At 67.6% G+C, this 110,813-nt stretch carries 121 protein-coding genes, 3 tRNA genes and 1 pseudogene (1 of these 125 running past the window's edge); 68 read left to right on the top strand and 57 right to left on the bottom strand.

All coding sequences use genetic code 11. The features are described from left to right. The 8 genes from ABE438_RS15050 to ABE438_RS15015 all read right to left on the bottom strand — a co-directional run. Positions 1-5: the 5' portion of an SGNH/GDSL hydrolase family protein gene (locus ABE438_RS15050; protein WP_346503455.1), read on the bottom strand. It extends 676 nt beyond the left edge of the window; 5 of the gene's 681 nt are visible here — the first part of the coding sequence; its start codon is at positions 3-5; the stop codon falls past the left edge of the window. After that, on the bottom strand, positions 2-733 hold the full coding sequence (locus ABE438_RS15045) for a class I SAM-dependent methyltransferase (RefSeq protein WP_346503454.1): 732 nt from the start codon (positions 731-733) through the stop codon (positions 2-4). Before ABE438_RS15045 ends, ABE438_RS15050 begins: the two co-directional genes overlap by 4 nt. Further along, a complete protein-coding gene (locus ABE438_RS15040; RefSeq protein WP_346503453.1) occupies positions 726-1,658 on the bottom strand; it encodes a sulfotransferase family protein in 933 nt (310 codons plus the stop codon). Before ABE438_RS15040 ends, ABE438_RS15045 begins: the two co-directional genes overlap by 8 nt. Before the next feature lie 20 nt (positions 1,659-1,678). Then, positions 1,679-3,073 carry an ABC transporter ATP-binding protein gene (locus ABE438_RS15035; protein WP_346503452.1) on the bottom strand — a complete coding sequence of 465 codons (1,395 nt, stop codon included), beginning with the start codon at positions 3,071-3,073 and terminating at the stop codon, positions 1,679-1,681. 53 nt (positions 3,074-3,126) lie between these two features. Then, complete coding sequence (locus ABE438_RS15030; RefSeq protein WP_346503451.1) at positions 3,127-4,080, bottom strand: class I SAM-dependent methyltransferase; 954 nt, start codon at positions 4,078-4,080, stop codon at positions 3,127-3,129. 30 nt (positions 4,081-4,110) lie between these two features. After that, the gene (locus ABE438_RS15025) at positions 4,111-4,908 is read right to left on the bottom strand and encodes an ABC transporter permease (protein ID WP_346503450.1); all 798 of its coding nucleotides are present in this window, start codon (positions 4,906-4,908) and stop codon (positions 4,111-4,113) included. Positions 4,909-4,966: 58 nt separating this feature from the next. Next, positions 4,967-7,054 (bottom strand): glycosyltransferase family protein, encoded by a 2,088-nt coding sequence (locus ABE438_RS15020; protein ID WP_346503449.1) that lies wholly within the window; start codon positions 7,052-7,054, stop codon positions 4,967-4,969. Positions 7,055-7,157: 103 nt separating this feature from the next. Beyond that, the gene (locus ABE438_RS15015; protein WP_346503448.1) at positions 7,158-7,802 is read right to left on the bottom strand and encodes a winged helix-turn-helix transcriptional regulator; all 645 of its coding nucleotides are present in this window, start codon (positions 7,800-7,802) and stop codon (positions 7,158-7,160) included. A gap of 284 nt (positions 7,803-8,086) precedes the next feature. Between ABE438_RS15015 and wecB the strand changes: the two genes are divergently transcribed. The 5 genes and pseudogenes from wecB (at position 8,087) to ABE438_RS14990 (ending at position 13,786) form a co-directional block, all read left to right on the top strand. Further along, positions 8,087-9,133, top strand: coding sequence for a non-hydrolyzing UDP-N-acetylglucosamine 2-epimerase (gene wecB / locus ABE438_RS15010; RefSeq protein ID WP_346503447.1), 1,047 nt, complete (start codon positions 8,087-8,089; stop codon positions 9,131-9,133). 269 nt (positions 9,134-9,402) lie between these two features. Continuing rightward, positions 9,403-10,305: pseudogene (cysD, locus tag ABE438_RS15005) on the top strand (sulfate adenylyltransferase subunit CysD); the annotation flags it as partial. Beyond that, the gene (gene cysN / locus ABE438_RS15000) at positions 10,305-12,167 is read left to right on the top strand and encodes a sulfate adenylyltransferase subunit CysN (RefSeq protein ID WP_346503446.1); all 1,863 of its coding nucleotides are present in this window, start codon (positions 10,305-10,307) and stop codon (positions 12,165-12,167) included. The pseudogene cysD and the gene cysN, both read left to right, overlap by 1 nt. A 200-nt stretch (positions 12,168-12,367) precedes the next feature. Beyond that, on the top strand, positions 12,368-12,976 hold the full coding sequence (hisH, locus tag ABE438_RS14995; RefSeq protein WP_346503445.1) for an imidazole glycerol phosphate synthase subunit HisH: 609 nt from the start codon (positions 12,368-12,370) through the stop codon (positions 12,974-12,976). Positions 12,977-13,027: 51 nt separating this feature from the next. Continuing rightward, positions 13,028-13,786 carry an AglZ/HisF2 family acetamidino modification protein gene (locus ABE438_RS14990; RefSeq protein ID WP_346503444.1) on the top strand — a complete coding sequence of 253 codons (759 nt, stop codon included), beginning with the start codon at positions 13,028-13,030 and terminating at the stop codon, positions 13,784-13,786. A gap of 28 nt (positions 13,787-13,814) precedes the next feature. Here the strand turns inward: ABE438_RS14990 and ABE438_RS14985 are convergent, their stop codons facing one another. The 12 genes from ABE438_RS14985 to ABE438_RS14930 all read right to left on the bottom strand — a co-directional run bounded on the left by ABE438_RS14985 (position 13,815) and on the right by ABE438_RS14930 (position 26,119). Next, positions 13,815-15,122 (bottom strand): glycosyltransferase, encoded by a 1,308-nt coding sequence (locus ABE438_RS14985; protein ID WP_346503443.1) that lies wholly within the window; start codon positions 15,120-15,122, stop codon positions 13,815-13,817. Then, positions 15,115-16,176, bottom strand: coding sequence for an NAD-dependent epimerase/dehydratase family protein (locus ABE438_RS14980; RefSeq protein ID WP_346503442.1), 1,062 nt, complete (start codon positions 16,174-16,176; stop codon positions 15,115-15,117). Before ABE438_RS14980 ends, ABE438_RS14985 begins: the two co-directional genes overlap by 8 nt. Before the next feature lie 52 nt (positions 16,177-16,228). Next, positions 16,229-17,170 (bottom strand): NAD-dependent epimerase/dehydratase family protein, encoded by a 942-nt coding sequence (locus tag ABE438_RS14975; protein ID WP_346503441.1) that lies wholly within the window; start codon positions 17,168-17,170, stop codon positions 16,229-16,231. 4 nt (positions 17,171-17,174) lie between these two features. After that, on the bottom strand, positions 17,175-18,134 hold the full coding sequence (locus tag ABE438_RS14970) for an NAD-dependent epimerase/dehydratase family protein (RefSeq protein ID WP_346503440.1): 960 nt from the start codon (positions 18,132-18,134) through the stop codon (positions 17,175-17,177). Between the two features lie 277 nt (positions 18,135-18,411). Continuing rightward, positions 18,412-20,307 carry an asparagine synthase (glutamine-hydrolyzing) gene (asnB, locus tag ABE438_RS14965; protein WP_346503439.1) on the bottom strand — a complete coding sequence of 632 codons (1,896 nt, stop codon included), beginning with the start codon at positions 20,305-20,307 and terminating at the stop codon, positions 18,412-18,414. Positions 20,308-20,384: 77 nt separating this feature from the next. Further along, on the bottom strand, positions 20,385-21,425 hold the full coding sequence (locus tag ABE438_RS14960; RefSeq protein ID WP_346503438.1) for a hypothetical protein: 1,041 nt from the start codon (positions 21,423-21,425) through the stop codon (positions 20,385-20,387). Between the two features lie 3 nt (positions 21,426-21,428). Beyond that, positions 21,429-21,794 carry a DUF2793 domain-containing protein gene (locus ABE438_RS14955; RefSeq protein WP_346503437.1) on the bottom strand — a complete coding sequence of 122 codons (366 nt, stop codon included), beginning with the start codon at positions 21,792-21,794 and terminating at the stop codon, positions 21,429-21,431. A 125-nt stretch (positions 21,795-21,919) separates the two neighbouring features. Further along, positions 21,920-23,752 (bottom strand): carbamoyltransferase family protein, encoded by a 1,833-nt coding sequence (locus tag ABE438_RS14950; protein ID WP_346503436.1) that lies wholly within the window; start codon positions 23,750-23,752, stop codon positions 21,920-21,922. A 16-nt stretch (positions 23,753-23,768) separates the two neighbouring features. After that, positions 23,769-23,918, bottom strand: a complete 150-nt coding sequence (locus ABE438_RS14945; protein WP_346503435.1) for a DUF5989 family protein — start codon at positions 23,916-23,918, stop codon at positions 23,769-23,771. Between the two features lie 14 nt (positions 23,919-23,932). Continuing rightward, positions 23,933-24,370: a hypothetical protein gene (locus ABE438_RS14940; protein WP_346503434.1), complete on the bottom strand. Its 438-nt coding sequence runs from the start codon at positions 24,368-24,370 to the stop codon at positions 23,933-23,935. A 137-nt stretch (positions 24,371-24,507) separates the two neighbouring features. Beyond that, the gene (locus tag ABE438_RS14935; RefSeq protein ID WP_346503433.1) at positions 24,508-25,284 is read right to left on the bottom strand and encodes an SDR family oxidoreductase; all 777 of its coding nucleotides are present in this window, start codon (positions 25,282-25,284) and stop codon (positions 24,508-24,510) included. 79 nt (positions 25,285-25,363) lie between these two features. Then, on the bottom strand, positions 25,364-26,119 hold the full coding sequence (locus ABE438_RS14930) for a GntR family transcriptional regulator (RefSeq protein ID WP_346503432.1): 756 nt from the start codon (positions 26,117-26,119) through the stop codon (positions 25,364-25,366). A 112-nt stretch (positions 26,120-26,231) separates the two neighbouring features. Between ABE438_RS14930 and ABE438_RS14925 the strand changes: the two genes are divergently transcribed. The 17 genes from ABE438_RS14925 (at position 26,232) to ABE438_RS14845 (ending at position 48,943) form a co-directional block, all read left to right on the top strand. Then, a complete protein-coding gene (locus ABE438_RS14925) occupies positions 26,232-27,488 on the top strand; it encodes an ABC transporter substrate-binding protein (RefSeq protein ID WP_465248623.1) in 1,257 nt (418 codons plus the stop codon). A gap of 196 nt (positions 27,489-27,684) precedes the next feature. Continuing rightward, positions 27,685-28,560: a branched-chain amino acid ABC transporter permease gene (locus tag ABE438_RS14920; protein ID WP_346503431.1), complete on the top strand. Its 876-nt coding sequence runs from the start codon at positions 27,685-27,687 to the stop codon at positions 28,558-28,560. A gap of 7 nt (positions 28,561-28,567) precedes the next feature. After that, complete coding sequence (locus ABE438_RS14915) at positions 28,568-31,093, top strand: branched-chain amino acid ABC transporter ATP-binding protein/permease (protein ID WP_346503430.1); 2,526 nt, start codon at positions 28,568-28,570, stop codon at positions 31,091-31,093. A gap of 196 nt (positions 31,094-31,289) precedes the next feature. Beyond that, positions 31,290-32,228 carry a 3-hydroxyacyl-CoA dehydrogenase gene (locus tag ABE438_RS14910; RefSeq protein WP_346503429.1) on the top strand — a complete coding sequence of 313 codons (939 nt, stop codon included), beginning with the start codon at positions 31,290-31,292 and terminating at the stop codon, positions 32,226-32,228. A gap of 41 nt (positions 32,229-32,269) precedes the next feature. Then, positions 32,270-33,202 (top strand): 3,5-dioxohexanoate:acetyl-CoA acetone transferase, encoded by a 933-nt coding sequence (gene kce / locus ABE438_RS14905; protein WP_346503428.1) that lies wholly within the window; start codon positions 32,270-32,272, stop codon positions 33,200-33,202. 211 nt (positions 33,203-33,413) lie between these two features. Then, positions 33,414-34,739 carry an ABC transporter substrate-binding protein gene (locus ABE438_RS14900; protein WP_465248624.1) on the top strand — a complete coding sequence of 442 codons (1,326 nt, stop codon included), beginning with the start codon at positions 33,414-33,416 and terminating at the stop codon, positions 34,737-34,739. Positions 34,740-34,883: 144 nt separating this feature from the next. Beyond that, complete coding sequence (locus ABE438_RS14895) at positions 34,884-36,593, top strand: ABC transporter permease (protein WP_346503426.1); 1,710 nt, start codon at positions 34,884-34,886, stop codon at positions 36,591-36,593. Next, a complete protein-coding gene (locus ABE438_RS14890; protein ID WP_346503425.1) occupies positions 36,590-37,708 on the top strand; it encodes an ABC transporter ATP-binding protein in 1,119 nt (372 codons plus the stop codon). The genes ABE438_RS14895 and ABE438_RS14890 overlap by 4 nt, the downstream gene beginning before the upstream one ends. A 144-nt stretch (positions 37,709-37,852) precedes the next feature. Beyond that, positions 37,853-38,857: a phosphate/phosphite/phosphonate ABC transporter substrate-binding protein gene (gene phnD, locus ABE438_RS14885; protein WP_346503477.1), complete on the top strand. Its 1,005-nt coding sequence runs from the start codon at positions 37,853-37,855 to the stop codon at positions 38,855-38,857. A 29-nt stretch (positions 38,858-38,886) separates the two neighbouring features. Continuing rightward, positions 38,887-39,675: a phosphonate ABC transporter ATP-binding protein gene (phnC, locus tag ABE438_RS14880; protein WP_346503424.1), complete on the top strand. Its 789-nt coding sequence runs from the start codon at positions 38,887-38,889 to the stop codon at positions 39,673-39,675. After that, complete coding sequence (gene phnE / locus ABE438_RS14875; RefSeq protein WP_346503423.1) at positions 39,672-41,303, top strand: phosphonate ABC transporter, permease protein PhnE; 1,632 nt, start codon at positions 39,672-39,674, stop codon at positions 41,301-41,303. The genes phnC and phnE overlap by 4 nt, the downstream gene beginning before the upstream one ends. A gap of 220 nt (positions 41,304-41,523) precedes the next feature. Then, positions 41,524-43,080 carry an ABC transporter substrate-binding protein gene (locus ABE438_RS14870; protein ID WP_465248622.1) on the top strand — a complete coding sequence of 519 codons (1,557 nt, stop codon included), beginning with the start codon at positions 41,524-41,526 and terminating at the stop codon, positions 43,078-43,080. Between the two features lie 148 nt (positions 43,081-43,228). Further along, positions 43,229-44,206 (top strand): ABC transporter permease, encoded by a 978-nt coding sequence (locus tag ABE438_RS14865; RefSeq protein WP_346503422.1) that lies wholly within the window; start codon positions 43,229-43,231, stop codon positions 44,204-44,206. Then, the gene (locus tag ABE438_RS14860) at positions 44,203-45,039 is read left to right on the top strand and encodes an ABC transporter permease (protein ID WP_346503421.1); all 837 of its coding nucleotides are present in this window, start codon (positions 44,203-44,205) and stop codon (positions 45,037-45,039) included. The genes ABE438_RS14865 and ABE438_RS14860 overlap by 4 nt, the downstream gene beginning before the upstream one ends. After that, the gene (locus tag ABE438_RS14855) at positions 45,039-46,646 is read left to right on the top strand and encodes an ABC transporter ATP-binding protein (RefSeq protein ID WP_346503420.1); all 1,608 of its coding nucleotides are present in this window, start codon (positions 45,039-45,041) and stop codon (positions 46,644-46,646) included. Before ABE438_RS14860 ends, ABE438_RS14855 begins: the two co-directional genes overlap by 1 nt. A 105-nt stretch (positions 46,647-46,751) precedes the next feature. Beyond that, positions 46,752-48,041, top strand: coding sequence for an ArgE/DapE family deacylase (locus ABE438_RS14850; RefSeq protein ID WP_346503419.1), 1,290 nt, complete (start codon positions 46,752-46,754; stop codon positions 48,039-48,041). Beyond that, on the top strand, positions 48,038-48,943 hold the full coding sequence (locus tag ABE438_RS14845) for a DMT family transporter (RefSeq protein ID WP_346503418.1): 906 nt from the start codon (positions 48,038-48,040) through the stop codon (positions 48,941-48,943). The genes ABE438_RS14850 and ABE438_RS14845 overlap by 4 nt, the downstream gene beginning before the upstream one ends. A gap of 6 nt (positions 48,944-48,949) precedes the next feature. On the opposite strand, the gene hemN is transcribed toward ABE438_RS14845, so the two are convergent. From hemN to ABE438_RS14830, 3 genes are all read right to left on the bottom strand, one after another. Next, a complete protein-coding gene (gene hemN / locus ABE438_RS14840) occupies positions 48,950-50,299 on the bottom strand; it encodes an oxygen-independent coproporphyrinogen III oxidase (RefSeq protein WP_346503417.1) in 1,350 nt (449 codons plus the stop codon). Positions 50,300-50,381: 82 nt separating this feature from the next. After that, positions 50,382-51,257 carry a patatin-like phospholipase family protein gene (locus ABE438_RS14835; protein ID WP_346503416.1) on the bottom strand — a complete coding sequence of 292 codons (876 nt, stop codon included), beginning with the start codon at positions 51,255-51,257 and terminating at the stop codon, positions 50,382-50,384. Beyond that, positions 51,247-51,648: a MarR family winged helix-turn-helix transcriptional regulator gene (locus ABE438_RS14830; protein ID WP_346503475.1), complete on the bottom strand. Its 402-nt coding sequence runs from the start codon at positions 51,646-51,648 to the stop codon at positions 51,247-51,249. The genes ABE438_RS14835 and ABE438_RS14830 overlap by 11 nt, the downstream gene beginning before the upstream one ends. Before the next feature lie 240 nt (positions 51,649-51,888). On the opposite strand from ABE438_RS14830, the gene ABE438_RS14825 reads away from it, so the two are divergent. Beyond that, positions 51,889-53,547, top strand: a complete 1,659-nt coding sequence (locus tag ABE438_RS14825) for a long-chain-fatty-acid--CoA ligase (protein WP_346503415.1) — start codon at positions 51,889-51,891, stop codon at positions 53,545-53,547. Between the two features lie 14 nt (positions 53,548-53,561). On the opposite strand, the gene ABE438_RS14820 is transcribed toward ABE438_RS14825, so the two are convergent. Next, a complete protein-coding gene (locus ABE438_RS14820) occupies positions 53,562-54,608 on the bottom strand; it encodes a PAS domain-containing protein (protein WP_346503414.1) in 1,047 nt (348 codons plus the stop codon). Between the two features lie 125 nt (positions 54,609-54,733). Then, positions 54,734-55,627 carry a LysR substrate-binding domain-containing protein gene (locus ABE438_RS14815; protein ID WP_346503413.1) on the bottom strand — a complete coding sequence of 298 codons (894 nt, stop codon included), beginning with the start codon at positions 55,625-55,627 and terminating at the stop codon, positions 54,734-54,736. Between the two features lie 156 nt (positions 55,628-55,783). Here ABE438_RS14815 and ilvD point away from each other — a divergent pair, with 156 nt between their 5' ends. Both ilvD and ABE438_RS14805 read left to right on the top strand, forming a co-directional pair. Further along, positions 55,784-57,625 (top strand): dihydroxy-acid dehydratase, encoded by a 1,842-nt coding sequence (ilvD, locus tag ABE438_RS14810; protein WP_346503412.1) that lies wholly within the window; start codon positions 55,784-55,786, stop codon positions 57,623-57,625. A gap of 160 nt (positions 57,626-57,785) precedes the next feature. Beyond that, entirely contained in the window at positions 57,786-58,562 is a 777-nt protein-coding gene (locus ABE438_RS14805) for a DUF1499 domain-containing protein (protein ID WP_346503411.1), read from the top strand. Between the two features lie 5 nt (positions 58,563-58,567). Here ABE438_RS14805 and ABE438_RS14800 read toward each other — a convergent pair whose 3' ends face one another. The 3 genes from ABE438_RS14800 to ABE438_RS14790 all read right to left on the bottom strand — a co-directional run bounded on the left by ABE438_RS14800 (position 58,568) and on the right by ABE438_RS14790 (position 60,090). Continuing rightward, positions 58,568-59,518, bottom strand: a complete 951-nt coding sequence (locus ABE438_RS14800) for an MBL fold metallo-hydrolase (RefSeq protein ID WP_346503410.1) — start codon at positions 59,516-59,518, stop codon at positions 58,568-58,570. Positions 59,519-59,629: 111 nt separating this feature from the next. After that, on the bottom strand, positions 59,630-59,773 hold the full coding sequence (locus ABE438_RS14795) for a hypothetical protein (RefSeq protein ID WP_346503409.1): 144 nt from the start codon (positions 59,771-59,773) through the stop codon (positions 59,630-59,632). 240 nt (positions 59,774-60,013) lie between these two features. After that, positions 60,014-60,090 (bottom strand) — tRNA-Pro (locus ABE438_RS14790). A 179-nt stretch (positions 60,091-60,269) separates the two neighbouring features. Here ABE438_RS14790 and ABE438_RS14785 point away from each other — a divergent pair. Then, a tRNA-Gln gene (locus ABE438_RS14785) sits at positions 60,270-60,341 on the top strand. 111 nt (positions 60,342-60,452) lie between these two features. Here ABE438_RS14785 and ABE438_RS14780 read toward each other — a convergent pair. The 3 genes from ABE438_RS14780 to ABE438_RS14770 all read right to left on the bottom strand — a co-directional run bounded on the left by ABE438_RS14780 (position 60,453) and on the right by ABE438_RS14770 (position 61,309). Further along, on the bottom strand, positions 60,453-60,683 hold the full coding sequence (locus ABE438_RS14780; protein ID WP_346503408.1) for a hypothetical protein: 231 nt from the start codon (positions 60,681-60,683) through the stop codon (positions 60,453-60,455). Next, entirely contained in the window at positions 60,683-60,928 is a 246-nt protein-coding gene (locus ABE438_RS14775; protein ID WP_346503407.1) for a hypothetical protein, read from the bottom strand. The genes ABE438_RS14780 and ABE438_RS14775 overlap by 1 nt, the downstream gene beginning before the upstream one ends. Before the next feature lie 138 nt (positions 60,929-61,066). After that, on the bottom strand, positions 61,067-61,309 hold the full coding sequence (locus tag ABE438_RS14770; protein WP_346503406.1) for a DUF2312 domain-containing protein: 243 nt from the start codon (positions 61,307-61,309) through the stop codon (positions 61,067-61,069). A gap of 39 nt (positions 61,310-61,348) precedes the next feature. Between ABE438_RS14770 and ABE438_RS14765 the strand changes: the two genes are divergently transcribed. Then, complete coding sequence (locus ABE438_RS14765; protein ID WP_346503405.1) at positions 61,349-61,741, top strand: hypothetical protein; 393 nt, start codon at positions 61,349-61,351, stop codon at positions 61,739-61,741. A gap of 124 nt (positions 61,742-61,865) precedes the next feature. On the opposite strand, the gene ABE438_RS14760 is transcribed toward ABE438_RS14765, so the two are convergent. From ABE438_RS14760 to ABE438_RS14710, 11 genes are read right to left on the bottom strand one after another with little or no spacing between them, the layout of a single operon-like run. Further along, the gene (locus ABE438_RS14760; protein WP_346503404.1) at positions 61,866-62,459 is read right to left on the bottom strand and encodes a DUF4376 domain-containing protein; all 594 of its coding nucleotides are present in this window, start codon (positions 62,457-62,459) and stop codon (positions 61,866-61,868) included. Positions 62,460-62,469: 10 nt separating this feature from the next. Then, positions 62,470-64,116, bottom strand: a complete 1,647-nt coding sequence (locus ABE438_RS14755) for a phage tail-collar fiber domain-containing protein (protein ID WP_346503403.1) — start codon at positions 64,114-64,116, stop codon at positions 62,470-62,472. Then, positions 64,116-64,778, bottom strand: a complete 663-nt coding sequence (locus ABE438_RS14750; protein ID WP_346503402.1) for a phage tail protein — start codon at positions 64,776-64,778, stop codon at positions 64,116-64,118. Before ABE438_RS14750 ends, ABE438_RS14755 begins: the two co-directional genes overlap by 1 nt. After that, the gene (locus ABE438_RS14745) at positions 64,778-65,944 is read right to left on the bottom strand and encodes a baseplate J/gp47 family protein (RefSeq protein WP_346503401.1); all 1,167 of its coding nucleotides are present in this window, start codon (positions 65,942-65,944) and stop codon (positions 64,778-64,780) included. The genes ABE438_RS14750 and ABE438_RS14745 overlap by 1 nt, the downstream gene beginning before the upstream one ends. Then, positions 65,937-66,332: a hypothetical protein gene (locus tag ABE438_RS14740; protein WP_346503400.1), complete on the bottom strand. Its 396-nt coding sequence runs from the start codon at positions 66,330-66,332 to the stop codon at positions 65,937-65,939. The genes ABE438_RS14745 and ABE438_RS14740 overlap by 8 nt, the downstream gene beginning before the upstream one ends. A 58-nt stretch (positions 66,333-66,390) precedes the next feature. After that, the gene (locus ABE438_RS14735; protein ID WP_346503399.1) at positions 66,391-66,660 is read right to left on the bottom strand and encodes a PAAR domain-containing protein; all 270 of its coding nucleotides are present in this window, start codon (positions 66,658-66,660) and stop codon (positions 66,391-66,393) included. 4 nt (positions 66,661-66,664) lie between these two features. After that, a complete protein-coding gene (locus ABE438_RS14730; RefSeq protein ID WP_346503398.1) occupies positions 66,665-67,114 on the bottom strand; it encodes a hypothetical protein in 450 nt (149 codons plus the stop codon). Continuing rightward, positions 67,111-68,136, bottom strand: a complete 1,026-nt coding sequence (locus tag ABE438_RS14725; protein WP_346503397.1) for a phage late control D family protein — start codon at positions 68,134-68,136, stop codon at positions 67,111-67,113. Before ABE438_RS14725 ends, ABE438_RS14730 begins: the two co-directional genes overlap by 4 nt. Further along, positions 68,136-68,375, bottom strand: coding sequence for a tail protein X (locus ABE438_RS14720; protein WP_346503396.1), 240 nt, complete (start codon positions 68,373-68,375; stop codon positions 68,136-68,138). Before ABE438_RS14720 ends, ABE438_RS14725 begins: the two co-directional genes overlap by 1 nt. Next, on the bottom strand, positions 68,375-68,869 hold the full coding sequence (locus tag ABE438_RS14715) for a phage tail protein (protein ID WP_346503395.1): 495 nt from the start codon (positions 68,867-68,869) through the stop codon (positions 68,375-68,377). The genes ABE438_RS14720 and ABE438_RS14715 overlap by 1 nt, the downstream gene beginning before the upstream one ends. Before the next feature lie 4 nt (positions 68,870-68,873). Beyond that, a complete protein-coding gene (locus ABE438_RS14710) occupies positions 68,874-71,645 on the bottom strand; it encodes a hypothetical protein (protein ID WP_346503394.1) in 2,772 nt (923 codons plus the stop codon). Between the two features lie 64 nt (positions 71,646-71,709). On the opposite strand from ABE438_RS14710, the gene ABE438_RS14705 reads away from it, so the two are divergent. Beyond that, positions 71,710-72,261 (top strand): LIM domain-containing protein, encoded by a 552-nt coding sequence (locus tag ABE438_RS14705; protein WP_346503393.1) that lies wholly within the window; start codon positions 71,710-71,712, stop codon positions 72,259-72,261. Between the two features lie 165 nt (positions 72,262-72,426). Here ABE438_RS14705 and ABE438_RS14700 read toward each other — a convergent pair whose 3' ends face one another. The 13 genes from ABE438_RS14700 to ABE438_RS14640 all read right to left on the bottom strand — a co-directional run bounded on the left by ABE438_RS14700 (position 72,427) and on the right by ABE438_RS14640 (position 80,273). Then, a complete protein-coding gene (locus ABE438_RS14700) occupies positions 72,427-72,798 on the bottom strand; it encodes a hypothetical protein (protein WP_346503392.1) in 372 nt (123 codons plus the stop codon). Between the two features lie 41 nt (positions 72,799-72,839). Continuing rightward, positions 72,840-73,358 (bottom strand): phage major tail tube protein, encoded by a 519-nt coding sequence (locus tag ABE438_RS14695; protein ID WP_346503391.1) that lies wholly within the window; start codon positions 73,356-73,358, stop codon positions 72,840-72,842. 26 nt (positions 73,359-73,384) lie between these two features. Then, complete coding sequence (locus ABE438_RS14690) at positions 73,385-74,671, bottom strand: phage tail sheath subtilisin-like domain-containing protein (protein ID WP_346503390.1); 1,287 nt, start codon at positions 74,669-74,671, stop codon at positions 73,385-73,387. Between the two features lie 33 nt (positions 74,672-74,704). After that, on the bottom strand, positions 74,705-74,941 hold the full coding sequence (locus tag ABE438_RS14685) for a hypothetical protein (RefSeq protein ID WP_346503389.1): 237 nt from the start codon (positions 74,939-74,941) through the stop codon (positions 74,705-74,707). After that, positions 74,941-75,414, bottom strand: a complete 474-nt coding sequence (locus tag ABE438_RS14680; protein ID WP_346503388.1) for a Gp37 family protein — start codon at positions 75,412-75,414, stop codon at positions 74,941-74,943. Before ABE438_RS14680 ends, ABE438_RS14685 begins: the two co-directional genes overlap by 1 nt. Then, positions 75,411-75,845 (bottom strand): DUF1320 domain-containing protein, encoded by a 435-nt coding sequence (locus ABE438_RS14675; protein ID WP_346503387.1) that lies wholly within the window; start codon positions 75,843-75,845, stop codon positions 75,411-75,413. Before ABE438_RS14675 ends, ABE438_RS14680 begins: the two co-directional genes overlap by 4 nt. Positions 75,846-75,978: 133 nt before the next feature. After that, positions 75,979-76,053, bottom strand: a tRNA-Met gene (locus ABE438_RS14670). A 5-nt stretch (positions 76,054-76,058) separates the two neighbouring features. Continuing rightward, positions 76,059-76,286: a hypothetical protein gene (locus ABE438_RS14665; RefSeq protein ID WP_346503386.1), complete on the bottom strand. Its 228-nt coding sequence runs from the start codon at positions 76,284-76,286 to the stop codon at positions 76,059-76,061. A 2-nt stretch (positions 76,287-76,288) separates the two neighbouring features. After that, positions 76,289-77,233 (bottom strand): major capsid protein, encoded by a 945-nt coding sequence (locus ABE438_RS14660; protein WP_346503385.1) that lies wholly within the window; start codon positions 77,231-77,233, stop codon positions 76,289-76,291. A gap of 39 nt (positions 77,234-77,272) precedes the next feature. Then, positions 77,273-77,611: a DUF2190 family protein gene (locus tag ABE438_RS14655; RefSeq protein WP_346503384.1), complete on the bottom strand. Its 339-nt coding sequence runs from the start codon at positions 77,609-77,611 to the stop codon at positions 77,273-77,275. A 32-nt stretch (positions 77,612-77,643) separates the two neighbouring features. Continuing rightward, positions 77,644-78,768 carry a hypothetical protein gene (locus ABE438_RS14650; RefSeq protein ID WP_346503383.1) on the bottom strand — a complete coding sequence of 375 codons (1,125 nt, stop codon included), beginning with the start codon at positions 78,766-78,768 and terminating at the stop codon, positions 77,644-77,646. A gap of 309 nt (positions 78,769-79,077) precedes the next feature. Beyond that, positions 79,078-79,560 (bottom strand): hypothetical protein, encoded by a 483-nt coding sequence (locus tag ABE438_RS14645; protein WP_346503382.1) that lies wholly within the window; start codon positions 79,558-79,560, stop codon positions 79,078-79,080. Next, positions 79,557-80,273 (bottom strand): LexA family transcriptional regulator, encoded by a 717-nt coding sequence (locus ABE438_RS14640; RefSeq protein ID WP_346503381.1) that lies wholly within the window; start codon positions 80,271-80,273, stop codon positions 79,557-79,559. The genes ABE438_RS14645 and ABE438_RS14640 overlap by 4 nt, the downstream gene beginning before the upstream one ends. Positions 80,274-80,363: 90 nt before the next feature. Between ABE438_RS14640 and ABE438_RS14635 the strand changes: the two genes are divergently transcribed. From ABE438_RS14635 to ABE438_RS14480, 32 genes are all read left to right on the top strand, one after another. Continuing rightward, complete coding sequence (locus ABE438_RS14635) at positions 80,364-80,672, top strand: helix-turn-helix domain-containing protein (protein WP_346503380.1); 309 nt, start codon at positions 80,364-80,366, stop codon at positions 80,670-80,672. Continuing rightward, on the top strand, positions 80,669-81,463 hold the full coding sequence (locus ABE438_RS14630; protein WP_346503379.1) for a hypothetical protein: 795 nt from the start codon (positions 80,669-80,671) through the stop codon (positions 81,461-81,463). The genes ABE438_RS14635 and ABE438_RS14630 overlap by 4 nt, the downstream gene beginning before the upstream one ends. Then, positions 81,460-83,586: a transposase family protein gene (locus tag ABE438_RS14625; protein ID WP_346503378.1), complete on the top strand. Its 2,127-nt coding sequence runs from the start codon at positions 81,460-81,462 to the stop codon at positions 83,584-83,586. The genes ABE438_RS14630 and ABE438_RS14625 overlap by 4 nt, the downstream gene beginning before the upstream one ends. Positions 83,587-83,641: 55 nt before the next feature. Then, complete coding sequence (locus tag ABE438_RS14620) at positions 83,642-84,412, top strand: ATP-binding protein (RefSeq protein ID WP_346503377.1); 771 nt, start codon at positions 83,642-83,644, stop codon at positions 84,410-84,412. Further along, positions 84,412-84,984 (top strand): hypothetical protein, encoded by a 573-nt coding sequence (locus ABE438_RS14615; protein ID WP_346503376.1) that lies wholly within the window; start codon positions 84,412-84,414, stop codon positions 84,982-84,984. The genes ABE438_RS14620 and ABE438_RS14615 overlap by 1 nt, the downstream gene beginning before the upstream one ends. Continuing rightward, on the top strand, positions 84,975-85,331 hold the full coding sequence (locus tag ABE438_RS14610; RefSeq protein ID WP_346503375.1) for a hypothetical protein: 357 nt from the start codon (positions 84,975-84,977) through the stop codon (positions 85,329-85,331). The genes ABE438_RS14615 and ABE438_RS14610 overlap by 10 nt, the downstream gene beginning before the upstream one ends. Then, a complete protein-coding gene (locus ABE438_RS14605; protein WP_346503374.1) occupies positions 85,328-85,507 on the top strand; it encodes a hypothetical protein in 180 nt (59 codons plus the stop codon). The genes ABE438_RS14610 and ABE438_RS14605 overlap by 4 nt, the downstream gene beginning before the upstream one ends. Positions 85,508-85,510: 3 nt before the next feature. Continuing rightward, positions 85,511-85,819, top strand: a complete 309-nt coding sequence (locus ABE438_RS14600) for a hypothetical protein (RefSeq protein WP_346503373.1) — start codon at positions 85,511-85,513, stop codon at positions 85,817-85,819. Then, positions 85,816-86,346, top strand: a complete 531-nt coding sequence (locus ABE438_RS14595; protein ID WP_346503372.1) for a host-nuclease inhibitor Gam family protein — start codon at positions 85,816-85,818, stop codon at positions 86,344-86,346. Before ABE438_RS14600 ends, ABE438_RS14595 begins: the two co-directional genes overlap by 4 nt. Positions 86,347-86,357: 11 nt before the next feature. Then, positions 86,358-86,576: a hypothetical protein gene (locus tag ABE438_RS14590; RefSeq protein ID WP_346503371.1), complete on the top strand. Its 219-nt coding sequence runs from the start codon at positions 86,358-86,360 to the stop codon at positions 86,574-86,576. Position 86,577: 1 nt separating this feature from the next. Then, the gene (locus ABE438_RS14585; RefSeq protein WP_346503370.1) at positions 86,578-86,901 is read left to right on the top strand and encodes a hypothetical protein; all 324 of its coding nucleotides are present in this window, start codon (positions 86,578-86,580) and stop codon (positions 86,899-86,901) included. 9 nt (positions 86,902-86,910) lie between these two features. Continuing rightward, positions 86,911-87,183: a hypothetical protein gene (locus ABE438_RS14580; protein ID WP_346503369.1), complete on the top strand. Its 273-nt coding sequence runs from the start codon at positions 86,911-86,913 to the stop codon at positions 87,181-87,183. A gap of 259 nt (positions 87,184-87,442) precedes the next feature. Beyond that, positions 87,443-88,114, top strand: a complete 672-nt coding sequence (locus tag ABE438_RS14575) for a regulatory protein GemA (RefSeq protein ID WP_346503368.1) — start codon at positions 87,443-87,445, stop codon at positions 88,112-88,114. Then, the gene (locus ABE438_RS14570) at positions 88,111-88,422 is read left to right on the top strand and encodes a hypothetical protein (protein WP_346503367.1); all 312 of its coding nucleotides are present in this window, start codon (positions 88,111-88,113) and stop codon (positions 88,420-88,422) included. The genes ABE438_RS14575 and ABE438_RS14570 overlap by 4 nt, the downstream gene beginning before the upstream one ends. Then, entirely contained in the window at positions 88,419-88,751 is a 333-nt protein-coding gene (locus tag ABE438_RS14565) for a LexA family protein (RefSeq protein WP_346503366.1), read from the top strand. Before ABE438_RS14570 ends, ABE438_RS14565 begins: the two co-directional genes overlap by 4 nt. After that, a complete protein-coding gene (locus ABE438_RS14560) occupies positions 88,748-89,089 on the top strand; it encodes a hypothetical protein (protein ID WP_346503365.1) in 342 nt (113 codons plus the stop codon). Before ABE438_RS14565 ends, ABE438_RS14560 begins: the two co-directional genes overlap by 4 nt. Positions 89,090-89,312: 223 nt before the next feature. Further along, the gene (locus ABE438_RS14555; RefSeq protein ID WP_346503364.1) at positions 89,313-89,747 is read left to right on the top strand and encodes a Mor transcription activator family protein; all 435 of its coding nucleotides are present in this window, start codon (positions 89,313-89,315) and stop codon (positions 89,745-89,747) included. A 94-nt stretch (positions 89,748-89,841) separates the two neighbouring features. Then, positions 89,842-90,594 carry a peptidoglycan recognition protein family protein gene (locus ABE438_RS14550; RefSeq protein WP_346503363.1) on the top strand — a complete coding sequence of 251 codons (753 nt, stop codon included), beginning with the start codon at positions 89,842-89,844 and terminating at the stop codon, positions 90,592-90,594. A gap of 25 nt (positions 90,595-90,619) precedes the next feature. After that, a complete protein-coding gene (locus tag ABE438_RS14545) occupies positions 90,620-91,123 on the top strand; it encodes a hypothetical protein (protein WP_346503362.1) in 504 nt (167 codons plus the stop codon). Next, entirely contained in the window at positions 91,120-91,530 is a 411-nt protein-coding gene (locus ABE438_RS14540; RefSeq protein ID WP_346503361.1) for a hypothetical protein, read from the top strand. The genes ABE438_RS14545 and ABE438_RS14540 overlap by 4 nt, the downstream gene beginning before the upstream one ends. Next, on the top strand, positions 91,530-91,925 hold the full coding sequence (locus ABE438_RS14535; protein ID WP_346503360.1) for a hypothetical protein: 396 nt from the start codon (positions 91,530-91,532) through the stop codon (positions 91,923-91,925). Before ABE438_RS14540 ends, ABE438_RS14535 begins: the two co-directional genes overlap by 1 nt. Continuing rightward, the gene (locus ABE438_RS14530; protein WP_346503359.1) at positions 91,925-92,290 is read left to right on the top strand and encodes a DUF2730 family protein; all 366 of its coding nucleotides are present in this window, start codon (positions 91,925-91,927) and stop codon (positions 92,288-92,290) included. Before ABE438_RS14535 ends, ABE438_RS14530 begins: the two co-directional genes overlap by 1 nt. Next, on the top strand, positions 92,287-92,601 hold the full coding sequence (locus tag ABE438_RS14525) for a hypothetical protein (RefSeq protein ID WP_346503358.1): 315 nt from the start codon (positions 92,287-92,289) through the stop codon (positions 92,599-92,601). Before ABE438_RS14530 ends, ABE438_RS14525 begins: the two co-directional genes overlap by 4 nt. A 7-nt stretch (positions 92,602-92,608) precedes the next feature. Beyond that, complete coding sequence (locus ABE438_RS14520; protein ID WP_346503357.1) at positions 92,609-93,112, top strand: DUF1804 family protein; 504 nt, start codon at positions 92,609-92,611, stop codon at positions 93,110-93,112. Next, on the top strand, positions 93,109-93,393 hold the full coding sequence (locus tag ABE438_RS14515) for a hypothetical protein (RefSeq protein WP_346503356.1): 285 nt from the start codon (positions 93,109-93,111) through the stop codon (positions 93,391-93,393). The genes ABE438_RS14520 and ABE438_RS14515 overlap by 4 nt, the downstream gene beginning before the upstream one ends. Then, the gene (locus tag ABE438_RS14510) at positions 93,390-93,746 is read left to right on the top strand and encodes a hypothetical protein (RefSeq protein WP_346503355.1); all 357 of its coding nucleotides are present in this window, start codon (positions 93,390-93,392) and stop codon (positions 93,744-93,746) included. Before ABE438_RS14515 ends, ABE438_RS14510 begins: the two co-directional genes overlap by 4 nt. Continuing rightward, positions 93,743-94,006, top strand: coding sequence for a winged helix-turn-helix domain-containing protein (locus tag ABE438_RS14505; protein WP_346503354.1), 264 nt, complete (start codon positions 93,743-93,745; stop codon positions 94,004-94,006). The genes ABE438_RS14510 and ABE438_RS14505 overlap by 4 nt, the downstream gene beginning before the upstream one ends. Then, positions 94,006-95,670 carry a phage terminase large subunit gene (terL, locus tag ABE438_RS14500; RefSeq protein ID WP_346503353.1) on the top strand — a complete coding sequence of 555 codons (1,665 nt, stop codon included), beginning with the start codon at positions 94,006-94,008 and terminating at the stop codon, positions 95,668-95,670. Before ABE438_RS14505 ends, terL begins: the two co-directional genes overlap by 1 nt. After that, complete coding sequence (locus ABE438_RS14495; protein WP_346503352.1) at positions 95,667-97,043, top strand: phage portal protein family protein; 1,377 nt, start codon at positions 95,667-95,669, stop codon at positions 97,041-97,043. The genes terL and ABE438_RS14495 overlap by 4 nt, the downstream gene beginning before the upstream one ends. A 66-nt stretch (positions 97,044-97,109) precedes the next feature. After that, a complete protein-coding gene (locus ABE438_RS14490) occupies positions 97,110-98,423 on the top strand; it encodes a PBECR2 nuclease fold domain-containing protein (protein WP_346503351.1) in 1,314 nt (437 codons plus the stop codon). A gap of 112 nt (positions 98,424-98,535) precedes the next feature. Beyond that, positions 98,536-99,036 (top strand): phage virion morphogenesis protein, encoded by a 501-nt coding sequence (locus ABE438_RS14485; protein ID WP_346503350.1) that lies wholly within the window; start codon positions 98,536-98,538, stop codon positions 99,034-99,036. A gap of 392 nt (positions 99,037-99,428) precedes the next feature. Continuing rightward, positions 99,429-100,361: a dihydrodipicolinate synthase family protein gene (locus ABE438_RS14480; protein WP_346503349.1), complete on the top strand. Its 933-nt coding sequence runs from the start codon at positions 99,429-99,431 to the stop codon at positions 100,359-100,361. A gap of 9 nt (positions 100,362-100,370) precedes the next feature. Here ABE438_RS14480 and ABE438_RS14475 read toward each other — a convergent pair whose 3' ends face one another. Together ABE438_RS14475 and ABE438_RS14470 are read right to left on the bottom strand one after the other, a co-directional pair. Next, positions 100,371-101,285: an NAD(P)-dependent oxidoreductase gene (locus tag ABE438_RS14475; RefSeq protein ID WP_346503348.1), complete on the bottom strand. Its 915-nt coding sequence runs from the start codon at positions 101,283-101,285 to the stop codon at positions 100,371-100,373. After that, positions 101,282-101,698, bottom strand: a complete 417-nt coding sequence (locus ABE438_RS14470) for a carboxymuconolactone decarboxylase family protein (RefSeq protein ID WP_346503347.1) — start codon at positions 101,696-101,698, stop codon at positions 101,282-101,284. Before ABE438_RS14470 ends, ABE438_RS14475 begins: the two co-directional genes overlap by 4 nt. Positions 101,699-101,851: 153 nt before the next feature. Here ABE438_RS14470 and ABE438_RS14465 point away from each other — a divergent pair, with 153 nt between their 5' ends. The 8 genes from ABE438_RS14465 to ABE438_RS14430 all read left to right on the top strand — a co-directional run. Further along, positions 101,852-102,544, top strand: coding sequence for a GntR family transcriptional regulator (locus tag ABE438_RS14465; protein WP_346503346.1), 693 nt, complete (start codon positions 101,852-101,854; stop codon positions 102,542-102,544). Between the two features lie 70 nt (positions 102,545-102,614). After that, on the top strand, positions 102,615-102,911 hold the full coding sequence (locus ABE438_RS14460) for a cupin domain-containing protein (protein ID WP_346503345.1): 297 nt from the start codon (positions 102,615-102,617) through the stop codon (positions 102,909-102,911). Positions 102,912-103,015: 104 nt separating this feature from the next. Next, complete coding sequence (locus ABE438_RS14455) at positions 103,016-103,888, top strand: helix-turn-helix transcriptional regulator (protein ID WP_346503344.1); 873 nt, start codon at positions 103,016-103,018, stop codon at positions 103,886-103,888. A gap of 164 nt (positions 103,889-104,052) precedes the next feature. Next, a complete protein-coding gene (locus ABE438_RS14450; RefSeq protein ID WP_346503343.1) occupies positions 104,053-106,227 on the top strand; it encodes a TonB-dependent siderophore receptor in 2,175 nt (724 codons plus the stop codon). Positions 106,228-106,235: 8 nt separating this feature from the next. Continuing rightward, positions 106,236-107,093: an alpha/beta hydrolase gene (locus ABE438_RS14445; protein ID WP_346503342.1), complete on the top strand. Its 858-nt coding sequence runs from the start codon at positions 106,236-106,238 to the stop codon at positions 107,091-107,093. After that, positions 107,090-108,229, top strand: coding sequence for an ABC transporter substrate-binding protein (locus ABE438_RS14440; RefSeq protein WP_346503341.1), 1,140 nt, complete (start codon positions 107,090-107,092; stop codon positions 108,227-108,229). Before ABE438_RS14445 ends, ABE438_RS14440 begins: the two co-directional genes overlap by 4 nt. Before the next feature lie 35 nt (positions 108,230-108,264). Beyond that, positions 108,265-109,377, top strand: a complete 1,113-nt coding sequence (locus ABE438_RS14435; protein WP_346503340.1) for a siderophore-interacting protein — start codon at positions 108,265-108,267, stop codon at positions 109,375-109,377. 164 nt (positions 109,378-109,541) lie between these two features. Further along, the coding region (locus tag ABE438_RS14430; protein WP_346503339.1) for a DNA translocase FtsK at positions 109,542-110,813 on the top strand (1,272 nt) is incomplete at its 3' end.

The raw sequence follows: 110,813 nt of genomic DNA, 5'->3' as shown, positions 1-110,813 counted from the left end.
ATCACACTGCTGCTCCGACGTGAGAAGGCTGCGAGCCCTGCAATGTCAGCAGGCAGACCTGCCTTTTGTTAGGAAAGACGCTGTCGGACGTAACGGCGAACAGATCAAAATCGGCTTTTTCGATACGATCTGCATAGCGCCCGAGCGTGCGGGCAATCTGCTGGCCATCCCATGCAAGCATGCAGAGCGCCTCATCGGCGTCGATCCGCCGGGTGTGATAGAAGCGCGGCTCGTTGTAGTAGGTCAGCGACAGCCGCACCTGTCCGCAATGCGGCAGCACCCGGTCAAGGAACAGGCCGAGCCGCTGGTCGACGTTCGGAAAAAGGTCGGCGGCGATCACGACGTCGAACCTTTCGTCGCCGATGGCAGAAAACCAGTCTTCCTTGATCACCTTGAAGGGGGGCGCACTCGCGAGAAAAGCGGAAATCGAGGCTTCGCTGTCATGAGCCATAATGTCGACGAGCGTATAATCGTGCCGTTCGGCGAGCGTCCGTGTCAGCGTCGTCAATCCGCCTCCGACATCCAGGATTCGCAAGCCCTCGCTCGCCAACAGGTCCCCATAGAGAACATGCGCCGCGTAGCGCTTGGCGGGTGTCGCCAGCAGCCATCTCTGGCAGCCAAGCGCAGCGTCGCCTTCCGGCGCGCGCGAGAGAATGCTCACGATCCCGTCCCTTCCTGCAAAGGCATCGAGGAGCTCGCTGCCGAGGCGATGCATTGCCGAGACCTCACGCATCGGCGGTTTCGCGGCGGCAGGACGCCAGCCGCTCCTGCTGAGACGAAACATAGTCCAGCACTCTCGAGCGGTCTTCCGGGCTCAGCCTGCTGGCTCGCTCGCCTTCCTGGACATCGAGAACGCGCCTGATGCCTACATCCTCCTGAAGCGACAGATGCGCCGCCAGCAACCCAAGGGTCTCGGCCGGGCGGGCGCAGAGATCCTCGTACCAGAGCTCGGTGCACCGCGCTGACGGCAACGCGGCAAAGGCCTCCGAAATGGCGCGCGAAAACTCGAACTGGTTCTCGACGACCTGCTCCCAATAGGGGCGCTTCCGTAAGTCTTCGATATTGCGCGGCGTCGCCGAATTCCACTCATTGGGATCGTTCTTCGTCGCGTATCGCGCAGCGAGATCCGACAGCGCGCTTGCAGCGATGTCCCGCCGGATCCAAACGAAGGAGGCCTGCGGCAAAAGGCGCCCGAGCGCGACGACCCTAAAGCAGTTCCAAGCGTTCTTGATCACCACCGGCTTACCGAGCAGGGCCGAAGCAGCCGCGAATGTCGACTGCATGTGCGCAGCCGCACTCGGCAGCGGCTCGCTACTGACGATTTCCGACGGATGGCCGCCGCCGAACCAGCGGCGCATCACCGCCGAGCCTTCGGACGGCTGCATCGCCCCTTCGACTTTCCCATAGGCGCTGCGGGCCAGAATGCGGTCGAAACGCGTCCAAGGCGCCTGCAGCGATAAACCGACGATCGGGGTTTCGGCGAACATGCCGTTCGTCGCGTTCGAGATGTAGGGAAGCTCATATCCGGCAACCAGCATTTGGTAGAGGATAGTGCTGCCGGTTCGCGGCGCTCCCAGGATGAAGATCGGCCCCGGCGCGGCTGCGCCAGCACCTTCCCCCACCAGAGAAAACATCTCCTCCTCAAGCACGGAGAACATGTCGTCGCACCCAGCCGAGTTCACTGCTTCCGCTCCTGAACCCATCGGCTGGGCAGGTTGACGAGCCCCGACTCGGTTCTTTCGACCGGCATCACCTTAAGGTTGAAGCTGCGTGACAGCAGGTCGTAGCGGACGGCACTGGAGTTTCCGTCAGGGTCATAGTGCTTGAAGAGGCCAACGGAGAACACGAAGTCGCCATTCGCGAGCAAGAGCGCATCGTAGTTCATGTTGACCTGGCTGGTCTCACCCTGCTTGAGCGAGAAATGCATCTCGTCGCTCAGATGGCGGACGACCCCCACGCCGGAGAGGGACATTATCAGCACGACTAACCGTGCCGAGAAATCTCCATCGTGTTCAGCAATGATCTCGATCTCGATGGAGCACGGACGGCCAGCCTGCAGCAGATGGCTGACAAGGCCATGTTCATCGCGCACCTCGACCCGTTTCACCTTGAGACCGGTCTCGGCAGCCCAGCGGGAAATACGCTGCTTGGCCACTCCGCTCTCTACCGCCGGCTGTTCCATCAACAGCGTCGCCAGCTGGTCTGCCTGCCAGGCGGGCGTCGTTACATCCTGCGGCGGCGCAGCCCCCTCGCCCGCAGCGGGCTCGGCCTGTGGCAACTTCATTCCCGCCACAGCCTGCTCGTTGCGGCGGCGCTCGCGCTGCGTGTACTCTTGGATGTATTCCTCGTAGTGCTTGACCACCTCGAGGGCCGGACCGTCCTCGCGCACCTTTCCTTCATGCATGAAGACGCAACGCTGGCAGAATTGCAGAACCTGCGCTGTCGAATGGGATACGAGCAGGAGCGTGCAACCCGCCGAGGTCAGCCGCTCCATGCGATGGGCCGACTTTGCCGAAAAATAGGCATCGCCGGCCCCGAGGACCTCGTCGACGATTAGGATATCAGGCCGGATCGCGGTCGCGGCAGCGAACTGTACGCGTGCGCCCATGCCCATCGAATAGGTTTTCATCGGCTGATGAAGAAAGTCACCGAGCTCGACAAAATCGATAACGTCGTCGAGCGCCGCTTGCAGCTCCTCACCGACCAGCCCGTTGTAATTCAGCGCGGATTTGATGTTCTCGTATCCAGAGAACTCTGGATGGAAGCCTATACCGAGCTGCAGCAGCGCCTGCACCGATCCGTTGACCTCCACCCGCCCCACAGTTGGCTCGAAGTTCTGGGTGATAAGCTTGAGCAGAGTCGTCTTGCCGGCGCCGTTGCGGCCGATGATGCCGACGCGCTCGCCCGCACCAATGGTCAGATTGACGTCCTTCAGCGCGTTGAAGAGCTGGTAGTCCGTATCATTGCCGCGCCAGAACATGAAGCGCCGCAAGTTGAGCTGGTCCAGCAGCCTATCACTCGGGTTGCCGTATAGCCTATAGCTCTTCGACACGTCAGCGAGACGGATCGCCACTTCGTGCTTCTCCGAGGTGATAAGATCACGCGGAGGCAAGGCCTTAAGCGAAGTCATTGCGCTTCGCCGCTCACCGGGGTGCGGCTTTTGCGGTTCTCGTAGAACTCCTTGAGATCCGCATGGTAGTCCTGCGCATCAATGTGGCTCACCTTGCGCGCGACGACGCCCACCTCGATCGGCTTCATGAGCATGTGGCAGATGAGCTTGTTCAGGTTGGTGATGTTGCCTCGTCCATACCGGTCGCGAATGACGGTCTGCAGCCAAGCCTTCACAGCCGGCACGCGGTCCCAGAACCGGTTCATGTAATCGAACCGAAAGCCGTCATAAAAGACTCGCTCGACCTTGAAGCCGGCGTCTTCGACGGTGTGGACGATCAGGCGCTTATCGTAGGTTCGCAGATGAGTGTAGTGCATCGGCAGCCCGAAGAAGTTCGAGTAGCCAATCATGTTCTCCAGATAGGGGACGCGAACCACCAGCAGGCCGTTGTCGCGCAACGCCCAGTTCGCGCTGACGAGAAAATTCGACACGTTCAGGACATGCTCGACGATGTCGGTCGCCACCAGCACGTCAAACTCGCGCTCGAACGGGAGATTTTCGGCGTTGGCCATGAGAGAGCGGACGCCATACGTCTCGGCGACCTTAGCAAGCGCGGGCGCCGCGATATCGACGGCCGTCACCGAACGCGCCTTGGCCTCCAGCATGAGCTTTACGAAGAAGCCGCGGCCCGAGCCGACGTCGCACACATCCTTGCCTTCGACCGACCCGATCTGCTGCGCGCAACCGATCGCGAGGCTTTCGACATAGTCGTTGGCCTCGACCGGCCGGGACAGGTTCCGCTCGGCCAGCGCATCGTAGGTTTCGATGTACTCTGACGTCTCCTCGCTAGCCCGGTCTTTGCTGCTGAGGAAATTCAGGACGGTGTTTTCCATCCGCGCCTGCCATCCGCACGCCGTGCAGCGGGCCGTTTGTTCCGGCAATGGTTTACGGCAATCGACGCAGACAATCATTGCTGAGACGCTCCTGCGGGCGCGGACAGGTCAGGCATAGTCATAGAATGCTCCCTTCGCGCGGCGGATGACGAAATAGCCGAGACAGAAAGATGTCAGGCTCAACGCGATCATCGGCAACAGGATCTTCAACTCCGGCAACCTGTTCAGGATGATCAGATACTGGAAGCTGATCACGAAATAGGACAGCGGATTGACGTATATCAGAATCTTGAGCGCATCCGGCACCATCGGCGGCGTATACGCGATGGGTGTGATAACGGCCAGCATCATGGTCGCATATTGGATCATGTGCTGCACGTCGCGCAGCACCAGCGCCACGAGCGACAGCATCCAGACCAGGCCCGCCACGAACAGGAGTTGGAGCACCATAACCACGGGAACCAGCAAGGTCGTCCAAGCGAGTTGGCTAAGACCTAGATCCGCGAACAGCAAAATGAGCGAGCCCACGGGCATGCCGACGCTTGCCACCAGCACGACGCGGAACGGAATGAGTTCTGCCGGGAACACCGTATTTAGGAGCACGGTACGATTAGCGACAAGCGACAACGACCCAGCGGAGAGGCCGTTGGAGAACGGCAGAAATGAGGTCAGGCCACAGAACACATAAAGGATGTACTCGTAGACGGTCATGTCCACTGGGCGAATCCGGAAGATCACGACATATGTGGTCGCGTAGATCGCCAGCACCATCAACTGCCCGATGACAAGCCAGGCGCTCCCGAGGAACGAGCCGGCATATTGTGTTCGCACCTCGTGGATCGAGGTGAGCAGCAAAATCCGGCGGTGCCGCCAGATCGACTGAAAGGGGCTGAGCAGAAAGTTCACGAGGAATGCCCTATCGGTTGCTGTTGCCGATCAGTGATCGGGCGGCATGCGTTGCAGGTCAGGAGCGATGCCGTGAAACGGTCTGGCGGCACGCATCGACTAGGCGCATACTTTCGACGTCCCAGTTCAACTTCGCCGACGCCCTCAGCGAAGCGCGCTTATACGCCTCAATGTTCTCGCGGTTCAGTGCATTGACAGCGACGGCTATGTCCTGCGGCGCCCCCCCCTGGATAAGCTTGCCGATGTCGCCTGCCATAACGATTTTGCCGACCTCATCGAGGCTGCTGACACAGACAGCCAACCCTGCCATCACATACCCGAACAGCTCGGCCGGCAGCAGGAAGCGACGCCGGGCAGCACTCAGGCCGTAACTGAAGAACCCGACATCGGCGCTCGCCATAGCAGCGACAGGGTCTGCTGGTCGTGCCGGCTGGAAAGACACCCGATCGGCCACGTTCATCCTGGCGGCATGGCGCTTGAGATCGGCGATATGGGCCGGATCCCCTTCGCCGCGCAGGATCAGTTCGAATTCGGGCCGCCAGAGCTTCACCGATTCAATCGCGGCCGCGAGTTCGCGAGGACGCGACAGATCTCCCTGGTAGAGAACCTTGATACGCTCGCCGACGGCACGGAACTCCTGCGGCTGGTTCGGCGGCAGGTCGCGTATCACGATGGGCGCGCCCTTCAGGGGCGCATCACCCGCGAGGGCTTCGGCGAGCCCCTCGCTTGAAGCGATAACGAGGTCGGCGCGGCTGAGATAGTGCTTCTGAATGCGGGCGATAACGGGCTTCTCGTCGCGTGCCCATTCGGAATCGTGGTCGAACTGGCTCGCCGGCTCATCGACGAGGTCGATCGCGAAAGCGGCACCGATACTATGCGCGAGGTTGTGAGCGCCACGCGCACCGTCCAGATCGAAAGCGATGACGAGATCGGGCCTGAGCTCTCGATGCTTCGCGGCGAGCCGCTGCAACTCGCGATCCTGATGAGCGGAATCGAGCCGGCAGATACGCGCGAGACGCGCGCCCCAGCCCGCCAGCCGCTCACCGCCGCTTCGGGCGAAGAAGAGGCCCACCGCCTCCGCCAAGCTGGCAATCATCCGGATCCTGTTCGGAATATGCGTGGGGGGCGCAAGCCGGATGCATGTCCAACCGGACGCAGCCTGCGGCGCACTGCCGGCACTGCAAAAGACGACGTTCCATCCCTGGGCCGCCAAAGCGCGGCCATGCTTAACTGCCCGGGCAGCGGTCGTGTCGCCAGCGATCAGCCAAGCCCGGTGGTCACCGGGCGGCGACGTGACGAGAGCGACCTCAGCAGTGCCCTGATCGCCACCGGGCACTCCCGCCAGAAGACCGTCCGGCGTGCGCGCAAGTCGAACGGCCGCGGCGACGATTCCGGTGAGCGCCATCACGAGCGCGGTCAAGATCGGTAGCCATCGCGGCACGTCGGCGACGCCGAACACGAACAGAAGGACGATCCAGGCCAGATGTGCCGCCAACACCCAGGCAACGAGGTTCACCAATAGGACCCCGATATCGGCGCCTGGCATGATGCGTCCGCGCAGTGCCAAGGCGGACGCAGCGCAGGCGACGGCGAAGGTCAGCGGCTGGACGAGGGAGGAGGCAAGAAGGCCTTCCAGAGAGTTGGCCGCCAGATTGCGAGCCAAATCATCGAACCGTGCAGCCAGCGATCCCTGCAGCAGCACGATGAGCGTGAAGGGTACGAGCGCTGTGACGACATATACGGCCTGCGACGTACCGGGCAGGACGAGGCGCAAGCAGACGAGGCCCGTAGCGAGCACAGCACCGGCGAGCAGCGGGAAAACGGTGTCGAGGCCGTGCAGCGCTCCGGCAAAAAACTGCATCGCCAGCCAAATGAGGACGGCGCCGACCGCCCAGATTACACAAACCCGGGCAGAGCGGCGCAAGGCGGCATGCCTGTACGTTTCAATTGAATTCCGTGTCGCCACAACCGTCAGGAGCAGAGCGAGCGCCATGACGAAGAGTTGCCCGGTCGACGGCAGGAAGCCCCGGCTCAAGGGCAGGAACGTCGCGATCGCATCATGCGCGCTCCCGGTGAGCACGCCGGCCAGCCAGGCGCTCACCAGCGCAGTGGCGGCAAGACCGCCCCAAAAACCGAGTTTCTTCATCCGCCCGCTCATCCTCGGCCAACTTCGCTCATCTCGATTGATGTCCCGTTTGCCGATCGCGGCAATATCCGCCCCGTACGCCGCCGGGCTTTCCTTGCAACCTTCATGACCTGACCTCCGGCGAGGGGCCGGGATCGAGATAGAGCAGCCTGGGGACCATGACCCGATCGCGGCCATAGCGCGCGCAGGCCGCGTCGTACATAGCACGGGGCTGCCGCAGATCAGTCACTAGCAAAGCATCCGGCTCCTGCGCCAGATCGTCGAGCCCGGCGATCAACGGCACGCCCATATAGCGGCAGTTCTCGGCCGAAGCCGCATCCACGACCGCGAGAATGCGAATATTGAACTCCATCGCGCAGATCACCGCGATTTCAGCAAGGTCCGACTTTCCGATCAGGACGATGCTGCTCCTGCCTTCGGCATGAGCCTGCCTTAGCAGGCTTGCGCAATCTTCCTTGGCCTGCCGGAAAAATTCGAATGAATGGGAGAGATAGCGGACGACCAGTCCGGTCTTCTCCGAAAACCCGCGCGGAGTGAGATAGTAGACATAGCGTCGCGCCGGCACCTGCTGCGACTTGATCAGTCCCTTCTTGATACAGCGTCGCAGATACGCATTGACGAGACCGAGGGAAATACCGAGCTCCGCAGCAAGACGGCGCTGCGACTGAGAACCATCCCGCTCGACTGAGTTGAGCAGGTTGAGCAGGACGCGGGCGTCCGACTCTTCGCCGCGGGAGGGAGACAGCATGAGGAGAAAAGTTCCGTTGCGGCGTTGAGCCATAGTGCGTTCATCTTCTGAACGTCAAGCGCCTCGTTCAGGAGATGATTGCCGCGGGGCCGTTACGTTCGTCTTCAGCCGGGTCCTTTCGCAGATGGCTGCGCTGAGACATGAGCGGCTGCGCCGCCCCGGCAGAGCCGGACCGAGCCGAGCGCTGTCGCCCGCCAACTCGCCTCTATTGCAAAAGCCGGTTTTCTATGCCGATAAGCCCCCCGACTTGGGCCGATCGGCTGGAACGGTGACGCGGAGAACTCATGGCGAAAATCCTGACTGTCGTCGGCGCGCGGCCACAATTCATCAAGGCTGCGCCGGTCAGCCACGCCCTCGCCGCGAAAGGCATCCGTGAGATCCTGGTCCACACCGGACAGCATTTCGACGCGGACATGTCCGACATCTTCTTCGATGAACTGAACATTCCCGCGCCGACGCACAACTTGGACATCAATAGCGTCGGCCATGGCGCCATGACCGGCCGAATGCTGGAAAAGCTCGAAGCCGTCATGCTTCATGAGAAGCCGGACATGGTCCTCGTTTATGGCGACACGAATTCGACAATGGCCGGAGCACTCGCCGCGGCGAAGCTGCATATTCCCGTAGCCCATGTCGAGGCGGGCCTGCGCTCGTTCAACCGTAAGATGCCGGAGGAGATCAACCGCGTGGTCACGGACCATGTGAGCGCGCTGCTGTTCTGCCCGACACGGACGGCCATCGACAATCTCGCGCACGAAGGAGTCACCGAAGGTGTCCACGCCACCGGCGATGTCATGTACGACACGACGCTGGCGGCGATCGAGCGGGCGGCGCAACGCTCGACGATCCTCGAGACCCTGAGCGTCGCCCCGAAGACCTACGCGGTCAGCACGATCCATCGTGCCGAGAATACCGACGATCCCGATCGTCTTACGCGTGTCTTCGCCTGGCTTGGGGAAGCCGCCAGGCAGACCCCCATCCTGATGCCGCTCCATCCCCGGACCCGCAAGTTGATCGCCGACAGGCTCGCGATCCCGCGCGGCATCACGCTCCTTGGCCCGCTGGGCTATCTCGACATGACGCAACTCGTCCACCACGCTACCGGCGTTTTCACCGATTCTGGGGGACTGCAGAAGGAAGCCTATTTCCATGGCGTTCCCTGCATTACGCTGCGCGACGAGACCGAGTGGGTCGAGACCATTGAAGCTGGCTGGAACAGGCTCTGGACGACGGAGGCCTTCGCCACACCAAGAAGCAAGATCGAGGCTTACGGCGAGGGCCGCGCATCTCAGCGCATTGTAGAGCTGATCGCCGACCATATCGCCGGCTGATGTTCCGGTATCGTCATCCGGGTCGATGGCACCGGCGGCTTATCAGCGCATGATGACAAGGAAGACGACACGGCGCCGCGCCGTTGACGCGGCGCTCAAATTTCCCTAGCTCCGGGCGGCCCGGTCGATCGGTCAGGGGAACGGGATCAGCGCGGATTACCAGCCATGTCTCGCGACCAGGACACCGTATCCGACACTAGAACAAGAGCCGAGCCGCGACCAAGTCGTCTCGGCACTGCCGATCCTGACTTGCAGCTCAGCCGAAGAGTTCCAGCTTGCAGCCTCACCTGAAACATCTCGAAGCGGAAGCGATCTCTATTCTGCGCGAAGTCGCTGCAGAGTGCCGCAAGCCGGTGATGCTCTATTCGATCGGGAAGGATTCGAGCGTGATGCTTCATCTCGCTCGCAAGGCATTCTTTCCGGGCAGACTGCCTTTCCCCCTCATGCATGTCGACACGACGTGGAAGTTCAGCGAGATGATCGCGTTTCGCGACGAGACGGCGCGCCGGCTCGAACTCGACCTGATCGTCCACATCAATCCGGAGGGGGCGGCACGCGGCATCGACCCGATCCGATCAGGCTCGGCGTTGCACACCCAGGTCATGAAGACCGAAGGGTTGAAGCAGGCGCTCGACAAGCACGGGTTCGACGCAGCTTTCGGCGGCGCCCGGCGCGACGAGGAGAAGAGTCGGGCCAAGGAGCGGGTATTCTCCTTCCGTGACGAGCATCACGGCTGGGATCCGCGGCAGCAACGCCCCGAACTTTGGTCACTCTATAACACCAAGCTGCGTCCAGGCACCTCGCTGCGTGTCTTCCCGTTGTCCAACTGGACCGAATACGATGTCTGGGATTACATCCTTGACCAGAACATCCCGGTCGTACCGCTGTATTTCGCCAAGCCACGTCCGGTCGTGCGCCGCTCCGGCACCTGGATCATGGTCGATGACGACCGGCTGACGCTCGCACCGGAGGAGATGGTCGAGGTGCGTTCGGTCCGGTTCCGCACCTTGGGGTGCTACCCGTTGTCGGGAGCGATCGAGTCCCAAGCCTCGACCCTACCCGAGATCATCGCCGAAATGCGCGCCGCCCGCACGTCCGAGCGCGAGGGCCGGCTGATCGACAGCGACGATAACGCCTCGATGGAGAAGAAGAAGCGCGAGGGCTACTTCTGATGGGCGCGCCACGACCTACCGCCGACCGCGACCTGCTGCGCTTCCTGGCCTGCGGCTCCGTCGATGACGGTAAATCCACACTGATCGGCCGCCTGCTCTACGAAACCGCGTCGATCTTCGACGATCAGCTCGCCGCTTTGGCCCGCGACAGCCGCACCCATGGCACCATCGGAGACGAGATCGACCTGTCCTTGCTGATGGACGGCCTCGAGGCCGAACGGCAGCAGGGCATCACCATCGACGTCGCCTACCGCTATTTCTCGACGCCGAGGCGGAACTTCATCGTCGCCGACACGCCCGGGCACGAGCAGTACACCCGCAACATGGCGACGGGCGCCTCGACCGCGGATCTCGCGGTGATCCTCGTCGATGCCCGTAAGGGCGTACTCGTACAGACGCGTCGGCACTCCTACATCTGTTCGCTTCTCGGCATCCGCCACATCGTACTCGCGGTCAACAAGATGGACCTCGTCGACTTCGACGAGAGCCGCTTTAGCGAGATCGTCGCGGACTACCTGCGCTTCGCCGAACCGATGGGCTTCGCCGAGATCACCGCCATCCCGCTCGCGGCGCGCCATGGCGACAATGTGGTGGCGCCCTCACCCCGAACGCCCTGGTACGACGGTCCGATGCTGCTTTCCCATCTGGAGGACGCAGCGAGAGGAGCGGACGCCGCGCAGGCGCCGGTACGCTTCCCCGTGCAATGGGTCAACCGGCCGAACGCGGACTTCCGCGGCTTCTCCGGAACGCTCGTGTCCGGCCGCCTCGCAGCCGGTGATACCCTCGCTGTCGCGGCGTCAGGTACGACGGGGCGCGTGGCACGGATTGTGACGGCGGAAGGCGACCTCGGAGCGGCCGAGGCCGGCGACGCCATCACGCTGGTACTCGACCGCGAGATCGATATCGCGCGCGGCGATGTGCTTGTCGCCCCTGACGCGCCCGGACATCTCGCCGATCAGTTCGCCGCCCATGTCGTCTGGATGAGCGAGGAAGCGCTCCTGCCCGGCCGCTCCTATCTGATGCGCGCTGGAACGCAATGGCTGCCCGTCAGCGTCACGGCCATCAAGCACAAGGTCGACGTCAACACGCTCAGCCACCTTGCCGCCAGCCGGCTCGAGCTCAACGAGATCGGCATGTGCAATCTGGCAGCGGCCAAGGCCTTCGCCCTCGACGCCTATTCCGACAACCGCGCCACGGGCTCGTTCATCATCGTCGACCGCTTCAGCTTCGCGACGGTGGGAGCGGGCATGATCGACTTCCCACTGCGGCGCGCCACCAATATCCGCCGCGAGTTCCTGGCCGTCGACAAGGCAGCCCATGCTGCATCGAAAGGCCAGAAGCCGCTGATCATCTGGTTTACCGGTCTGTCCGGCTCCGGAAAATCGACGATTGCGAAGGCCCTGGAGCGACGCCTCTACGCGGCTGGGCGTCATACATACATGCTCGACGGCGACAATCTCAGGCATGGCCTCAATCGCGATCTCGGCTTCACGGAGGCAGACCGTGTCGAGAACGTCCGGCGTGCCGGCGAGGTGGCCCGGCTCTTCGTAGATGCAGGACTGATCGTCATCTGCGCGTTCATCTCACCCTTCAAGGCCGAACGGGAGCTCGTGCGGGGGCTGGTCGCCGAGGACGAGTTCATCGAGATCTTCGTCGACACGCCGATCAAGGTCTGCATGGAGCGCGATCCGAAGGGCCTCTACGCCAAGGCAAAGGCCGGCAAGCTCGTCAACTTCACCGGAATCGACAGCCCATACGAAGCTCCCGACTCGCCGGAACTGCGCCTGGACACGAGCAATATCGACGTCGATACGCTGGCCGAGCAGATCGTTCAGTTTCTCGCTGCGCGTTCGGGCGATTGACCAGCATATTGATGCCATCATGACCACGGTTCGCCAAGTCGCCCGCCTGCCTCTCGTCCCGAGAGGGCCAGGCAAGCAGGCGGCGCCACCTGCGGCCAGCGCCAGGCTCGGAACCCGACTCGATCATCTCGCGATATGCAGCGTCATGCGCTAGGAAAACCCGCGGGGTACTCGTTCCCCGCGCTGGGAGAAGACAAGCGATGATCGTGATCGCCGACTACGGAGTAGGCAACCTGAAATCGGTCGAGCGCATGCTGCGCAAGGCCGGCGCAGATGCCAGGTTGTCCTCCGATCCAGGCGAGATCCGCGAGGCGGCCAAGCTGGTTCTGCCCGGCGTCGGCAACTTCGGCCATTGCGCGGCAGAGTTGCGAGCAGCGCCGTTCTACGACACGCTGCAATGGTTCGCCCTCGAGGCCAAGCGCCCGGTGCTCGGCATCTGCGTCGGCGCGCAATTGCTCGGCCATTCCAGCGACGAAGCTGAAGGAGCCCGCGGGCTGGGCTGGATAGACATGGTGTGCCGCCGTTTCCCCGATCGCCCCGGCTTGCGCGTGCCCAATATGGGCTGGAACACCGTGACACCGCGCCGCCCGTCCCCGCTTTTTGCGTCGCTGGACGAAGAGTCCCGGTTCTATTTCGTCCATTCCTACTATTTCGACGTTGCCGACCAGGAGAGGGTCCTGGCTGTCGCCGAATACGGCTTTCCCTATGCCTGCGCCGTCAACCGCGACAACATCACCGGTGTCCAGTTCCATCCCGAGAAGTCGCTGCGCCATGGGCTGGCGATACTCAAGGCCTTTGCCGATTCTTAAGCCCCGCCTCCGCTTCATTCGGCCATCAGAACAGCCCCGTCAGGAAATCCGATGAAGACGCGCGTGATCCCCGTTCTGCTGCTACGCAACAGCGGGCTCTACAAAACCGTCAAGTTCAAGGACCCGCGCTATATCGGCGATCCGATCAATAGCGTGCGCATATTCAACGAGAAGGAGGTCGACGAGCTCGCATTCATAGACATTTCGGCCACCCCGGCCGGTCGCGGTCCTGATTTCGACATGCTAGAGCAGATCGCGGGCGAAGCCTTCATGCCGATGGCCTATGGCGGCGGCATCACCACGTTCGAGCAGGTGCAGCGCATCCTGTCGCTCGGCTTCGAGAAGGTCATCTTCAACACCGCCGCCTTCGACCATCCCGACGTTCTAGCAGAGACCTCGCGCGTTTACGGAGCGCAGGCAGTGGTCGGTTGCCTTGACGTCAAGAAGACCCTTCTCGGCCGCTATGAGCTCTACACCCATTCCGGTTCCAAGAAGCGTTCCGTGTCCCTGCCGGATCAGATCGCCCAATTTGGCCAACTCGGCGTCGGAGAGATCCTCGTTAACGCCATCGACCGCGATGGCGTGATGAAAGGTTACGACGCCGCCTTGATCAAGGCAGTCTCCTCACGCTGCTCGGTCCCCGTCATTGCCTGTGGCGGCGCGGGCTCGCTTGACGATCTCGGCATCGCCGTGAACGAGGGAGGAGCTTCCGCCGTCGCCGCCGGCAGCCTGTTCATCTACAAAGGCGTTCACCGGGCCGTACTGATCAACTATCCGGATCGCCGCGATCTCAAGCAGCGCTTGCCTTAGGGCGAGTTCCGGCAAGTTATGTTCCAGCTTACCCGGTGACTGTGGAACCTATACGGCTCCGTCTCTCGGCTAGGATGGTCTCGCCGAGGAGGAGCAGTCGCTCCTGCTCGCGCTCCCAGGTCAACTCCTGAGAGGCCCGGATCGCCGCCTGCTTAGCGGCATCAATGCGCGCGGGTGTCAGTCCATTGATGGCTTTGGCAATAGCCGACGGATCGGTACTGTCGACCAGGGTACCGAGGTCATGGCGCCGCACGAGCGCAGCCATCTCCGGCAAATCCGCCACGCATAGACAAAGTCCAGCCATCACGTATTCGAAGAACTTGTTCGGAAGCGTGAAGCGCTTCTGCGGGGAGAAGTTTCCCTGCACGAAATAGCCGATATCCGCGCGATTGGCAGCCGGAACGATTTCCCCGAAGGGCACGGGCGGTTCGAGCCTGAGCCTGTCGGCCACGCCCAGATCCCGCGCCAGCTCTCGCAGGCGGAGCGCAACCGCCGGATCACCATTTCCGCGGATGAGCAGGGAAAACTCTGGCCGCCACATCGGCAGTGAACGCACGGCCTCCTCCAGCCCGCGATCCTCTGACACGATACCATGGTAGAGTACCATTATGCGCTCGCCGCACGGTCGGAACTTCTGCGGCTGCGCGAAGGGAACCGAACGGATCACCGTGACTGGGCGACGCAGGACCTGCTCAACATTGAGCAGGTCGGCAATACCGTCACAGACGGTAGTCACCGCGTCGGCCGCCGCAAAATAATAGTCCTGCAGCGCCGTGGCAAGCCAGCGCCCGTCCGCCAGCCAGCTAGGATCGTGCGCATATTGACCGCGGCCATACTCATGGGCGTCGATCATCCAGGCAGCGTCTGCCCACTCGGCCAATGCAACTGCGGCCGCGCAGGTGGGCGGGTCATGGGCAATCACGAGATTCGGGCGCAGGTCAGGATTGGCTCGCGCGGTCTGCAAAATCTCCTGCCCGTGCCGGCGCCAGTTAGGCAGCCCCTGACAATGTAGTCGCGCGCCCCATTGAGCGAGCCCCGGAATGCCCCGTAGGTCACGATAGAGGAGACGCCCGAACGAACGCTGGGCGCGTAGCGCCGCACGCTGCACACGGCCACCGGTGGACCAGCTATTATCCAGTCGCAGATAGTTCCAGCCGGGCGGCCGCGGAGATGCGCCGTCATAGCCCGCGACGACGACACTCCAGCCGGCCTCGCGATAGCTCCAGGCCTGCCGCAGCAGACGCGGCTCGTCCGAAGCCGGAGTATAGGATATGATCCAGACGCACGGACCTCCTGCGGCCGCTCCGCGCGTGAACGCTCTACCGGTGTCAGGCATAGCGCTTAAGCTCCGGGAGGAAGTGCACGTGCCCCAGCATGCAGCGAACGATGGTGTCCTTGTTCGCCCTCGTCCATTCGACGGTTCGCCGAATGCCTTCCTCGTGGGGCACCTCGGCGACGAAGCCGAGCTTCTCGCGGGCCTTGTCGGTCGAGGCGAAACGCTGGCCCGACCTGTCCCAGTCGCGCGCGGGCGTCAGCGCGATCGGCGTCGCGCTACCCGTGGCCGCATTGATGCGCTCGGCCAGCTCGCGGATCGAGACCTCGGCCCCTGAGCCGAGATTGTAGATCTCTCCTGGCTCGCCTCTCAGACCGCAGGCCATCAGGCCCCGCGCCATGTCCTCGACGAAGATGAAGTCACGCGTCGCGATGCCGCCGTTCTCGACGGGCAGCGCCTCGCCGTGCAGCGACTTCCAGACGAAGGTCGGCGTCACATTGCGCCAGACCGTCGCCGGCGTCCCACGCCAGCGCCCTGCCCCCAGGATCTCGCCTGGGCCATAGACGTTCTGGAAGCGGGCCTTCACGAAAGGCAGACCATGCCGCGTGAAATAATAGTTGCCGTACATCTCGCCGATCAGCTTGGAGATCGAATACGGACTATCGTGGAACAGGGAAACCGGCGCATCCTCGCCGGTAGCCGTCGCACCATCGAAGGTCTTTGCCGCTACCGCGCACCCCGCGGCCGAATAAACGACCTTCTTCAGGGTCTTGATGTCCTTCAACCGCTCGAACAGCTTCAGCGTGGTCAGCGTGTTGTTCTCGTGATCCATCAGCGGATCGTGGATCGATGACTGGTTCCCATGGAAACAGGCGAGATGGTAGGCATAGTCGAGGTCATCATCGAGCTCGCGCAGGATGCGCTCGCTCGTGATCGGACCTGAGACGAGTTTCACGACCGGGTCGTCAGACACATTGACCGGATCGGCCGAGAGGAAGTTATCGACGATGGCCAGCTTGCGCGGCTTTTCGCGCAGGATCTGCTTGACCAGATTGGACCCCACAAAGCCGGCACCGCCGACCACGAGCACATTCTTGTTGGCGAAACTCTCGCTCATGGTGAAGTCGTTTCCATCGATCGAGTGCAGGGTAAGTGGCGCGAACCGGCGCTCAGCCTTTTGCGGGCGGCGCCTTCAGGTGGCTGTATATTGCGGTGACGCCGTGTCGATCGTACCAGGCGAGCATACGCCGGATTGTCTGCTCGAAATCATAGCGCGGCTTCCAGCCAAAACACGTCATCGTCTGCGAGGGATCGAGCACAACGGCCGGCACGTCGTCGGCGCCAGGTTCGACCTCGGGCACCGGCTCGGCGAGCGTGATGCCGAGATGGTCGACGACGATGTCGAAAATCTCCTTGATGGTATGTCCGGTGCCGGTCGAGACGTTGAACACGCCGCTCGGCGCATCCTCCGCCATGACAGCATCCATCACCGAGAAGAAATCATCCATATCGATGAAGTCGCGCACGGTCTTTGAGCAGAAGCAGCCCTTGCCGGCTTTCAGACGCGTATAGAAGGTCGGGATCGGGCCGATCGCCAGGCGCGGGCCGGTGACGTTGGCGAGCCGCAACGACACGAAGGGCAGGCCGGACATGGCGAGGTAGTTCTCGCCGGCCTGCTTCGAGATGCCATAGCTAGTGAACGGGCGGGCAGGGGCGTCTGCCGGGATCGGCAGCGTTTCCGGCCGGCCATAGCCGAGCGCCGTGTGGAAGTTGACGAAGCGCTTCACTCCTGCGGCCTTGGCGGCGGAGACGACGTTGATCGTGCCCGCGACGTTCGTCCGGGTATCCTCCAGCCAGTCGTCCGGATCCTTGTAGGCGGCGGCAGAGTGCACGACATGACTTGGCTTGAACGCGGCGAAGAGCCGATCCACCAGAACCTTGTCGGCGACGTCGCCCTCGACCAACTCGAGGCCGGGATGGCCATCCGGCAGCGAGCCGCGATGGCCCGTCGCGAAGTTATCGAGCACGAGGACCTCGTGCCCGGCTTCGAGATAGCGCTCGGTGAGATTCGAGCCGAGGCACCCCGCCCCGCCGGTGATCAGGACCCGCATCGTGTCAGGCCTTCGCCGCGGTCTTGATGTCGGCGCGGGCTTCCTTGAGATGCGTATAGCCGCCGACGACGCCTTCCTTCTCCCAGCGCTCGACGGAGAGCCTGGCGATCTCCTCGAGCGGGGTGAAGCTCACATCGCCGAAATCGGCGAAGGTGCGGGACGGGTCGAGCAGGATGGAGGGCGCGTCGTCCGGGCCCAGCGGCTTGACCTCGGGCTCGGGATAGTCGTTGAGCTTCATCGCCTTGACGACGGCGTCATAGAGTTCCTTGATCGCCACGTCCTTGCCGGAGGAGAAGTGGTAGGTGCCACCGCCCCTGCCGTCCGCCGCCTGGAGCACCACGCGCGCCAGGTCACCGGCGAAGCAAAAATCGCGGCGCGCGGGTGTGACGAAGCACTTCTTGCCCTCGGCGAGCCGGCCATAGAAGATCGGCAGCGGGCCGGACACGTTGCGCGGTCCGATCACATTGGCGAGCCGGAAGGTGACCCAGTCCACGCCCGAGAACTGGACGTAGTTCTCGCCAGCAGTCTTCGAGATGGCATAGCTCGAATTCACCGGATTGATCGGGTGATCGAGCTGGATCGGCTGCTGCAGCGGCTTGGTGCCATAGCACAGAGCGGTCTGGAAATAGATCAGGCGCCCGACCTTGTGGAGCTTGCAGCCCTTGGCGATGTTGGCGCCGCCCACAGCATTAACCAGCGCGTCCGTCTCCCAATCCTCGGGATCCTTGTAGGAGGCCGCGGTGTGAACGACGACGTCCGGCTTGAACTCGCTGAACAGGCGATCGACCAGCGCCCAATCGGCGATCGAGCCCTCGACCTGCGTCAGGCGCTCCTGGTCGAGCAGATTGTCACGGCGGCCGGTCGCGAAGTTGTCGAGCGACATCACGGTGTCGCCGCGCGCCAGGAACATGTCCGCAGCCGTCGAACCGACCTGCCCGGAACCACCGGTAATGAAGACCTTCATCGTGAGATTCCTGTGATCGCTTGCGTCTGACTGAGCCGCAATCCCTTCCGGCGCGCCCTCGTCGCGCAACCGCAGCAGCTCTATTCTCGCGACATAGCGCATCCCGGCGACCGCTGAATAGCATAATGGCTCGCTATCAGATCATCGGCCGATCAGACATCCCATGACGGTAAGGGCCTGGCCCGCCAAGCAGGCTGGGCGGACGGCAAGACCGTGCATGCTCTCCCCGCACGCCACCATCCTCGACTTCTCGCGCTCCCCGTCATGCGCGTACGCCTCAAAGGTTCACACCGAACCGTCGGCCCCAGATACCGAGATTGATGATTCTCCACAGCGAGAAATCCAGGGGCGTCCGCCCTTCCAGCATACGTGCCGTATTCGTGCGAACCGCATCCGCATTAAGCAGATCCGGATAGAGCGACAGCGTATTCTCGACACCTTCCCTTGCCACGTTCTTGAGCGGGCCGCGGAACCATGCCTGCTCCGGCGTCGCGAAACCGAGCTTATCCCGGCGATCGATGACGACATCAGGCATGATCCCTTTCATCGCCCGACGCAGCACCGTTTTCGTGCTTGCCCCCTCAATCTTATGATCGTTGCCTAGTGCAAGGGAGAACTCGACCAGAGGGTGATCGAGAAACGGCACGCGCGCCTCGATCGAATGCGCCATCGAATTGCGATCCTCCCAATGTAATAGCATCGGCAGGTTGGTAGCGTATGTCAGTCCCAGACATAGAGAGCGGATATCGACAATCGGATCAAGACCGGTGCGTCGTCGCCCTTCCTGACTGGCGGTCACCGGGTTTCCGTCTTTGCGTATCACGGCCGTATCCAGCCAGCCGCGCTGCTGCACTCGCTGATAAGCAGTGCGCAAGCGCGCTGTAGCGAATTCCGGCATGAGCGCAATCGCCGCCATCGATAGTTGCCCAAGCAGCGGCGTCCCAAGCTCGCGCTTGCGGGCAAGCAATGTCGCGACCGCGGTATTGACCTTGCCGTTACGCAGCAGGCCGGCGACACGAAAGGCGAAGCCGCCGTGATAACCGGCGAGCTGCTCGTCGGCCCCCTGCCCGTCCAGCATCACCTTGACGCCGGCCCGGCGGGCCTCTTCGAAGACGCACCATTGCGCGAAGATCGAGGTCGAGCCGAACGGCTCGTCCTGATGCCAGGTGATGTCGGAGGCGCGCTGGAACACATCCTCCGCCTTGGGAAAGATGAAGTGCGGCTGCGTGTGCGCATGCGCCACGACCGCGTCCATGAACGGCTTCTCGTCGACGCTCTTCTCGGCATAGCAGGCCGAGATCGTGTTGACCTTGGCGCCGCCCTCGCCCGACCCCATCATTCCGGCCATCAGGCAGACGATCGCCGAGGAATCGAGTCCGCCCGACAGGCAGGATCCGACGGGTACGTCGGAACGCAGATGAAGCCGCACCGAGTCGGTCAGCAGCGCGCGGAAGCGCTCCGCGGCCTCCTCCTCGGAGATATGCAGCTCGCCGGCGGTCGCCGGATACCAGCGCCGGATCGCGATCTGCAGCACCGGGCTGCCGGCCTTGACGGTGGCGCACTCGCCGCCCCGCAGCTGCATGACGCCGTCATACATCGTCTCGGCGGTATGGTCCGACATGCCTGAGGCGAGGAAATCGTGCACCCGGGCGATGTTCATCCGGCCGCTCAACCCCGGCAGGCCGAGCAGCTGCTTGATCTCGGAGGCGAAGGCGACGCCCCGCGGCGTCGAGAACAGATAGAGCGGCTTGATCCCGTAACGGTCGCGCGCCGCGAACAGCGTCTTCTCGCGCTCGTCCCAGATCAGGAAGGCGAACATGCCGCGCAGGCGCGGCAGTGCCTCCTCGCCCCACAACATATAGGCCCGCAGCAGCACTTCGGAGTCGGACTCGCTGACGAAGACCTCGCCCCGCGCCCGCATCTCCTCGCGCAGCTCGATATAGTTGTAGATCTCGCCGTTGAAGATCAGATGGTACCGCCCCGACGCATCGCTCATCGGCTGCAGCCCGGCATCCGAAACGTCGATGATCGCGAGCCGGCGATGCCCGAGCGCCACCGGCCCGGCGCCGCTGCCATAGACCTCCCAGCCGCGCCCGTCGGGCCCGCGATGGGCAATGATATCGATGCGCGCCGGATCAGGCTCGAAGCCCACGGACGCGTACAGGCCACACATCAACGACATCCTCGGTTGGGGAAGAGCCCCTCTTAGCCGAGCTGCGTGGCTGATTGAAGCCCGCGCGTTGGGGGCGGCTAAAGCTCCGCTTGGAAAGCGATGTCGTTGAATTGGGCATAACACCGTCCCGCCACAGCCGCACGTATCGTCGCGACGGCGAGGCTGGGAGAACTCGCAATGATCGAGCGCTCACCAGCGTAGATATTCGCTTCGTTCGTGACCGTATAGCTCGGCACCGGCAGCGCGCGCATACGGGTCGGCAGCACCAGCGGCACCATCAGATAGGCCGTCGCCGCCTGGTAGGCGTCGAGGAACAGCCCGGCATCGAGGCGGCAGTAATAGTGCTCGCAGAGCCGCCGCTCCTCCGTCCGGGGCCGCTGGCTCCACCCCGTCGCGTGCGCGCCAAGCTCCAGCTTCACCCGCGCGAAGCTCACCGGCGCCGAGCTGGCGCTCAGCCGCAGCGACAGGAGGCCAGTGTCGCCGGCGCCCGTCGTCAGCACGACCGAGCGGCGCCCCACCCCAGGCGCGATCGTCGCCGAGGCGCTGCCGAGCGAGACCTCGAGCTCGCCGCCGCTCAGACCCTCGACCGACAGACTAAAGCTGGTCGCGGCGAAGGAGGCCGCGCCCCACACCGCCGGCTCCAGCACCTGTACGATCCGCCCGCCCGTCAGCGTCATGACGAAGCCGCTGCGGCTCAGCTGCGCCCCGCCGGTATCGGCCTTCCAGCGATCGAAGCCATAGGCGCCCGCAGCCAGCGCCCCGCCGGCGAAGCCACGCTGGTTCACCTGGAAGTCGCCATTGATCACCAGGTTCGGCTGCGGCACCTCGCGGGCCCAGGGGCTCGCCGGCAGGCTGACCGCCCCGCTGCCCGGATCGACCAGCAGCGCCTCGGTCCAGGTCTCGCCGTCGGCGCTGACCTTGATGTGCAGCCGGTCGTCGCCGGCGAGACCGATCTCGGCCCGCCCGGAAAAAGCCTCCTGGAACAGTAAGCTCGCCGTGTCGGGGCCCGCAGCCTTATTGATCTTGAGGCGGTGGTCGCCGGTCTCGCCGGCATGGCTGAACAGGCTCCCTTCGCCGGCGACGGCGAGGGGGTTCAGCGCATCGGCCGTGGTGTTCACGCCCTAGAGCGCCGCGCCGAGGCTGCTCTCCGGCTGCGCGCGCCGCCATTGCGTTCCGGTCCAGACATGATGCTGGGCCTCGTCGACGACCCAGGCCTGCCAGCCGGGGCGTGGCGTCAGGAAGAGCCAGCCGCCATCCTCGAACAAAGCGAGCGCCTCGGCATGGCCAGCGAAGGCGCCTGTGCCGTCTGCGGGCACGATATAGGCGCTCGCTTCGTCCGGCGCGGCAGGCGGCACCGCCTGGGTGCGGCTGGCGACGACGAGATGCAGCAGCGCGTCGAGCCGCACCAGGGCCTCGTTATGGGTGACGTGCTTCTGCGCCTGCCCGGCCGCGATCAGGGGCAGGGCTAATCGCGGGGTCGCGCTCATGGAAGGCCTCGCTGGAACCGAAACGGCGCACCGGCGGTGCACCTCGCGAGGCGACTATGGCGGCAGCCGGCGCGGCGGGGATGCCTGGCTGCTTTATCCCCGCGCGCGGCGGGGCCGTCCGACGCTCAATCCAGCTCGAACGCGTCCTTGTAGTTCAGCGTCAGCGCCGGATCCTGATCCTCCTTGCGCAGCAGGCAGTTGCCGACCACGAGCAGCTCGATCTCCGACCCCATGAAGCAGCGGAAGGCGTCGCTCGCCGTGCAGACGATCGGCTCGCCGCGCACGTTGAACGAGGTGTTGACCACGACCGGGCAGCCGGTCAGCGCCTTGAAGCGCGAAATCAGCGCGTGATAGCGCGGATTGGTATCGGCATGGACGGTCTGGATGCGGGCCGAGTAGTCGACATGCGTCACCGCGGGGATGCTCGAGCGCGGCACGTTCAGCTTGTCGATGCCGAACAGCGCCTGCTCCTCGACCGTCATCTCGCGGCGCAGATCCTCGCGGACATCGGCGACCAGCAGCATATAGGGCGAATCGCCGTCGAGCTCGAACCAGTCGGCGACGTCCTCGCGCAGCACAGAGGGCGCGAAGGGCCGGAAGCTCTCGCGATACTTGACCTTGAGATTGAGGGTCTTCTGCATCGCCGGCGAGCGCGGATCGCCGAGGATCGAGCGGCCTCCGAGCGCGCGCGGGCCAAACTCCATCCGCCCCTGCATCCAGCCGACCGCCTTGCCGTCGGCCAGCCCCTGGGCCGTCGCCGCGATCAGCGCATCCTCGTCCAGCACGCTGAAACGCGCGCCCGCCGCCGCCAGCTCGGCCTCGATCTCGTCTTGCCCGAAGGCGGGACCGAGATAGCTGCCGCGCATCGCGTCGCGCCCGGCCGCGACCTCGCGCGGCTGGTCGTGGAAGAGGTGATAGCCGGCCAGCGCCGCGCCCAAAGCCCCGCCGGCATCGCCAGCCGCGGGCTGGATCCAGAGCCCGTCGAAGAGCCCCTCGCGCAGCAGCTTGCCGTTGGCGACGCAGTTGAGCGCGACGCCACCCGCAAGGCAGAGATTGCGCTGCCCGGTCTCGGCCCGCACCGAGCGGGCAAGGCGCAGCACGATCTCCTCGGTCACAGCCTGGACCGAGGCCGCCATGTCCATGTGGAACTGCGTCAGGAGCTGCTCGGGATCGCGCACCGGCTCGCCGAACAGCGCGGCGAAGCGGTCATTGGTCATGGTCAGGCCGACGCCATAGTTGAAATAGCTCTGGTCGAGCCGGAAGCTGCCATCCTCCTTGAGATCGACCAGCTTGTCGAGCATCAGCCCGGCGAAACGGGGCTCGCCATAGGGCGCCAGCCCCATGACCTTGTACTCGCCGGAATTGACCTTGAAGCCGATATAATAGGTCACCGCCGAGTAGAGCAGCCCGAGCGAATGCGGGAAATGCAGCTCCTTGTGGACCTTGAGATCGCGTCCCTTGCCGATGGCGAGCGTCATCGTCGCCCACTCGCCGACGCCGTCCATGGTCAGGACCGCCGCCTCCTCGAAGGGCGAGGGATAGAAGGCCGAGGCCGCATGCGAGAGATGGTGCTCGGTGAAGAGCAGCTTGCCGATGTCGAACTCCGGCGAGATCGCCTTCAGCGCCTTGGCGATCTCCTGCTTCTGGAACAGCTTGTCGCGCAGCCAGATCGGCATCGCCATGCGGAAGGAGGAGAAGCCGCGCGGCGCGAAGGAGAGATAGGTCTCGAGCAGGCGCTCGAACTTCACGAAGGGCTTGTCGTAGAAAACGAGGGAATCGATGCCCTCGAGCCCGCAGCCGGCGACCGACAGGCAGTAATCGACCGCATGGCGCGGAAAATCGGCATCGTGCTTGCGGCGGGTGAAGCGCTCCTCCTGCGCCGCCGCCTCGATCCGGCCATCGACGACCAGCGCGGCCGCGCTGTCGTGATAGAGCCCCGAAATGCCGAGAATGCGCATGCGCCGCCTTGCCGGTTCAGAACAGCGTGTAGATGAACGGCGCCACCGCGCTGCCCTTGGTCAGGAACAGCAGGCCGCCGAGCAGCAGGCACATCAGCAGGATCGGCACCAGCCAGAACTTCTTTCGGGCCGCGAGGAAGCGAACGAATTCGCGCAGGAAGGACATGGCGGGCTTTCCGGTCAGAACTGGTCTTTCATCGAGGCCGGCGTCGGCCCCGGCGGATCGCGGACGATCCAGTAGCTCTTCGCCTCCGGCTGACGCTTCAGGGCGAGGAAGTCCTTGCCGACGAGCCGGGCGACCAGCGCCATCGGCGTGAAGACGAGGAAGAACAGGATGCCGAGTACGATCGGGTTGACGATCGCCGCCAGCAGCAGGCCGAAGCGCGTCCACAGCCGGTTCAACGGCGCGAGCAGCGCCGGCCACAGCAGCGCCACCGCCAGGAAGCAGGCCGCACCGGCGAAGAGCCAGGGCCAGCCCCGGCCCCAATGCCAGAGATTATAGAGGCCAATCAGCGTGAAGACGGCCGCGAAGACGAAGCCGAAGGAGCGGTCGCTCCCCCCTTGCGTCTGCTCGTGCCCGGCTCCGGCACCGAGTTCGTGATGCACGCCCTTCGACAAGCCGCCATCTCCTGTTCAGGCGGCATGCTCTAGGGGATTCACGTCGCAAGGTCGAGGGCGCGGTCATCACGGACGCGTTCACGCGCCCTGCCCTCATCCGCCAGCCGGGGCACGCATCGCGCCCCGGCGACCATCCCTCAGCTCAGCATGCGCGTATCGCCGCAGACCGAGATTTCCTGGCCCGAGATCGTCTTGCCGTGCGGCGAGGCCAGGAAGACGATCTGGCGGGCGATGTCGCTCGGATCGACGAAGCGCTTGATCGAGACGCCGGAGAACAGGCGGCTCGTCATCTCGTCGATCGAGAGGTTGAGAGAGCGCGCCTTGTTGGCGATGACGCTCTGCTGCCGCGCGCCGTCGACCAGGCCGGGGCAGATGGCATTGGCCCGGATGCCGAACTCGCCGAGCTCCGCGGCGAGCGCCTTGGTGAAGCCGATCACGCCCCATTTGGCTGCGGCATAGGGCGAGCGCATCGGGAAGCCGTGCTTGCCCGCCTGGCTCGACAGGTTGACGATCGAGGGATTGCCGGACTGCTTGAGATGCGCCACCGCCAGGCGGGTGCAGTTGAACTGCCCGGTGAGGTCGATCGCGACGCAGCTGTCCCAGTCCTCGGGCGCGATCTCGTCGACGCGGCCGGTCGGCCCGGCGACGCCGGCATTGTTGACCAAGCAGTCGAGCCCGCCCAGCGCCGCCAGCGTCTCGTCGAACAGCCGCGCCACGGCGGCCCGGTCGGACACGTCGCAGACCGAGCGGCTGATCGCGGGATCGCTCTGCGCCAGCGCCGCGAGGCCCTTCTCGTCGACGTCGCAGACATGGACCCGCGCGCCCTCCGCCGCGAAGGCGCGCGCCGTCGCCAGGCCGATGCCGTTGGCACCGGCGGTGACCAGCACGCGCAATCCGTCGATCTTCATGTCCATGACGCGTTTCCTTCCCTCATGCCGTGGCGCGCGGGTTCAAGGCCGCGTCGCCTCTCGTCGGACCCGGCCGAAGCCGTCGTCACTGCGCCAGCCGGCCGGTCGCCGCGATGTGCTCGGCCGCCTGGTGGATATCGGATTGCAGCGCCTCGCGCGCCGCCGTGGCGTCGCGGGCACGCAGCGCCGCGACGAGCAGCGCGTGCTGGACCACAGCGCTGCCGCGGTCGAGCCGGCGCGCTTCGGCGCGCATGTCGAGATTCAGGATCGGCCCGGCCTTGAGCCAGAGCCTCTCGATGGTCTCGACCAGCATCGGCATGCCGACCGCCGCATAGAGCGCGAAATGCAGGTCGCGATTGGCCGAGACAGCGCCGCCGAGATCAGGCGGCGAAGCAGCGGCCGCGGCGCGGAAGGCCGCCTCGTAACCGGCGATGCGCTCGATCTCGGCAGGCGTCGCGATCCGGGCCGCTTCCTCGGCGGCGTAGCCCTCGATCAGCAGGCGCAGCCGCGTCAGCTCGCGGAACTGCGCCAGCGACAGCACCGGCACATGCACCGCCTTGCCGGGCAGCACTTCGAGCGCCCCGTCAGCGACGAGGCGGCTCACCGCCTGCCGCACCGGCATCATCGAGACGCCGAGCGCTTCCGCCACCTTGCGCAGGGACAGCTTGTCGCCCGGCGCAAGCCGCCCCGCGATCAGCAGTGTCCTCAGTTCGCCGTTGACCCGCTCCCCGAGCGTCTCGTGCAGCAGCGAGCCGACCGAATCCAGCGCCGCGATCGGGTCGCGGGGCGCTGCGGCCGCCGGGCGCTGCGTCTCGGGAGGGGACTGGACTCGGGCGTTCATGTCTGCCAACCTAACTGTGATCACAGATCACGACAAGCGGCAGAAAAGCCGCGTCGCGAGAAACGCCGGGCGCCGTGAGGCGCCATCGGCGCATGCTCTTGGGAGGAACGTCATGTCGAACAGCAAGACTCTCGATTTGTCCCGTCGCCAGGCCCTGGCCGGGATGGGCGCCGCCGCGACGGGGCTGATCGCCAGCCCCTCGATCATCCTCGCGCAGACCCCCGACACTATCCGCTTCGGCCATCTGACGCCGCGCACCGGCTTCCTCGGCCCGCTCGGCGAATACGGCGTGATGGCGGCCGACCTGGCGGTCGAGGAGATCAATGCCGCCGGCGGCATCAACGGCCGCAAGCTCGAAATCCTCAAGGAGGACTCGGTCAACCCGCAGACCGCCTCGACCAAGGCCGAGCGCATGTTCGAGCGCGACCAGGTCTCTTGCATCATCGGCGAGATCTCGTCGGCCTCCTGCCTGACGATCTCGCAGGTGGCGGCGCGCAACAAGAAGCTCTTCCTCAACACCGGCGGCAATTCGGACGCGCTGCGCGGCGAGAACTGCAACCGCTACATGTTCCATGTCGAGCACCAGAACTCGATGTATGTGAAGAGCTGCGGCCGCTCGCTGCTGGAGCAGGGCTTGGTCAAGGGCAAGAAGTGGTTCTCGCTGACCGCCGACTACGCCTTCGGCCACGACCTGCTCAAGGTCGCCAAGCGCTTCATGGAAGGGCATGGCGGCCAGTTCGCCGCCGACAAGCTGGTGCCGACCGACGCGACCGACTTCTCGGCGCTGCTGCTCGAGATCCGGGCGGCGAAGCCCGACATCGTGATCTCCAACCTCGCCGGCAACCAGATCACCAACTTCCTGAAGCAGTATGCCGAGTTCGGGCTGACCTTCCCGGTCGCCGGCTTCGGCTTCGACACCGCGCTGGCCTGGGCCGCCGGCAAGGACAATTTCGGCGGCACCTGGCCCTGCGTCTGGCACCACCTGATCGACACGCCGGCGAGCAAGGCCTTCGTCGCCGCCTTCACCAAGAAGTACGGCAAGCCGCCCGAGAACCAGGCCTGGGGCGACTATATGGCTGTGAAGATCATGGCGCAGTCCATGGGCGAGCTGAAGAGCACCGACACCGCCAAGCTGCTCGAGCATTTCGAGAAGGGCGCCAAGTTCGACGTGATGAAGTCGCGCGAGGGCTATTTCCGCGCCTCCGACCACCAGCTGATCAGCGAGATGTACACCATCACCGCGCTGCCGGCCGCAAAGGTCAAGAACCAGTGGGATCTCTTCACCTCCTCCGGTCCGGTCCCCGGCCCGAACGAGGACATGGAGATCATCGCCACCCAGGGCGACGAAGCCGTCTGCAAGATGAGCTGACGACCACTCTCATTCCGGGACGGGTCCTGAGGCCCGTCCCGGAACCCATGAACAGGGCCGTGGTCCGCCTCGGCAGCGACCTTTTTCTGTCCCGCGCGATCGCTCGTGTTCATGGGCTCCGGGTTCTTCGCACCGCGAAGCCCCGGGATGACGACGCCGCGCTCCCGACCGCCGCTCCAGACTTGAAGGCCATTCCTTGCTCACCCTCTTCATCCAGCAGGTGCTGAACGGGCTGCTAGACGGGGTCTACTACCTCCTGATCGCCCTCGGCCTGTCGCTGATCTTCTCGCTCGGCGGCATCGTCAACCTCGCGCACGGCGCCTTCTACGCCATCGGCGCCTATCTCACGATCGTGCTCGCGCCGCATATCGGCTTCGGCGGCGCCATCGTCGCCTCGCCGCTGCTGGTCGCGCTGATCGGCATGGTGATCGAGCGCGGGCTGTTCCGGCATTTCTACCGACGAGATCCCATTCTCTCGCTGCTTCTGACCTTCGGCCTGGCGCTGGTGGCCGAGCAGTCGCTGCGCATGATCTTCGGCGCGCCGCCGCTGTCCTTCTCGATCCCGCCCGAGCTGCGCGGCCAGATCTTCATCGGCGACTTCATCTATTCGCGCTATCGCGCCATGCTGATCGGCATCGCCGCCGCCTGCGTTCTCGGGCTCTGGTTCCTGCTGCAGCGCACCGCCTTCGGCCGTGTCGTGCGTGCAGGTGTGCAGAACCCCGACATGGTCGGCGCGCTCGGCATCTCGCTGCAGCCCTACATGATGACCGTGGCGGCCATCGGCATCGGGCTTGCGGGCCTCGCCGGCGTGCTGCTCGCCCCGATCTACTCGATCCACCCCGCCATGGGGCAGGAGATCATCACGCCAGCCTTCGTCGTGGTGGTGATTGGCGGCCTCGGCTCCTTCTGGGGCGTCGTCGTCGCGGCGCTGATGGTCGGCCTGGTCAAGGGCATCACCATCGGGCTCGGCTTCACGCAATGGTCGACCGCCGTCATCTACTTGATGATGCTGCTCGTCCTCCTCTTCCGTCCGCGCGGCCTGTTCGGCGAGCGCATCCAGCGCTTCGAGTGAGGCCGACATGACCTCGACCCGTCACGACTATCTGCCCCTCGTCATCGCGGCCGTCGGGCTCGCCGCCCTGCCCTCGCTGATGCACGCGCTCGGGCTAGGCACGACCTCGGCGACCGAGATCGTCATCTTCGCCATCGCCTGCATGGGGCTGAACATCCTGGTCGGCACCACCGGCCTGGTCTCCTTCGGCCACGGCGCATGGTTCGGCATTGCCGCCTATGCAGCGGGCCTGATGCAGCGCCACTGGTTCCCCGAGCATTTCGTCCTGCCGGTGCTGCTGGCGATCGCGCTAGTCGGCGCCATCGCCTTCGCCTTCGGCGCGCTGATCCTGCGCCGGCGCGGCGTCTACTTCTCGCTGCTGACGCTCGCGCTGGCGGCGATGGTCTACTCCGTCGCCTTCCGCTGGACCTCCTTCACCGGCGGCGAGGACGGGCTCGGTGGTATCACCCGCCCGCGCTTCCTCGGCCTCGATTTCGAGAGCAGCGGCACCTTCTACGGGCTGGTCGCGGCCATCGCCTTCGGCGTGGTCTACCTGCTCTGGCGCTTCCATCGCTCGCCGGTCGGCACCGTGCTGGTCGCCATCCGCGAGAACGAGCAGCGCGCGCGTTTCCTCGGCTACGCCACCACCCGCTACAAGCTCGTCGCCTTCACCGCCTCCGCCACGCTGACCGGGCTCGCCGGCACGCTGCTGCTGTTCAACAACCGCATGACCTCTGCCGAGCCGATCTCCGTCGCCTTCTCGGGCGAGTTGCTCGCCATGGTGGTGATCGGCGGCATGCGCTCCTTCCTCGGGCCGGCGCTGGGCGCGCTGTTCTTCGTGGTCTTCCGCGACTATCTCTCGAGCATGACGCCGAACTGGCTGTTCTGGTTCGGCCTGCTCTTCGTCGCCTTCATCGTCTTTTCGCCGGACGGTCTCGTCGGCGTCGGCCAGCGCCTGCTCAAGCCGTTCCGCAAGCGGCTGGCCGAGGACGCCGCCATGTCGGCCCGCAAGGCCGGCGCGGTGGAGTTGCCGGCCTTCATGAAGCCGGCCGACGCCGGCGACGGCACCATCCTCAGCGCCACCGGCCTCGCCAAGAGCTTCGGCGGCATCAAGGCGGTCGAGAACGTCGACATCACCATGCGCGACCGGCGCCTGCACGCGCTGATCGGGCCGAACGGCGCCGGCAAGACCACGGCCTTCAACCTGATCTCGGGCCTGTTTTCGCCCGACCGGGGCCAGGTCAGGCTGCGCGAGCGCGACATCGCGGGATTGCCGCCGGAGCAGATCACCCAGGCCGGCATCGGCCGCGCCTTCCAGATCACCAACCTGTTCCCGACGCTGTCGGTCGCCGAGAACGTCCGCCTCGCCGTCCAGGCCCGGGCGCCAGAGCGCTTCGGTGTCTGGCGGCCGGCCGGAGCGGTGGCGCGGATCAACGACGAGGCCGGCCAGGTCATCTCGACCATGGGCCTGTCCGGCATCGAGCAGGCGGAGGCCGGCTCGCTGAGCTATGGCGGCCAGCGCCTGCTCGACATGTCGCTGGCGCTCGCCACCAGCCCGCGCGTGCTGCTGCTCGACGAGCCGCTGGCCGGGCTTGCCGCGGCGGAGCGCGAGCGCGTCGGCAACCTGATCAAGTCGATCTCGACCGACCTGCCCGTGCTGCTGGTCGAGCACGATATCGACCGCGTCTTCGCCATCGCCGACCATGTCACCGTGATGAACGAGGGCTCGGTGCTGGTCGACGGCACGGTGGAGGACGCCCGCTCCTCTGCGAAGGTGCAGGAGGTCTATATCGGCTCCGGCGCCCATGCCCTGGCCGCCAAGCCGCGCGAGAGTGCCGCGGGCGAGAAGGTCCTGCTCGGGCTCGACAAGGTCGACACCTTCTACGGCAAGAGCCACATCCTGCGCGATGTCAGCTTCGGCGTGCACGAGAACGAGATCGTCGCCCTGCTCGGCCGTAACGGCGCCGGCAAGTCGACGCTGCTCAAGACCATCACCGGCATCGCCCCGCCGGCCGCAGGCAGCGTCGTGCTCGCCGGGCAGGACATCGCCGGCCTGCCGCCGGCGCAGATCGCCCGCTCCGGCATCGCCTATGTCCCGCAGGGGCGCGGCCTGTTCGCCGGCATGAGCGTCAAGGACAATATGGAGCTCGGCCGGCTGCGTCGCGTCACCGGCAACGGCGTGCACTGGGAGGACGAGAAGATCTTCTCCTTCTTCCCGCGCATCAAGGAGCGCTGGAGCTCGCCGGCCGACTATCTCTCCGGCGGCGAGCAGCAGATGGTCGCGGTCGCCCGCGCACTCTCAGGCGACACCCGCGTGCTCCTGCTGGACGAGCCCTTCGAGGGGCTGGCGCCAGCGGTGGTCGAGGAGCTGTTCGAGGCCTTCGACAAGCTGCGCAAGGAGATCGCCATCGTGATCGTCGACCACCATCTCGACCTCGCGCTGGCGCTTTCCGACCGCACCGTCGTGCTCGAGCGCGGCCAGGTCACCCATATCGGCCCCTCGCGCGCGCTGAGCCAGGACCTCGCCCTGCGCCGGCAGGTGCTGTGGCTGTGAACGGCATTCTCAGTCATTCCGGGGCTTCGCGCAGCGAAGAGCCCGGAACCCATGACCGTCGCCGGTTCCGGAAGAACCGCCGCCATTGTCGCGCCTCACCTACGACCGCCCGCGGTTATGGGTTCCGGGCTCACGCCTGCGGCGTGCCCCGGAATGACGGCGTGGTTCCCGTTCGTCTGTCCATGGATGTTCTCGCATGACCAAGATCGCCATCGTCGGCTCCGGCCTGATCGGCCGCGCCTGGGCCACCGTCTTCGCCAGCCACGGCTTCGACGTCGCGCTGCACGATGTGAAGCAGGAAGCGGCACAGGCCGCACGCGACCATATCGCCGTCAACCTGCGCGAGCTGGCAGGCCACGGGCTGGTCGAGGATCCCGACGGCGCGCTCGCCCGCATCCGCGTGGCGAAGGACCTCGCCGACGCGATCGACGGCGTCGCGCTGGTGCAGGAGAACGGGCCGGAGACGGTCGAGGCCAAGCAGGCGCTCTTCGCCGAGATGGACCGCCTGGCGCCGCCCGACGCCATCCTCGCCTCGTCGACCTCCTACATCCTCGCCTCCGCTTTCACCGAGGGGCTCGCCGGCCGCGGCCGCTGCCTGGTCGGCCACCCGGTCAACCCGCCACATCTGGTGCCGATCGTCGAGCTCGCGCCCTCGCCCTGGACGGACGCCGCCGTCGTCGACCGCGCCAAGGCGCTCTACGAGCAGGCCGGCCAGGTGCCGGTGGTGCTGCGCAAGGAGAAGGCCGGCTTCATCCTCAACCGGCTGCAGGCGGTGCTGCTGGCGGAAGCCTTCCGCATCGTCGGCGACGGGGTCGCCAGCGCCGAGGATGTCGACAAGACCATCCGCGACGGGCTCGGCCTGCGCTGGTCCTTCATGGGCCCGTTCGAGACGATCGAGCTCAACGCGCCGGGCGGGATCCGCGACTACTGCACCCGCTACGGCGCCTCGCTCGACCGCATGGCGAAGGAGAGCAGCGCCGGCGATCCCTTCGGCCAGGCGACGGTCGACACGATCATGAGCGAATGGAAGGGTGCGCAGGAGCCCCGGCGCATCGCCGATCTCAGCGTCTGGCGCGACGAGCGCCTCGCCGCCCTCAAGGCCCATAAGCGCTCAGCCAAGCGCAAGCCCGCCTGACCCGCCCCGCCAACCAGACCGTGCCCGCAGGACCAAAGCCCATGGCCAAGAACCGCAAAGTCATCATCACCTGCGCCGTCACCGGCGCGATCCACACGCCCTCGATGTCGCCGCATCTGCCGGTGACGCCGGAGGAGATCTCGGACGCCGCCATCGGCGCGGCCGAGGCCGGCGCCGCACTGGTGCACGTCCATGCCCGCAACCCCAAGACCGGCCAGCCAGACCAGTCGCCGGAAGCCTTCGAGCCGATTCTGCGGGTGATCAAGCAGCGCTGCGACGCGGTCGTTAACATCACCACCGGCGGCGCACCGACCATGCTGGTCGAGGAGCGGCTGCAGCCCTGCGCCAAATTCAAGCCCGAGGTCGCCTCGCTCAACATGGGCTCGATGAACTTCGGCCTTTACCCGATGCTGAACCGCTTCAAGGAGTTCAAGCACGACTGGGAGCGGCCCTACCTCGAAGGTTCGGACGACCGCGTCTTCAAGAACACCTTCAAGGACATCGAGAACATTCTGACGACCTGCGCCGAGAACGGCACGCGCTTCGAGATCGAGTGCTACGATATCGGCCATCTCTACACGCTGGCCCATTTCGTCGATCGCGGGCTGGTGAAGCCGCCCTTCTTCGTGCAGTCGGTCTTCGGCCTGCTCGGCGGCATCGGGCCGCACCCGGAGGACGTCGCGCATATGAAGCGCACGGCCGACCGGCTGTTCGGCGACGACTATGTGTGGTCGGTGCTCGGCGCCGGCCGCCACCAGCTCCCGATCGCCGCCATGGCGGTCGCGATGGGCGGCAATCTCCGCGTCGGCCTTGAGGATTCGCTCTGGCTCGGGCCGGGCAAGCTCGCCGAATCGAACGCCGCGCAGGTGCGCGCCGCCCGCCAGATCGTCGAGGGGCTGGGACTGGAGATCGCGACACCGGCCGAGGCGCGCGAGACGCTCCAGCTCAAGGGCGCCGACAAGGTCGCCTTCTAGCGCCATCCCGCATGAACGACGCCAGGACGGGCGGCCAATCGGCCGCCCGTTCGCGTTTAGGGACGCCTCCGCGCAAGGGGGGCGAATCCAGGATGACAGCCCGGCCGGTTTTGTGACAGCCTCACGCCAATGGCCGCAGCGAAGCGGCATCACGGATCGATCGCCGGCGGCCTCGACGCCGCCGGCGGCATCAAGGGAGGAAGAAGAAATGATCACCCGCCGTATCGCGCTGACCGGTGCGCTCGCCCTCGGCCTGGCCGCACCCGCCGTCTGGGCGCAGGCGCCCTCCGGCAAGGTCACGGTGGTGACCTCCTTCTCCAAGGACGTGACCGACCCGATCAAGAAGGCCTTCGAGACGGCGGTGCCGGGCGTGACGCTCGAGGTCCAGAACCGCAACACCAATGCCGGCGTGAAATATCTCGAGGAGACCAAGGCCAACAACCAGGTCGACCTGTTCTGGGCCTCGGCGCCCGACGCTTTCGAGGTGCTGAAAGGCAAGAAGCTGCTGGTGCAGTACAAGCCGAAGGCGACCGGCATCCCGGACAAGATCGGCTCCTACCCGATCAACGACCCGGCCGGCTTCTATTCCGGCTTCGCGGCCTCCGGCTACGGCATCATGTGGAACGAGCGCTACGCCAAGGCCAACAAGCTGCCCGAGCCCAAGGACTGGCAGGACCTCGCCGAGCCGGCCTTCTTCGACCATGTCTCGATCGCCTCGCCCGCCCGCTCCGGCACCACGCATTTGACGATCGAGACGATCCTGCAGGGCGAGGGCTGGGAGAAGGGCTGGCGCACCATCAAGGACATGTCCGGCAATTTCCGCTCGATCACCGAGCGCTCCTTCGGCGTGCCGGAGGCGGTGAATTCCGGGCAGGTCGGCGTCGGCATCGTCATCGATTTCTTCGCCTTCTCGGCGCAGGCCTCCGGCTTCCCGGTGAAGTTCGTCTATCCGACGGTGACCACCGTCGTGCCGGCCAATGTTGGCATCGTCGCCAGCGCGCCGAACCAGGCCGGTGCCGAGGCCTTCGTCGAGTTCCTGCTCTCCACCTCAGGCCAGGAGGTGCTGCTGCAGCCCGGCATCCGCCGCCTGCCGGTCAACCCGGCGGTCTACGCCAAGGCCGGCGAGGACTATCCCAACCCCTTCACCGATCCGCGCTTCCAGAAGATGATCGGCTTCGACGTCGACAAGTCGGAGGTCCGCACCGCGGTGGTCGACACGCTGTTCGACCAGTTGATCTCCTTCCAGCTCGACGCGCTCAAGGACGTCACCAAGACGCTGCACGCCGTCGATGCCGCGCTTGCTAAGAAGCCGAACGAGAAGGCCCGTGCGTTCGCCGGCGAGGCCCGCGACCTGATCGCCGCCATGCCGGTCAGCGAGGAGCAGGCCGCCAGCGCCGAACTGCGCGGCGCCTTCACCGGCGGCAAGCAGAAGGGCGCCCGCCAGGCCGAGGTCGAAGCGCAATGGGCGAGCTTCGCCCGCGACAACTACGCCAAGGCCAAGGCCAAGGCCGAGGAGGCGCTGAAGGCGGCCCGCTGAGCCGGCGCGATCCCGTCATGCCCGCCCGCACGGCGGGCCGCACCGGCCCCGATGCGCCTCCCGGAAGGGAGACGGTGACGGGCCGGTCCCGGCCCGGCCGTGGCGCGAGAGCCCGACCGACATGACCTCGCGAAACGAGAGCCGATGACCGCCGTCTCCACTCCCCCGCGCCGCGCCCGCCTCGCCTCCGCGACGTCCGGCCAGATCGCGCTCGCGCTGGCGATCGCAGCCTTCCTGCTGGCCTTCCTGGTGCTGCCGGTGGCGACCGTCATCTATGTCGCCTTCACCGAGAAGGGCACCTCGACCTTCACCCTGGTGAACTTCTACGACTTCGCCCGCACCGAGCTGTTCATGCGCTCGCTGTGGAACTCCTTCTACGTCTCGTCCATGTCGGTGGTCTGGGCCTCGGTCTTCGCCCTGCCGCTGGCCTATCTGACCACGCGCTTCGCCTTCCGCGGCGCGGTGATCGTCCAGACGCTCGGCTTCCTGCCGCTGATCATGCCGCCCTTCGTCGGCGCGGTGGCGATGCAGCTCTTCTTCGGCCGCAACGGCACGGTGAACCTGCTGCTGGACGACTGGTTCGGCTTCAAGCTCGACTTCATGGAGGGGCTGAACGGCGTCATCTTCGTCCAGACCGTGCACTACTTCCCCTTCATCCTGATCAATCTCTCGGCGGCGCTGCGCAATATCGACCGGGCCATGGAGGAGGCGGCGCAGAATCTCGGTTCCTCGGGCTTCCGCCTGTTCCGCCGCATCGTCTTCCCGCTCGCCATGCCGGGCTATCTCGCCGGCGCCTCGCTGGTCTTCGTCAAGGTCTTCGACGACCTCGCCACGCCGCTGCTGCTCAACGTCAAGGACATGCTGGCGCCGCAGGCCTATCTGCGCGTCACCTCGATCGGCATCACCGATCCGATGGGCTATGTCATCTCCGTGGTGCTGATCGTCGCCTCCGTGCTGGCGATGTGGTTCTCGGCGCTGGCGCTGAAGGGCCGCGACTACGCCACCACGCAGCGCGGCGGCGGTGGCCTCGCCCGGCGCGCGATGCGCCCGCACGAGGCGATCCTCGGCTATGGCGTGGTCTTCCTGATCCTGGCGCTGGTGCTGGCGCCGCATCTCGGCCTGCTGCTGCTCTCCTTCGCGACGATCTGGTCGTTCTCGCCGCTGCCGGATGCCTACACGCTGGCCCATTACAGCCGCGTCTTCGGCGAGAGTTCGCTCTACATCAAGAACACGCTGATCTACGCCTCGCTGGCCGGCGCCATCGACGTCGTGCTCGGCGTCGCCATCGCCTATCTCGTCCTGCGCACCAAGCTGATCGGGCGCGAATGGCTGGACTGGATGGCCTCGGCCGCGCTCGCCATCCCGGGCGTAGTGCTCGGCATCGGCTATCTGCGCACCTTCTACGGCATCACGCTGCCGGACGGCACGCCGCTCGCCGCGCTCTGGGTGACCATCGTGCTGGCGCTGGCGATCAGGCGCCTGCCCTATGCGCTGCGCGCCTGCTATGCCGCGCTCCAGCAGATCTCCGTCTCGCTGGAGGAGGCGGCGGAGAACCTCGGCGCCACCAAGGCCCGCACCGTCCGGCGCGTGGTGGTGCCGCTGATGACCGGCGGCATCCTCGCCGGCTTCGTCACCTCCTTCGCGACCGCGGCCGTCGAGCTCTCGGCCACTCTGATGCTGGTGCAGTCCAACTCCGACGCGCCGCTGGCCTACGGGCTCTACGTCTTCATGCAGTCGGCGGCCGGGCGCGGGCCCGGCGCGGCGCTGGGCGTCGTCGCCGTGGTGCTGGTCGCGCTCTGCACCTTCCTCTCCCATCTCGTCATCGAACGCAGCCAGAAGGCCCGTGGCCTATGACCATGCCGAGCACCGCTCCCGCCGACAGCCTGCCGACCACGCCCGCCGTCTCGGTGGCGATCGAGGGCGTCAACCTGTCCTATGGCGACAACCACGTCCTCAAGGACGTCAACCTGGCGATCGAACCCGGCGAGTTCTTCGCCTTCCTCGGCCCGTCCGGTTGCGGCAAGACCACGCTGCTGCGGCTGATCGCCGGCTTCAACCAGGCCGATACCGGCCGCGTCACCATCGGCGGCGCCGACATCACGGCGCTGCCGCCCTGGAAGCGCGATGTCGGCATGGTGTTCCAGTCCTATGCGCTGTGGCCGCACATGACGGTACGCCGCAACGTCGCCTTCGGCCTGGAGGAGCGCGGCGTGAAGCGCGCCGAGATCGAGCGGCGCGTCGAGGCGGCGCTGGCGCTGGTCGGGCTGGCCCATCTCGGCGAGCGGCGCCCCTCGCAGCTCTCGGGCGGGCAGCAGCAGCGCGTCGCGGTCGCCCGCACCGTCGCGGTCGAGCCCAAGGTGCTGCTCCTCGACGAGCCGCTCTCAAATCTCGACGCCAAGATGCGCGTGCAGGTGCGCCGCGAACTGCGCGACCTGCAGCAGCGGCTCGGCCTGACCACCATCTTCGTCACCCACGACCAGGAGGAGGCCAACAGCATCTGCGACCGCATCGCGGTGATGAACGACGGCACCGTCCAGCAGGTCGGCACCCCGATGGAGCTCTACGAGCGCCCGGCCAACCTCTTCGTCGCCAACTTCCTCGGCACCGCCAACATCCTCTCCGGCGCGCTGGCGGAGAGCGGCGGCAGCCGCCGCTTCACGCTGGAAGGCGGCACGGCGCTGGAGGTGCCGGCCGGCCAGAGCGTGCCGTCCGGCGCGCGCCTGGTCTTCCGCCCGCAGCACGCCGATCTCGCCCCGCCCGACGCCGCGGCCGGCCCCGGCATCGCCCGCCTGCCCTGCACGGTCAGGCACCGCGAATTCCTCGGCGCGAGCGTGCGCTACGGTGTCGCGGTCGGCGGCTCCGAGGTGGCGGTCGACCTGCCGTTTCGCTCGGGAAACGAGCTCTACGGCCTCGGCGAAGCGGCCACGCTGCTTCTTCCGGACAAGTCCCTGATGTGGCTTGCCGACTAAGCACCCCGCGTGCATGAGTGCTTTGTGACGGTTTCATGTCACCAAAGGGCCCTCGCCGCATCGGAGCGGGGCCGCCGAGAGGAGAGAGACGCCTTGCTCGATCTGCGACTTGCCCGCCTTGCCGCCACCGCTGCCGCCCCGCTCATGCTCGCCGTGGCGACGGCGCCCGCCCAGGCCCAGGACGCCTGCCCCAATCGCGGCCAGCTCGACACGCTCTACTGCGACGCCAACAACGACCTCGTCGCCGACGCGCCGACCGACCCGGCCAAGTGGAAGGACCCGTCCGCGCTGGTCTGGGCCTACACCCCGGTCGAGGACCCGGCGGTCTACGCCAACGTCTTCAAGCCGCTGACCGACCATCTCGCCACCTGCACCGGCAAGCGCATCGTCTACTATCCGGTCCAGTCCAACTCGGCCGAGATCGAGGCCATGCGCTCGGGCCGTCTGCATTTCGCCGGTTTCTCGACCGGGCCGACCGGCTTCGCCGTGAACCTCGCAGGCGCGATCCCCTTCGCCGCCAAGGGCTCGGCCGCGGGCGTGCGCGGCTACAACCTCGTCGCGGTGGTCAAGGCGTCCAGCCCCTACAAGACGCTGGCCGACCTCAAGGGCAAGAAGGTCGCCCACACCTCGCCCTCGTCGAACTCCGGCAATCTCGCGCCGCGCGTGCTCTTCCCCGAACACGGGCTCGAGGCCGACAAGGACTACAAGCCGCTGATGTCGGGCGGTCACGACAAGTCGCTGCTCGGCGTCGTCTCCGGCGACTACGACATGGCCGCCGTCGCCGGCGACGTCTATGAACGCATGATCGTGCGCGGCACGATCAAGAAGGAGGACACCCGCGAGATCTATCGCAGCGCGGTGTTCCCGACCTCCTCCTTCGCCTACGCCCACGACCTCAAGCCCGAGCTCGCCAAGAAGCTGCAGGACTGCTTCTTCTCCTTCCGCTTCACCCCGGAGATGACGAAGGAGTTCAACGGCGACGACCGCTTCCTGCCGATCACCTACCAGAAGGACTGGGCGATCGTGCGTGACGTGGCCGAGAAGTCGGGCACGCCCTACAACAAGGCGGCCTACGACGCCGAAGCGAAGCGCGAGGCGGACGCCGCCGCCAAGAAGCGCCAGCAGCAGCAGGCTCCGGCCAAGCCCTGATCCCCCAAGAAGAAGACCAAGCCAAGCCCATGAGCGCCCTGCCAAGCGATGCGTCCGGCACCTGCCGGACGCTGGTCATCCGCAATCTCGTCAAGGAATACCGGCCCGGACAGCCCGTGCTGCGCGACATCTCGATCACGGTCGACCAGCCCGGGATCGTCGCCATCATCGGCCCCTCCGGCACCGGCAAGTCGACGCTGATCCGCTGCATCAACCGCCTGGTCGATCCGACCTCCGGCGCGATCATGCTGGACGGCACCGACCTGGCGAAGCTGCAGGGCGACGCGCTGCGCCAGGCCCGCCGGCGGCTCGGCATGGTCTTCCAGGAGTACAATCTCGTCGAGCGGCTCACCGTGATCGAGAACGTGCTCTGCGGGCGGCTGGGCTACGTCCCGGTCTGGCGGGCCTGGACCCGCCGCTTCTCCGAAGCCGACATCGCGCGCGCCTTCGCCCTGCTCGACCTCGTCGGGCTGGGCGAGTTCGCCACCCGCCGCGCCGACCAGCTCTCCGGCGGCCAGCGCCAGCGCGTGGGCATCGCCCGCGCGGTGATGCAGGAGCCGGACCTCGTCCTCGCCGACGAGCCGACATCCTCGCTCGACCCCAAGACCTCGGTCGAGATCATGGAGCTGCTGGCAGAGGTCGGCCGCGAGCGCGGCATCCCGGTCCTGGTCAACATCCACAACGTCGCCCTCGCCCGCCGCTTCTCAAAGCGGATCATCGGCATGTCGAAGGGGCTGATCGTCTATGACGGCCCGCCCGAGGGCCTGCAGGATTCGCATCTCGCCGAGATCTATGGCGGCGAAGGCTGGATGGAATGAGCACGCCGTCCGCCCTCCCCGCCGGGAGCCTGCGCGCCCGCGCCTTCCCGGTGAACTGGCCGCTGCGCATCGGCGCGGTCCTGTTCCTCGCCTATGTCGCCTATGCGGCCCAGATCGTCGACATCCGCTGGGAGCGCTTCGTCCAGGGCCTGGACAACGGCGCCCGCTTCATCGGCCGGATGCTGCCGCCCAACACGGCCGGCGACAAGATGGAGCTGCTCGTCCAGGGCATGGTCGAGTCGCTGCAGATCGCGATCATCTCGACCTTCGCCGGCGTGCTGCTCGCCCTGCCGCTCGGCCTGTGCGCCGCGCGCAACATGATGCCGATGCCGGTCACGGTGGTGGCGCGCGGGCTCATCGCGCTGTTCCGCACCTTCCACCCGGTCATCGTCGCCATTCTCTTCGTCAAGGCCGTCGGCTTCGGCGCGCTCGCCGGCGTGCTCGCCCTGATCGTCGCGACGCTGGGCTTCATCGCCAAGCTGATCGCCGAGGCGGTCGAGGAAATGTCGATGAAGCCGATCGAGGCGCTGCGCGCCGCCGGCTCGCCCTTCATGTCGGTGGTGATCATGGGCGTGGTGCCGCAGGTGCTGCCGCGCTTCATCGGCTTCGCCGCCTACCAGCTCGATTCCAACCTGCGCAATTCCGCGCTGGTCGGCATTGTCGGTGGCGGCGGCATCGGCGCGACCCTGTTCACCGCCTTCCAGCGCTTCGACTACGACTTCGTGCTGACCATCATCATCGCCATCATCCTGGCGGTCATGGCCGGCGAGGTGCTCTCCGCCTTCATGCGGCGCATCTACCAGGACGAGGCACCCTCGGGCGAAGTGCGGCGCGACGCTTCCGGCACGGTCTGGCACCGCTACACCGCCACGGAGCGGGCCATGCGCCTCGCCTTCTGGGGCATCGCCGCGGTCGCTCTCGCCTGGTCGGTCCAGACCGTCGAGGTCATCCCGGAATTCCTCTATGACGCGCCCCAGCAGACGGCCGACCTGTTCGCCCGCATGTGGCCGATCGACTGGGGCTACTTCCAGAAGGCCGTCAGCGCGGCGCTGGTCGAGACGCTGCACACCGCGACGCTCGGCACCATCCTGGCCATCGCGCTGGCGACGCCGGTCGCGCTGATGTGCGCCCGCAACGTCTCGACCTCGATCTGGGTCAACACGCTCGGCCGCTTCATCCTGGTCGCGACCCGCTCGGTCCACACCCTGGTCTGGGCGCTGCTCTTCGTGGCGGTGTTCGGCCCCGGCGCGCTGGCCGGCGTCATGGCGGTGGCGGTGCACTCGATCGGCTTCACCGGCAAGTTCCTCGCCGAAGCGATCGAGGAGGCCAAGCCCGGCCCGATCGAGGCGCTGCGCGCCGCCGGCGCCCCGCGCCGCGCCGTGCTGCTCAAGGGCTTCTGGCCGCAGGTCAAGCCGGCCTTCCTGGCCGTCAGCCTGTTCCGCTGGGACATCAATGTGCGCGAGAGCGCGGTGCTCGGCCTCGTCGGCGCCGGCGGCCTCGGCGTCGCGCTGCAGGCGGCGATGGACAATCTCTACTGGGACCAGGTCGGGCTGGTGCTGGTGGTGATCTTCGCCGTCGTCGTGGTCACCGAACTGGTCACCTCGGTGCTGCGCGCCCGCATCATCTGACGGCGCACGCACCGCTCATGCGACGAACGGCCGGAGCCTCGCGGCGCCGGCCGTTTTTTATTGTGCGCAAGCCGCCGGATTTCGCCGACCCGCGCGAAGATTGGCTCATCCCTTGCTTATCCACGGCCGACCCTTGCCAAGCGCCTCGCAATCGGCTGCGATTGCTGCGAAGTCGCCGGGGTCGGAATCCGGCGCGCGTAAACGAGGGGAGTTTTCAGGGATGACGATGAAGAAGTGGGGGCTGGCGCTCGCCGTGTCGGTGATCGCGCTTGGCGGCGCCATGGCGCAGACCCCGAAGAAGGGCGGCACCGTCCATGTCGTGGTCCAGCCCGAGCCGCCGATGCTGATGCAGGGCCTGAACCAGAACGGCCCGACCAACATGGTCGCGGGCAACATCTACGAATCGCTGCTGCGCTATAACGAGAAGCTCGAGCCGCAGCCCTCGCTCGCAAAGAGCTGGGAGGTCTCGCCCGACGCAAAGGTCTACACCTTCAAGCTGCAGGAGGGCGTGACCTGGCATGACGGCAAGCCCTTCACCGCCGACGACGTGGTGTTCTCGCTCGACAAGTTCCTGCGCGAGGTCCATCCGCGCTGGCGCCCGATCGTCAACGCCCAGGTCGACAAGATCGAGAAGCTCGACGATCTGACGGTCAGGATCTCACTGAAGCAGCCCTTCGGCCCGCTGATCATGTCGCAGGAGGTCGCCTCCGCGCCGATGGTGCCCAAGCACATCTATGACGGCACCGACTACCGCGCGAACCCGGCGAACAACACGCCGATCGGCACCGGCCCGTTCAAGTTCAAGGAGTGGAAGAAGGGCTCCTACATCCACCTCGTCAAGAACGAGAACTACTGGATGAAGGACCGGCCGCACCTCGACGAGATCTACTGGCAGATCATTCCCGACGCCGCCGCGCGCGCCGTGGCCTTCGAGACCGGCAAGATCGACGTGCTGACCGGCGGCTCGGTCGACGTCTACGACGTCGCGCGCCTGTCGAAGCTGCCCAACACCTGCATGACCACCAAGGGCTGGGAGATGTTCGCCCCCCATGCCTGGCTGACGGTCAATGTGCGCAACGGCATCCTGGCCAACAAGCAGTTCCGCCAGGGCCTGATGTACGCGATCGACCGCGAATTCGGGAAGGACGTGGTCTGGGGCGGCCTCGGCAAGCTGCCGACCGGCCCGATCTCGTCGAAGACTCGCTTCTATTCGGACGACGTCACCAAATACGCCTACGATCCGAAGAAGGCCAAGGAGCTGATCAAGGCGTCGGGCTATAACGGCCAGACGATCAAGCTGCTCGCCATCCCCTATGGCGAGGTCTGGAACCGCTGGGCCGAGGCGATCAAGCAGAACCTCGAGGATGCCGGCGTCAAGGTGCAGATCGAGACCACCGACGTGCCCGGCTGGACCCAGAAGAACGGCAACTGGGACTTCGATCTCAGCTTCAACTTCCTCTACCAGCTCGGCGATCCGGCGACGGGCGTCGCCCGGTCCTACGTCTCGACCAACATCGCCAAGGGCAACCCCTTCGCCAATGTCGGCGGCTACGCCAATCCCGAGGTCGACAAGCTCTTCGCCGACGCGGCCGGCGCCGCGACCGACAAGGAGCGCCAGGAGCTCTACACCAAGGTGCAGAAGATCCTCGCCGACGAGCTGCCGGTGCTCTGGCTGCTCGAGATGGACTTCCCCACCATCTCCCGCTGCAACGTCAAGAACCTCGTGACGACCGGCATCGGCGTCAACGACGGCTTCCGCGACGCCTGGAAGGAGTGATGGCGGCAGCCGTCACCTCAGCCCTCCATGCCCGGCCGCGCGCCGGGCATGACATCCCCCGACACCGCCTGCGGGCGACGCGGCGGATCAGCCGGCCTGTCCCGGCCGGGTCCGCCCCGTCGCCCCGTCGACGCCTCTGGTCCCACGTATGAATCTCGCACAGTTCCTCGCCGGGCGTCTGGCGAAGGGGATCCTCGTCCTCTTCGCCATCGCGGTCCTGAACTTCTTCCTGATCCGGGCCGCGCCCGGCGACCCGGCGCAGGTGCTCGCCGGCGAGGCCGGCGCGGCGGACGAGCAGCTGCTCCTGCAACTGCGCGAGCGCTTCGGGCTCGACCAGCCGCTGCTGACCCAGCTCTGGCTCTATCTGAAGGGCTACATGACCTTCGATCTCGGCTTCAGCTATCGCCAGCAGCAGCCGGTGCTCGACCTGATCCTGGACCGGCTCCCGGCGACGCTGCTGCTCACCGGCGCGGCCTTCATCGTCTCGCTGCTGCTCGGCACGCTGATGGGCGCGCTCGCCGCCCGCCGGGCCGGCGGCTGGCAGGACAGCGTCATCACCACGCTCGCCCTCGTCTTCTACGCGACGCCGCTGTTCTGGATCGCGCTGATGAGCCAGATCGCCTTCTCGCTGAAGCTCGGCATCCTGCCCAATGTCGGCTACGAGACGATCGGCGCCAACTATACCGGGCTCGAGCGCGCGCTCGATATCGGCCGCCATCTCGTCCTGCCGGCGGTGACGCTCGGCCTGTTCTTCACCGCGCTCTACGCCCGGATGATGCGCGCCTCCATGCTGGAGGTCGCAGGGGCCGACTTCGTCAAGACGGCCCGCGCCAAGGGGCTCAAGCCCGGCGTGGTCTCGCGTCGCCACGTCGCGCGCAACGCCATCCTGCCGGTGGTGACGCTGGCGGGCCTCCAGGCCGGCCAGCTCGTCGGCGGCGCCGTCCTGACCGAGACCGTCTTCGCCTGGCCGGGCATCGGCCGGCTGATGTTCGACGCGCTGGTCCAGCGCGACTATTCGGTGCTGCTCGGCGTCTTCTTCATCTCCTCGGCCATGGTCGTCGGCTTCAACATCCTGACCGATTTCGTCTACCGGCTGGCCGATCCGCGCATCGAGGCGGTGTCATGAACTTTATCTCCCGCTTCGCCCGCAATCGCGGCGCCCTGATCGGGCTGGCGATCCTGCTCGTGGTCGTCGTCTTCGCCGTCGTCGCGCCGATGCTCTATCCGCAGTCGCCCTGGCGCATGGTCGGGCGGCCCTTCATGGCGCCCTTCATGATGGAGCGCTTCCCGCTCGGCACCGACACGCTCGGCCGCGACATCGCCGCCGGCATGGTGCACGGCGCGCGCGTCTCGCTGACCATCGGCCTGGTCTCGACGCTGGTCGCCCTGCTGATCGGCGTGCCGCTCGGCGCCATCGCCGGCTATGCCGGCGGCTTCGTCGACGATGCGCTGATGCGCTTCACCGAGTTCTTCCAGACCATCCCCTCCTTCGCGCTGGCGATCGTGCTGGTCGCGATCCTGCAACCGCAGCTGGGGTCGATCGTGCTGGCGATCGGGGTGGTAAGCTGGCCGCCGGTGGCGCGGCTGGTGCGCGGCGAGGTGCTTTCGCTGCGCTCGCGCGAATATGTCCAGGCCGCCGTCACCATCGGCCAGTCGACGCCGCGCATCATCATGAGCCAGGTGCTGCCCAACACCATCGCTCCGATCATCGTGATGGGCTCGCTGATGATCGGCCAGGCGATCCTGCTGGAATCCTCGCTCTCCTTCCTCGGCCTCGGCGACGCCAACCTGATGAGCTGGGGCTACATGGTCGGCGCCGGCCGCACGCGGCTGATCGACGCCTGGTGGATCAGCTTCTTCCCGGGGCTCGCCATCTTCCTCACGGTCCTCGCCCTCAACCTCGCCGGCGAAGGCCTCAACGACGCGCTCAACCCGCGTCTCGCCCGTGGGAGGGACTGATGGTGACCCCCGTCCTCGCCCTCGACGGGCTGAAGCTCGCCCTGCCCGCCCTCGCCGACCGGCCCTATGCGGTCGAGAACGTCACGCTTTCGATCGCGCCGGGCGAGACGCTCTGCGTCGTCGGCGAATCCGGCTCCGGCAAGTCGATGATCGCCCATGCCGTGATGGGGCTGCTGCCCAAGGCGGTGAAGCCGGCCGGCGGCGCGATCCGCCTCGCCGGGCGCGACCTGCTCGGCCTAGACGAGGCGGCGATGGAGGATGTGCGCGGCCGCGAGGTCGGCATGATCTTCCAGGAGCCGATGACCTCGCTCAACCCGGTGATGCGCGTCGCCGACCAGATCGTCGAGACCTTCGAGGCGCACGGGCTGCTCGGCAAGGCCGAACGGCATGCCCGGGCCGTCGAGCTCCTGACCGAGGTCGGCCTGCCCGATCCGCAGCGGCTGGCACGCGCCTATCCGCACGAGCTCTCGGGCGGCCAGCGCCAGCGCGTGATGATCGCGATGGCGCTCGCGCTCGAGCCCAAGCTGCTGATCGCCGACGAGCCGACCACGGCGCTCGACGTCACTACCCAGGCGCAGATCCTCAAGCTGATCGACAATCTGCGCCACAAGCACGGCACCGCCGTGCTGTTCATCACCCACGACATGGGCGTGGTCGCCGAGATCGCCGACCGCATCGCGGTGCTGGAGAAGGGCGTGCTGGTCGAGGAGGGCACCGTCGACCAGGTGCTCGGCGCGCCCAGCCATCCCTATACCCGCAAGCTGCTCGCCGCCGTGCCCTCGATGACGCCGCCGGAGCGCCCGCCGCTCGCCGACGACAAGCCGGTGCTTACGGTCGAGAAGCTGCGCAAGGTCTATCGCAAGCGCGGGTTCTTCAGCCCCGGCCGCGAGGTCAAGGCGGCCGACGACATCAGCTTCACCCTCGCCCGCGGCGAGACGCTGGGGATCGTCGGCGAATCCGGCTCGGGCAAGTCGACGGTCGGGCGCTGCTGCCTCAGGCTGATCGAGCCCGACAGCGGCCGCATCGCACTGGGCGACCTGGTGATCAGCGACCTCAGCGTCGCGGCGCTGCGCCCGCACCGCAAGCGCATCCAGATGGTCTTCCAGGACCCGTTCGCCTCGCTGAACCCGCGCCAGACCGTCGGCAGGATCATCTCGGATGGGCCGGTCGCGCATGGCGTGCCGCGCGAGACGGCGCTGGCCCGCGCCCGCGAGCTGCTCGAACTGGTCGGGCTCTCGGCCAATGCCGTCGATCGCTATCCGCACGAATTCTCCGGCGGCCAGCGCCAGCGCGTCGGCATCGCCCGGGCACTGGCGCTCGAACCCGACGTGCTGGTGGCGGACGAGGCGGTCTCGGCGCTCGACGTCTCGGTGCAGGCGCAGATCCTCAAGCTGATCAAGGACATCCAGCAGCGGCTCGGCCTCGCCATCCTGTTCGTCACCCATGACCTGCGCGTCGCAGCCCAGATCTGCGACCGGATCGCGGTGATGCAGCGCGGCAAGGTGGTCGAGACCGGCCCGACCGCAGCGCTCTTCGCCGATCCGCAGCACGACTACACCCGCCAGCTGCTGGCCGCCGTGCCCGGCGGCAAATGGTTCGCGCGCTGAGGCCGCAAGGCCCCGGCCCGTTTAAGCACCAAGCCGTCCCGGTCGCCCTCGGCCGGGGCGGCCCCGACCTCACCGGATGACGCCATCCCCGGCGGAGCCTTCGCCATGCCTCTCGACCCCGCCTTGCGCGAGCGCATCCTCTCCGCCGTCGCGGACGGCTTCGCCGACCAGATTGCCTTCACCCAGGAGCTGGTGCGCTTCCCCTCGACGCGCGGGCAGGAGCATGCGGTCCAGGATCACGTCTTCCGCGCCCTGAAGGCCCGCGGCTACGCCATGGATCGCTTCGCCATGGATCGCGAGGCGATCGCGGCGCATCCCGGCGGCGCGCCCGTGACCGACGAGCATTCCGACGCGCCGATCGTCGTCGGCATCCACCGCCCGCGCACCGAGACCGGCCGCTCGCTCATCCTGCAGGCGCATGTCGACGTCGTCCCGGCCGGCCCCGCCGCCATGTGGACGCGGCCGCCCTTCGAGCCGGCGGTCGTCGACGGCTGGCTGCACGGGCGCGGCGGCGCCGACATGAAGGCCGGCCTCGCCGCCAACCTGTTCTGCCTCGATGCGCTGCGGCGCATCGGCTTGCAGCCGGCCGCCACGGTCTATGTCCAGTCGGTGGTCGAGGAGGAAGCCACCGGCAACGGCGCGCTGATGGCGCATCTGCGCGGCTACCGCGCCGAGGCCGCGCTGATCCCCGAGCCGATGGAGGAGCAGTTGGTGCGCGCCAACACCGGCGTGCTCTGGTTCCGCCTCTCGGTCGGCGGCACCCCGGCGCATCTGCGCGAGATGGGCGCCGGGGCCAATGCCATCGACGCCGCCTACCGGGTGATCGGGGCGCTGCGCGACCTTGAGGCCGCGCTCAACCGCGAGGCGCCGCAGCACCGCCATTTCGACGACGCGGCCCATCCGATCAACCTGAATGTCGGCCGGATCGAGGGCGGCGACTGGCCCTCCTCCGTGCCGTGCTGGTGCCGGGTCGATTGCCGCATCGCGCTCTATCCGGGGATGAAGCCGGCCGACATGGCCAGGCGCATCGAGGCCGTCGTCGCCGATTTCGCGCGCACCGACCCGTTCCTCGCCGCCAATCCGCCGGAAGTCGCCTTCAACGGCTTCTGGGCCGAGGGCTATGTGCTGGAGCCCGGCAGCGAAGCGGAGGCCGTGCTGGGCCGGGCGCATGCGGAGGCCACCGGCGAGGCCCTGCGCAGCTTCATGTCGCCCTGCTATCTCGATGCGCGCGTCTACGCGCTCTACGACCGCATCCCGACGCTGTGCTATGGCCCGATCTCGCAGGGCATCCACGCCTTCGACGAGCGGGTCAACCTCGCCTCGCTCCAGCGCATCACCGGCGCCATGGCGCTGTTCGTCGCCGAATGGTGCGGGCTGGAAGAGATCGCACCGTGACCGGCGCGACGCCGGGCCGGGCCCTGCTGCTCGTGCCGCTGCTCGGGCTGCTCTGGGGCTTCAACTGGCCGGCCGTCCGGATCTCTCTGACCGAGATCGCGCCCTGGACGCTGCGGGCCGCCGGCATGAGCTTCGCCGGGCTCGTCCTGGTCGCGGTGGCGCTGGCCCGTGGCGTCAGCCTCTCGGTGCCGCGCGCACATTGGGGCCGGCTGGTGGTCGCAGGCCTGCTCTCCATCGCCGCCTTCAACGTGCTGCTCGCCTTCGCGCAGCTGATGGCGCCGACCTCGCGCGCCGCGATCCTGACCTTCACCATGCCGGTCTGGGCGACGCTGCTGGCCCGCCTCGTGCTCGGCGAGAGCTTCGACCGCCGCCGGCTCGCCGGTCTCGGTTTCGGGCTCGCAGGGCTCGCCTGCCTCGGCCTGCCGCTGATCCGCGCTGGCGCGCTCTCGCCCGGCCTGGTGCTGGCGCTGATCGCCAGCGTCAGCTGGGCGCTCGGCACCATCGTGACAAAGCGCTGGCCGGTCGCGGCGCCGGCGCTGACCATCGCCGCCTGGCAGCTCCTGATCGGCGGCGGCGCCGCCGCGATCGGCATGCTCGCCTTCGAGGGCCTGCCGGTGCCGAAGGCGCTCTCGCCCCGCGTCGCGGCGGCGCTCGCCTTCCACATCCTCGGCGCGCAGGCGCTCGCCTATTTCCTCTGGTTCGTGGTGATAGCGCGCCTGCCGGCCGGGATCGCCAGCCTGGGGACGCTGATGGTGCCGGCGGTCGGCGTGCTCGGCTCGGTGCTGCTGCTCGGCGAGCGCCCGACGCCGTCCGACTGGCTCGGCCTGGCGCTCGTCATGGCGGCCTCCGGCACGATCATGCTGCCGGCGCGCCGCAAGCCGGCGCCGGTGGACGGCGCCTGAAGCGCCTCAGACCGCCTTGCTGAACCGCCGCGCCGACTGGCCGAGATAGGCGTCGAAGCAGGAGGCGACCTTGCGCACCAGGAGCCGCGCGGCCTCGGGCACGCGCAGGCGCCCGCCCTCGATCACCACGATGCCGTCCTGCGCCAGCGAGGCCAGCGCCTCGTCGGACGCCGCCAGCGTGGCGCGGTCGACGCCATGGCGGGTGCAGACCGCGTCGACATCCACCGAAAGATCGCACATCAGCCGCTCGATCAGCTCGGCCCGCAGCCGGTCGTCGGCGCTGAGCCGGTAGCCCTTGGCCGCCGGCAGCTCGCCGCCGCCGACCCATTCGGCATAGCGGGCGATCACCACCTCGTTCTGGACATAGCCCTGCGGCAGCCGCCCGATCGCCGAGGCGCCGAAGCCGATCAGCGCCTCGCAGGCATCGGTGGTGTAGCCCTGGAAATTGCGGCGCAGCGTGCCCTGCCCCAGCGCCTGGGCCATCGGATCGTCGGCGCGGGCGAAATGGTCGAGCCCGATCCGGACATAGCCGGCTGCGACCAGCGCCTGCGCCATCGCCTCCGCCTGCTCGCGCCGCTCGGCGAGGCCGGGCAGCTCGGCCGGGTCGATCTTGCGCTGATGCTTCTTGAAGTCCGGGACATGGGCGTAGCCGAAGATCGAGAAGCGTTCCGGCGCCATGGCGAGGCTGCGCTCCACCGTCTCGACGCAGGAGGCGACGGTCTGGCGCGGCAACCCGTAGATCAGGTCGAAATTCACCGCGCCGATGCCGTAGCGCCGCAGCCCCTCGACCACGCCTTGGGTCTGCTCGACGCTCTGGATGCGGTTGATCGCCTGCTGCACGGCCGGGTCGAAGCTCTGCACGCCGAGGCTGGCGCGGTTGACGCCCGCCGCCGCCAGCGCCGCGATCATCGCCTCGCCGAGGCGGCGTGGATCGATCTCGACCGCCAGCTCGGCCTGCGGGTTCAGCGCGAAGCGCTTGCGCAGCAGCGCAACCAGCGCGACGAAATCGTCCGGCGCCAGAATCGTCGGCGTACCGCCGCCGAAATGCACATGGCGCACGTCGAGCGGTGCGGTCAGCCGCGCGGCGACGAGGTCGATTTCCTGCCGCAGCACGGCGAGATAGGCATCGATCGGCCCGTCGCGCAGGGCGACCGTGGTGTGGCAGCCGCAATACCAGCACATCGACCGGCAGAACGGCACATGGAGATAGAGCGAGGCGACCGTGCCCGCCGGCAGCGCGGCCAGCCAGTCGCCATAGCAGCCGGCATCGACCGCCGGGCTGAAATGCGGCGCGGTCGGATAGCTGGTATAGCGCGGCAGCCGCTCGTCGCCGTAATGGTCGCCCTTGATGCGCATGGCCGGTCCCGGATCGTTCGCGTACGGGACCAGCGATAGCGCGAACGGCGAGCCGCTTCTTTGAGGCAGAACAAGTCGAAGGCTACCGGCCGCCAGCCATGCCGCCGCGCTCGATCGCACGCAGGAACGCTTCGCCATCGCGCACGCCGAGCGCATAGGCGAAGCGGATGCCCTCCCAGTCGCGGATGGTGAACTGGCTGATCGGGATGGTTTCCGACGGGCGGGCATAGCGGCGATGCGCTACCGCCGGCACCTCGGCGAAGGGCCGAGTCAGCAGCACGAGCGTCGGCTCGCCCGCCGCCTCCAGATCGTTCAGCGCCCAGGCCGGCGCGCTGTCGACCAGGCCGCCATCGAGCGCCGAGCGACCGCCGACCAGTCCGGCCGGCATGAAGGGCGGCACGGCGGCGCTCGCCATCAGCGCCGCAACCAGCGCCTCCGGGGTCTCGCAATCGGCGACGCTGACCAGCTCCGGCACGAAGCCCAGCCGTCGCCCGGCGGTCGGGTGTACCGGGCGGCTGAGCTTTTTCTCGAGCTGGTAGGCCCCGATGCCGAGCGCCGCGATCAGCGGCAGCGGCCAGCGCCCCGGCGGCCGGGCGATGGCGATGCGGAAATCGGCGAGCCCCTGCAGCGCGGCCAGCCGCTCCGGCGTGAACACCAGCGTCAAAAGCTCGCGATACATCTCGCCGACAGGAAAGAGCCGGCCCCCGCGCCGGAACGCCGCCCAGTCGAGATCCGAACGGCGGCCGATGCAGGCCTCGCGGACCCGCTCGCGCACCTCCGGGCCGAGGCCGAGCGCGGTGTAGAGCATGGCGAAGGCGCCGGCACTGGCCCCCACCACCCGCTTCGGCTTCAGGCCGAGACGCGGCGCCACCGTCTCGTGGAAGCCGCCCTGCCAGTAGCAGCGATTGCCGCCGCCGGCATAGGCGAGGCCCTCATAGGTCTGGGGCTCACTCGCCATCGACCCCGCGGGCGATCTCCCGCCAGGCGACGACCAGCCGGTCCAGCTCCTCGAGATCGCGCAGCGGCAGGCGCCCGAGCGTCGCGGTGACGAAATCGCGCTGCGCCGTCATGCCGGCATCGGCCAGCCGGCGCCCTTCGGGGGTCAGATGCATGGCGTAGGAACGCCGATCGCCGGCGATGGCCCGTCGCTCGACGAGGCCGGCCTGCACCAGCCGGTCGACCAGGCCGGAAACGTTGCCCTTGGTCACGTAGAGCCGTTCCGCCAGCTCGCTCTGGCTGATGCCCTCGCGCTCGGACAGCGTCGAGAGCAGGTCGAATTGCGGAATCGACAGGCCGAGTTCGCGGATGCGCGTGGTCATCTGCCCGAGCAGACGCTGGTGCAGGCGCATGAAGCGGAACCAGACGCGGTCGGGATCGACGCTCTGATTGTCCGGATCGGGAACGGGCGGCTCGTTCGGCAAGGGCTGCTTTCCGGGATCGTTCAGACATGAACTAGCCGATCGCGGCGGCCGGTGCGAGCGCTTTCGCTCCCCTTCCCCCCTGCGGCGCCGGCTGGCTATGCTGTCGGCAACGACAAGAGCCGACGACACAGGGGCCGGATCGCAGACGCCAAGCCTCGGGAGAAACGCATGCTCGGATTGATGCAGCACTGGCCGCTCCTGATCCATCGGATCATCGACCACGCCGCGATCCAGCACGGCGCGCGCGAAGTGGTCTCGCGCGGCGTCGAGGGCGCGATACGCCGCACCAGCTATGCCGGCATCCGCGAGACCGCGCTGAAGATCGCCAAGCGCCTCGCCAAGGACGGGATCGTGCTCGGCGACCGCGTCGCGACGCTGGCCTGGAACACCGAGCGCCATCTCGCGCTGTGGTACGGCATCAGCGGCATCGGCGCGATCACCCATACCGTGAACCCGCGGCTGTTCCCGGAGCAGATCGCCCAGTTGATCGGCCATGCCGAGGACCGCATCCTCTTCCTCGACCTGACCTTCGTCCAGCTGGTCGAAGGGCTGGCCGACAAGCTGCCGACCGTCGAGCGCTTCGTCATCCTCACCGATGCGGCCCATATGCCGCAGACCAGCCTGCGCAACGCCGTCTGCTTCGAGGACTGGCTCGCCGGCACCGATGCCGACTTCGCCTGGGCGGAGCTCGACGAGAACACCGCCGCCGGCCTCTGCTACACCTCCGGCACCACCGGCGGCCCCAAGGGCGTGCTGTATTCGCACCGCTCCAACGTGCTGCACGCCATGGCCTGCGCCATGCCCGACTTCATGGGCCTGTCCTCGCGCACGGTTGTGATGCCGGTCGTGCCGCTCTTCCACGCCAACAGCTGGTCGCTGGCCTATTCGGCCCCGATGACCGGCGCCAAGCTCGTCCTGCCCGGCATGAAGCTCGACGGCGCCTCGCTGCTGGAGCTACTCGACGGCGAGGGCGTGACGCTGACCGCCGCCGTGCCGACCGTCTGGCTTGGCCTGCTGCAGCATCTCGAGGCGACGGGCGCGCGGCCGGCCAGCCTGAAGCGCGTGGTGATCGGCGGTTCGGCCTGCCCGCGCGCGATGACGGAAGCCTTCGAGCGCACATACGGCATCACCGTCGACCATGCCTGGGGCATGACCGAGACCAGCCCGATCGGCTCCTTCTGCTCGATCAAGCCGGTCTATGCCGATCTCGCTGGCGAGGCGCTCTACGATCTCAAGGTGAAGCAGGGCCATCCGCAGTTCACGGTGGAGTTCCGCCTGACCGACGATGCCGGCCGCGAGCTGCCCTGGGACGGCAAGACCTTCGGGCGCCTCAAGGTGCGCGGCCCCTGCGTCGCCGGCGCCTATTATCGCCATGACGCGCCGATCCTCGACGAGCACGGCTTCTTCGACACCGGCGACGTCGCCACCATCGACCCGCATGGCTACATGCAGGTCACCGACCGGTCCAAGGACGTGATCAAGTCCGGCGGCGAATGGATCTCCTCGATCGAGCTGGAGAACCTCGCCATCGCCCATCCCGACGTGGCGGAAGCGGCGGTCATCGGCGTCGCCCACCCGAAATGGGACGAGCGGCCGCTGCTGATCGTCGTGCCCAAGCCCGGCCGCACGCCCGATCGCGACCAGATGCTGGCCTTCCTCGCCGGCAAGGTTGCGAAATGGTGGCTGCCGGACGATGTCGTGCTGGTCGACAGCATCCCGCACACCGCGACGGGCAAGATCCAGAAGACCGCGCTCAGGACGCTCTTCGCCGACTACCGCCTGCCGGAGACCGGGGCGGAGCGAAGCACGCGCACCGGCGGCTCCTGAACGACGCCTTCGGCCTATCCGCCCGCGAAGGGGAAGGTCAGCCGCGCCACCAGGCCTGCCGGTCGCCAGTCCCGCGCGATCGTGCCGCCGACCGAACGCGCCAGGCGCTCCAGCATCGCGCTGCCGAAGCCTTCGGAGGTCGGCGCGGCGGCGATCGCCGGCCCGCCGCGCTCGGTCCAGCTCAGGGCCAGCCGGTCGCCGCTGGCGTGCCAGGCAATCGCGACATGGCCACCGGCCGTGCTGAGCGCACCGTGCTTCAGCGAGTTGGTTGCGAGCTCGTGCAGGAACAGCGCCACCGTGGTCATGTTCTTCTGGCCGATGGCCTGGGTACCGCCCTCGGCGGCGTAGCGCCCCTCATAGGGCGCCATCACCGCCTTGATCAGCGCGCCGAAATCGCCGCTGACCATCTCGTCCTCGGCAATCTCGGAGGAGGCGAAGATCGCGTCGGAGGCCCGCGACAGCGCCCGCAGCTTGTCGCGCAGCAGCGGGATCGCGCTTCCGGGCGCCTCGGCGGCGGCCGCCTCCTTCTCCGCCATGGTGATCAGGCCGGAGACGATGGCGAAGACGTTCTTGATGCGGTGGCGCATCTCCTGCGCCAGCAGCCTCTCGCGCTGGATCGCGGCGGCGAGCTGGCGGTCGAGCGCGATCTGGGCGGTGACGTCACGCGAGACGCACAGGATCGACTGGACCTGGCCGTCCTCGTCGATCAGCGGCGTCAGGAGGTTGTCCCAGTGGCGCGGCGCGCCATCCATCAGGCTGTAACCGGTGAAGCGGGAGACCCGTCCCTGCGCCGCCTCGCGCAGCGCCACGTCGCCGGCCGCGCGTACGCTATCCGGCAGCAGCGGCAGCCATTCCATGCCGAAGCCGCTGTCCTCGGGCACGCCGAGCGCCTGGCAGCCCGCCCGGTTCATGTTGATCAGCACGCCCTCGGGCGAGAGCACCTTGATGCAATCCAGCGTGACGTCGAGCATGTCGCGCTTGAACCGGCTGCCCGGCGCCTGCTGGTCGGCTGTCGCACCCGAGAAGATCAGGTTCTTGTAGTGACCAGCTGCAACTTCCATTACGTCAACCCGTTCTCCGGCTTAGGCCTGCGACGGGTGAGCCTTGCACAGGCGATTTTCCCGCGCAACACGCGAAAAAGCGCTAAAAATGCGCATATCGATTGACATAGCGACTCGGCCGGACCCTAGCGCGCCGGCGTGACGGAAAGTGGCGGGAGTGCCGCGCCCCGCAACTCCTGCGCGAGATACCCGGCGAGCGAGGCCACCGCCGCCCCTGCCCGGCCCGGGGCGCGATGCAGCGCGATCTCGGAGGCCGGCAGCGGCGGCAGCCCGTCGGCCTCGCCCAGCAGGCGCAGGCCCGCGCTGGCCGTGCCGGCCTTGACCACCGTCAGCGCCGCGCCGGCCGCCGCCATCGCCTCGACCGGCCCGATGCTGGAGGAGGAGAACAGGAGCCGCCAGGGCCTCCCCGCCTGGTTGAGCGCCGCCAGCGCCCACTCGCGATACATGTTCGGCGCCTTGAGCAGGGCGAGCGGCAGCGGCCCGCCCGCGGGCAGGTCGTGCCGGTCGGACCAGGCCCAGGCGGTGCGCTCGCGCCGCAGGACCTCGCCGCGCCCGTCGCCAGCCTTCTGCGTCGCCAGCACCAGGTCGAATTCCTCGCCCAGGCTGCTCATCAGGTCGCGCGTGAAGCCGGTCGTCACCTCGAGCTCGACATCGGGATGGGAGCGGGCGAAGCGCGCCAGCGTCTCGGGCAGCACCACGGTCGCATAATCGTCCATCACCGCGAGGCGGACGCGGCCCGTGACGGTCTGCACCCGCATCACGTCGAGCGCCTCGTCGTGCAGCGCGACGATCCGGCGGGCATAGGGCAGGAAGTCCTCGCCCTCGCGCGTGAGCTGCACCTCCTGCGGCGAACGCCGCAGCAGGCTCTGCCCGGCGATCTCCTCGAGCCGGCGCATCTGGGTCGAGACGGTCGACTGGGTCCGGTGCAGCACCGCCGCCGCCCGGGTGAAGCTGCGCAGCTCCGCGATCGTCGCGAAGGCGCGCAGCAGGTCGATGTCGATATTGCGCAGCGCCGTCACGGCGTCCCCCCGGCGATCCTCAATCGGTCTTCGCGCCCGCAGCATGGACGGCGCCGATGATAGAGATCGAATAATTCGATTTTGGCCATCGACACGAAACGTCTATGCGTCGCAACGGAGCCCTTGTGTTCGGGCGTCGCACTCGAGAGGTCAAGCATGCCCAGGCTGAGATCCGCCACCTCCACCCATGGCCGCAACATGGCCGGCGCCCGCGGGCTCTGGCGCGCCACCGGCATGAAGGACGGCGACTTCGGCAAACCGATCATCGCGGTGGTCAACTCCTTCACCCAGTTCGTGCCCGGCCACGTCCATCTCAAGGACCTCGGCCAGCTCGTCGCGCGCGAGATCGAACAGGCCGGCGGCGTCGCCAAGGAGTTCAACACCATCGCGGTCGACGACGGCATCGCCATGGGCCATGACGGCATGCTCTACAGCCTGCCATCGCGCGAGCTGATCGCCGACAGCGTCGAGTACATGGTCAACGCGCATTGCGCCGACGCCATGGTCTGCATCTCGAACTGCGACAAGATCACGCCTGGCATGCTGATGGCCGCGATGCGCCTCAACATCCCGACCGTCTTCGTCTCGGGCGGCCCGATGGAGGCCGGCAAGTACATCGCCGAGGGCGTGCTGAAGAAGGTCGACCTGGTCGACGCGATGGTCGCCGCCGCCGACGACAAGTACACCGACGAGCAGGTCGACGTGATCGAGCGCTCGGCCTGCCCGACCTGCGGCTCCTGCTCCGGCATGTTCACCGCCAATTCGATGAACTGCCTCACCGAAGCCCTCGGCCTCGCTCTGCCCGGCAACGGCTCGACGCTGGCCACCCATGCCGACCGCAAGCGCCTCTTCGTCGAGGCCGGCCACCTGATCGTCGACATCGCCCGCCGCTATTACGAGCAGGACGACGAGAGCGTGCTGCCGCGCAACGTTGCGAGTTTCAAGGCGTTCGAGAACGCGATGACGCTCGACATCGCCATGGGCGGCTCGACCAACACGGTGCTGCACCTGCTGGCCGCCGCGCACGAGGCCGAGATCGACTTCACCATGGCCGATATCGACCGGCTGTCGCGGCGCGTTCCGGTGCTCTGCAAGGTCGCGCCCGCCGTCGCCAACATCCATATGGAGGACGTCCATCGCGCCGGCGGCATCATGGCGATCCTCGGCGAGCTTGAGCGCGCCGGGCTGATCGACACCTCGCTGCCGACCGTCCACAGCCCCAGCATGGCCGACGCGCTGGAGCGTTGGGACATCGCGCGCACCACGAGCGAGAGCGTGCGCGAGTTCTACAGCGCCGCCCCCGGCGGCGTGCCGACGCAGACCGCCTTCAGCCAGGACCGGCGCTATGAGGAGCTCGACCTCGACCGCGCCGGCGGCGTGATCCGCGACAAGGCGCACGCGCATTCGCAGGATGGCGGTCTGGCCGTGCTCTACGGCAACATCGCGCTCGACGGCTGCATCGTGAAGACGGCGGGCGTCGACGCCTCGATCCTGACCTTCACCGGCACGGCCGTGATCTTCGAGAGCCAGGACGCCGCGGTCGAGGGCATCCTGAACCGCAAGGTCAAGGAGGGCGACATCGTCCTGATCCGCTATGAGGGACCGCGCGGCGGGCCGGGCATGCAGGAAATGCTCTATCCGACCAGCTATCTGAAGTCGAAAGGCCTCGGCAAGCTCTGCGCGCTGGTCACCGACGGACGCTTCTCGGGCGGCTCGTCCGGGCTTTCAATCGGCCATGTCTCGCCGGAAGCGGCCGAGGGCGGCGCGATCGGCCTGGTCGAGAGCGGCGACGTGATCGAGATCGACATCCCCAACCGCCGCATCGAGCTCAAGGTCTCGGCCGAGGAGCTCGCCGCACGACGCGCCGCGATGGAGGCCAAGGGCAAGGATGCCTGGAAGCCGGCCGCCCCGCGCAAGCGCAAGGTCTCGACCGCGCTGAAGGCCTATGCCGCGCTCGCCACCAGCGCCGCCAAGGGCGCCGTCCGCGCGATCGACTGAACCGCCCGCGCCCGAGCGCGCATCATCCGGAACGGGCCGGCGCGACGACGCGGCGGCCCGTTCGCATTCCTGAGGAGGCGTACGTCGCCAAGCCCCCTTGCCGAGCCCGCCTTGCCGAGCGCCCCTTGCCAAGCGCCGGACACTCGGCCACCAAGACGGGATGCACCGCCGTCTCATCCTCGAGGAACCGGTCTCGCGCGCGGCGATCTGGAGCCGCCGCCTGGCGCTGTTCTCGCTGACGGTCGTCGTGCTCGCCGTGCTGATCTTCCGCTTCGGCACGCCCTCCTTTGCCCGGCTGGCGCCGGTGGCGGGTGCCTATCTGCTGGTGCTGCTGGCGCTGCTGCTCTCGATCGTCGCCTTCGCGCGGATCTGGCAGGACGGGCATCGCGGCGTCGGCATCGCGGCGCAGGCCTTCGTGCTCTGCCTGCTGCTCCTGCTTCCGGTCGGCTATCTCGGCCTGCGCATGGCGACGCTGCCCTTCGTCGACGACGTCTCGACCGACATCGCCGAGCCGCCGGCCTTCGGCCGCTCCTCGGCCGTGCTCGCCGGGCGCGGCGGGCTGGTGCCGCCCGACCCGGCGCCAGAGCGGCGCGCCGCCCAGCGCCGCGGCTATCCGCGCGCGCTGCCCATCGTGCTGGAAGAGCCGGCGGACGCCGCCTTCGCGCTCGCCCGCAAGACGGCGGAGGCGCTCGGCTGGCGCGTGCTGGAGGCCCTCCCGCCGGGCGGGCGCAGCGGCACGGGGCGCATCGACGCGGTCGCGACCTCGCGCATCACCGGGCTGGTCGAGGACATCACCATCCGCATCCGCCCGCGCGCCGATGGTGCGCGCATCGACCTGCGCTCGGCCTCGCGCCTGCGCGGCTTCGACTTCGGCGCCAACGCCCGCCGTATCGCCGACTTCGACGAGGAAATCCGCCTGCTTCTCGAGGGACGCTGAGCGGATCAGACCAGCCGGTAGCGGCTCGACAGCCCAGGAACCGGCTCCGCGCAGAGCACGACGCGGCGCGCGACCAGATCCTCGATCTGCGCGAACACGGAGAGCGCTGCCGCGCCGCGCAGCACCTCCGGCAGATCCTGGTAGATCGCCGGCACCATCGCCTGAATCGTCTCGTCGCCGGCACGCAGCCGATTGAGGATCGCCGCCTCGCGCTGGCGCCGGTGCTGCACCAGCCCGCGCAAGAAGCGCTGCGGCTCGCGCACCGGCCCGCCATGGCCCGGCCAGTAGATCGCGTGCTCCATGCCGCGCAGCAGCTCGATCGAGCGCATATAGTCCGCCATCGAGCCGTCCGGCGGCGCGACGACGGTGGTCGACCATGCCATGACGTGGTCGCCGGAGAGCAGCGCGCCCTCCTGCGGCAAAGTGAAGGCGAGATGGTTGGCGGTGTGGCCCGGCGTCTCGACCGCCTCCAGCGTCCAGCCGGGACCGGAGACTGCGTCGCCCATGCGCATGATCCGATCGGGCACGTGATCCTGATCGCTGGCGGCATCGAGCCGGTGCGCCTCGCCGACGGCGATCTCGCGCGACGGGCGATGAGGGCCGCAGCCGACGATCGGCGCCCCGGTCGCCGCCTTGACGGCGCGACTCGCCGGCGAATGGTCGCGATGGGTATGGGTCAGCACGATATGGCTGACCGTCTCTCCCGCGACCGCTTCGAGCAGGCGCACCACATGCGCGTCGTCATCGGGACCGGGATCGACGATCGCCACCGTGCCCTCGCCGACGATGTAGGTGCAGGTGCCGGTAAACGTCATCGGGCCGCCATTGCCGGCGACGACACGGCGTAGCAGCGGCGTCAGCCGCACCACCGCCCCGGCTGGCCCGACCAGGTCGCGCTCGAAGGCGAGCGGGCCCGCCGGCTCGTCCCGGTCGTTCGTCGCGCTCCGGTCGGTCATGGGCTCGTCCTTTCAGCCGGGGACGCCGCCACGCGGCGCGGCGACGGGCCGATCGACGGGGCGTGGCGCAGAGGCAGGCGCTGAGACCTGCGAAGGGAGCGGAAAACCCGGTCAGCCGCTCGGCTTGGTGTCGGTGCAGACCTTCTTCACCGGCTGCAGGAACATGTCGAGTTCCATCATATTGCCGCAGCGGTCGCAACCGGCGAGCATGAGGGTCAGCCCGAGGGCGGCGAAGAGGCGAAGGGCGGGCGTCATCGGCGGCTCCGAGAGATCGCGCCAAGCTTACAGGACGCGCGAGCGACGCGCCATATCGTACCGTCCCGGCGACAAGCGCCGCCCACTCGATACGACGCAAGGTCGATGGGCGCGGGCGACAGGCAAAAGCCCCTCGCCCGCATAAACGCTAAACGCGTCAGGATGCCGGAAACAGGGCCCGAAAAGCAGAAAAGCGCCTTGCGGCGCTTTCTGACTGGATCGACGATCCACGGGAAATTTTGGTCGGAGTGGCAGGATTTGAACCTGCGACCCCCTCGTCCCGAACGAGGTGCTCTACCAGGCTGAGCCACACTCCGATCAACTGGTGGCCGGCTTATAGCCAGCCACCGTGCGCCGCGCAACAGGCAAGGCGCAGGAAAATGCAGGCCGGCGTAAGATCGTCGACAGTTTTCCGGATCGGCCGCGAAAACACTCTGTCCCGGCCCATTCTCGCGGTTGCGCGCCGCCGCGCCCCGCACTAGAACGCAACGCGCATTGGGGCGTAGCCAAGCGGTAAGGCAGCGGTTTTTGGTACCGCCATTCCCAGGTTCGAATCCTGGCGCCCCAGCGCTTTCCCAGCTTCCCGCGATATCCGCCGTTCTGGATTGCTCCTGGCCGCGAACCGTGTAGCCCGGCGCGATCTTTTGCACCTTTCGGCGCGATCTTTTGCACCCCCTTTTCAGCCCCGATAATAGCCCGGCGCGTCTGACTGCGCCCAGGCTGTGACCGTGTCGGGATCGGGCCGCGCGCCGCACTGAGCGCACACCAACCGCCGCTTGAGATCGTCCATCCGAGTGTCGCCCGTGACGGCGATCAGCCGCCACGGGATCATCTTGGTGATCCGACAGGTGTGGCAATGGACATCGAGGTGCGTCTTGCCGGCCCGCTCCGCCTCACCCACCGTTTCCATCAGGCCGCCGCCACCGCCATGTCCTCGAAGGCCGGTGTCTGGCCCCACTGCTCATGGATGACCGCATCGTCCCAGTCGCCTGTGGCTGGCGAGCCGGTTCGCGAGAAGACGATCGCGCCGACCTTCGTCTGACGAGCCCGAGCGCTCGCACGCAGCGCTTCGGCACAACTGCGCTTCTCGACAGGCTCGTCGATCGTCAGGCCCTTCCGGTCCCGGCTGAAGGTCTGCACGACGTAGTAGGTCACGGGCGCGTTACGCTTCTCGCTCCGCTCAGGCATAGGCTACTCCCCCCAGAAATAGGAATGAAGTCACATTCTATGCCTGCAATGAGAACGAATCAAGAACATGCTTAGCGTAGCGTTAACCCCTGTGGATTGCGGGGGTCAGGCCTGCTCGCCGACCGCCTGGAGATAGAGGTCGAGGATAGCCTCTTCCTCCTTGCGCTCGCCGAGGTCGCGCTTGCGCAAGGCGACCACCTTGCGCAGCACCGCCACGTCGTAGCCGTTGCCCTTGGCCTCGGCGTAGACCTCCTTGATGTCGTCAGCGATCGTCTTCTTTTCCTCCTCCAGCCGCTCGATGCGTTCGACGATGGTCTTGAGTTGATCGCCCTGAACCGGGTCGTCCATGATGAATGTCCTCGTTGGATGAGAGGAGTGGGGGAACCCATGCAACGCAACATCAACGTTCTACCGGTGGATAAGCTGGGAGTTGTGCAGGAGCACGAGGGTGCGCTCCTGGTCAGTTTCTTCGCGCCAGATGGCGGTGAGTTCGGGTTTCTATTGCCGGAAGGCATTGCGGCCGAACTCAGCGGCGCTCTACTGCAACGACCTCACAGTGATCCCCACTCAACTCCCGCACCGCAGCTCTCCGAAGGAGATGTCGATTGTCACGTATCCAACGTCGAAGCGTTGGCCCCTGAAGGCGACAAACTCGTACTTCGGCTAGTTTCGGATGCAGGCCCTGCTCTGACGTTCCGGCTCGGTGCGCGGATGGCAATGCGCTGGCGGGACATGCTGACCGACCAGATCGAGCGGCATCAGCGAAAGAATCGCCAGTAGCCGATGCAGCTCCATCATCCGTCATTGGCGGCCTCCTCCATTCTGCGGCAGGCGATCTCGAAATAGGCCTCGTCGACCTCGATCCCGACGTAAGGCAGGCCGAGCCGCTGGCCGGCCCCGCCGACTAGGCTGCGAAGGCGCCGTCGATCTCGGCCGCCGTCGTCATCGTCCCGGTGTCGATCGCTGCCAGCACGTCGGCCAGCGTGACGAAGGTCCCGTTCACATGGGCCTGCACGGCGTCCGAGATCGCGACGATCGCCGCCGCGTCGACCGGATGCGCCTGCCCGGCCGCGTCCTGCCAGATCGTCGACCAGCTCGGATCGGCCTGCGCGGCGAGGCGTGCGCCGAGGATCATCGTCTTGCTGCGATCGTCCGTGGCGATCTGCACGCCGCCGGCCTCGATCCCGCCGATCTCGACCTGCCATCGCAGGTCGCGCGCATAGGCGGCCAGCTCCGCCTTGGTTGCCGGCACCGGCGGCGGAGGGCTGAAGCTCTCGCCGTCCCAGCTCCAGCCCGGCGCGGCTTCGTCCGAGGCGACCAGAATGCAGCCTGCCGGCGCCTTGAACACAGCTTCGTATGCGACAGTCTGCTCGCCGGCCGGCCCCTTCACCAGATAGGTTGCAGGGCCGCGCGCAGCGCGGCCATCGGGGTCGATGACCTTGTCGCCGATCTCGGAGACGGACTGGACGACACCATCCAAAATGAATGCTACGAGCATCGTGGCCTCCTCAGTATTCGATGACGATTTCGCCGCGCGCACCGCTGCCACCTGCGTATCCCGGCGATCCCGACGCTCCGCCACCGCCGCCAGGAGCCGAGCCATTGTTCGGCTGTCCCTGGCCGCCCGGTACGCTTGGCCCGCCGAGCGGCGCGCCCGCGCCATAGCCGCCAACTATTCCGTTGGCTGAACCGGCGATCGTGCCAATCAGCCCCGAAGCGCCGATCTGACCCTCGTCAGCATTGGCATGGCCGCCGCCCGCAGGCGCATTCGCTATCCCCAACGACACCGTGCCGTTGAGACCACCGGAGCCGCCACCAGCCGTCATGGTGACACCGTTCACCGTGACCGTCGTTTGGCCGCCCGGCTGCCCCTCACGTGCGGGCGAAGCTGCGCCGCCAGCGCCTCCAGTGCCAATGTTGTACGAGATCACGTCTCCGGGCTTTACAGACCAGCTACGCACCGCACGGCCGCCGCTGGCACCTCCGGAAGGAGCCCCACCGTTCGATGCGAACCCACCGCCACCGCCCGCCCCCCAGGCGGTCGTCCGGACGGCGAAGACGCCGGCCGGGACCACGAACGTTCCCGCCCCGACCGCAGTGAAACGAACTGAGGTCGTCACCTTCGCCATCCGCTGCACGGCCGACCCCAGAAAGCCCAGCACCTTGAAGCTGTCGCCGTCGAATATGACCTCGACGGTCGAATTATTCGGCAGGTCGCCGGCCGAAAGCTGATGGCCGGTGTTGTAGAGAAGAGGCACCGGGCCGAGTTCGTTGGGGTCGATCGCGACCGGGCCGGTATTGGGGCCGTTCGGGCATCTGATGCGGATCGGCATACCGATGATATCGGCCAGCGCGGCCGGCTGCGGGTCGAGCGCGATCGCCAGAGCATTGGCGGTTCCAACCGCCACGACGTAATTGCCGGGCTGGCGCTGGACCAGCCGGGAGACGCCGGGCTCCCAGCCGCCTGCCGTGCGCTCCAGCCAGCGATGACCGGACCAGCGGCCCTTGCTCTGGTCGACCACGACAAATCCGGTCGGTACGTCGACAGCGACCCACACGGTGCCGTTCCACTGCGCCAGATAGCCAGCGAGCCCGTTCCAAGCGCCCGAAGCCCCGGCGGGCACCACATGGGTGCGGCCGATGGCCGGCGCGCCCGGTGGATCGGCGAGCGTGGCGCTCTCGACCACCATGAACCCGGCCCGCAGCATCTGCGAGATGGACACTGCCGCGTCGGGCTGGAGCTGCACCGTGACCTGCGCGGTCTCGGTGACCGGGAAGACGATGTCGGTCAGCAGCTCGACGGCCGCGCCCTGCGCAGGCGTGCGCTTCTCCACCAGGACGTGACGCGCGACGGCGATCATCGTCCCGGCCGCATCCCAGACGCCGATCTCGCGGATGTCGAACGGCCCGTCCTCGACAGGGATCAGCGCCGAGATCCGCCAGTGGTTGGCGTTCACCGGATCGCGGCCGGCCGAGACAATCGGATAGGCGTTGCCGACGCGACGGACCAGATCCGTCATGGTCGGCGTCGGCGTGATCGGCGCGCCGTTGCCGTCGCCGACACGGATCGTGGCGAGGTTGAGTGCGGTCCCGCCGATCGCTGCGGCGATCTTGGCGAGGCCGGCATTGGTCACGGTGCCGATGAAGTCGCTCATCAGGAGATCCTCGGAGAGATGCGCAAGCGCGTGGAGACAGCCGCTGCGGCAAACAGCAGCGGCCGAGCGAAGAGGGTGCTGACGGGTTCGGTGGACGGGCTGATGCGCAGCCGGGTGACGACGGCCGCGCCGACATGCACGGGCGCGCTATCGTCGTCGCCTGCGACGAAGCGCAGCGCGATGTACTGGCTGTAGCGACGCATCCGGCCGACCATGCGCGCGATGGCGCGTTGCAGGCGCATGGTGATCGCCTGCCCCTCGCCGGCAAAGACTTCTTCGCCGATCGACAGCGTCGCGATGTGGGTGCCGGGCGCACCCTTCGGCTCTTGCTGGAACCACTGCGACCAGCTCGCGACGCCGATGCCGAGCATGGCGAGCCCGGTGCGGACGCCGTAGATGTAGCCCATCTGCGCGTGCAGCTCGAAAGAGCCCTTGAGCATCCGCCGGATGATCGCCTCGGACATGCCGGGCTCGACGAAATGCTGCAGGCCGAATTCGCGCACCAGGAACGGCAGGACGCGCGCATCGACCGTGTCGATCCGCTCCATGAGGAGGTGGCGGAAGTCCTGCTCGCCCAGCGCCTGACGCATCGTCTCGCCGAAGGCGACGGCGCGGTCATCCTTGATGGAGGGCGGCAGCAGCCGCTTGTCGTAGCGCTCCATCACGCCACCACCTCCACGACGACGTCGTCGGGGTCGAGCAGCACCGCGACGGCGAATTCCTCGGGCGCCAGCTGCTGGAACGCCATGCCCGAGACCTGGGCATCGAGCACATGGAAGCCGAGATCCTTCAGGACGGACTTGACCTCGCCTTCGATGGCGCCGGGAGCTACCGCGGCGCCGAGCTGCTGGCCCCAGCCGTCCAGGACGTTGTTGGCCACGGAGGCCGCGGCAGACCGGGCTCCGGCGGTCTCACCGCGCAGCCATATGGTGAGGTTGCAGGCGATCGGCACGGCCACGGCAGCCTTCACCGTCACCTCGTCGCCGAAGCGGATGTCCAGCGCCTCGCGGGTGTCGAAAGCGGCCTTGACCTGGTCGCGCAGCGCCGGGCCGGCCGCGCCAGCAGGTGTCAGCGGATAGATGTCGACGAAACAGGGCTGCGGCCGGATGACCGCGACGTCGATGATTGCCGACGAGACGGAAACCGTCGTCTCGGTGTACCAGCCCAGCCCGCCACCGGGCGAAACACGGTCGAACGCATTGGCGACGCGCAGGCGGTAAAGCTCCGCGTCCTCGGGGTCCGCGCCGCCTTCGCTGGTCACCGTGTTCGCCGCGGCTACGCCGGCCACCGGATCGAGCATGGTCGCGATCTGGCCGGGCAGATAGCCGTTGCCGATCGCGCCTGCTTGGTCGGCCTCGGCCGGCACTTCGGCCTGCAACGCGCCGGCTGCAATCACGGCCGGCGCGAGCGTGACGAAGATCAGCCCGCCGGCATCGGCGCTGACGCGCGAGCCCGCGTCGACGAGCACATTGGCTGAGCGCGGCTCGGCGAGGCTGAACCGGATGATGGTCCGCGCCGTCGCTGCCGGCAGTGGCGGCGTCGAGCGGTTCGGCCCCAGCGCCACCAGGCCCGCGCGAGAGGCCTTCACCACCAGATGCTCCTCGGCCGCGATCTGCGCCTCTTCGGCCAGCAGCGACATCGCATAGGCCAGGGTCTCGATCAGGAACATCTCGACCTGGGCGGGATAGATCGTGCGCCTGGTCGCCTGCTCGAACCACGCGATGTAGCGCGCCTTCAACAGCTCGGGGTCGCGGGTGAAGAGCGTGGGCACCGGCACCGCGGCGAGGCTGGCCAGCGAATACGGGCCGTCCGTGTCGCGCCTAGCCATAGGTGATCTCCGTCAGCCGCAGCTCACGCGTCACGTCGGCGCGCGGATACCAGAACACCGGGAAGCGCCAGTGGCTGGCGCTGACGGGGATCGGCGTCACCTGCTCGACGGTGATGCGCGGCTCCCAGGTGTTGATCGCGTCCCACAGCTCGCGGGCGATGTTGGGGATCGCCTCGTTCGGCGGCCGGTCGATCCACTGCAGCAGAGCGACGCATTTCTCGGGCGCCAGCGGCACCGAGCCCTTCTCGGTCAACGCGATGGTGTGGATCGCCTGTTCGAGGTCACCCAGCGCGGTGACGATGCGCCCGAGACCCGACGCGCCGCCCCGGCCCAGCTTCATCTGCCAGTGCGCGTAGTCGATCCGGGTGCGGTCCACGATGTCGGTCATCAGCGCACCCTACGGGCGCGCGCGAACCCGAAGCGAGGTGTCCATGACAGGTGAAACGTCACCCGACGACCTGCACCCACCCCTGGCCGGTGGTCGCATGGCCGCAGCTCGCCTCGTGACCTTCCCGACAGACCGGGGTCCCGTTGATCGTGAACCAGGCGCAGCCCTCGACCATGGTCGGCTCTGGCGAATGGGGCGGCGGGCCATGCGCCTCGACCGGGTCGCCCTTCACCACGACGAGATTGCCATCGACCGTCACGAAGTCCTGGCCGCCCGCCAGCTGCGTTCCGCCTGCGCTATCCGCGCCTTTGACAGTGATGCCGGGCACCCGATCAGCCCTTGATGACCTGCACGTGAGCGGCCTTCAGGACGATCTGCCCCGGCTGCAGCTCCATCGTGCTCGTGCCGCACTGAAGCGTCATCGGCCCCTTCGTCTTCAGGAAGAGCGCGCCGTTCACCTTGTCGTAGAGGAATTCGAGCCCGCCCCCGAGCTTCATGGCCATGTCCGTCGCCTTGCTCGCGGGCGGCCGGTCCACCTTGGAGTAGCTGGCACCGAGGATCACGCCGTCCTCGCCCCGCCAGTCGACCAGGCAGTGCACCTGCGAGCCGATCTCCGGCATCGCATAGGTCCGGCTTCCGGAGCCGGATGCGAGGCTCGAATTGACCGAGAGCCAGAACGACGACGCGCCCTCCTCGTCGGGAAACTCGACCTTGGCGCGGGCATTCTCGGGATCCAGTTCGCGGACCACGCCACGCTTGAACGGGCTCGATGGCTGGCTCATGTGCGCAATCCTGCGATCTCGATCGCCGTGGTCAGACCGTTGCGGGTGAGCTGATGGCGCGCCTTGCGGATCATGTACTTGCGATCCCAGGCGCCATAGCCGGCCAGCATGATCGGCTGGCCGGCGAGCAGCAGCGGATCGCCGACGACGGTGAAGCTGGCGGTCCACTGCTTCTTGTTCGCCTCGTCGAGCCGCGAGCGCGCCAGCGCTTCCGCCTGGGCCTTGTTCTCGACCTTGTCGTCGATCTTCAGCGTGTCGCCGGTCTTGACGCTCTTGTCTTCGACCTCCGCCTCGATCGTCTTCTTGGTGTTGCCGTCGTAGTAGCTGACCTTCGCCTTGCTGTAGGTCTTGGCCGCCTCGTAATTCAGCGTGTAGCTGATGATCTCGCGCGCCCCCTTGACCAGCGTCCGGACCGGCTCGCGCTCGTCGACCTTCTTCCGGTCGATGAAGATGATCTTCTTGCCCTTGACGACGAAATACGCACCGTAATCCCGCGCCAGCCGCTTCAGGAAGGCGAGGTCGGTCTCACGGCGCTGGCGCAAATTGTCGAAATAGACGTCCGGCGCCTCGCCCTCGACCTCCATGCCGAGATCCTTGGCAACCTTCTTCACCACGTCGCCGAGCTTCTGCTTCTCGAAAGACTTCGTCTTCTCGGTCCGCGCGGCCTTGGTCACCGGCGCCGACTGGCCCGAGGTCGAGAAGGTGTCGCCGCCCCTGCCGCCCTTCGCGCAGGGCTTGTCGACATAGAATGTGCCGATCGGCACCAGGATCGAGCCGAGATAGCCGAAGGAGCCCTCGACGATATCGCCATGCTCCGGCCGCCAGCGCTCGAACCACTCGCCCGTCTTGTTATGGACGTCGAGCTGGATCTCGTCGGCCTGGCCCTCGATGTTGTCGGTGAAGGTGAGCGAGATCACCTGCGACGAGATCGCGTCCCAGAGCGGGATGCCATTGTAGAAGAGGCGCGCGACCGGCTTGCCGAGGTCGAGCGGCGCGGCGCGCGGGACCATGATCTCCACCATCACCGGCTCCAGGGCGGCAGCTGGTCGGGCCGGGGCGCCGGCACCGTGTCGATGATCGGGATCTGCAGCTCTGCGCCTTCAGGCAGGAACTGCGGCACCGGCGCCAGCGCGACGGGGAACAGCTCGCGATTGGCCGCGATGATCGGGCCATAGGCCGCCGCATTGCCGTAATACTGGTGCGCGATATGGTCCCAGCGCTCCATCGGCCCGCAGATATGCACAAGGTGACGGTCCGCCATCAGCCGATCCTCACGCTGGCGCTGACGCGCACCTGGACGTTGAGCCCGACCCGCAGCGAGACGCCGATCGAGAGACCGGCCGAGATCGTCGCCGAGAAGGCAGCGAAGTCGGCGATCGGCGCCTCGACCAGCGTCAGCGTGCTCTCCAGTCTGACGGTCCGGCCGGCGAGCGTGGTGCGCTTGATGTCCTGGTCGATGCTCTCGATCACGAAACGCGCGCCCGAGAAGCTGCCTCCGCCGGCGACATAGGCCAGCGGCCGCCGCGCGCGCATGGCCGCGGCGAGCTTCGCCATCTCGGCCTCCGGGTTGCAGAACGCCTCGTCGAAGAAGAACGACAGCGTCTTGCTGCTCAGATCCTCGCCCACGTCCTGGAGCACCGGCTTGCCCTCGGCGACATTGTGCCGGGCGAAGGTCGCCTTGCCGGTCTCCTTTGAGGAAACCGGAGCGGTGAAGCCGTTGCTGCCGATCTTGATGGAGCCGAGCCAGGCGAACATCGCGTCACCCGAACGACAGGTCGGCGGAGCGCGAGAACGAGCCCTGGATCATGCCGACGAGGCTGTCCTTATGGCTTTCGAGCTGGCTCCAGAAGTCGCCGATCTCGCCGCCGTTGAAGGTGATGGTGGGCGCGTAGCTGACCGAGAGGTTGCGCTGCGGCCCGGCGCGCGACGTCACCGGCACCACCTCGGCCGAGCCCTGTCCCTCCGGCCCATAGGCCGCAGCAAGCGTCGCCTGGCGCAGCGCCTCGTCCAGCTCGGGGCTGGCGCCGCCGGCCGCGCGGGCCAGCTCCGGGCTCGCACCGAACCCGCGCTCGCGCGTCGCCTTCATGGCCGGGATGGACGCATCGGGCACACCGGCCGCCGCCATGGTGGCGCGGTGCAGCGCCGCGTCCAGCTCGGCGCTCGCGCCGCCGGCCGCACGCGCCAGGGCCGGGCTCGCGCCGAAGCCGGCACGGCTCGCCGGGATCGATGCATCGGGGATCGCGGCGCGCATGCTGGTCACCATGTTACGCACCGCGCGGATCGCGACGTCGGGCCGGATCGAGCTGGCCAGCGTCTCGGCGAACTTGACCCGGTCGAGATCCGACAGCGGGCCGACCTTGGCCGGAGAGTGCGGAAGATAGTCGCGCGCCTGCTGCGCCACCTCGCGTACGGCCGAGGTGACGGCGCCGGCGCCAGCGCGGATCCCGGCCGCGAGCGTGGTCATCATCGCGACGCCGCGCGAGGTGTAGTCGACCCCGGCGAGGATGCCGTCCACCTCGGCCACCATCTGGCGCGCGGCGGGCGCTACCTGCTCGATCATCGCCACCGCCTGCGCCGCCTTCTCGCCGGCGGCGACCGTCTGCGCCTGCTTGTCGCCTGCGCCCATCGGTGCCGAGGCCGAAGGCGGAGGCGTAGCGATCTTCGGCTCGATCGTCGGCTCGACCGTCTTGTTGAGGGGCGTGTTCGCCCAGGTCCAAAGCTCGCCGAGCGCAGCCTTGACTGCGCGCATCTCGGCCTGCGCCTTCGCCTGGATGCTGCCTTCCTCCGGCTTCTTGCCGGACCAGATGTCGTTGAGGAGATAGCCGGCCGCCGCCGCCCCGAGCATCGCACGGCCGGCCGGTGTCGATGCCAGGATCGCTGAAGCGCCAGCGACAGCGCGAATGCCGGCCGCGACCGAGGTCAACCAGCCCGCGAAGCTAAGAAGGACCAGCCCGCCGACCGCGACCTTCCAGCCGCCCAGCGCCTGTGCGACGCGGTCTGCCGGCCCCGCCATCTTCTCCAGCGCCTCGGCGGTCCTGACGATGCTCCGCTCGGCCGCGGTCATCGCCTCAGCGATCTGCTCGCCCAGACGCTTGGCACCGCCGCCATCGGCGCCGGTGATCGCCTTGTTGAGCCGTTCCATGATCTCGGCCATGCGCCTGTACGGCGCATCGAGCGCGTCGGCCGCGGTCGCCGTCAGCGTGTTCTTCGCCACCGTGAATGCGCCACGCGTGGTCGCCTGTTGGCGCTCCGCCGCGCCCTCGTGGCGTGCCATGAACTCGCGCAGCGCCGCCTCCAGCCCTGCGCGGTCGCCGGCCGCCACCGTGCGGCTGACATCCTGTCCCCCGCGGCCATAGGTGATCGTCTGCGAGCCGTCTTCCCCAGCTGTAACGGTTGCCCCCCGCGCCGAAGCGAAGCTCGCGCTGCCTTCCCGCAGCGAGCGCTCGAACTCCCCCGCCACCATCGCTATGTTCTGGCCCGTCGCGACGGCCGTATCTCCCAGCAGCTTCATCAGCTTGGCATCGGCGACGATGCGCCCCTCTGCCAGCGTCCGTGCGGCCTCGAAACCCTGGTCCAGTGGCACGAGCCCACCGGAGCGCCGGTCCTCAGCCTCGGCCGCCGCACGCGCCGCGCGCGCCTGGTCGGCACGAAGTGGGCCGAGCATTTTGTTCTCTGCTTCCAGGCCGAGCTGGTTGCGGCCCCAGCTTTCGGTCAGGATCCCGAGGCCGGCGCTTGAGCCGGCGCGGACCGGGCCGCGGCCGCCCATGCTGCGATCCATCAGGCCGCGCGAGGCGGTGGCGCCGTTGCGCACCCCCTTCACCATGCCTTCCGCGACGGACTTGGATATCTGCTTGGCCAGCTCCGCCGCGGCCTCGCCCGCCACACGGTTCCAGCGGATCCCGCGCATGCTGCTCCGGATCGTCTGGCCGAGCCGGCGCCAGCGGCTTTCGGCGCGCGTCGCCTGCTGCGCCCCCTGCTCGGCCGCGCGGCCGAGCGCGCGATGCTCGGCGATGATGTCCTGGATGGGCCGGCCGGTGCGCTTGGCGATGCTGGCGAAGACGCGCTCCTCCATGCGGATGCGGTCGGCGGCCGCGTCGCGCTGTGCGGCCGCTCGCATGTTGTCCTGGCGCTGCAACTCGGCGCGCCGCTTCAGCTCCTCGAGACGCGCGGCGCGCGCCGCCTTGGCCTCGGCCTCGCGCCGCTGGGCGTCGATCCTGATCTGTTCACGCGCCGCGGTCACCTCGCGCACGCGAGCTTTGCGGGCTTCTTCCGCGGCGGCGCGCTCCAGGGCGGCGCGCCGCCGGATGTCGCGCTCGGCCCTGGCACTCTCGGCCCGCGCCTGCTCGGCCGCCACGGTCCGCGCGCGAGCGGCCTCCTTCACAGCCGCTGTCTCGCGCCTGGCGACCTCCTCGGCCTTCCGGCCGGCCTCGACCGCCTGCCCGCCCGTCATCTCGCGCATGCGCTTCATCTCGGCTGCGGCGGCGTCCAGCCCCCGCACCTCGAAGATCATCGCGAATTTGAGATCAGCCATCGGTCCTGTCCTTGCGGAAGCGACTCAGGCAGGCTTGCCGAAGACGAGAGAGGGGGGACGACCGGTGGGATGGGGTGACATTGACTTTGCTTCGGTAAGGGCGGCCATCGATGGCTTCGGTGGTCTCAAGACGATCAGCGACGCTCTTGGCATCGTGAAGCAAATCAAGGAGCTGACGGGGAAGAACAAAGACGGCCAGGCCGCCGACCTCCCGACACCTGAGATGCGCCAACTCGTCATCGATCTGACCAATAAGATGATCGATGCTCGCGAGGAGACGGCGACGCTCCGCCTGCGCATGCTTGAGGCTTTGGAAGAACTCGGCCGCCTCCAAGCATTTGAATGCGACCGGCAAAAATACGACCTGGTTGAGACGAACCCCGGCAGTTTTGCCTACAAGGCGAAAAGCCCGGCTCGCGGCGACCATCAGGCGATACGCTACTGTGCCCATTGTTTCGAGCAGTCGAAGCGCCTTGTCACGCTTCAACTGTCCAAACAGGATTGGCACAGAGACACGCTCAAGTGCAGCGCATGCCAGAGCGAAATCTTTCAGAAAAATGACCTCAAGCCGGAGGTTTTCGTGGCTCAGGGACCGCATTTCTCGCCCTTCGAGTAGACGGCTGGCGCTAACCTTGCTGCATCGCCTTCGCGACGGCGGCCTCGTAGGCCTTCTCCTCCTCGACCCGCCAGACCACCTCGTCGACGGACATCTCCATCAGCTCGGAGAAGCGGTAGCCGGCGCGGAGCAGGAATGAGCGGTCGAAGCGGCCGGGCCAGCGCTTCAGCCGTTTCCCGCGTCGGCGGGCGAGAAGATCCGCGACGAGATCGCCATATGGTCGGTGTCGGAGATCAGCTCGCGATATTCCTCCGCCCGCAACCGCTCGCCGTCGAACAGGCAGACCTGGACGATGTAGTAGAGGTTCACCGAGCTCGCGACCTCGCCGGCCTGGCGCTGGGCCTGCTCCCAGGCCTTGAAGGAGCGGAAGCGCGGATAGGTCACCTCGACGCCGCAGCTCTTCAGCGTCAGGCTGTCCATGCCGGTCTGCCCGTCGCGCGCGGCGCGCAGCTTGGCGATGACGCCCTTCTCCGCCAACGCATCGGCGGGCACGGCGGGCTGGCCGGCGGCGTTCGTGGCGGCTGCATTCTCGGTCATGTCGGTCTCGCTTTCATCGGGTGAGGAAGACGGGTGAAGCGTCAGTATTTCGACCAGACGTCCCGGCCGTTGACGCGGTTGATCTGGGCCATCACGTCGATCTCGCGCAGCGGCGTCTGGCGATTGCTGGCCTTCTCGACGAAGCGCAGGCAGGAATATTCCCACTCGCCCTTGAAATCGTTCGAGAGCTTGTGCGCGCCGGAACCCGTGGCGCTGAACAGCACGGTGAGGTGCCAGGTCAGCCGATAGCCGCGGGTCAGGTCGATGCCGCCCGAGCCGAAGACATCGACCGGCGCGTCCATGGTGATCGCGATGCCCTTGGTCGGGTCGTACCCGTCCGGCAGCAGGTCGATGTCGAGGAACTGGACCTCGCACTTGCCCGTCATCGCCTTGAGCTGCCGCGACGGCGCATCGAACTCCGCGACCATGCCGAGCGCTGCGTGCTTGACCTTCTCGTATTCGAGCTTCGGGCGCTCGAACGAGGCGAAGCGGCCGATGCAGAGATCGTCGCCCCAGTAGATGTCGGCATTGGTGAGCTGGCCGACCTTGACCGCATCCATTGTGGTGCTCCTTCAGCAGCCGCCGGTCAGGCGGCGAGGCCCAGCGCCTCGGTGACGTAGGTGAGGTTCGTCGAGGCCTCGATCGTGGTCCGGTGCATGATGCCGATCGGCTGACGGTCGAGCTGCCAGAACAGCTGGCCCTGGCCGACGATGCTTTCCGGCGTGGTCTTCTGCCGGTCGAACCTGAAGTTGCCGCCATAGAGCCAGGCGTTCAGATCGTCCTGGCTCGACTTCGACGCGAGGTAGGCGTTGACGCGCTCCTCGATGATCGTCAGGCGCTTCAGCACCGCGCCGCGATCCGTGTAGGGGATCGTGTAGAACAGCACCGCGTCGTCGATCGCGTCCATGACGACCTGGGCGTGGAGCCAGGCCTCGGTGTTGTGCACGGTCGGCCACAGCGTCGACGATGCGCCCCAGCTGTGAATGCCCTGGCCGTACCGCGTCATCGTGGTGACGATGCCCATCTCGTTGAGCAGGTTGGTGTCGGTGCTGTAGTCGTTCGGCGCCCAGACGATGTCGATCTCGGTGCCCGAGACGTCGTTCATCGGCATGTTGGACGGCGAATGCTGCGGCCCCTGCGTCGCGATGATGCGGTTCCACAGCCCGGCCAGATGCTGGGAATAGGGCTGCAGCGACTGCTCGCCGGTGATCGCATCGAGCGCCAGCAGGCGCGGGAAGCAGAGCACCGCGCGGCCGGACGCCGTCGCGAAGGGCTGCGAGCTGCCCCGCTGCTCGATCGCACCCTGAATGGTAAGGCCGGCCGGCAGGTCCCAGATCGCGTGACCCTTCACCCGGTTCGCGATCTCCAGCATCTTCTGCCGGATGCCCTGCACGCCGGTGAAGCCGGGGGCCGTGATGCGCCGCGGGAAGAAGCCGAACCTGTTGTAGCAGGTCACCGCGACCTCGAAGCCGGTGCGCTTCCCATCGACCGCAACCGCGCCGACCATGTCCGCCGTCGAGACCAGCGCAGGATCCGGCGCGCCTCCGGTCTTGTGGACGTCCGGGTTGAAGACGTTGTTGACGATGAAGGTGCCGCAGCCCTGGCCCTCATTCTTGTTGAAGGCCGAGGCGAGCGCCTGCGGGATCGAATAGCCGGCGGTGGCCGGCCCGAACGCGGCCGTGGCCTGCGCCTGACTGCGGATGATCACCGGCTGGTTGACGAAGGTCGCGCGCTTTTCGGCGGTGTCGTGCGGGATGTGGATCGGCGCGGTGCCCTGGATCCACGTCACCGCCATCTTCTGGTCGACGACGACGCCGGTGGTGTCTTCCAGCCGGATGATCTCCGGGCCGTGATGGTAGTTCTCGCCAGCCATGTCAGCCTCTCTTGCTCGTCGCCGCCGGATCGTTCAGCTTCGCTTGCCGGCCACTTTCGCGGGCGCGGGCTCGCTGGGCGAGGTGTCAGTGACAGGGGAAGGCACGAAAAGGCCGCGCCCGATCATGTTGGCGATGACCTGGTGATCGCCCGCCGGCAGCTCATAGGAGCGCCCCGGATGCAGATGCTCCGAGAAGATCGTCTTCTGCGGATCCTTGGGGTCCTGGATTTCCAGCGTGTCCACGGGGCCGGTGTATGTGTGCTTGGCCATCAGTACGGTCTCCAGTCTGGTTGGCGCCGCGCGGCGCGCGGCATGGTGGTGGTGAAGCTGACGACGTAGTCCCACAGGCCGCCATGCTCCTGGACGAGCCCGTCGCTTTCGAGCTGGAAGCCGGTCGAGCCCTGGAACTGGCGGTCCTGCAGGCAGTCCGCCACCGCGTCGATCATGTGCGTGAAGCCGAAACGCCCGGCCTGACCGCGCAAGCGCAGATGGATGTCGAAGGTCAGCTCGCGCGGCTGCGACGGCCGGCCCTTCTGGTATTTCGAGCCGCGATAGTGGACGAGCACCGCGCCCGGCCGCTCGCCCAGGTCGTAGTCGCCGGGCTTGTCCGGCATCTCGGCGACATCGAGGTCGCGGCTGATCTCGGCAGCCAGCGCCGCGACCACGTCCTCGACCAGCCGTGAGGTCGGGCTCGATATCGGGGCCGCGCCCAGGTTACTCGCGATGATGGCAGGATCGGTCATCGCCAACCGTCCAGGATGCGGTTGGCGCGAGCAGGTTCACCGGAGACCAGCACAGGCTCTGCGCTGCCGGCCGGCGCTGTCTCGGTCAGCAGGATTTCGCCGGCGGCGATCTGGTCGAGCAGCTTCAGGGCGGCCTGGTAGCGCAACCTGGTCTCGTCCTGGACGCCGGACTGATCGCCCGTCTTGTAGCGCAGCCGATACAGCGTCAGGTCGATCGCGATGCCGATCAGGATGTCTGGCGTCGGCAGTGGCAGGCCCAGCGGAAACCGCGCGCGCAACTTGCCCAGGATCAGGCTGTCGGCATAGGCGAGCGCCGGTGCGATCTTGGCGGGATCCACGACACGCTCGTCGCGCGGGCCGATGGCGGCGAGGTTCAGCGCCTCGGTCTCACCGATCGCCGCGACGAAGCTCTCGACCGTCAGAATGGTCATCGGACCGCGCCTCCTCTGACGCCGGTTGAATGAGATGGAGACCAGGCGCTCGGGAGGAGGTGAGCGCCTGGTCGCCGGGCGATGGACAGAGACCGACTTCCGTCCATCGCAGCCCCCGGCCTGATCGGGGGATTGGTCGCGGGGGCCGGATTTGAACCGGCGACCTCCGGGTTATGAGCCCGGCGAGCTACCGCTGCTCCACCCCGCAATGCCTCACGCGGGCAGTTCGTCGCCGAGCACGTCGATCACCCGCAGCGCCTGCGCCTGGTCGCGAGGCATCACGACCTCGTTGGCCTCCGGATCGTCCGGCCGGTAGAGCCGGCCGTCGAAGCGCAAGGGCGACAGGACGGGGAAGCGGCCGGAGCCCTCCGGCAGCTCGGCGGCGTTCGCCAGCGGGGCGGCGGGCGCCGGGACTGCCCCGGCCTGTGCCTTGCGCGCCATGATCAGGCGACCGCGTTCTTGAAGAGGTAGCCGGCCTCGGCACCCGTGATGTAGGGCGCCTCCTCGTCGGTGACGGGATAGATCCAGCTCTTCGCGTTGCGCTCCTGATAGGGCGTCTCGACGAACGGACAGCCCGCCAGGCGGTAGGTGTAGGCGTAGGACGGCGACTGGTAGTCGGCCGCGTTGCGGTTGACATAGGCGAGGATGGCGTCCTTGCCCCAAATGTCGGTCGCGGCGTCATCGTCGCTGGCGGTATCGGGCAGATAGACCGCGTCGCCCGAGACCACCTCGTCGACCTCGAAGTACTCGGCGAGCATGGCCAGCGTGACGCTGTCCGAGCCGGTGTACTTGAACTGCTCGGTGATCTTCGGATGGCGGCGCAGCGCCTTGCGCACCGCCGGGCCGAGCACCAGGACGTTCGGCTGCTGGCCGATCTTGCGGCGGATGGCGTCCTTGGCGTCGTCGACATCCTTGCCGGGATCGCTGCCCCCGTCGCTCCACTGCGAGCCGCCGGCCAGCGTGGCCTTGTTGCCGGCCGCATAGGTATTGAGGTCGCGCGCCCTGGTCGCGACGTCGATCTCCATGTTGAGGCCGAAGACGTTCAGGACGCGGTTGACCGAGATCTTCGCCAGGTCGAAGCCCGGCACCTTCGCCGCCTCCTGCTGGTTTTCGACCGGCACCACGGCTTCCAGGCTGTCCTGCGGCAGCGCGACCGGATCGGAGGCATAGCCGTACTGCACCCGCCCGGTCGAAGCGCCGGGCGCCCGGCGCGTATTGATCTTGCGGAAATCCTCCTTGCCGAAGCGGATCACCCGCATGGATCGGTTGGGGATGTCCACGATCGGCGCGAGCCGGGAGTAGATGAACTGCGCGTTGCGATAACCGCGCGCATGGGTCGAGAGGATCGGCTCGATGACGGCCGCCTGCTGCGGGTTCATGCCGGACATGGCGTCATTGTCTCCTGGTGAGCTTGAGGGGGCTGTGGGTCAGCGGCTGGAGAGCAGCACCCGGACCTGTTCGCCGTCCGCGGCGTCGTTGAGCGCGCGGCCGATCGGGTTGGCCGGGGTCGCGCCGGCGGTCTTCGCCCCGCTGGTCGCGGAGGAGACCACGCGGGCGCCCTTCAGGATCGGACCCGTGGCCTTGAGCGGCATGACGCCGAGAACCGTGCAGGTGACCTCGCGGCCGGCGACCTGGTCGAAATGCGAGACGCCGAACACCGGCTCGTCCTCGCCGGCGGGCTCGCCATCGAACCCGACGCAGCTCTGCGCCTTGACGGCCGCGGCGGCCAGGATGGGAAGGGACAGGACGTCGTGATAGGGCTGCATGTGCGCCGAACTCCTCTGCGATTGGCGAATGGTCAGTCGGCGGTGGCCGCGAGTGCCTGCTCCAGCGACGCCTCGGGATGCTGCTTCTGGTAGGCCTGCGCCTTGCCCAGCCGCTGCAGGCCGGCCGCATCGACGGCCCGGCCGTCCGGCGAGGCGAACGCGACGGTGGCGCGCCCCGGCTTGTCGTGACCGGCGGCGAACTCGCCGAAGTTCACCACGACCGGCTGCGCCTTCAGGATCGCGCGCACGGCCTCGGCCGCGCTCTCGGTCACCGCCTCGCCGCCCGGCTCCGAAAACGAAACCTCGGTCGGCGCCGGCGCGGCCAGGCTGTTGAGCAGCGCCACGACGCGCGGCTGCGAGGCCGGCAGCAGGCGACCCTCGCTGACCAGCCCCTCGGCGAAGGACAGGTTCTCGGCCTGCGCGGCATCCGCCTCGCGCTTGGCGAGCCGCGCCTCGCGCTCGTTCAGCTCGCGCTCACGCTCGGCCTGGGCGGCCTTCTCGGCTTCGGTCATCGTCGTCTCCGCTGTCTGTTGGGGTTCGGTGAAGGCCGGCATGCCCGGCCTGTCGCGATCGGCGGCATCGTCGATCCAGTTGATCGACCAGCTCGGCGTCGCCTGGTCGGCAGCCTCCAGACCGAATTTCTCGATCAGGAACTCGCGCATCGAGCGGAACAGCGAGGCCACGTCCTTGAAGGCCGGGTCGCCGAACTCGACCTCGACCACGCCGGTCTGATCCTCGGCGAACGCGACGGGTTTCAGGCCCGACACGGCCGGCGCCGCGGCGCCGAGGAAGCCAATGTGCTTGGGATACCAGGCGCCGGGCTTGGGATTGTTCGGGGCCGAGGGCGAGAACAGCGAGAGCGAGATCCGCTTGTAGCTGCCCTTCTTCACCGCCTCGCCGAAGGCGGGCTCGATGTCGCCGACTTCGGCGACGAGCTTCTGGCTGTCCTCGTCGAACGAGAAGGACTTCGCCCAGCCCCACGCCTGGTCCTCGGTCTTCGGGTGACCGATCACGACCGGCGTCGGGCTGGCCTCGGCGTCATAGGACGCGGCGATCGCCTTCAGGTCGGCCGCCGTCATCGTGACAGGCGCCCCGGACATCGGCACGAAGGTGCCGGGGCGGAAGACCTCGATCTTGCGGGTGTCGGTGGCGGTCATGTCGGTCTCGGTTGCGTCGAGACCGGAGATTGGCGCAGCTCCGCAGCGCCGCGCGAGGTGTCAAGGACAGGGAAAATCCGCTGGCGGAGCAGGGCCGCGAAGCAGCGGCGCGATCATTCGCCGTGGCCGGCGGCGATGGCAAGCGAGAAGCGGGCGGCGGGCGCCGTTTCCCGGCGCGTGACGCGATGACAGGGGAGCCCACAAACCCAATGGCGATTTGCCGCCCTTCTGACGGGGGTTCTGACGGGGTAGATGGGGAAGGCCGCTACCATGGGTGCCATGAGATGCCCTCGGCCGCTGGCGGGGCTCCTAGTCCGATTTGCCCAATGCAGTAAGCGCCGGCTGCTGCTGCTTTGTGTAGCCTGCCGCGATCACCGATTGGCCGATGACGCGGGCCACCGGACCATTGTCGATCCCAGTAATCAGATTGTTCAGTATCGACCGACGGGTTGCTGCAGGAACCGCTGGTTCGATAAACGCCCCCATGACGACCGCGGCATCGCTGAATTCATCGTCAAAGCCACGAACCCGAATAAGCCGAAACAAGCGCGCGTCAGTTCGGCTTTGAATGCCAGCAGAAAAATAGGAGCCACCCGCGCGGTAAAAGCAGATCGAGCCGCCATCGTCAGTCCTACATTCGTCCTTCACGGCCGCGAACTTCAGGCGGCGGCCCAGTTCGCGTTCAGCTTGGCCAATGGCGTCCTCAACCAAAGCTTCTACGGGATTGCTCGGCTCGGCGACGACGGCAACTGTGCCGACCCAAAGCCAGCAGAAACACAGCGCTGCTCTCATAGCACCCTCATCACCAGCTTGGCCCGTCCGATCGGCCGAAAGAGATCCTGTTCGCCTCGCTTAACGGTCTGCGGCTGATACCGCGGATTATCGGAGAGCAAGGACACGGTGTCGAACATTGCCAACGGCTGCACTCGCTTAATCATCGCGAGGTCGCCCACCTGCAAGGCGTAAATGCCTTCGGCCTTCAATGCTGTATCGCCCATGTCTATCAGCACATCATCGCCATCGAAGATCGTCTCTTCCATGCTGTCGCCGGCCGCCTCGATAAAGTGAGCATTCTCGGCCTTGATCCCAAGCTTATCGAGGAGGGCCTCAGTGAGCGGCACATACCCGAGGACTAGGCCGTCAACGTTTTCGCGCCCCAGTCCCGCAGACACTTGAACGCTAAGGCGAGGAATCAAACGGATCCGCTCATCGTCCGGAATCTCGGCGCCACTATCCGAATTTCCACCCACCCCAATCCGATCCGTCGCTCCGAAAAGGTAGCCGATCGTCGTTCCCAAAGTGCGCGCCATACGAGCGATCAAGCTCATCTTTGGCTCGGTATTCGCGGCGAGGTAGTCGTTTAGAGTCGATAACGGCACCCCAAGGGCTTTGCTAGCGGCGCTCGGCCCCCCGAATTTGCCGACGGCCTCCCGAAGCCGCGTGGCAAAAAGCAACCGCTGCTCCGCATCATCATCGCGCCCGATCCGGTTTTTCGAGGTTGGCATCCGATCTTTCCCGAGAGCCATACGAATGGCCGTTGACTAATATCCGAAAATCCGTATTTTGCTTGGTGTCACCAGAGGCAATTTTCGGATATGGTTAGCACAAAATCGGATAGGGCGCGAAATGCCGCCCCTGAAGGCTGGCACCCCGCCGATATTGTCGCCGCTGTTCACAAGCGCGGCACGCACCTCAAGACGCTCGCGCAAGAGCATGGCTTTAACGACTACACGATGAGCAAGGCTCTCCGCCTGTGCTTCCCCGCCTGCCACGATGTGCTCGCCGCCTTCATCGGCGCGCCTCGCCAAGAGATCTGGCCGCAATTCTACGATGTCGAAGGCAACCGGCTCTCGGCCCGCGAGCAGCGTCGGCGTCAGAAGATTGCAGAGCGGAGCGCAGCGTGACGCGGGCGGCCAAGCAGATATCGCCGCAAGTCCGTCGCGCTCGGCAGAGCGCCACACCGGCTCCGAGCGATGACGAGGCACGGATTGGCCTCGCCTGCGAGATCATGGCGATTAAGAAGACCGGCGGCTGGGTTTACCTTGACAGGGTCGTCGGCCTGCCGGGCGTCGCCGCCACTGTCTCCGAGCTTCGGGCGCGGCTCCTGGCCGAGGGGTGGACGGTTGAAGAGACCCGCTACAGCCCTGACTACCAGCTCATCTACGAGTGCCTGCTGACGGTTCTGCCTGCCGTCACTCTCAAGGCCTACCTCGCCAGGCTCCTGCGCGAGCGCGCCGAGAGGAAAGCCGCCGCAGATGCGCTGGGCGCATTCAAGCGACGCAACAATGGCGTCAGCACCTTCGTGCCGGCCGCCGACCTCGCCGGCCTTCCCGGCCTGCCGGAGGATGTTGCGGGCGCTCGCGCATGGGCCAAGCGGCAGGGCTATATCGCCGGGGCCGGCGCCGAGGCGGGCATGCTTCCGCCAGCCGCCCTGGTCGAATGGATCCGGCGCGCCGAGCAATCCGCGACCCGCGAAGCCAAGATGGCCAGCTGCATAGCGGAGTTCGAAGCCTTCCTGGACGCCGAGGCCGCCCTCGCCGCTGAGCGCGGTCATCCTGTCGCGCCCGAGCCGTGGGCGCTCATGGCCGTGCTCTCGCGGATCGCCCTGGCCTGCCTCGCGGGCAAAGGCGTGAGGCTCTCCGCCGACCAGACGGCGACCCTGTTCAACCATCTCGAAGATCGGAGGGCAGCATGAAGGGCTGGCTGTCCGCTCGCGAGCTGGCCGAGGCGCGTCTGCCGGGCCTGCCCGGTAATCGCTCCAACGCTTCTGAGTGGATCGCCCGCGCTGCAGAGCGCGCGCCGGATCTCGTGCGGACCCGCCAGGGTCGCGGCGGCGGCCTTGAGGTCTCGATCGACGCCCTGCCGATCATCGCGCGGATCGAGCTGGAGCGTCGCGACCAGGCGGCCGTCGCGGCCGAGGCCGAGCAGCGCGAGCTTGCAGTCGCTCAGGAGAGCGACCGTCGCCAGCTCGCTGTCGCGGTGGTGCAGCACCTCTCCGCCCGTCAACGCCAGGTCATGGAGGCACGCGCTGCGCTTCTCGCGGAGATCGACCGCCGTGCTATGCTGTCCGGCCGCGGGCGTAAGGCCGTCGCCGCGGCGCTGATCGCCGAGCTGCGCGCCGAGCTGGCAGCGCCGGAACTCATGAACCTCGCGCGCCGCGCCAATGATCGTGGCGGCAATAGCGGCCGCAACGCCAGCGTCAGCCTGCGCTCCCTGCTCGGCTGGTTCTCCCAGCGCGAGGCCGGCGGCATCGCCGGGCTGGCGCCGCGCCAGAGCCGCGAACCGGAGGAGGTTCCTGGCTGGCTTGACGGCTTCCTGCTGCACTATCGCCGCCCGTCCAAGCCGGCGCTGACCGAAGCGCTCGACCAGTTTGCCCGTACCAATCCGCCGCTGCTGCCCTCCGCCGACCAGGTGCGGCGCGCTTTGGCCAAGCTGTCCCATCTCGAACGGGCGGCAGGCCGCGAGGGCAAGCTCGCGATGCGCGCACGCATGGCCTACACGGCCCGCGACGTGTCGGACCTCCAGGTCACCAGCGTCTATGTCGGCGACGGCAAGACCTTCGACGCAGAGATCGCGCACCCGATCCACGGCAAGCCGTTCCGTCCGGAACTCTCGGCGATGATCGACGCGCGCACCCGCCGCTGCGTCGGCTGGTCGGCCGCCTTCGACGAGAACACCCTCGCCGTCTTGGAGGCGCTGCGCCGCGCCTGCGGCGAGAGCGGCATCCCGGCGATCTTCTACACCGACCGCGGCCCCGGCTATCGCAACGCGGCGATGGACGATCCGATGACCGGCTTTCTGGCGCGCGCCGGCATCACGCCCATGCGCGCCCTGGCCTACGGGTCGCAGGCGAAAGGCAACATCGAGCGCTTCAACCATGTCTGGTCGCGGCTCTCGCGCGAGTTCCCCACTTATCTCGGCAAGGAGATGGACAAGGAGGCGCGCCAGCTCGTCCACAAGACGACGCGCCGCGACCTCAAGCTGGCGGGCCAGTCCGCCCTGCTGCCGAGCTGGGCAAGCTTCATCGACCGCTGTGCAGAGGCCGTCGCCGAATACAATGCCCGGCCGCATAGCGAGCTGGCGAAGATCCGCGACCCGCTGACCGGCAAGCTGCGCCACCAGAGCCCCGACGAAGCCTGGGCCGACGCCACGGCGGCCTTCCAGCCCATCATGCCGACCGCTGACGAGTTGGAGGACATGTTCCGGCCCTGGGTCATCCGTCGCACCCGGCGGGCGCTCGTCGAGTGGCTGGGCAATAGCTATTTCGCGCCCGCACTGGAGGCCCATCACGGCGAGGACGTCATCGTCGGCTACGACGTGCGCGACGCCTCGCGGGTCTGGGTCCGCCGCATCGATGTCGTCGGCGACGAGCGCCGGCCCGGCGCGCTGATCGCGGTCGCCGCCTTCGAAGGGCACAAGACCCGCTATGTGCCGGTCAGCTACGAGCAGGCTGCGATGGAGCGCCGCGCCGCCGGCCGCGTCGGTCGCCTGGAGCGCAAGATCGCGACGGTGCGGGAGGAGCTGGCTCCGCAGCTCACCCTGCAGCCGGCGATGGCCGCCCCGATCGTGCTCGACCTGGCGCCGGAGCCCGTCGCGCAGCCGGTGCGCCTCAGCGCCAGCGGCCGGCCGATCTTCGCAGACGACGCCGCCCTGGCGCGCTGGCTGATCGAGCATCCAGACCAGATCACGACGGCCGATCGCAGCTTCATCCGCGAGGAGATGCTGGACGAGACCTCGCGCCGCCTGCTGGCGCGCCAGGGCATCGACATCGACCTGCTGCGTAGCCTTTCCCGCGCTCCCGAAGAGCGCGCCGCCTGACCATGACAGGGCGGCGCGCCGCCCTGTCCTCGCCTGACCGACCGAGGACCGACCGATGAAGAACAGCTTCGTTGAAACAGAGAACTACCTGCGCTTCGAGGGCGCGCTGAAGGCGCTCGACCGGCGCGGCGCCGACGAGGCCCGGCTTGTCGTCGTCGATGGCGAGCCTGGTTTGGGCAAGACCACCGCGCTCATGCGCTGGTGCGCGCAGAACGACGCGATCTATGTCCGCGCCAAGAAGGAATGGACGCCGGCCTGGTTCATGAAGGACCTGCTCGCCGCCTTCAGGATCCCGGCGCCGCACGCCTTCTCGAAGGGCTTCGAGATCGCGATGAACACGCTGATGCAGCGGCGCGCGGCGCTCTCGCTGGCCCGCCGCAGCTTCCTCGTCGTCATCGACGAGGCCGACCATATCTCGCGCTCGATCGACATCATGGAGAGCATCCGCGACCTCGCGGACGTGGCGGACGCGCCGTTCGTGCTCGTCGGCATGGGTCGCATCCGCGACAACCTCACCCGCTACCCGCAGGTGGCCAGCCGCGTCAGCCAGTATGTCCGCTTCGACAAGGCGAGCGACGCCGACGTTCGCGCTCTCCTGGACGGGCTCTGCGAAGTGCCGGTGGCCGACGACCTGGCGACGTTCATCCGCCACGCGACGGGCGGCTACACCCGCGAGATTAAGGAGGCGATCGTCAACGTCGAGCGCTTCGGCAAGCGCAACCAGAACGGCGCGGACAACCCGGTCACCATCGCAGCAATGGCCGGCCAGGTGCTGGTCAACGATCGCAAGACCGGCCAGGCCATCACGGTCCCGGAGCCGCGCTGATGCTCCCGGCGAACGCAACACACCAGATCGCGGTGCTGGGCGCGCTCAGTGTCGAGGCCGTTAACCTTAACGATCTCGAAACCCGCCTGCCGATCGCCCGCCCGGCCCTGATCGCAGCCGCCGGCCGCCTCATCCAGCGCGGGCTGGCCGAGCGGAAGGAGAATGGCGTCTACGCGCTCTCCGCCACCGGCAGCCATCTCATCCGCGCCGGCATGAAGATCGGCCGCGACCTCAACAAGGTCCGCAAGGCGCCGGTCTATGCCGACAGCCTGCGCCAGCGTGCCTGGCGCGCCATGCGCATCGCGGTCAGGTTCACCGCGTCCGACATCGCGCGGTCCGCCGTCCGTGGCGAGAAGGACGGCGAGGATGCGATCCGCCGCTTCTGCACCGCGCTGACGGCCGCCGGCTACCTCGTCGAACGTCATGGCCGGGCGGCCGGCACCGCGCCGTCGAGCAACGGCTTCAAGGTCTGGCAGCTCGCTCGCGACACGGGCGAGTGGGCGCCGCGCTACGTCCAGGCCAAGCGTCATTTCGTCGACCGCAACACCCATGAGGTGTTCCGGTGTCGGTGAGGACCTATCCGCAGCTCGACGACGAAACGCGCTCGCTCCTGCGCCAGCAGGTCGAGCGACTGGGATCGGTCGGCGCAGTCGCAGGGAAGCTCGGCTACAGCCGGCCGGCGATCAGTGGAGCGTTGCACGGCACCTATGTCGGCAACACCGATCGGCTGCGCAGCCGCATCGTCGAGGTGTTCCTGGACGCGATCGTCTGCCCGCATGTCGGCAAAGCGATTGCGCCCGACGAGTGCCGCTGGTGGCGGACCTGTCCCTGCCCGACGCACAGCAACGTCGCCGCCAACCATTGGCTCGCCTGCAAGACCTGCCCCAACAACCCTGACCGGAAAGAGCTGATCCCATGATCTCAGCCGTCAAGCTCGTCTGCGCTGCAAGCGCGATGTTCTTCCCGCTGGCCGCCGGTTACCTGGTCGCCCATGCCCGCGATCAAGATTTCATGATCGCGCTGCTGCTCGCCGGCATCGGCGTCGGCATGGCCGGCATGTTCGGCTTCTGCGCCATCGAGCGGCGTGAGGGCTGACCGATGACCGACTGGAAGGAACTCCAGCGCGCCATGGGCAGCAGCGAGCGCATGCGCCGCGCCGCCGGCGACGCCTCGCCCGACATCGTCGGCGACGGGATCGTGGCCGCCCTCGATCGCATGAGCGGGCGCGGGCTCGACCAGGACCTGCGTCACCTCGCCGGCCAGGTCCGCCGCCAGCAGCAGCTGCCGCGCGATCCGCGCCGCGACCACCGCTTCTTCACTCACCTCGAATGGGCGCTGCGCGACCTCGCCATCCGCCCGCTCGAACCGCGTCTGCTTCCCACTCGACCGACAGGAGATCAGCTTTGACCAAGCTTCGGACCAAGACCATCGGCGCCAACCTCCCGGTGCCGCAGAACCGTGACGACGCGGCCCGCGCCGTGCGCGAGATCGGCGACGATCGCCGCCGGCTCGCTCGCCTCGAGGCGGACATGAACGACCGCATCGCCAAGCTGAAGCAGCAGTACGAACAGCAGGCGGAGCCGGTTCGCGAGCGCATTTCCGGCGCGACCGAAGGGCTCAAGATGTGGGCCGAGGCGAACCGCGCCGCGCTCACGGGCGGCGACAAGACCAAGACCGTCGACCTGGGCACGGGCGAGGTCAAATGGCGCCTGCGGCCGCCCAGCGTTCGCGTGACCAAGCTCGACGACGTGCTGAAGCGCCTGCGCGATCTCGGCCTGTCGAAGTTCATCCGCGTGAAGGAGGAGGTCAACAAGGACGCCCTCCTCGCCGAACCGGACGCCGCGCGCACGGTTGCCGGCATCTCCATCGGCTCGCCCGGCGAGGACTTCATCGTCGAACCCTTCGAGGCGGCTCTGTCCGCCCCGTCAGCGTGAGGGAGGGGCTGATGAAGTACCTGTCCCTCAGCGTCTCCACCGACGACATCTCATCTGGCCTTTACGGCGATGGTGATGTCCTCGCCGATCTATTCAATGAGGTCGCCTTGCATGGCGAACTTAGCGATCGCGTCTGCCGGGAATTCGCAGAGAACCTTGATCACGACGGCCGGAAGCTGCTGAAGCAACTGCTGGATGCCGTCGACAGGCACGACGCGGAGGGCCGCTGACATGGCCCAGCCCTCCGATGATGCGATCCACCTCGCGATCAACACGCTGACCCATCACGCGGCCGCCAATTACGTTCGCCAGGCCCAGCAACTTCATGCTGACGGAATGGCTGCGTCTCTCGCCACATCCATGGTGCTGGACGCCGCACTGATGGCCGCAGCGTCCTTTCTGCAGACTGCCGTCCACACAGGCTTCGTCGACGTCAAGGCGCCGATCCCCGACATCCTGCGCGAGCGCCTGAGCGCAGCGCTGAACCTGCCGACACGCCTCTTTCCCCAACGAGCGGACGGGTCCTTCGACCCTGTCGGCCACGATCTTCACTGAGAGGATGCCATGTCCCGCCAGGTGTCTTTCAAGGGCAACACGCTCATCCTCAACGACGAGGCACCGGCGCTGAAGGTCGGAGATCGCGTGTCCTTCGTCGTGATCGACTGGATGGAAGGCGAGCACCCGCTTACGGGCGAAGTCGTTTCGATCGGCAACCCGCCCGACATCGCGCGCGTCCGGATCGGCGCGAGCCTGACCCGCGACATCGTCTTCGAGGTGCCGGCCGCCGCTCTGACGGTGCTCGCGCCCGTCGTCCCGCTCGGCGGGAGGGCGCGATGACCGTGCTCCTTTCACGCGCTCGGCCGGGCCAATGCCGGTGGATCGTCTGCGAGCCAGTCGAGGCCCGCCGAAATGAGCCCCGAGACGTTTTCGGCGGACGCCGTATCTGCGGCGAGCCCAGCTCCTGGCCGACCTCCTACTGCGCCGCGCATCGGCTGCGCGTCTATGACCACGCCCCGGCCGTTCGCGCCGGGCGGGATGCCTCCAGGCGCACGGCCTCTCCGATCGAGCCACATGGCGACCTGGTGGAGCTGTTCAGATGATCGCGCTCGCTCTCATCAGTCCTGCACAGCTCCGGGCTATCCACTCGCTGAAAGGCAAGGCCCGGCTCGACGATGCTCTCTATCGTGACATGCTGCGGCCGTTCGGCGTGGTGTCGTCGAAGGAGCTGACGACCGGCCAGGCGGCGCAGCTCATCGACAGGCTGCAGGCGGCGAGCCCGCGACAGCAGCATCCGAAGGCGGTGGCGATGACCGGTCGCTATGGCGCGAAGATCCGCGCGCTGTGGATCTCGGGCTGGAACCTCGGCGTGGTCCGCGACCGGACCGACGAAGCTGCCTGCGCCTTCGTCGAGCGTCAGACCGGTGTCCAGCGCACCGCCTGGCTGACGGATCCTGCGAAGGGCCGCGCCGCCATCGAGGCGCTGAAGGCCTGGCTGGCGCGAGAGGCCGGCATCGAATGGCCATCCGGCCATGACGCGGAGGTCAGCGACCACAAGAGGGCGGTCCTGATCGCGCAATGGGGGCGCCTGGTCGATCTCGGCATCGTCCATCCCGGCGCGACACGCGTCGGGGGGCTGCTGACCATCGTCGAAACCCAGCTCGGCTGCGAGCTCGCGTCGCTCAGCGATCCGCGCATCACCTCGGCCGATCTGGACAAGGTCTCCACCGTGCTCGGCCGGCGGATCCGCAAGGCGAGGCCAGCGCGATGAAGATCTCGCTCAATCTGCAGATCGACGCGGTCCGCTTCGCCGAAACGCGCCAGCGTGCGCTGTGCGGCGGTGGCTCGATCAAGGATGTCCGGCGGCCGCAGGAGCGCGAATTCAGCTTGCAGGCCCTCGGTGCGGCCGCGCGCTCGCTGGAGGTGCTAAAGGAGCAGGCCGACGAGATCCGCGCCTTCCTGCGCCTGCCGGCCGAGGCACGCGAGGCTGTGCTCAGGCACGGCGAGACGATGGCGAGCATGTGCCTTCAGCTGGCACAGCGTGAAGCGGTCGCCGCAGCCGGAGGGCCGCGGCGATGATGGGGCTCACCAGTCGGCAGGCCGAGTGCCTGGCATTCGTCCGCGCCCGCATCGCGGACCGCGGCACGCCGCCTTCCTATGACGAGATCCGCGCCGCTCTTCGGCTGTCGTCGAAGGCCGGCGTCTTCCGCCTGGTCGCGGCGCTGGTCGATCGCGGCCATCTCATCAAGATCCCCGGTGCGCCGCGCTCGCTCGCATTGGCGGCCGAGCCGATCACGCCGGCGATGGAGCAGGACCTCGCCTTCTTGTCGCGGCGCACCGGCAAGAGCCGGGGCCAGCTGCTCGCCCAGGCGGTCAACGAGTTCATCGACCGACAGGTGCGGCCATGACGAAGATCGCACTGCCTCAGAGCTGGCGCGACCTTTCGCACGCCGAGTTGGTCGCCTTGCTGAACCATCGTCTCACCTTCTTCTCGAAGGCCGACTTGCTGTGGGCGAAGTACACGGTGGCGCAGGCCAAATCCGACGGCGCTCGCGACGCTGAACAGTCCGCCTGGCAGGCCGAGCGGGAAGCTTTCGATGCCTGGATGGGAAAGCGCGATAGCAAGTCCCTTGCGGCCTACGAGCGCGCGAAGGCCAGCTATCAGCGCGATGCAGCAGCCATGAAGCGGGCAGAGGCACGCGAGGCTCTGCTGTGGAGGATGTGCAACGCCGAGATGGAGGCGTGACCGTGGCCAGCTCCTCAGCCTCCGCTCCGCTTGTCCTCGTTCCCCTCCTGCAATGGCGTGAGGCCGCGGCTCTTGCCGAGTTGGAACGGGAGCGAGCCAGACTGAGGGCGCGCATCGGCCGCCTGCCGAAGTGCAGCCATCGACGGATCGTCCTGGCGGCCGAGCTGCAAGCACTCACCCATCGCTATCTCGCCAAGCTTGTCGAGCTGCGCAGGAGCGCACCATGATCCTTGCCAGCACCAGCGGCCTTAGGCCGGAAGACGTGGCCGACAGCATCCGGGTCGTCTGCGAGCAGTTCGGGGTCGAGGCGGCCGTTGCTCTCGTGCGCGAGTTCGGCGGCACCGAAATCTACATTCCGGCGGATTGGCGTGAAGACCACCCGCTCAACATCGTCGGCGAGGATCTCGCGAAGGCCCTTTGCAATCTCATCGGCGGGGCGACGGTCGTCATCCCCAAGGAGCTGATGACCTCGGAGGCGCGCCATCGCCGTGCGCGTGAGCTGGCCGAGCGTGGTTGCAAGATGTCCGAGATCGCCCGCGCACTGCACTTGACAGAGCGGTACGTCTACAAGCTCTTGAGCGCAGAGCCGAAATCGCGCCGCAGTAAAAGACGTTTCGTCGACCCGCGTCAGATCAGCTTTTTGCCGCATGAAGACTAGGCCGGAAGCGGCTCTCACCTGTCCTTGACACCTCGCGCATCGCGCTCGAACCGCGACATGGTCCCTCTCGCATCTTGCGACCGGGACCAGCGCCATGACCCTCCTCGACGCCCAGCGCATTCTGAAGCAGCTCGGGTTCTATTCCGGTAATCTCGATAGCGACTGGGGCCAGCTCAGCCGGGCCGGCGCTCGCGCGTTCCAGGCGTCGCGCGGCCTGCGTCAGACCGGCCTGCTCGACGAGGCCACGACTGTCGCGCTCGCGCAGGCCGCGCCGGCCTGGGCGGCCGCCTCGGTCAACCGCTCGCTGCGGACCATTCCGGCGGCCTGGCTGCCGAAGGCCCGGATGCGCCGCATCCATTTTCATTGGACGGGCGGCACGTACAAGGCGTCGGCTGGCGACCGCAAGCACTATCACCTCCTCATCGACGGCGACGCCGGTCTCGTGCGCGGGACGCCCTCGATCGCGCTCAACGTCGCGCCGATCGACCTGAAGTCCGCCTATGCGGCCCACACGCTCAACGCCAATGGCGACGCGATCGGCGTCGCGGTCTGTTGTATGGGCGGCGGCCAGGTGTCGGAGAGCCCGTTCAGGTCCGGCGCCTATCCGATGACGCGGGCGCAGTTCGAGATGATGGCGCGCGTCGCCGCTGATCTCTGCCGCTTCTACGACATCCCGGTCGGCCCGAAGACCACCCTGTCCCATGCAGAGGTGCAGCCCAACCTCGGCATCCAGCAGCGCGGCAAATGGGACTTCACGCGGCTCTCCTTCGAGCCCGGCCTGATCGGCGCCAAGGCCTGCGGCGACCGGCTGCGCGCGGCCATCACCAGCTTCCTCGCCCAGGCCTGACGGCCGCAACTCAGGAGTGCCCACCTTGCGTCTCATTCTCTTCATCGGCCTAGCGATGCTGTCGATCGTGCAGAGTTCGGCCTTTGCACAGTCGACCAGCGTCGACCTCGGCCCGACGCTGGTCGGCGCGCTCGACTATCTCGGCACGGTCATCGCGGCCGGCATCGCTGTGGCCATCGGCATGATCAGCGCCCGCGTCTATGCCTGGACGGGCGTCAACATCGAGGCGCGCCATCGTGAGGCGCTGCACTCCGCGATCATGACCGGCGTCAACGCCGGCCTCGCCAAGGTCGGCGACGCGATCGGCGGCAAGGCGATCGACGTCCGGTCCACCGCAGCCGCGCAGGCCATCAACTACGTGCTCGGCGCGGTCCCGGACGCGGTCCGCTTCTTCGGCCTCACCGATAGCCGGATCCGTGAAATGGTCATGGCGCGGCTCTCCCAGCTGGATCGCGAACGGTTCGGCGGGGCGTTGATCGCCGACTATGCAGAGTTCGCCCCGATGAAGATCGAGGCGGACGGCCGATGATCGTCCGGGCCTTCTCGCCGCTCGTCAGCTTCCTGCGCTGGGTCTTCGGACCCTGCGCCCCGTGGCTCGATCTCGTGCTCGCCTTCCCCGCGCTCTGCTGGGCTGCATTGCTGATCGCCCGGCCGGAAGTGTTCGAGCGCGGCAACTGGGCCAAGATCGGCCTGCTGCCGAGCGAGGCCTGGCTCGTCATCATGGTCGGCCTCGGAGCCGTCCACCTCATTTGCGTGGCGCAGCGGCTGCACAGCCTCCGCATCGTGGCCGCAGCTGGCAGCGCCTGGTGCTGGCTTTTCATCGCCTATGTCATCGGCCGCAATGGCATCACCCCCGGCACGATCCTTCATGCCGAGCTGGGCCTGATCGCGCTGTTCGGCGGGCTCCACCTCTACAGCAGCCCGAGGAGGCCGTGATGCCGAGCGCTGACAACGTGCTGCGCATCGTCGAGGCAACAGGGCCTGTCGGCGCCGCCATCGTCGCCATGCTGCTCGGGCTGGCGCTCGTCGTGCTGATCTTCACCAAGGTGCGCAGCATGCTCGCAGCTGGTCGCGCCGAACAGCAGGCTACCGAGTTCCAGGACCGCCTGATCAAGGCGCTTGAAGCGCTGACCGCATCGGAAAGCTCGCTCCGCGCGCAGGTCCAGTCTCTCCTGATCGAGAACGCGGCCCTGCGCGAGAACCTGCGCGAGCTGACCGCCAGCGTCGACCTGCTGCGTGCGCAGATGCGTCGGATGATCGGCCAGATGCGTGCCGTCCAGGAGGGGCGCCTCGCCGCCGACGCGCTCGACCTGCCGCAGGAGCCGACCTGATGGACTTCAGCTCCGATCTCTCTGTCGCCGTCGCCATCGCCGCCGCGCTGGGCTTCCTCTTCATCGGCGTTCTGCTCGGCGGCCGGCGCGAGCGCATGCCGCAACCGGCGGGGTCGGCTGCGTCGACCGACGCGCGGCTGCTCGCAGTCGAGAACCGCCTGGTCGACGCCGAGCAGAAGCTCAACAAGATCTCGATCGAGATCCAGCATCTGCCGACGGCCGAAACAGTGGCCGGGATGGCGGTGAAGATCGCCGAGATCGGCGGCGACGTGAAAGCCCTGCAGTCGAGCGTGCAGGCCACCAACCGGCTGGTCGAGCGCATCGACCAGTGGCTCCTCTCCAACAGCAAAGGCTCCGCCCAATGATCCGCCGCGAGAAGAGCTATGCCGAGAAGGACGCAGAAGATGCGCGTCTCGCCATCCTGAAGGAGCTGTCGAACCAGACTTCGGGCTCGATGAGCCTCGAACAGATCGTCTCGGCGCTCGGCGACTGGGGTCATCGCAAGGGCGACACGGAAGTCCAGCAGCTCCTGAACGATCTGCTGCAGGTGCGCGGCGTCGCGCTGTTCCAGACCGGCGTGCGCCTGATCGCCGAGATCACCCGCGAGGGCCTGAACCATGTGGCCGGCCGCGAAGCGCTGGCCAAGGTCAAGAAGCCCTTCTCCTCGCTCGACTGAGGCAACCATGGCGCACGACGACAAGACCAGGCGCGACGCCCGCAAGCTCTTCGTCTTCCAGCGTCAGAGCGTGCCGACCATCGCGGTGGCTCTGACGGTCTCCGAGGCCACGATCCGGCGCTGGAAGGCCGACGCGAAGGCCGCCGGCGATGACTGGGATGTCGGCCGCGCAGCGAACACGATCGCCGGCGAGGGCATGGAGGTCCTGGTCTCGACCGTGATCGAGGACTTCGTGATCCTCTACCAGGCGACGATCGAGACCGTGAAGGGCGATCCCAACATCGCACCGGCCGAGCGCGTGAAGATGATGGCGAGCCTCGCCGACGCCTTCCACAAGACGATCTCGGCCGCCGGCCGCGTCTCGCCGAAGATTTCCGAGCTGGGCGTCGCCATGGACGTCCTCAAGCGCCTCGCCGACTTCACCCGTCAACATCACCCTGACCGTGCGGCCCTCCTGCTGGAGGTGCTGGAGCCGTTCGGGACGCATCTGTCGGAGGTATACGGATCATGAGGAGGCTTCTTGCCGGCGATCAGGCCGACCTCGATCGCGATGTGCTCTGCGCCGTCACCACCCGTAGCCAATCGATGACGTATGTCATCAAAAACACCCTTCAGATGAACTGGAAAGGCGCCTATCGCGACTGGAAAGGTCTGCGCACCGCGCAGGTTCTCGCAGCCTGCCGTCGCTTAGAGCAGCGCGGATATCTGACCGAGGTCCCGAGCAGCTACGCCGTCCAGAAATGCTGGGACGCGACCGACACCGGCCGCCGCCATGTTGGGGTGGCGCTATGAGCGCCGCCGCAGAAGCCATGTTGCGTGAGATCCGACGAAGAGCGATCTTTGGTCCCGCTCTGGCTCTCAACGATCTGCTTGTTCTGTCACAAGTCGTGGCTGGACCGGGCGCAACCCGCCGGGTTCGCCACGGCAAGCGCGGAACCACCTACTCCGTCATCGGCACCGGCAGTATCCAGACAGGGAGCTGGACCGAGGAGGCGATTGGCCAAGACGAAAGCGGCGCAAACTATTGCGAGCTTCAGTCGGTCGATATGGCCCAAGTCGTCGTCTACCAATCCGAGGGTGACGGATCGCTGTGGGTGCGCCCCGCGGACGAGTTCGAGGATGGTCGCTTCGAGGATTTGCCGTGACGACGATCCTCCGCGTCAAGATCGGCTGCCTCTCGCGCGATGAGAGCGCGGCGCTGTTCCTGCTGGCCGAAACGCCAATGGCGACGTCGCATATTCAGCGGAAGGTCGGATTGCCTGACGTTCCGGCGGCTCGACGCATGCTCAAACGTCTTGAACGGCAGGGTCTCGTCGAGACTGCGCGGCGCTGGCGACCCGGTGATATTCACTGGTGGCAGATCACGGATGCGGGGCGCTCTGCGATCGACAAGGTGGTCGGCTGATGGCGACCTCGACGAAGCTTACGCCACACGCCTTCCGCGAAGCCGTCGCCGGCCTGCAGGACCAGCTTCGCCGCCGGATCGAGGCGGAGGTTTCAGGCTTCCCGGCCGACGAGACGGCGCGGCAGGAGCGCGTCGCCAAGGTCAAGGATCTCGACACCGGCTATCGCTTCTTCGTCGAGACCTACTTCCCGCACTATGTGAAGGAGCGGCCGAACCTGCTGCATGAGCACCTGTTCGAGCGGCTGCCGGCGATGATCCGCGATGCCCGGCCGCGCCGCCGTGGCGCCCGCCTGGTCGAGATGGCGCCGCGCGGCTCGGCGAAGTCGACCATGGGCACCCAGCTCTTCACGCTGTGGTGCGCCATCATCCGCGTGAAGCACTTCATCATCATCGGCATGGACGCCTATGAGCAGGCGGCCCTCATGCTGGAGGCGATCAAGATCGAGCTGGAAGACAATCCCCGGCTCCTCATGGACTTCCCCGAGGCCTGCGGCGAAGGCCGGGTCTGGCGCGAGGGCGAGATGGTGACCCGCACCGGCACGCGTTTCCAGGCGGTCGGCTCGCGCCAGAAGGTGCGCGGCCGCCGCCATGGCCCCTATCGCCCGGATCTCGTCGTGCTCGACGACATCGAGAATGACGAGAACGTCCGCAGCCCGGATTTCCGCCAGAAGCTGGAGACCTGGGTGCTGAAAGCCGTCGAGCCGCTTGGCCCGGCAGATGGCTCGATCGACATCGTGGTTTTCGGCACGCTGTTGCACCACGACGCGGTGCTGAAGCGGCTCGGCGACCGCAAGGGCTGGGAGCTCCACACCTTTCGGGCCGTCATGGAATTCCCGGTCCGCATGGACCTATGGGACGCCTTCAGCGAGATCGCTCAGAACGACGACAGCGACGACCACGCAGAGGCTATCGCGTTCTATGACGCGAACCGCGAGGCGATGGACGAAGGCGCGGTGCTATTCTGGCCGGCGGTGAAGACGCTGGTCTCGCTGATGCTGCGGCGGGCGATCTCCGAAGACAGCTTCATGTCGGAGGATCAGAACGATCCGGTGGCCGAGGGCTCGCCCTTCAAGAGCATCACGTTCTGGGTCAGCAGGGTCGCGGCGTGGCAGTTGTTCGGCGTTGTGGACCCGTCGCTCGGCAAGGCCGGCAAGGGCCGCGACCCGTCCGCGATCCTCGTCGGCGGGTTCGACCGCACCACAGGTATCCTGGACGTCGTCGAAGCCTCGATCCGCAAGCGCCTGCCGGACGTGATCTGCTCAGATGTCATCGCCATGCAGCGCGAATACAACTGTGCGCTGTGGGGCGTCGAGAACATCCAGTTTCAGGAGTTCCTGCGCACCGAGATTATGACCCGCGCAGTCAAGCAGGGCGTCGCGCTGCCGGCGACGCCCATCACCCCGATTGCAGACAAGGCGCTGCGGATCGAGAGGCTGCAGCCGCCGATCGCAGCCGGTCTCATCCGCCTGCATGCATCGCAGAAGACGCTGCGCGAGCAGCTGCAGCAATGGCCGCACGCAGCCCATGACGACGGCCCGGACGCACTTGAAATGCTCTGGTCGCTTGCTGTGCGCCAGGGCACGGGCGGGCTCTCGGCTGGTCTGGTCGGCGCGCCCGGCGGCGCTCGGCCGGCACGCACCACGGACGGATACCGCCTGTCATGAAAAAGCCCCGCAACCGGCAGAAGCAGGCCGCCCAGCCCGCAGGTGAAGGACGCAAGAACATCCCGGCCCCCGGCCGGACGCTGTTCGCGCATGCGCGCAACGACATCACCATCCCGCACTACGGCAGCGCCCTGCGCCCGACCGACGACATCCTGGTCCGTCGTGGAAAAGGCGTCGAGCTGTACCGCGAGGTGCTGCGCGACGGCCGCGCCTACACCGTTCTGCAGAAACGCGCTCGGGCTCTGATCGCGCGCGACTGGCTGGTCGAACCCGCCAGCCAGGACCCTGTCGATGTCAGGGCGGCCGAGTTCGTCGAACGCATGCTGGACCGGCTCCCGTTCGATCAGATCACGCTGTCGCTCCTGGACGCGACGCTGATGGGGTTCTCGACCTGCGAAATCGTCTGGGAGCGCGATGGCTTTGAGGTCATGCCGTCGCTGGTCAAGAAGATCGACCAGCGACGGATCAGCTTCGATGTCGACTGGCAGCCGCGGCTCCTGACGATGGAGCACATGCTGGACGGTCTGGCGTTTCCCGAGCGCAAGATGATCGTCCATCGCTTCGACGAGCACGATGGCTCCGATCCGTATGGGTTCGGGCTCGGCCGCATTCTCTTCTGGCACGTGCTCTTCAAACGCGAGGGTGTCGGCTTCTGGATGAAGGCGCTGGAGCGCTTCGCCGTGCCGCTGCCAGTCGCGAAGTATCCGGCCGGCACCCTGCAGGCGGACCAGCAGCGCCTGTTGGATGCTCTGTCCGGCGCGATCGCCGGCGGCGCTCTTGCGGTCCCGATCGGAACCGAGGTCGACTTCGCCAAGGCCGCGCTCTCGGGAACCCTGACGCACGAAGGCTGGTGCAGGTATTGGGACGAGCAGACGGCCGAGACGGTCCTCGGCGAGACCCTGACGACCAATATGGGCGGCAATGGCTCTCGCGCTGCGGCCGAGACCCATCGCGACGTCAAGGACGAGCTGATCGACGGCGATGCGGACCTGATCTCGGCGACCCTGCAGGCCAGCCTGGTGCGCTGGGCCGTCGAGTACAACGTCCCGGACGCCCATCCGCCCTTCGTCACCCGGCCGCGCGCCTCCAACGTCTCGGCCGAAGAAAAGGCGAAGTCGGCACGGGCCGAGCGCCAGGCCAAGGATCTCGACAACCTGTTCCGGCTCCGGCGCGAGGGCTTCGGCCCGAAGGAGATCGAGGCGACCCTGTCGGAGATCATGGACCGCCGGCATCCGGCGAAAGTGGATCGAGCATGTGCGCGGCGTCATCGACCAGCTTCTAGCGGATGGCGGCGATCTCGCCGAGCTGCCGCAGCGCCTCCTGGAAGCCTATCCCGAGATCGAAGTCGACGAGCTGGCGGACCTTATCGGTGACGCGTTCGCGCTCGCCGAGCTGAAGGGCCGCTCGGACCTGCTCGACGAGGTTGCGGAGTGACCGCCGTGCGCGCCTTCGCAGAGGACTTCCGGCAGTCCTTCAAGCCGCAGCTCGACTATTTCCGGCAGAAGGTCTCGCTGCCGACGAAAGGCTGGCGCGACCTGGACGGTCGCGCGCATGACCGCGCATTCGTCGTGGCCGGCGTCGAGAAGGAGGCGGTGCTCTCCGAACTTCGCCAGGCCATCGACAAGGCCATCGACAAGGGCACCACGCTGGAGGAATTCAGGCGCGACTTCGACAAGACCGTCGAGAAGCACGGCTGGATCGGAGGCGCGGGCGAGGATAATCGCGATTGGCGCACGCGCGTCATCTACGAGACCAATGTGCGGACGTCCTATCAGGCCGGCCGCCTGAAGCAGATGCGCGATCCGGACGTGCTGGAGCTGCGGCCCTGGTGGATGTACCGCCATGCCGACATCCGCACACCTGAAACGCCGCGCATCGAACATCAAGGGTGGGACGGCCTGATCCTCCGCCATGACGATACCTTCTGGCAGACGCATTTCCCGCCGAACGGCTGGCTTTGCAGCTGCGGCGCTCGCCCGCTGTCGCGGCGGGAGCGTGACCGCGAGCAGGAGAAGCGCGGCAAGCCGGCCGGCCCGGACGAAGCGCCGCCGCTGAACCTGCGGCCGGTCAAGGACCCGAAGACGGGTGACATCGTCATGGTTCCGGAGGGCATCGACTTCGGATGGGCTCACCAGCCCGGCGACAGCTGGGAACGCGGGCTCGTGCCGTCAGAGCTGCAGCGCCCGCTGCCGGCCTCTGACGCCCTGCCGCCTGGCGGGCGCGGCAATCCGAAGCCCGCCGATCTGCCGCCGCTGCGCGATGTCGCCCGGCCGAGCCGCGTCGGGCGCCTGAAGGAGGGCGAGGCCGTCGAGACCTATGTCGACGCGGTGCTCGGCCTGTTCGGGGCGGCCAGGGGCGAGAACGGCGCGGCCATCCATCGCGACATGGCCGGCGGCGCCGTCGTCATCAGCGAGAAGATGTTTCAGACGCAGGACGGTGCCTGGAAGGTCTTCAAACGGGCGCGTGCAGGCGAGTATCTGCGCGCCGCTGAAGCGTTGAAGGATCCAGACGAGATCTGGGTCGACTGGGATCGCAATGAGCGGACCGGCAAGACCACACTGCGCCGTCGCTATCTCCGCCACGACGGCGACAAGCCCTCGGTCGCGGTGTTCGAGTATGGCGAGGCGGGCTGGGAAGCCAAGACGCTCTTCACCGCCGATGATGCCGATCCGCGAAAGCGCGACGCGTATATCGAGACGCAGCGTCACGGGGCACTTCTGTATCGCCGGCAGGCCGATGGAGCGCAGCCATGATAAAGCCGCGACCCGTGATCGATCGCGGCGTTCCGGAGGCCATGGGCAGCCTGATCACGAGGCCATTATCCTCCGGGTACGAGGAATATAAGCCTCGCAGGAGCGATCCGCAATGACCGGCCAAGTTCGCATCGTCATCGACGCAACCAGCGACGGCCTGGCGAAGCTCGAAAAGCTCATTGCGCGCGCCGAGCGCAAGGAAGCGCTGCTCAAGAACATTGGTGATGCGCTGCTGAAGACCACCAGCGAGCGCTTCGACAGCCAGAAGGATCCGCAGGGGCGCGCGTGGGCACCATTGAAGCCTCTCACGGTCGAAGCGCGGGGAAGCTCAGCTCCTATTCTGACGGTGAGCGGCAGGCTGAGGGGCTCTTTGAACCATGAGGTGGCTGGGACAGTCCTGAAGCTCGGCCCGTCCGCCGTGCACGGCGCCGTCCATCAGTTCGGTGCCACGATTAAGGCCAAGAATGGCGCCCTGCGGATCCCGTTGAAACGCGGCGGTGCTGCCTATGCTCGTCAGGTCACGATCCCCGCACGGCCATACGTTGGCTTCGGCCCTAGCGACGAGAAGGCAACGACCGAAACGGCTCAGGACTGGTTCGACCTCGAAGAGTGAGGGCGACAGTTCCTGCGCGGGCCTCTTGCGCCGTCACGGTCCTATCCGCTTGCTGCTGTTTGATAATTCGTAACTGTTGCCCATCCTTCATTCTGTCGCCCTAGGGCGACAGTTCCGACGATCGAACTGTCACCCGGCGTGGACAGAGCCGCCATGCAACTATCTGATCGGATTGCGCTTATTTCTGCACGCGGATTAAGCGAAAGGGTGCAGAAGATCGCGACATTGCCGGGGCAATCGCGCATTTTCGCGCACCGCCAGCGCCGGGCCGCGGATGCCCCTATCCCATTGACGAGACTCAGGTTTAAGCTACGGCGACCCGCGCCGGTGGTGGTGCAAATGATCGGACCCCCCTACAGGCTCGTGCCGGTGCGGGCATCCGGAGGGCGCACATGAGTCCCGAGATCTTCGCCGGCGTGATTCCCGCGCTGATGACGCCCTGCAGGCCTGATCGCAGCCCGGATTTCGATGCGCTTGTGCGCAAGGGCGTGCAGATGATCGAGGCCGGCATGACGGCCGTGGTCTATTGCGGCTCGATGGGCGACTGGCCGCTGCTCACCGATGCGCAGCGCATGGAGGGCGTCGAAAGGCTGGTCGAGGCCGGCGTGCCGGTCGTCGTCGGCACCGGCGCGGTCAACTCGGCCTCGGCGGTGGCGCTGGCCAGCCACGCCGCACGCGTCGGAGCCGCCGGGCTGATGGTGATTCCGCGCGTGCTGTCGCGCGGCAGCTCGGTCGCGGCGCAGCGCGCGCATTTCAAGGCGATTCTCGCCGCGGCTCCGGCGCTCCCGGCGGTAATCTACAACAGCCCGCATTACGGTTTCGAGACCCGCGCCGAGCTGTTCTTCGCCCTGCGCGATGAGCATCCGAATCTGGTCGGCTTCAAGGAGTTCGGCGGGGCCGCAGCGATGAGCTATGCGGCCGAGCACATCATCGGTCGCGACGAGACCGTCGTGCTGCTCGCCGGCGTCGATACCTGCGTCTTCCACGGCTTCGTCAAATGCGGCGCGGTCGGCGCCATCACCGGCATCGGCAACGTGCTGCCGCGCGAGATCCTGCATTTCGTCGCGCTGGCGAAGGCGGCCGCCGCCGGCGACGTCGCGGCAAGGCGCAAGGCGCTGGAGCTGAGCGAGGCGCTGGAAGAACTCTCGCGCTATGACGAGGGCACCGACCTCGTGCTCTACTACAAGCACCTGATGGTGCTGGAGGGCGACGCCGAATACACCCTCCACTTCAACCCGACCGACGCGCTCTCGCCGAGCCAGCGCGCCCATGCCGAACGGCAGCTCGCGCAGTTCAAGCGCTGGTACGCCGACTGGAACGGCTGAGGCCGGTGCTCAGCCCGCCGCCGGCCCGGGCCAAAGTTCCGTCCCGGCGAGCGCCTCGCTCAGGCGCGCGAAGGCGGTGTGATCCTGCCCCGGCCCGAGCAGGTTGACGGCGCTCGACGCCATTTCGCGCAGCAGCGCCGCGAAGGGCGTCACCGTGCCGGTGCCGCGCCCGACCTCGAGCGCGATGCCGAGATCCTTCGCCATCAGGTCGAGCCCGAAGCCACTGTCGAAGGCGCGCGACAGCACATATGGCCCGAACTTCTTCTGGGTCGCGTTGTTCATGCCGGTCGAGGCGTTGAGCACGTCGACCATCAGCGCCGGATCGAGCCCGAAGCGCTGGCCGATCAGCAGAGCCTCGATGCCGATCAGGAAGCCGCCGGCCGAGACGAGGTTGTTGAGCGCCTTCATCGCCTGCCCGGCCCCGACCGTGCCGACCCGGTGGATCGTCGTGCTCATCGCCTTCAGCACCGGCTCGGCCCGGTCGAGCGCCGCTTGCTCCCCGCCCGCCATGATCGCGAGTTCGCCGGTGCGCGCCCGCGGCACGCCGCCGGAGACCGGCGCGTCGACCATCGCGACCTGCCGCGCCGCCAGCTCCTCAGCGAGGCGCCGCGTCACCAGCGGCGAGCCAGAGCTCATCTCGATCAGCAGCGTGCCCGGCGCCAGGACCGGCGCGATTTCGGCGAGGACGGCCTCGACCTCGGCGCTGGTCGGCAGGATCGTCACCACCGCTTCGGCGCCCGCGACGGCCGCCGCGGCATTACTGGCCGCGACGCCGCCCTGCGCGGCGACGAAGGCCTCGGCCCGGCCGGCGACCGCGTCGCAGACCGTGACCGAGAAGCCGGCGCGCAGCAGGTTGGCCGCCATCGGCCAGCCCATATTGCCGATGCCGATGAAGGCGACGCTGCGGATCGCGGCGCCGCTCACCGCCCGGCCTCCCCGTCCGACGCGCCCGGCAGCGCGCCTTCCTTGAGCAGCACCTCATGCGCCGCCTTGAAGGCATCGAGCCCGGCGGGAATGCCGCAATAGGCGGTGGCGTGCAGCAGCACCGCCTTGATCTCCTCGACGCTCAGCCCGTTGTTGAGCGCCCCCTTCACATGCAGCTTGATCTCGTGGCTGCGGCCGAGCGCGGTCAGCATGGCGAGGTTGAGCATGCTGCGCGTGCGGCGCTCCAGCGTCGGGTCACCCCAGGCCCACCCCCAGGCCCAGCTGGTCGTCGCCCGCTGGAAGGACATCATGAAAGCGTCGGCCTTGGCCATCGAGGCATCGACATAGTCCGGCCCCAGGACCTCCCGCCGAATCGGCAACCCCTTCTCGAACAGAGCCTGATCGTCGGACATTGGCGGCTTCCTCCCTGGTCAAGCGATGACGTATTGCCATATTGTATGTCAATCTCGGAGCAGAGTAGGCAGATCGGCCTTGGCGGCCGACGCGCCTCGGGTAGAAGACAGACGGCGAGGACGGGAGAGCGAGCCGAGATGCCGGCGACCGACATGCAGCTGAGGATCACGCCCAAGCCGGTGCGGCAGCTCGTCGAGGACGGGCTGCGCGAAGCCATCGTGACCGGGCGCTTCGCCCCGGGCGAGCACCTGCCCGACCGCATGCTGTGCGAACTCTTCGGCGCCTCGCGGACGGTGGTGCGCGAAGCCGTGCGGCTGCTCGAAGCGGAGGGGCTGGTGACGGTGCTGCCGCATCGCGGCCCCTTCGTCGCCGTGCTGCCCGTGGCGGAGGCCGCGCAGATCTACGAGATCCGCGGCATGCTGGAGGCGCTGGCCGGCGAGGGCTTCGCCAGCCGTGCCTCGCAGGCCGACCGTGACGCGCTGCGCGCCGTCCACGCCGAGATGCGGGCGGCTGCCGATGCCGCCGCGCCGGAGGATCTGTCGGCGCTGAAGCGCCGCTTCTACGAGGTGCTGATGCGCGGCTGCGGCAACGCTTACGTGCCGCGCATGCTGGCGCCGCTGCTGAGCCGCATCACCCAGCTGCGCCTGCTCTCCATGGCCGCGCCGGGGCGCCTGCCGGCGATGCTGGCGGAGATCGACGCGATCGTCGCGGCGGTGGAACGCCGCGATGCCGAGGCGGCCGCGCTGGCCTGCCGCGCGCATGTGCGCCAGGCCGGCCGGATCGCGCTCGCGGCCCTGGAGGCGAGCCTGCGCTCCGGGCGGACCGCCCCCGGGACGGAGGCCTGACCGGCCCTGTGCAGCAGCGCCCATCCCCGCCATGATGGCCCCCGCCAGCGATCACGGAGACCGACAGACCATGCCGTTCGAATGCACGATTCCCGCCGTCTCAACGCTTCTCGCCGACGACGAGCGCGCCCGGATCACGCGCTGGGACTTCGAGCCCGGCGCCACCACCGGCTGGCACGAGCACGGGCTCGACTACGCCGTGGTGATCATGACCGACGCGACCATGGCCTATGAGGTCGACGGCGTCGTCTCACAGACCGAGGTCAAGGTCGGCCAGAGCTATATCCGCCCTGCCGGGGTCAAGCATGACGTCAAGAATGCCGGCACCACCAGGCTGAGCTTCATCGAGATCGAGATGAAGCGCTGAGCCCGCGCCGGACCGATTCCTGTCTGGAAACCATCTAAAATACTGATAAAATTTGATTTTCTGACCCGGAAGCCTATTGTGCCGCGATCTTCACCGAGGTCGCAATGCCGCTTCCCCCCGCTGCCGACCGTCCCGTGCCGGGCACGCTCGGCCTGTTCTCGAACCACCTGTCGCTCGCGGCCGGCCGCTTCGCCAGCCGCGAGGGCGAGCGCGTGGTCGGCCCGATGCGGACGGGGCTGAAGATCGCCGTCCTGCTCGACTGCCGCCAGACCCTGGCGCTCGACGACCGGCCGCCCGTGGTGATCGAGGGCCCGTCCGTGCTGGTCGCCGCCAGCCACGGGCAGCATCTGCAACGGCGCACCAGCCTCGCCGACGGTACGCAGGCCTCGGTGCTGATGCAGTTCGACATCGACTTCCTCGCCCGCGAATTCGGCCCGGCGCTCGACAGGCTGATGGCAGGGACGCAGCCCGGCGAGGCCGCCCTCTGGCTGCGGCCCGCCGGCCCCGCCACCCGCCGCCTGGCGGCCCAGATGGCGGAGGGCGGCGTCTCGCCCGCCGGCCCGTTCCAGCGCCTGCATCTGGCGGGCCAGGCGCTCGAGCTCTGCGCGCTGGCGCTGGGCGAGGTGATCCCGCCGGAGCGCCCGCGTTCCCAGCGCCTCGATCCGCGCACCCGCGAGCAGATCCACGCGGTGCGCGACATGCTTCTCGCCGCGACGCAGGCGCCGCCGAGCCTCGCCGAGCTGGCACGGGCCAGCGGGCTCAATCCCAGCAAGCTGACCGCCGCCTTCCGGCGCGAATTCGGCACCAGCGTCTTCGGCTATCTGCAGGAGCACCGGTTGCAGCAGGCCTATGCGATGATCGCCTCGGGCGAGGCCAGCGTCAGCGTCGCAGCCTTTTCCGTCGGCTACAGCCCGGCGCATTTCTCGAGCCTGTTCCGCAAGCGCTTCGGCCTGCCGCCGAGCGCGCTCAGGGCATGAGCGCGCTCGGAAGAGCCTGCGGTCTCTGGCTCGACGCGTTCAAAACTCAACCGAAAGAAATACTGCCGCAATCGAAAGCCGAGAGCGTTGCCGCCTCCCGAGCCTTGCTGACAGAACCCCTGCGACAGGTCGCCCGAGAGGCGACGGGGACAGGGATCGGGCTTATGGATCGCGTCATCTTCCGCAACAGGACCGCACGCCGCGCCGGCGTCGCGCTCGCGGCCATCGTCGCCGCCTGGTCGAGCGCCCATGCGCAGACCGCGCCTGGCGCGATCGGGCTCGACACGATCGAGGTTCAGGGCGAGCGCGCCAGCGGGCCGGTCCAGGGCTATGTCGCCCGCCGCAGCGACACCGCGACCAAGACCGACACGCCGATCATGGAGACGCCGCAGTCGATCACCGTCGTCACGCGCGACCAGATCGACGACCAGGCCGCCCAGAGCGTCGGCCAGGCGCTGCGCTACACCGCCGGCGTGCTCGCCGAGACCCGCCTCTCGGCCGGGCGCTACGACAGCGTCTTCATCCGCGGCTTCGGCGGCTCGGGCAGCGGCGCAGGCTACGTCGCCAATCTCGACGGGCTGCGCTATCTGCGCGGCGTCAACTACCTCGTGCCCGCCTACGAGCCCTGGGGGCTGGAGCGCGTCGAGGTGCTGCGCGGCCCGGCCTCCGTCGTCTTCGGCCAGGTCAAGCCGGGTGGCGTGGTCAACATGGTCAGCAAGCGGCCGCGGGACGTCGCCCATGGCGAGGTCCAGCTGCAGATCGGCACGCATGAGCGCGCCCAGTTCGCCTTCGACATCGGCGGGCCGGTGACGCCGGACAAGACGCTGCTCTACCGCATCGTCGGCCTCGGCCGCGCCGCCGACACCCAGGTCGATCACACCCGCGAGGAGCGCATCTTCATCGCGCCCTCGCTGACCTGGCAGCCTACGGCGGCGACCTCGCTGACGCTGCTCACCTCGTTCCAGCGCGATCCGGAAACCGGCTTCTACGGCTTCATCCCCTCCATCGGCTCGGCCCTGCCCAGCCGCGCCGGGCGCATCCGCAGCAACTTCTTCCCCGGCGAGCCGATCCTCGAAGGCTACAGCCGCAACCAGACCAATCTCGGCTACGCCTTCGAGCACCGCTTCGACGACGTCTTCACCGTGCGCCAGAACCTCCGCGTCTCGGACCTGAAGTCGAATTTCAAGACGGTCTCGGTCGCCGGTATCCAGGCCGACCAGAAGACGCTGAACCGCCGCGTCACCGCCTATGACGAGAAGGCGCGCACCGCCACCGTCGACACCCAGCTCCAGGCCGATTTCCGCACCGGCCCGCTGACCCACAAGGTGCTGGTCGGCATCGACGCCGCCTGGACCGACGCCTCCTCGACCGGCGGCTTCCCCGGCACGGTGCAGCCGCTCGACTTCACCAACCCGGTCTATGGCCGCTCGCCCTTCCTGATGTCGCCGAAGACGCGCACCAACCAGACCACTGCCCAGTACGGCGTCTATGCCCAGGACCAGATCAAGCTCGACCGGCTCTCGCTGCTGATCGGCGGGCGCTTCGACCGGGCCGAATCGCGCACCCGGGCGCTCGCCACCAATGTGCTGACCAAGCAGGACGACACCGCCCGCACCGGCCGCGTCGCGCTGATGTACAATTTCGACAACGGCTTCGCGCCCTATGCCAGCTACTCGACCTCATTCGATCCGGTAGCCGGCACGGGCTTCGGCGGGCGGGCCTTCAAGCCGACCGAGGGCGAGCAGTACGAGGCCGGCTTCAAATACGAGCCGGTGGGCTACAACGCCTTCTTCCAGGCGGCCGTCTACCAGATCAAGCAGAGCAACGTCACGACTACCGACATCGCCAATCCCGGCTTCCAGATCCAGACAGGCGAGATCACCGCGCGCGGCGTCGAGCTGGAGGCCCGCGCCACCCTGTTCGACTCCTTCGACCTGACCGGCTCCTACGCCTATACCGACGCCGAGGTGACCAAGAGCAACGGCGTCGACCTGCACCGGCGCCCGCCGGTGGTGCCGCGCCACATGGCCTCGCTCTGGGCCCACTACACCTTCAAGACCGGGCTGTTCGCCGGGCTCGGCCTCGGCGCGGGCGTCCGCTATGTCGGCAAGGGCGCCGGCGATCCGGGCAACACCTTCTTCACCCCTGACTACACGTTGGTCGACGCGGCGCTCAGCTACGATCTCGGCATGGCTAATGCGGCGATGAAGGGCTGGAAGCTGCAGGTCAACGCCCACAACCTGTTCGACAAGGAGTACATCTCCGGCTGCTACAGCGCGACCGGCTGCTCCTTCGGCCTGCGCCGCACCGTGCTCGCCACCCTGTCCTACCGCTGGTGAGGCAGGGCGTGGCGATCCCGGCAGCCCATCGCGTGCAGGCAGGCCCGGCTCTCGGCGAGCCGGTCCTGCTGCCGGGCGCACAGGCCTTCACGCTCGAGTCGCCGGGCGCACCGCCCTATCGCCTGCTGGTCGCGCTACCCGAGGCGGCGGCGCCGCCGGCCGGCTTCCCGGTGCTGCTGATGGTCGACGGGGACGCGCTCTTCCCCGCCGGCCTGCTCGCGGCGCGGCTGCAGGCCGCCCGCCCGGAGGTCACCGGGGTCGCCCCGGCCATCCTCGTCGGCATCGGCTATCCCGGCGCCGCCCCCTTCGACGCCGCGCGCCGCAGCGCCGACCTCCTGCCCGAACAGGGCGGCGCCGACCACTTCCTCGACCGCATCTCCGACGTCGTCCTGCCCTTCGTCGAAACGCTCGCCCCGGTCGATCATGCGCGGCTTTCCCTGGCCGGGCATTCCTTCGGCGGCCTGTTCGCGCTGCACGCGCTGTTCACCCGCCCCGGCCTCTTCGCCACGCTGGTCGCCGGCAGCCCCTCGATCTGGTGGAACGAGCGCGCCATCCTGGCCGCCCGCACGCGCTTCCTCGCTGCGCCCGCCCCGCAGCGCCGCCCGCGCCTGCTGCTGACCGTCGGCGGCGCCGAGCAGGATGGCGAGGCCGGGCACGATCCGCATCGCGCCGAGCGGCTGCGCATGGCACGGATGGTCGACAACGCCGCCGAGATGGCCGCGACGCTCGCCGCCTCCGGTCATGTCGCCTGCGAGCACCGGGTCTTCCCGGACGAGAACCACATCTCCGTCCTGCCGGCGATGATGGCTCGCACGATCGCTTTCGCGCTGGCCGAGCCGGCGGCGCTGTCGGGAGCCCGGCCATGAACGCGCCTGCGCTCCGCACCGCCCTGCGCCTCGTCGCTTTGCTGGCGTTCGCGCTGCTCGCGCTCGTGCGCCCCGCCGTCGCGGAGCCGGTGACGGCGGTCGATCTGCTCGGCCGCACCGTCTCGCTGCCGGCGCCGGCCAAGCGCATCGTGCTGGCGCAGGGGCGCCAGCTCAACGCGCTCGGCCTGATCCATCGCGACCCGCTCTCGATCATAGCAGGCTGGAGCGGCGATTTCCGCCGGCAGATGCCGGACGCCTATGCCCGCTACCGCGAGACATTTCCGGCGATCGACGACATCCCGCTGACCGGCGACGGGACGACCGCCGACGCGTTCTCCTTCGAGAAGGCGGTCTCGCTCGCGCCCGATCTCGTCGTGCTCAGCCAGTCGCTCGCAGGCACGCGCCGCGGTCCCGGCGACCTCGTCCAGCGCTTCGAGGCGGCCGGCGTCCCGGTCGTGGTGATCGACTTCTATTTCGAGCCGCTGCGGGACACGGTGCCGAGCCTGCGCATCCTCGGCACGCTGATCGGCCGGCAGGAGCAGGCGGAGGCCTTCATCACGCTCTACGAGCAGCGCCGGCGCCGGATCGCCGAGCGGCTCGCCGGCGCCCCGCGCCCCTCGGTGTTCTTCCACGCGCATGCCGGCGGGTTCGACTGCTGCTCCTCGCCCGGCAAGGGCATTTTCGATTCGCTGATCACCCTGGCCGGCGGGCGCAACATCGCCGCCGATCTGATCCCCGGGCCGAGCGGCGTCATCAGCCTCGAACAGCTGCTCGCGATCGACCCCGACGTCTATATCGGCAGCGGCGGCGTGCATCTCGCCAAGCGCGGCGGGCTGGTGCTCGGCCTCGGCATCGGGCCCACGCAGGCCGCCGCCAGCCTCGCCGCGGTGCTCGGCCAGCCGGGGTTCGAGGTGCTCTCCGCCGTCCGCAAGGGCCGCAGCTTCGGGCTTTGGCAATTGTTCAACGACACGCCGCTGCATCTGGTTGCGCTCGAGGTCATGGCGACCTGGCTGCACCCCGAACGCATGGCCGGCATCGATCCGCAGGCAACGCTGCGCGAGATCGAGGCCCGCTTCTCCGCGATCCCGCTCGACGGGACGCTCTGGATCGAGGGACCCGCGGCGGCTGCGCCCTGAGCGGCCGGCGCGATCAGCTGGAAAGCACCGACATCATGACCAGCCTGCGCGCCGAGACCCGCATCGTTCTGGCCGACCCGGCCGCGACCATCGCCCCGCTCTGCGCGCATCTCGAGGAGCACGGCGCCGAGATCAGCCGGGACGGTGCGCGCACCGTGCTGCGCTTCGGCGGGCACAACGCCGTGTTCGAGGCGAGCGGCGACGCGATCACCATCGTAGCCGAATCACCCGATCTCGCCGGGCTGCTGGAAATGCGCAAGATCATCGCCGGCCATGTCCGGGAATACGCCCCGGCGGACGCCCCACCGGCCATCATCTGGACGGGCGACGGCGTCGGCACCGCGACCGCGCCCGACTTCCGGCTCCTGACCGTCACGGCGCTGCAGGACGTCACGCCGCATATGCGCCGCATCCACCTGGCGGGCGAGGATCTGGCGCGCTTCGACCGGCAGGACGCCCTGCATGTCAGGCTCTATCTGCCGCAATCGAGCGGGCAGGATGTCCGCTGGCCGAGCCTGGGTGAAGACGGCCTGCCCGTGCCGGTGCCGGAGGAGAACCGCCCGGTGATGCGCAAATACACGATCCGCGCGATCGATGCCGCCGCCGGGACGCTCGCCATCGATTTCGTGCTGCACGAGGACGCCGGGCCCGGCTCGGCGTTCGCCGCCCGCGCTCAAGTCGGCGACAGGATCGGCATGGCCGGCCCCGGCGGGCGCGGCCTGCAACCGGCCGGCCGCTATGTCTTCCTCGCCGACGAGACCGGCCTGCCCGCCGTGGCGCGCATGCTCGCCTCCCTGCCCGCCGACGCTGCGGGCACCGCGATGATCGAGGTCCAGGACGAGGGCGAGGAGCAGAATCTCGCGGCACCCGCCGGCATCGCCCTGCGCTGGCTGCATCGCGGCACGGCCGAGGCCGGCACTGTGCCGCTGCTGCAGCAGGCCTTCGACGCCCTCGAACTCCCCGCCGACGGGCCGGACCTCTATCTCTGGGGCGCCATGGAGCACGAGGCCTTCCGCCATGTCCGCGCCGCCGCCCGGCAGCGCCTGCGCGCCGAGCGCGACAAGCATCTGGTGGTGAGCTATTGGCGCCGCGGCCTCGACGACGAGCAGCACATGGCCGAGAAGCGCGCCGCCCGCGCGGAGGCCTGAACCGGAGCCGTCCCCGAAAGCGCCCGGAGGTGTTCAGCCGCCATTAACCGTGCCCGGCTACCACGGAACACGACCTTTTCTGTTCTGTGGCGTGCTCTGAGACTATGCGTAGACTGGGCGGACTCATCAAAGCGAATACTGTCTCTCCCGAGGATTCGCGGGCGATGCCGCCGCTGCCGGCCGAGGGCCGGGAGATGGCGCGCCAGCCCGCCCATCCGCCGCGCGACGCCACCGGCGAGCCCTATCTGCCGCCGGCCGCGATGCGTTTCAGCCGCGCGCCGGAGCAGATGAGGCAGCGAGCCGAGACGGCGTCCCTGCCGGCGCTCGCCGAGCCGGAGCCGCAGCCCTTCGCCAAGCGGCAGAAGCCCGGCGCCCTGCCCGATCGCGTCCGCTATAACCGCACGCCCAACCATCTGCTGGCCCAGGTCTGGGGCCTGCCGACCGGCCGCGCCGAGCCGGCCCCCGCCCCGCAGCCGAAGGCCACTGCTCCGGCGGCCTCCGCGCTCGCCGATGTCGCAGCCCCCCTGCCGGCCGAGCCAGCCTTCGATCCTGTAGCGTCGCTGCCGGAGACCGTCGACGACCTGCCCTGGACGGACGCCTTCGCCGAGGATGACGAGGTGCCGGTCGCCCACGCCGAGGCTGCGTCGCCCGCGCCTGTCCCGGCGGTCGCGGAGCCTGCCCCGGTCGTCGCGGATGACGACGCCTTCGCCTTCCTCTCGGACCATGCCTTCTGGGAACTGGCCCCCGCCGGCGCCGATGACGGCCTGCCGCCGCCCGCGTCCCTGCCCGCTTCCGCGCCGGTCGCGATGGCGGCCGTGCCCGCGCCTGCCCTGACGATGCCGGCTCACGAGCCTGTCCCCGAACCCTCGCCCGCCCCGGTCGCTCAGGCCGCGGTCCCGGCCGCGGCCGCGCCGTCATGGTCGATGGGCTACAGTGTCCGCCTGCAGATCGCCGAGAGCTATGCCGCGCCCGCCACGCCGGCCGCCCTCACCTACGCCGAGACGGCGGCAGAGCCTGAGGAGGAGGCCGCATCGGAGGACGAGGCGCCGTTCGTCGCGGAACCCGTCGTCGCGGAGCCCGCCGCGCCGGCGCCGGCCCCTGTTCCGGCCCCCGTGCCGGTCGCCAGCCGCACCTTCCGCATTCCGACGCAGCCGGTCACCGTCAGCGGCTTCTCGCTGCCGCCGATCGAGTTCCTGGCCGAGCCGCCGCAGGTCGAGAGCGCGATTCCGGTCGAGATCCTGCAGCAGAACTCGGGCTTCCTCGAGGGCGTTCTGGAGGACTTCAACGTCCGCGGCGAGATCGTCCAGGCCTGCCCCGGTCCGGTTGTGACGCTTTACGAGCTTGAGCCTGCTCCGGGGACGAAGTCGTCGCGGGTGATTTCGCTTGCGGACGACATCGCGCGCTCGATGAGCGCTGTGTCGGCGCGCGTCGCGGTG

Origin of the sequence: Allobosea sp. TWI1241 (genome assembly GCF_039673065.1) — a bacterium.
Classification (GTDB): domain Bacteria; phylum Pseudomonadota; class Alphaproteobacteria; order Rhizobiales; family Beijerinckiaceae; genus Allobosea.
The sequence above is the reverse complement of the archived record's forward strand: the minus strand, read 5'-3'. Positions and strand labels throughout refer to the sequence as shown.

Coding starts and splice junctions, on each gene's coding strand:
- ABE438_RS14975 (WP_346503441.1), bottom strand. CDS start 17,170: ATGCGGGTCCTGATCACCGGCGGGGCGGGGTGCCTCGGCTCGAATCTC.
- ABE438_RS14565 (WP_346503366.1), top strand. CDS start 88,419: ATGATGGGGCTCACCAGTCGGCAGGCCGAGTGCCTGGCATTCGTCCGC.
- ABE438_RS15020 (WP_346503449.1), bottom strand. CDS start 7,054: ATGAAGAAACTCGGTTTTTGGGGCGGTCTTGCCGCCACTGCGCTGGTG.
- ilvD (WP_346503412.1), top strand. CDS start 55,784: ATGCCCAGGCTGAGATCCGCCACCTCCACCCATGGCCGCAACATGGCC.
- ABE438_RS14870 (WP_465248622.1), top strand. CDS start 41,524: ATGACGATGAAGAAGTGGGGGCTGGCGCTCGCCGTGTCGGTGATCGCG.
- ABE438_RS14830 (WP_346503475.1), bottom strand. CDS start 51,648: ATGCGCCTGCACCAGCGTCTGCTCGGGCAGATGACCACGCGCATCCGC.
- ABE438_RS14850 (WP_346503419.1), top strand. CDS start 46,752: ATGCCTCTCGACCCCGCCTTGCGCGAGCGCATCCTCTCCGCCGTCGCG.
- ABE438_RS14765 (WP_346503405.1), top strand. CDS start 61,349: ATGCAACGCAACATCAACGTTCTACCGGTGGATAAGCTGGGAGTTGTG.
- ABE438_RS14710 (WP_346503394.1), bottom strand. CDS start 71,645: ATGGCTGATCTCAAATTCGCGATGATCTTCGAGGTGCGGGGGCTGGAC.
- ABE438_RS15030 (WP_346503451.1), bottom strand. CDS start 4,080: ATGATTGTCTGCGTCGATTGCCGTAAACCATTGCCGGAACAAACGGCC.
- ABE438_RS14625 (WP_346503378.1), top strand. CDS start 81,460: ATGAAGGGCTGGCTGTCCGCTCGCGAGCTGGCCGAGGCGCGTCTGCCG.
- ABE438_RS14560 (WP_346503365.1), top strand. CDS start 88,748: ATGACGAAGATCGCACTGCCTCAGAGCTGGCGCGACCTTTCGCACGCC.
- ABE438_RS14470 (WP_346503347.1), bottom strand. CDS start 101,698: ATGTCCGACGATCAGGCTCTGTTCGAGAAGGGGTTGCCGATTCGGCGG.
- ABE438_RS14935 (WP_346503433.1), bottom strand. CDS start 25,284: ATGGACATGAAGATCGACGGATTGCGCGTGCTGGTCACCGCCGGTGCC.
- ABE438_RS14540 (WP_346503361.1), top strand. CDS start 91,120: ATGATCGTCCGGGCCTTCTCGCCGCTCGTCAGCTTCCTGCGCTGGGTC.
- ABE438_RS14650 (WP_346503383.1), bottom strand. CDS start 78,768: ATGACCGCCACCGACACCCGCAAGATCGAGGTCTTCCGCCCCGGCACC.
- ABE438_RS15040 (WP_346503453.1), bottom strand. CDS start 1,658: ATGTTCTCCGTGCTTGAGGAGGAGATGTTTTCTCTGGTGGGGGAAGGT.
- ABE438_RS14660 (WP_346503385.1), bottom strand. CDS start 77,233: ATGTCCGGCATGAACCCGCAGCAGGCGGCCGTCATCGAGCCGATCCTC.
- ABE438_RS14800 (WP_346503410.1), bottom strand. CDS start 59,518: ATGACCGACCGGAGCGCGACGAACGACCGGGACGAGCCGGCGGGCCCG.
- phnD (WP_346503477.1), top strand. CDS start 37,853: ATGCTCGCCGTGGCGACGGCGCCCGCCCAGGCCCAGGACGCCTGCCCC.
- ABE438_RS14645 (WP_346503382.1), bottom strand. CDS start 79,560: ATGAGAGCAGCGCTGTGTTTCTGCTGGCTTTGGGTCGGCACAGTTGCC.
- ABE438_RS14480 (WP_346503349.1), top strand. CDS start 99,429: ATGAGTCCCGAGATCTTCGCCGGCGTGATTCCCGCGCTGATGACGCCC.
- ABE438_RS14680 (WP_346503388.1), bottom strand. CDS start 75,414: ATGACCGATCCTGCCATCATCGCGAGTAACCTGGGCGCGGCCCCGATA.
- ABE438_RS14570 (WP_346503367.1), top strand. CDS start 88,111: ATGAAGATCTCGCTCAATCTGCAGATCGACGCGGTCCGCTTCGCCGAA.
- ABE438_RS14685 (WP_346503389.1), bottom strand. CDS start 74,941: ATGGCCAAGCACACATACACCGGCCCCGTGGACACGCTGGAAATCCAG.
- ABE438_RS14990 (WP_346503444.1), top strand. CDS start 13,028: ATGAAGACGCGCGTGATCCCCGTTCTGCTGCTACGCAACAGCGGGCTC.
- ABE438_RS14950 (WP_346503436.1), bottom strand. CDS start 23,752: ATGCGCATTCTCGGCATTTCGGGGCTCTATCACGACAGCGCGGCCGCG.
- ABE438_RS14535 (WP_346503360.1), top strand. CDS start 91,530: ATGCCGAGCGCTGACAACGTGCTGCGCATCGTCGAGGCAACAGGGCCT.
- ABE438_RS14860 (WP_346503421.1), top strand. CDS start 44,203: ATGAACTTTATCTCCCGCTTCGCCCGCAATCGCGGCGCCCTGATCGGG.
- ABE438_RS14495 (WP_346503352.1), top strand. CDS start 95,667: ATGAAAAAGCCCCGCAACCGGCAGAAGCAGGCCGCCCAGCCCGCAGGT.
- ABE438_RS14450 (WP_346503343.1), top strand. CDS start 104,053: ATGGATCGCGTCATCTTCCGCAACAGGACCGCACGCCGCGCCGGCGTC.
- cysN (WP_346503446.1), top strand. CDS start 10,305: ATGGGCGCGCCACGACCTACCGCCGACCGCGACCTGCTGCGCTTCCTG.
- terL (WP_346503353.1), top strand. CDS start 94,006: ATGGCGACCTCGACGAAGCTTACGCCACACGCCTTCCGCGAAGCCGTC.
- kce (WP_346503428.1), top strand. CDS start 32,270: ATGGCCAAGAACCGCAAAGTCATCATCACCTGCGCCGTCACCGGCGCG.
- ABE438_RS14895 (WP_346503426.1), top strand. CDS start 34,884: ATGACCGCCGTCTCCACTCCCCCGCGCCGCGCCCGCCTCGCCTCCGCG.
- ABE438_RS14615 (WP_346503376.1), top strand. CDS start 84,412: ATGCTCCCGGCGAACGCAACACACCAGATCGCGGTGCTGGGCGCGCTC.
- ABE438_RS14485 (WP_346503350.1), top strand. CDS start 98,536: ATGACCGGCCAAGTTCGCATCGTCATCGACGCAACCAGCGACGGCCTG.
- ABE438_RS14665 (WP_346503386.1), bottom strand. CDS start 76,286: ATGGCGCGCAAGGCACAGGCCGGGGCAGTCCCGGCGCCCGCCGCCCCG.
- ABE438_RS14555 (WP_346503364.1), top strand. CDS start 89,313: ATGATCCTTGCCAGCACCAGCGGCCTTAGGCCGGAAGACGTGGCCGAC.
- ABE438_RS14440 (WP_346503341.1), top strand. CDS start 107,090: ATGAACGCGCCTGCGCTCCGCACCGCCCTGCGCCTCGTCGCTTTGCTG.
- asnB (WP_346503439.1), bottom strand. CDS start 20,307: ATGTGTGGCCTGTACGCGTCCGTGGGCTTCGAGCCTGATCCGGCGCGC.
- hemN (WP_346503417.1), bottom strand. CDS start 50,299: ATGCGCATCAAGGGCGACCATTACGGCGACGAGCGGCTGCCGCGCTAT.
- ABE438_RS14755 (WP_346503403.1), bottom strand. CDS start 64,116: ATGAGCGACTTCATCGGCACCGTGACCAATGCCGGCCTCGCCAAGATC.
- ABE438_RS14695 (WP_346503391.1), bottom strand. CDS start 73,358: ATGGATGCGGTCAAGGTCGGCCAGCTCACCAATGCCGACATCTACTGG.
- ABE438_RS14435 (WP_346503340.1), top strand. CDS start 108,265: ATGACCAGCCTGCGCGCCGAGACCCGCATCGTTCTGGCCGACCCGGCC.
- ABE438_RS14855 (WP_346503420.1), top strand. CDS start 45,039: ATGGTGACCCCCGTCCTCGCCCTCGACGGGCTGAAGCTCGCCCTGCCC.
- ABE438_RS14675 (WP_346503387.1), bottom strand. CDS start 75,845: ATGACCATTCTGACGGTCGAGAGCTTCGTCGCGGCGATCGGTGAGACC.
- ABE438_RS15015 (WP_346503448.1), bottom strand. CDS start 7,802: ATGCTGTCTCCCTCCCGCGGCGAAGAGTCGGACGCCCGCGTCCTGCTC.
- ABE438_RS14465 (WP_346503346.1), top strand. CDS start 101,852: ATGCAGCTGAGGATCACGCCCAAGCCGGTGCGGCAGCTCGTCGAGGAC.
- ABE438_RS14750 (WP_346503402.1), bottom strand. CDS start 64,778: ATGGAGCGCTACGACAAGCGGCTGCTGCCGCCCTCCATCAAGGATGAC.
- ABE438_RS14590 (WP_346503371.1), top strand. CDS start 86,358: ATGAAGTACCTGTCCCTCAGCGTCTCCACCGACGACATCTCATCTGGC.
- ABE438_RS14955 (WP_346503437.1), bottom strand. CDS start 21,794: ATGAGCGCGACCCCGCGATTAGCCCTGCCCCTGATCGCGGCCGGGCAG.
- ABE438_RS14515 (WP_346503356.1), top strand. CDS start 93,109: ATGAGGAGGCTTCTTGCCGGCGATCAGGCCGACCTCGATCGCGATGTG.
- ABE438_RS14700 (WP_346503392.1), bottom strand. CDS start 72,798: ATGACCGAGAATGCAGCCGCCACGAACGCCGCCGGCCAGCCCGCCGTG.
- ABE438_RS14635 (WP_346503380.1), top strand. CDS start 80,364: ATGGTTAGCACAAAATCGGATAGGGCGCGAAATGCCGCCCCTGAAGGC.
- hisH (WP_346503445.1), top strand. CDS start 12,368: ATGATCGTGATCGCCGACTACGGAGTAGGCAACCTGAAATCGGTCGAG.
- phnE (WP_346503423.1), top strand. CDS start 39,672: ATGAGCACGCCGTCCGCCCTCCCCGCCGGGAGCCTGCGCGCCCGCGCC.
- ABE438_RS14745 (WP_346503401.1), bottom strand. CDS start 65,944: ATGGCTAGGCGCGACACGGACGGCCCGTATTCGCTGGCCAGCCTCGCC.
- ABE438_RS14805 (WP_346503411.1), top strand. CDS start 57,786: ATGCACCGCCGTCTCATCCTCGAGGAACCGGTCTCGCGCGCGGCGATC.
- ABE438_RS14580 (WP_346503369.1), top strand. CDS start 86,911: ATGTCCCGCCAGGTGTCTTTCAAGGGCAACACGCTCATCCTCAACGAC.
- ABE438_RS14690 (WP_346503390.1), bottom strand. CDS start 74,671: ATGGCTGGCGAGAACTACCATCACGGCCCGGAGATCATCCGGCTGGAA.
- ABE438_RS14760 (WP_346503404.1), bottom strand. CDS start 62,459: ATGCTCGTAGCATTCATTTTGGATGGTGTCGTCCAGTCCGTCTCCGAG.
- ABE438_RS14980 (WP_346503442.1), bottom strand. CDS start 16,176: ATGAGCGAGAGTTTCGCCAACAAGAATGTGCTCGTGGTCGGCGGTGCC.
- ABE438_RS14985 (WP_346503443.1), bottom strand. CDS start 15,122: ATGCCTGACACCGGTAGAGCGTTCACGCGCGGAGCGGCCGCAGGAGGT.
- ABE438_RS14820 (WP_346503414.1), bottom strand. CDS start 54,608: ATGGAAGTTGCAGCTGGTCACTACAAGAACCTGATCTTCTCGGGTGCG.
- ABE438_RS14730 (WP_346503398.1), bottom strand. CDS start 67,114: ATGAGCCAGCCATCGAGCCCGTTCAAGCGTGGCGTGGTCCGCGAACTG.
- ABE438_RS14550 (WP_346503363.1), top strand. CDS start 89,842: ATGACCCTCCTCGACGCCCAGCGCATTCTGAAGCAGCTCGGGTTCTAT.
- ABE438_RS14865 (WP_346503422.1), top strand. CDS start 43,229: ATGAATCTCGCACAGTTCCTCGCCGGGCGTCTGGCGAAGGGGATCCTC.
- ABE438_RS14925 (WP_465248623.1), top strand. CDS start 26,232: ATGTCGAACAGCAAGACTCTCGATTTGTCCCGTCGCCAGGCCCTGGCC.
- ABE438_RS14460 (WP_346503345.1), top strand. CDS start 102,615: ATGCCGTTCGAATGCACGATTCCCGCCGTCTCAACGCTTCTCGCCGAC.
- ABE438_RS14640 (WP_346503381.1), bottom strand. CDS start 80,273: ATGCCAACCTCGAAAAACCGGATCGGGCGCGATGATGATGCGGAGCAG.
- ABE438_RS14715 (WP_346503395.1), bottom strand. CDS start 68,869: ATGTTCGCCTGGCTCGGCTCCATCAAGATCGGCAGCAACGGCTTCACC.
- ABE438_RS14795 (WP_346503409.1), bottom strand. CDS start 59,773: ATGACGCCCGCCCTTCGCCTCTTCGCCGCCCTCGGGCTGACCCTCATG.
- ABE438_RS14825 (WP_346503415.1), top strand. CDS start 51,889: ATGCTCGGATTGATGCAGCACTGGCCGCTCCTGATCCATCGGATCATC.
- ABE438_RS14970 (WP_346503440.1), bottom strand. CDS start 18,134: ATGAAGGTCTTCATTACCGGTGGTTCCGGGCAGGTCGGTTCGACGGCT.
- ABE438_RS14915 (WP_346503430.1), top strand. CDS start 28,568: ATGACCTCGACCCGTCACGACTATCTGCCCCTCGTCATCGCGGCCGTC.
- ABE438_RS14910 (WP_346503429.1), top strand. CDS start 31,290: ATGACCAAGATCGCCATCGTCGGCTCCGGCCTGATCGGCCGCGCCTGG.
- ABE438_RS14525 (WP_346503358.1), top strand. CDS start 92,287: ATGATCCGCCGCGAGAAGAGCTATGCCGAGAAGGACGCAGAAGATGCG.
- ABE438_RS14655 (WP_346503384.1), bottom strand. CDS start 77,611: ATGCAGCCCTATCACGACGTCCTGTCCCTTCCCATCCTGGCCGCCGCG.
- ABE438_RS14620 (WP_346503377.1), top strand. CDS start 83,642: ATGAAGAACAGCTTCGTTGAAACAGAGAACTACCTGCGCTTCGAGGGC.
- wecB (WP_346503447.1), top strand. CDS start 8,087: ATGGCGAAAATCCTGACTGTCGTCGGCGCGCGGCCACAATTCATCAAG.
- ABE438_RS14890 (WP_346503425.1), top strand. CDS start 36,590: ATGACCATGCCGAGCACCGCTCCCGCCGACAGCCTGCCGACCACGCCC.
- ABE438_RS14740 (WP_346503400.1), bottom strand. CDS start 66,332: ATGACCGACATCGTGGACCGCACCCGGATCGACTACGCGCACTGGCAG.
- ABE438_RS14585 (WP_346503370.1), top strand. CDS start 86,578: ATGGCCCAGCCCTCCGATGATGCGATCCACCTCGCGATCAACACGCTG.
- ABE438_RS14780 (WP_346503408.1), bottom strand. CDS start 60,683: ATGGAAACGGTGGGTGAGGCGGAGCGGGCCGGCAAGACGCACCTCGAT.
- phnC (WP_346503424.1), top strand. CDS start 38,887: ATGAGCGCCCTGCCAAGCGATGCGTCCGGCACCTGCCGGACGCTGGTC.
- ABE438_RS14605 (WP_346503374.1), top strand. CDS start 85,328: ATGATCTCAGCCGTCAAGCTCGTCTGCGCTGCAAGCGCGATGTTCTTC.
- ABE438_RS14945 (WP_346503435.1), bottom strand. CDS start 23,918: ATGTCCTTCCTGCGCGAATTCGTTCGCTTCCTCGCGGCCCGAAAGAAG.
- ABE438_RS14520 (WP_346503357.1), top strand. CDS start 92,609: ATGGCGCACGACGACAAGACCAGGCGCGACGCCCGCAAGCTCTTCGTC.
- ABE438_RS15045 (WP_346503454.1), bottom strand. CDS start 733: ATGCGTGAGGTCTCGGCAATGCATCGCCTCGGCAGCGAGCTCCTCGAT.
- ABE438_RS14530 (WP_346503359.1), top strand. CDS start 91,925: ATGGACTTCAGCTCCGATCTCTCTGTCGCCGTCGCCATCGCCGCCGCG.
- ABE438_RS14455 (WP_346503344.1), top strand. CDS start 103,016: ATGCCGCTTCCCCCCGCTGCCGACCGTCCCGTGCCGGGCACGCTCGGC.
- ABE438_RS14725 (WP_346503397.1), bottom strand. CDS start 68,136: ATGGTGGAGATCATGGTCCCGCGCGCCGCGCCGCTCGACCTCGGCAAG.
- ABE438_RS14510 (WP_346503355.1), top strand. CDS start 93,390: ATGAGCGCCGCCGCAGAAGCCATGTTGCGTGAGATCCGACGAAGAGCG.
- ABE438_RS14575 (WP_346503368.1), top strand. CDS start 87,443: ATGATCGCGCTCGCTCTCATCAGTCCTGCACAGCTCCGGGCTATCCAC.
- ABE438_RS14770 (WP_346503406.1), bottom strand. CDS start 61,309: ATGGACGACCCGGTTCAGGGCGATCAACTCAAGACCATCGTCGAACGC.
- ABE438_RS14600 (WP_346503373.1), top strand. CDS start 85,511: ATGACCGACTGGAAGGAACTCCAGCGCGCCATGGGCAGCAGCGAGCGC.
- ABE438_RS14720 (WP_346503396.1), bottom strand. CDS start 68,375: ATGGCGGACCGTCACCTTGTGCATATCTGCGGGCCGATGGAGCGCTGG.
- ABE438_RS14835 (WP_346503416.1), bottom strand. CDS start 51,257: ATGGCGAGTGAGCCCCAGACCTATGAGGGCCTCGCCTATGCCGGCGGC.
- ABE438_RS14930 (WP_346503432.1), bottom strand. CDS start 26,119: ATGAACGCCCGAGTCCAGTCCCCTCCCGAGACGCAGCGCCCGGCGGCC.